Source organism: Zhihengliuella sp. (assembly GCF_031178195.1).
Lineage (GTDB): Bacteria > Actinomycetota > Actinomycetes > Actinomycetales > Micrococcaceae > Zhihengliuella.
Map to the genome: position 1 here is coordinate 170348 of NZ_JAPSJL010000001.1, position 115343 is coordinate 285690.

General features: G+C 69.0%; 102 protein-coding genes and 1 pseudogene (2 of these 103 running past the window's edge). 56 read left to right on the forward strand and 47 right to left on the reverse strand.

From position 1 onward, the window contains the following. A protein-coding gene (locus tag RIN46_RS00735) for a metalloregulator ArsR/SmtB family transcription factor (protein WP_309080700.1) crosses the window boundary here: on the reverse strand, positions 1–227 show its 5' portion. Its footprint begins 109 nt before the window's first position; only the first 227 of its 336 coding nucleotides appear in the window; it begins with the start codon at positions 225–227; the stop codon falls past the left edge of the window. A 105-nt stretch (positions 228–332) separates the two neighbouring features. On the opposite strand from RIN46_RS00735, the gene RIN46_RS00740 reads away from it, so the two are divergent. After that, a complete protein-coding gene (locus RIN46_RS00740) occupies positions 333–1313 on the forward strand; it encodes a GIY-YIG nuclease family protein (RefSeq protein ID WP_309080699.1) in 981 nt (326 codons plus the stop codon). A 76-nt stretch (positions 1314–1389) separates the two neighbouring features. Here the strand turns inward: RIN46_RS00740 and RIN46_RS00745 are convergent, their stop codons facing one another. Further along, complete coding sequence (locus tag RIN46_RS00745; protein ID WP_309080698.1) at positions 1390–1980, reverse strand: GNAT family N-acetyltransferase; 591 nt, start codon at positions 1978–1980, stop codon at positions 1390–1392. Between the two features lie 3 nt (positions 1981–1983). After that, positions 1984–3291, reverse strand: a complete 1308-nt coding sequence (locus RIN46_RS00750) for an MFS transporter (protein ID WP_309080842.1) — start codon at positions 3289–3291, stop codon at positions 1984–1986. A 318-nt stretch (positions 3292–3609) separates the two neighbouring features. Here RIN46_RS00750 and RIN46_RS00755 point away from each other — a divergent pair, with 318 nt between their 5' ends. From RIN46_RS00755 to RIN46_RS00790, 8 genes are all read left to right on the forward strand, one after another. Next, complete coding sequence (locus RIN46_RS00755; protein WP_309080697.1) at positions 3610–4308, forward strand: ATP-binding cassette domain-containing protein; 699 nt, start codon at positions 3610–3612, stop codon at positions 4306–4308. Next, complete coding sequence (locus RIN46_RS00760) at positions 4305–5069, forward strand: ATP-binding cassette domain-containing protein (protein WP_309080696.1); 765 nt, start codon at positions 4305–4307, stop codon at positions 5067–5069. The genes RIN46_RS00755 and RIN46_RS00760 overlap by 4 nt, the downstream gene beginning before the upstream one ends. Further along, positions 5066–6580 carry an MFS transporter gene (locus RIN46_RS00765; RefSeq protein ID WP_309080695.1) on the forward strand — a complete coding sequence of 505 codons (1515 nt, stop codon included), beginning with the start codon at positions 5066–5068 and terminating at the stop codon, positions 6578–6580. The genes RIN46_RS00760 and RIN46_RS00765 overlap by 4 nt, the downstream gene beginning before the upstream one ends. Then, a complete protein-coding gene (locus RIN46_RS00770; protein ID WP_309080694.1) occupies positions 6577–8169 on the forward strand; it encodes an ABC transporter substrate-binding protein in 1593 nt (530 codons plus the stop codon). Before RIN46_RS00765 ends, RIN46_RS00770 begins: the two co-directional genes overlap by 4 nt. Continuing rightward, entirely contained in the window at positions 8156–9955 is a 1800-nt protein-coding gene (locus RIN46_RS00775; RefSeq protein ID WP_309080693.1) for an ABC transporter permease subunit, read from the forward strand. The genes RIN46_RS00770 and RIN46_RS00775 overlap by 14 nt, the downstream gene beginning before the upstream one ends. A 193-nt stretch (positions 9956–10148) precedes the next feature. Beyond that, positions 10149–10994, forward strand: coding sequence for an ABC transporter permease (locus RIN46_RS00780; RefSeq protein ID WP_309080692.1), 846 nt, complete (start codon positions 10149–10151; stop codon positions 10992–10994). A 107-nt stretch (positions 10995–11101) separates the two neighbouring features. After that, positions 11102–12139: an ABC transporter substrate-binding protein gene (locus RIN46_RS00785; protein WP_309080691.1), complete on the forward strand. Its 1038-nt coding sequence runs from the start codon at positions 11102–11104 to the stop codon at positions 12137–12139. Further along, positions 12140–12955: an ABC transporter ATP-binding protein gene (locus tag RIN46_RS00790; RefSeq protein ID WP_309080690.1), complete on the forward strand. Its 816-nt coding sequence runs from the start codon at positions 12140–12142 to the stop codon at positions 12953–12955. It begins immediately after the preceding gene. A gap of 125 nt (positions 12956–13080) precedes the next feature. Here the strand turns inward: RIN46_RS00790 and RIN46_RS00795 are convergent, their stop codons facing one another. After that, positions 13081–13278, reverse strand: coding sequence for a hypothetical protein (locus RIN46_RS00795; RefSeq protein ID WP_309080689.1), 198 nt, complete (start codon positions 13276–13278; stop codon positions 13081–13083). A 15-nt stretch (positions 13279–13293) separates the two neighbouring features. Continuing rightward, positions 13294–13920: a hypothetical protein gene (locus RIN46_RS00800; protein ID WP_309080688.1), complete on the reverse strand. Its 627-nt coding sequence runs from the start codon at positions 13918–13920 to the stop codon at positions 13294–13296. Positions 13921–14020: 100 nt separating this feature from the next. Here RIN46_RS00800 and RIN46_RS00805 point away from each other — a divergent pair, with 100 nt between their 5' ends. Beyond that, positions 14021–14953, forward strand: coding sequence for an aldo/keto reductase (locus tag RIN46_RS00805; RefSeq protein WP_309080687.1), 933 nt, complete (start codon positions 14021–14023; stop codon positions 14951–14953). A gap of 141 nt (positions 14954–15094) precedes the next feature. Here the strand turns inward: RIN46_RS00805 and RIN46_RS00810 are convergent, their stop codons facing one another. The 6 genes from RIN46_RS00810 to RIN46_RS00835 all read right to left on the reverse strand — a co-directional run bounded on the left by RIN46_RS00810 (position 15095) and on the right by RIN46_RS00835 (position 20571). Continuing rightward, positions 15095–15904: a GIY-YIG nuclease family protein gene (locus RIN46_RS00810; RefSeq protein ID WP_309080686.1), complete on the reverse strand. Its 810-nt coding sequence runs from the start codon at positions 15902–15904 to the stop codon at positions 15095–15097. A 124-nt stretch (positions 15905–16028) separates the two neighbouring features. Beyond that, positions 16029–16445 (reverse strand): hypothetical protein, encoded by a 417-nt coding sequence (locus tag RIN46_RS00815; RefSeq protein ID WP_309109429.1) that lies wholly within the window; start codon positions 16443–16445, stop codon positions 16029–16031. A gap of 89 nt (positions 16446–16534) precedes the next feature. After that, positions 16535–17341 (reverse strand): triose-phosphate isomerase, encoded by an 807-nt coding sequence (locus RIN46_RS00820; RefSeq protein ID WP_309080684.1) that lies wholly within the window; start codon positions 17339–17341, stop codon positions 16535–16537. Beyond that, entirely contained in the window at positions 17338–17805 is a 468-nt protein-coding gene (locus RIN46_RS00825) for a ribose-5-phosphate isomerase (protein ID WP_309080683.1), read from the reverse strand. Before RIN46_RS00825 ends, RIN46_RS00820 begins: the two co-directional genes overlap by 4 nt. Then, a complete protein-coding gene (locus RIN46_RS00830; RefSeq protein WP_309080682.1) occupies positions 17802–19565 on the reverse strand; it encodes a dihydroxyacetone kinase family protein in 1764 nt (587 codons plus the stop codon). The genes RIN46_RS00825 and RIN46_RS00830 overlap by 4 nt, the downstream gene beginning before the upstream one ends. 1 nt (position 19566) lies before the next feature. After that, positions 19567–20571: a sugar phosphate isomerase/epimerase family protein gene (locus RIN46_RS00835; RefSeq protein WP_309080681.1), complete on the reverse strand. Its 1005-nt coding sequence runs from the start codon at positions 20569–20571 to the stop codon at positions 19567–19569. Positions 20572–20662: 91 nt separating this feature from the next. Between RIN46_RS00835 and RIN46_RS00840 the strand changes: the two genes are divergently transcribed. The 5 genes from RIN46_RS00840 to RIN46_RS00860 all read left to right on the forward strand — a co-directional run bounded on the left by RIN46_RS00840 (position 20663) and on the right by RIN46_RS00860 (position 25748). Continuing rightward, the gene (locus tag RIN46_RS00840; RefSeq protein ID WP_309080680.1) at positions 20663–21394 is read left to right on the forward strand and encodes a GntR family transcriptional regulator; all 732 of its coding nucleotides are present in this window, start codon (positions 20663–20665) and stop codon (positions 21392–21394) included. 133 nt (positions 21395–21527) lie between these two features. After that, the gene (locus RIN46_RS00845; RefSeq protein ID WP_309080679.1) at positions 21528–22535 is read left to right on the forward strand and encodes a 4-hydroxythreonine-4-phosphate dehydrogenase PdxA; all 1008 of its coding nucleotides are present in this window, start codon (positions 21528–21530) and stop codon (positions 22533–22535) included. A 134-nt stretch (positions 22536–22669) separates the two neighbouring features. After that, positions 22670–23653: a tripartite tricarboxylate transporter substrate binding protein gene (locus RIN46_RS00850; protein WP_309080678.1), complete on the forward strand. Its 984-nt coding sequence runs from the start codon at positions 22670–22672 to the stop codon at positions 23651–23653. After that, positions 23646–24221: a tripartite tricarboxylate transporter TctB family protein gene (locus RIN46_RS00855; protein ID WP_309080677.1), complete on the forward strand. Its 576-nt coding sequence runs from the start codon at positions 23646–23648 to the stop codon at positions 24219–24221. The genes RIN46_RS00850 and RIN46_RS00855 overlap by 8 nt, the downstream gene beginning before the upstream one ends. Before the next feature lie 9 nt (positions 24222–24230). Beyond that, the gene (locus tag RIN46_RS00860) at positions 24231–25748 is read left to right on the forward strand and encodes a tripartite tricarboxylate transporter permease (RefSeq protein WP_309080676.1); all 1518 of its coding nucleotides are present in this window, start codon (positions 24231–24233) and stop codon (positions 25746–25748) included. Between the two features lie 503 nt (positions 25749–26251). Here the strand turns inward: RIN46_RS00860 and RIN46_RS00865 are convergent. The 8 genes from RIN46_RS00865 to RIN46_RS00900 all read right to left on the reverse strand — a co-directional run bounded on the left by RIN46_RS00865 (position 26252) and on the right by RIN46_RS00900 (position 35582). Next, positions 26252–27715, reverse strand: a complete 1464-nt coding sequence (locus RIN46_RS00865) for an ADP-ribosylglycohydrolase family protein (protein ID WP_309080675.1) — start codon at positions 27713–27715, stop codon at positions 26252–26254. A gap of 63 nt (positions 27716–27778) precedes the next feature. Beyond that, positions 27779–29023 carry a DUF6880 family protein gene (locus RIN46_RS00870; RefSeq protein WP_309080674.1) on the reverse strand — a complete coding sequence of 415 codons (1245 nt, stop codon included), beginning with the start codon at positions 29021–29023 and terminating at the stop codon, positions 27779–27781. 171 nt (positions 29024–29194) lie between these two features. Then, complete coding sequence (locus RIN46_RS00875; protein WP_309080673.1) at positions 29195–30337, reverse strand: Gfo/Idh/MocA family oxidoreductase; 1143 nt, start codon at positions 30335–30337, stop codon at positions 29195–29197. Further along, positions 30334–31122, reverse strand: coding sequence for a ThuA domain-containing protein (locus RIN46_RS00880; protein ID WP_309080672.1), 789 nt, complete (start codon positions 31120–31122; stop codon positions 30334–30336). The genes RIN46_RS00875 and RIN46_RS00880 overlap by 4 nt, the downstream gene beginning before the upstream one ends. Positions 31123–31188: 66 nt before the next feature. Beyond that, positions 31189–31941: a carbohydrate ABC transporter permease gene (locus RIN46_RS00885; RefSeq protein WP_309080841.1), complete on the reverse strand. Its 753-nt coding sequence runs from the start codon at positions 31939–31941 to the stop codon at positions 31189–31191. Positions 31942–32090: 149 nt separating this feature from the next. After that, positions 32091–33047 carry a carbohydrate ABC transporter permease gene (locus tag RIN46_RS00890; RefSeq protein WP_375141854.1) on the reverse strand — a complete coding sequence of 319 codons (957 nt, stop codon included), beginning with the start codon at positions 33045–33047 and terminating at the stop codon, positions 32091–32093. 4 nt (positions 33048–33051) lie between these two features. Next, positions 33052–34290, reverse strand: a complete 1239-nt coding sequence (locus tag RIN46_RS00895) for an extracellular solute-binding protein (RefSeq protein WP_309080671.1) — start codon at positions 34288–34290, stop codon at positions 33052–33054. Between the two features lie 95 nt (positions 34291–34385). Beyond that, entirely contained in the window at positions 34386–35582 is a 1197-nt protein-coding gene (locus RIN46_RS00900; RefSeq protein WP_309080670.1) for a Gfo/Idh/MocA family oxidoreductase, read from the reverse strand. A gap of 185 nt (positions 35583–35767) precedes the next feature. Between RIN46_RS00900 and RIN46_RS00905 the strand changes: the two genes are divergently transcribed. Together RIN46_RS00905 and RIN46_RS00910 are read left to right on the forward strand one after the other, a co-directional pair. Further along, positions 35768–36772, forward strand: a complete 1005-nt coding sequence (locus tag RIN46_RS00905; protein WP_309080669.1) for a LacI family DNA-binding transcriptional regulator — start codon at positions 35768–35770, stop codon at positions 36770–36772. 238 nt (positions 36773–37010) lie between these two features. After that, the gene (locus RIN46_RS00910) at positions 37011–38717 is read left to right on the forward strand and encodes an AIPR family protein (RefSeq protein ID WP_309080668.1); all 1707 of its coding nucleotides are present in this window, start codon (positions 37011–37013) and stop codon (positions 38715–38717) included. A gap of 729 nt (positions 38718–39446) precedes the next feature. Here the strand turns inward: RIN46_RS00910 and RIN46_RS00915 are convergent. The 6 genes from RIN46_RS00915 to RIN46_RS00940 form a co-directional block, all read right to left on the reverse strand. Further along, entirely contained in the window at positions 39447–42563 is a 3117-nt protein-coding gene (locus RIN46_RS00915) for a DEAD/DEAH box helicase family protein (RefSeq protein WP_309080667.1), read from the reverse strand. A gap of 2 nt (positions 42564–42565) precedes the next feature. Continuing rightward, complete coding sequence (locus RIN46_RS00920; protein WP_309080666.1) at positions 42566–44425, reverse strand: site-specific DNA-methyltransferase; 1860 nt, start codon at positions 44423–44425, stop codon at positions 42566–42568. A 21-nt stretch (positions 44426–44446) separates the two neighbouring features. Then, positions 44447–45106, reverse strand: a complete 660-nt coding sequence (locus tag RIN46_RS00925; RefSeq protein WP_309080665.1) for a DUF4391 domain-containing protein — start codon at positions 45104–45106, stop codon at positions 44447–44449. Then, entirely contained in the window at positions 45103–48354 is a 3252-nt protein-coding gene (locus tag RIN46_RS00930; protein WP_309080664.1) for a helicase-related protein, read from the reverse strand. The genes RIN46_RS00925 and RIN46_RS00930 overlap by 4 nt, the downstream gene beginning before the upstream one ends. A 408-nt stretch (positions 48355–48762) precedes the next feature. Further along, positions 48763–49656: a hypothetical protein gene (locus RIN46_RS00935; protein ID WP_309080663.1), complete on the reverse strand. Its 894-nt coding sequence runs from the start codon at positions 49654–49656 to the stop codon at positions 48763–48765. A 12-nt stretch (positions 49657–49668) separates the two neighbouring features. Next, entirely contained in the window at positions 49669–50742 is a 1074-nt protein-coding gene (locus RIN46_RS00940) for a hypothetical protein (protein ID WP_309109430.1), read from the reverse strand. 266 nt (positions 50743–51008) lie between these two features. On the opposite strand from RIN46_RS00940, the gene RIN46_RS00945 reads away from it, so the two are divergent. The 6 genes from RIN46_RS00945 (at position 51009) to rbsD (ending at position 57317) form a co-directional block, all read left to right on the forward strand. Then, entirely contained in the window at positions 51009–52142 is a 1134-nt protein-coding gene (locus RIN46_RS00945) for a LacI family DNA-binding transcriptional regulator (protein ID WP_309080661.1), read from the forward strand. A 50-nt stretch (positions 52143–52192) separates the two neighbouring features. Then, positions 52193–53803 carry a sugar ABC transporter ATP-binding protein gene (locus RIN46_RS00950; RefSeq protein WP_309080660.1) on the forward strand — a complete coding sequence of 537 codons (1611 nt, stop codon included), beginning with the start codon at positions 52193–52195 and terminating at the stop codon, positions 53801–53803. After that, positions 53800–54762: an ABC transporter permease gene (locus RIN46_RS00955; RefSeq protein WP_309080659.1), complete on the forward strand. Its 963-nt coding sequence runs from the start codon at positions 53800–53802 to the stop codon at positions 54760–54762. Before RIN46_RS00950 ends, RIN46_RS00955 begins: the two co-directional genes overlap by 4 nt. A 124-nt stretch (positions 54763–54886) precedes the next feature. After that, entirely contained in the window at positions 54887–55819 is a 933-nt protein-coding gene (locus RIN46_RS00960) for a substrate-binding domain-containing protein (RefSeq protein WP_309080658.1), read from the forward strand. Positions 55820–55916: 97 nt separating this feature from the next. Beyond that, positions 55917–56882, forward strand: a complete 966-nt coding sequence (locus tag RIN46_RS00965; RefSeq protein ID WP_309080657.1) for a ribokinase — start codon at positions 55917–55919, stop codon at positions 56880–56882. Between the two features lie 51 nt (positions 56883–56933). After that, the gene (rbsD, locus tag RIN46_RS00970; RefSeq protein WP_309080656.1) at positions 56934–57317 is read left to right on the forward strand and encodes a D-ribose pyranase; all 384 of its coding nucleotides are present in this window, start codon (positions 56934–56936) and stop codon (positions 57315–57317) included. 57 nt (positions 57318–57374) lie between these two features. Here the strand turns inward: rbsD and RIN46_RS00975 are convergent, their stop codons facing one another. Then, positions 57375–57524, reverse strand: coding sequence for a hypothetical protein (locus tag RIN46_RS00975; protein ID WP_309080655.1), 150 nt, complete (start codon positions 57522–57524; stop codon positions 57375–57377). A gap of 169 nt (positions 57525–57693) precedes the next feature. On the opposite strand from RIN46_RS00975, the gene RIN46_RS00980 reads away from it, so the two are divergent. Further along, on the forward strand, positions 57694–58509 hold the full coding sequence (locus RIN46_RS00980; RefSeq protein ID WP_309080654.1) for an ImmA/IrrE family metallo-endopeptidase: 816 nt from the start codon (positions 57694–57696) through the stop codon (positions 58507–58509). An 18-nt stretch (positions 58510–58527) separates the two neighbouring features. Here RIN46_RS00980 and RIN46_RS00985 read toward each other — a convergent pair whose 3' ends face one another. Then, positions 58528–59700: a hypothetical protein gene (locus tag RIN46_RS00985; RefSeq protein WP_309080653.1), complete on the reverse strand. Its 1173-nt coding sequence runs from the start codon at positions 59698–59700 to the stop codon at positions 58528–58530. A 228-nt stretch (positions 59701–59928) separates the two neighbouring features. Here RIN46_RS00985 and RIN46_RS00990 point away from each other — a divergent pair, with 228 nt between their 5' ends. The 3 genes from RIN46_RS00990 to RIN46_RS01000 all read left to right on the forward strand — a co-directional run bounded on the left by RIN46_RS00990 (position 59929) and on the right by RIN46_RS01000 (position 62675). Continuing rightward, positions 59929–61131, forward strand: a complete 1203-nt coding sequence (locus tag RIN46_RS00990) for an aminotransferase class I/II-fold pyridoxal phosphate-dependent enzyme (protein WP_309080652.1) — start codon at positions 59929–59931, stop codon at positions 61129–61131. Further along, positions 61128–62087 (forward strand): D-glycerate dehydrogenase, encoded by a 960-nt coding sequence (locus RIN46_RS00995; RefSeq protein ID WP_309080651.1) that lies wholly within the window; start codon positions 61128–61130, stop codon positions 62085–62087. The genes RIN46_RS00990 and RIN46_RS00995 overlap by 4 nt, the downstream gene beginning before the upstream one ends. A 147-nt stretch (positions 62088–62234) precedes the next feature. Next, on the forward strand, positions 62235–62675 hold the full coding sequence (locus tag RIN46_RS01000; protein WP_309080650.1) for a DoxX family protein: 441 nt from the start codon (positions 62235–62237) through the stop codon (positions 62673–62675). 117 nt (positions 62676–62792) lie between these two features. On the opposite strand, the gene RIN46_RS01005 is transcribed toward RIN46_RS01000, so the two are convergent. Continuing rightward, positions 62793–63413 carry an NAD(P)H-dependent oxidoreductase gene (locus tag RIN46_RS01005; protein ID WP_309080649.1) on the reverse strand — a complete coding sequence of 207 codons (621 nt, stop codon included), beginning with the start codon at positions 63411–63413 and terminating at the stop codon, positions 62793–62795. A gap of 765 nt (positions 63414–64178) precedes the next feature. Further along, positions 64179–64907: a M50 family metallopeptidase gene (locus RIN46_RS01010; RefSeq protein ID WP_309080839.1), complete on the reverse strand. Its 729-nt coding sequence runs from the start codon at positions 64905–64907 to the stop codon at positions 64179–64181. A gap of 181 nt (positions 64908–65088) precedes the next feature. Here RIN46_RS01010 and RIN46_RS01015 point away from each other — a divergent pair, with 181 nt between their 5' ends. Continuing rightward, positions 65089–65643 carry a DUF4396 domain-containing protein gene (locus RIN46_RS01015; RefSeq protein WP_309080648.1) on the forward strand — a complete coding sequence of 185 codons (555 nt, stop codon included), beginning with the start codon at positions 65089–65091 and terminating at the stop codon, positions 65641–65643. Next, a complete protein-coding gene (locus RIN46_RS01020; protein WP_309080647.1) occupies positions 65640–65771 on the forward strand; it encodes a hypothetical protein in 132 nt (43 codons plus the stop codon). Before RIN46_RS01015 ends, RIN46_RS01020 begins: the two co-directional genes overlap by 4 nt. A gap of 47 nt (positions 65772–65818) precedes the next feature. Here the strand turns inward: RIN46_RS01020 and RIN46_RS01025 are convergent, their stop codons facing one another. Continuing rightward, positions 65819–66271, reverse strand: coding sequence for a VOC family protein (locus RIN46_RS01025; protein WP_309080646.1), 453 nt, complete (start codon positions 66269–66271; stop codon positions 65819–65821). Positions 66272–66322: 51 nt separating this feature from the next. On the opposite strand from RIN46_RS01025, the gene glsA reads away from it, so the two are divergent. The 3 genes from glsA (at position 66323) to aqpZ (ending at position 69680) form a co-directional block, all read left to right on the forward strand. After that, complete coding sequence (glsA, locus tag RIN46_RS01030) at positions 66323–68122, forward strand: glutaminase A (RefSeq protein WP_309080645.1); 1800 nt, start codon at positions 66323–66325, stop codon at positions 68120–68122. 119 nt (positions 68123–68241) lie between these two features. Then, entirely contained in the window at positions 68242–68661 is a 420-nt protein-coding gene (locus tag RIN46_RS01035; protein ID WP_309080644.1) for a hypothetical protein, read from the forward strand. A gap of 278 nt (positions 68662–68939) precedes the next feature. Beyond that, the gene (gene aqpZ, locus RIN46_RS01040; protein WP_309080643.1) at positions 68940–69680 is read left to right on the forward strand and encodes an aquaporin Z; all 741 of its coding nucleotides are present in this window, start codon (positions 68940–68942) and stop codon (positions 69678–69680) included. Positions 69681–69786: 106 nt separating this feature from the next. On the opposite strand, the gene RIN46_RS01045 is transcribed toward aqpZ, so the two are convergent. Then, a complete protein-coding gene (locus RIN46_RS01045; protein WP_309080642.1) occupies positions 69787–70359 on the reverse strand; it encodes a hypothetical protein in 573 nt (190 codons plus the stop codon). A gap of 314 nt (positions 70360–70673) precedes the next feature. Here RIN46_RS01045 and RIN46_RS01050 point away from each other — a divergent pair, with 314 nt between their 5' ends. The 4 genes from RIN46_RS01050 (at position 70674) to RIN46_RS01065 (ending at position 74882) form a co-directional block, all read left to right on the forward strand. Continuing rightward, positions 70674–71756, forward strand: coding sequence for an XRE family transcriptional regulator (locus RIN46_RS01050; RefSeq protein ID WP_309080641.1), 1083 nt, complete (start codon positions 70674–70676; stop codon positions 71754–71756). A 3-nt stretch (positions 71757–71759) separates the two neighbouring features. Beyond that, positions 71760–72290, forward strand: coding sequence for a hypothetical protein (locus RIN46_RS01055; RefSeq protein WP_309080640.1), 531 nt, complete (start codon positions 71760–71762; stop codon positions 72288–72290). A gap of 34 nt (positions 72291–72324) precedes the next feature. Continuing rightward, on the forward strand, positions 72325–74112 hold the full coding sequence (locus RIN46_RS01060) for an FAD-dependent oxidoreductase (protein ID WP_309080639.1): 1788 nt from the start codon (positions 72325–72327) through the stop codon (positions 74110–74112). A 116-nt stretch (positions 74113–74228) separates the two neighbouring features. Next, positions 74229–74882 carry an AAA family ATPase gene (locus tag RIN46_RS01065; protein WP_309080638.1) on the forward strand — a complete coding sequence of 218 codons (654 nt, stop codon included), beginning with the start codon at positions 74229–74231 and terminating at the stop codon, positions 74880–74882. A gap of 106 nt (positions 74883–74988) precedes the next feature. On the opposite strand, the gene RIN46_RS01070 is transcribed toward RIN46_RS01065, so the two are convergent. After that, complete coding sequence (locus RIN46_RS01070; protein WP_309080637.1) at positions 74989–76254, reverse strand: iron chelate uptake ABC transporter family permease subunit; 1266 nt, start codon at positions 76252–76254, stop codon at positions 74989–74991. Beyond that, a complete protein-coding gene (locus RIN46_RS01075) occupies positions 76251–77366 on the reverse strand; it encodes an iron ABC transporter permease (protein ID WP_309080636.1) in 1116 nt (371 codons plus the stop codon). The genes RIN46_RS01070 and RIN46_RS01075 overlap by 4 nt, the downstream gene beginning before the upstream one ends. A 174-nt stretch (positions 77367–77540) precedes the next feature. Here RIN46_RS01075 and RIN46_RS01080 point away from each other — a divergent pair, with 174 nt between their 5' ends. Further along, entirely contained in the window at positions 77541–78554 is a 1014-nt protein-coding gene (locus RIN46_RS01080) for an iron-siderophore ABC transporter substrate-binding protein (protein ID WP_309080635.1), read from the forward strand. A gap of 97 nt (positions 78555–78651) precedes the next feature. On the opposite strand, the gene RIN46_RS01085 is transcribed toward RIN46_RS01080, so the two are convergent. Further along, the gene (locus tag RIN46_RS01085) at positions 78652–79800 is read right to left on the reverse strand and encodes a GTP-binding protein (protein ID WP_309080634.1); all 1149 of its coding nucleotides are present in this window, start codon (positions 79798–79800) and stop codon (positions 78652–78654) included. Between the two features lie 141 nt (positions 79801–79941). On the opposite strand from RIN46_RS01085, the gene ykgO reads away from it, so the two are divergent. The 5 genes from ykgO to RIN46_RS01110 all read left to right on the forward strand — a co-directional run bounded on the left by ykgO (position 79942) and on the right by RIN46_RS01110 (position 83618). Next, positions 79942–80064 (forward strand): type B 50S ribosomal protein L36, encoded by a 123-nt coding sequence (gene ykgO, locus RIN46_RS01090; RefSeq protein WP_309080633.1) that lies wholly within the window; start codon positions 79942–79944, stop codon positions 80062–80064. 111 nt (positions 80065–80175) lie between these two features. Further along, positions 80176–80478 (forward strand): hypothetical protein, encoded by a 303-nt coding sequence (locus RIN46_RS01095; RefSeq protein ID WP_309080632.1) that lies wholly within the window; start codon positions 80176–80178, stop codon positions 80476–80478. Continuing rightward, complete coding sequence (locus RIN46_RS01100) at positions 80475–82574, forward strand: alpha/beta hydrolase (RefSeq protein WP_309080631.1); 2100 nt, start codon at positions 80475–80477, stop codon at positions 82572–82574. Before RIN46_RS01095 ends, RIN46_RS01100 begins: the two co-directional genes overlap by 4 nt. Next, a complete protein-coding gene (locus RIN46_RS01105; RefSeq protein WP_309109431.1) occupies positions 82571–83221 on the forward strand; it encodes a hypothetical protein in 651 nt (216 codons plus the stop codon). Before RIN46_RS01100 ends, RIN46_RS01105 begins: the two co-directional genes overlap by 4 nt. Before the next feature lie 25 nt (positions 83222–83246). Then, positions 83247–83618, forward strand: a complete 372-nt coding sequence (locus tag RIN46_RS01110) for a DUF4440 domain-containing protein (RefSeq protein WP_309080629.1) — start codon at positions 83247–83249, stop codon at positions 83616–83618. Positions 83619–83673: 55 nt separating this feature from the next. Here the strand turns inward: RIN46_RS01110 and RIN46_RS01115 are convergent, their stop codons facing one another. From RIN46_RS01115 to RIN46_RS01125, 3 genes are all read right to left on the reverse strand, one after another. Beyond that, complete coding sequence (locus tag RIN46_RS01115) at positions 83674–84675, reverse strand: FUSC family protein (RefSeq protein ID WP_309080628.1); 1002 nt, start codon at positions 84673–84675, stop codon at positions 83674–83676. A gap of 240 nt (positions 84676–84915) precedes the next feature. After that, positions 84916–85830 carry a LysR family transcriptional regulator gene (locus RIN46_RS01120; protein ID WP_309080627.1) on the reverse strand — a complete coding sequence of 305 codons (915 nt, stop codon included), beginning with the start codon at positions 85828–85830 and terminating at the stop codon, positions 84916–84918. 98 nt (positions 85831–85928) lie between these two features. Next, positions 85929–87062, reverse strand: coding sequence for a M14 family zinc carboxypeptidase (locus RIN46_RS01125; RefSeq protein ID WP_309080626.1), 1134 nt, complete (start codon positions 87060–87062; stop codon positions 85929–85931). Between the two features lie 207 nt (positions 87063–87269). Here RIN46_RS01125 and RIN46_RS01130 point away from each other — a divergent pair, with 207 nt between their 5' ends. Continuing rightward, positions 87270–87914, forward strand: coding sequence for a helix-turn-helix domain-containing protein (locus RIN46_RS01130; protein WP_309080625.1), 645 nt, complete (start codon positions 87270–87272; stop codon positions 87912–87914). Continuing rightward, positions 87911–88666, forward strand: a complete 756-nt coding sequence (locus RIN46_RS01135) for a hypothetical protein (RefSeq protein ID WP_309080624.1) — start codon at positions 87911–87913, stop codon at positions 88664–88666. Before RIN46_RS01130 ends, RIN46_RS01135 begins: the two co-directional genes overlap by 4 nt. Positions 88667–88846: 180 nt before the next feature. Here RIN46_RS01135 and RIN46_RS01140 read toward each other — a convergent pair whose 3' ends face one another. Then, positions 88847–89518: an SDR family oxidoreductase gene (locus RIN46_RS01140; protein WP_309080623.1), complete on the reverse strand. Its 672-nt coding sequence runs from the start codon at positions 89516–89518 to the stop codon at positions 88847–88849. Positions 89519–89713: 195 nt separating this feature from the next. On the opposite strand from RIN46_RS01140, the gene RIN46_RS01145 reads away from it, so the two are divergent. Then, positions 89714–90586, forward strand: a complete 873-nt coding sequence (locus RIN46_RS01145; protein WP_309080622.1) for an EamA family transporter — start codon at positions 89714–89716, stop codon at positions 90584–90586. A gap of 107 nt (positions 90587–90693) precedes the next feature. Here RIN46_RS01145 and RIN46_RS01150 read toward each other — a convergent pair whose 3' ends face one another. The 4 genes from RIN46_RS01150 to RIN46_RS01165 all read right to left on the reverse strand — a co-directional run bounded on the left by RIN46_RS01150 (position 90694) and on the right by RIN46_RS01165 (position 97748). Beyond that, positions 90694–92241, reverse strand: coding sequence for a PQQ-binding-like beta-propeller repeat protein (locus RIN46_RS01150; RefSeq protein ID WP_309080621.1), 1548 nt, complete (start codon positions 92239–92241; stop codon positions 90694–90696). Between the two features lie 206 nt (positions 92242–92447). Beyond that, positions 92448–94817, reverse strand: a complete 2370-nt coding sequence (locus RIN46_RS01155) for a SulP family inorganic anion transporter (protein ID WP_309080620.1) — start codon at positions 94815–94817, stop codon at positions 92448–92450. 287 nt (positions 94818–95104) lie between these two features. After that, positions 95105–95842, reverse strand: coding sequence for an FCD domain-containing protein (locus tag RIN46_RS01160; RefSeq protein WP_309080619.1), 738 nt, complete (start codon positions 95840–95842; stop codon positions 95105–95107). A 106-nt stretch (positions 95843–95948) separates the two neighbouring features. Further along, the gene (locus RIN46_RS01165) at positions 95949–97748 is read right to left on the reverse strand and encodes an L-lactate permease (RefSeq protein ID WP_309080618.1); all 1800 of its coding nucleotides are present in this window, start codon (positions 97746–97748) and stop codon (positions 95949–95951) included. 215 nt (positions 97749–97963) lie between these two features. On the opposite strand from RIN46_RS01165, the gene RIN46_RS01170 reads away from it, so the two are divergent. The 5 genes from RIN46_RS01170 to RIN46_RS01190 all read left to right on the forward strand — a co-directional run bounded on the left by RIN46_RS01170 (position 97964) and on the right by RIN46_RS01190 (position 103046). After that, the gene (locus RIN46_RS01170) at positions 97964–98812 is read left to right on the forward strand and encodes a (Fe-S)-binding protein (protein ID WP_309080617.1); all 849 of its coding nucleotides are present in this window, start codon (positions 97964–97966) and stop codon (positions 98810–98812) included. Then, positions 98809–100284, forward strand: a complete 1476-nt coding sequence (locus RIN46_RS01175) for a LutB/LldF family L-lactate oxidation iron-sulfur protein (RefSeq protein ID WP_309080616.1) — start codon at positions 98809–98811, stop codon at positions 100282–100284. The genes RIN46_RS01170 and RIN46_RS01175 overlap by 4 nt, the downstream gene beginning before the upstream one ends. Further along, complete coding sequence (locus RIN46_RS01180) at positions 100281–100922, forward strand: lactate utilization protein C (RefSeq protein ID WP_309080615.1); 642 nt, start codon at positions 100281–100283, stop codon at positions 100920–100922. Before RIN46_RS01175 ends, RIN46_RS01180 begins: the two co-directional genes overlap by 4 nt. Positions 100923–101323: 401 nt before the next feature. Next, a complete protein-coding gene (locus RIN46_RS01185; RefSeq protein WP_309080614.1) occupies positions 101324–101689 on the forward strand; it encodes an L-rhamnose mutarotase in 366 nt (121 codons plus the stop codon). Positions 101690–101696: 7 nt separating this feature from the next. Next, positions 101697–103046, forward strand: coding sequence for an MFS transporter (locus RIN46_RS01190; protein WP_309080613.1), 1350 nt, complete (start codon positions 101697–101699; stop codon positions 103044–103046). A gap of 120 nt (positions 103047–103166) precedes the next feature. Here the strand turns inward: RIN46_RS01190 and RIN46_RS01195 are convergent, their stop codons facing one another. Beyond that, a complete protein-coding gene (locus RIN46_RS01195; protein ID WP_309080612.1) occupies positions 103167–104213 on the reverse strand; it encodes a YafY family protein in 1047 nt (348 codons plus the stop codon). Positions 104214–104274: 61 nt separating this feature from the next. On the opposite strand from RIN46_RS01195, the gene RIN46_RS01200 reads away from it, so the two are divergent. From RIN46_RS01200 to RIN46_RS01220, 5 genes are all read left to right on the forward strand, one after another. Then, the gene (locus RIN46_RS01200) at positions 104275–104886 is read left to right on the forward strand and encodes a DinB family protein (RefSeq protein WP_309080611.1); all 612 of its coding nucleotides are present in this window, start codon (positions 104275–104277) and stop codon (positions 104884–104886) included. A gap of 77 nt (positions 104887–104963) precedes the next feature. Next, positions 104964–105557 carry a DinB family protein gene (locus RIN46_RS01205; RefSeq protein ID WP_309080610.1) on the forward strand — a complete coding sequence of 198 codons (594 nt, stop codon included), beginning with the start codon at positions 104964–104966 and terminating at the stop codon, positions 105555–105557. A 227-nt stretch (positions 105558–105784) separates the two neighbouring features. Then, entirely contained in the window at positions 105785–106966 is a 1182-nt protein-coding gene (locus RIN46_RS01210; RefSeq protein ID WP_309080609.1) for a trypsin-like serine protease, read from the forward strand. Between the two features lie 274 nt (positions 106967–107240). Beyond that, positions 107241–108242, forward strand: coding sequence for a hypothetical protein (locus RIN46_RS01215; RefSeq protein ID WP_309080608.1), 1002 nt, complete (start codon positions 107241–107243; stop codon positions 108240–108242). A 2-nt stretch (positions 108243–108244) separates the two neighbouring features. Continuing rightward, positions 108245–108568, forward strand: a complete 324-nt coding sequence (locus tag RIN46_RS01220) for a hypothetical protein (protein WP_309080607.1) — start codon at positions 108245–108247, stop codon at positions 108566–108568. Positions 108569–108738: 170 nt separating this feature from the next. Here the strand turns inward: RIN46_RS01220 and RIN46_RS01225 are convergent, their stop codons facing one another. From RIN46_RS01225 to rhaI, 4 genes and pseudogenes are all read right to left on the reverse strand, one after another. Beyond that, a complete protein-coding gene (locus tag RIN46_RS01225) occupies positions 108739–110229 on the reverse strand; it encodes a rhamnulokinase family protein (RefSeq protein WP_309080838.1) in 1491 nt (496 codons plus the stop codon). A gap of 60 nt (positions 110230–110289) precedes the next feature. Next, the gene (locus RIN46_RS01230; RefSeq protein WP_309080837.1) at positions 110290–112350 is read right to left on the reverse strand and encodes a bifunctional aldolase/short-chain dehydrogenase; all 2061 of its coding nucleotides are present in this window, start codon (positions 112348–112350) and stop codon (positions 110290–110292) included. 147 nt (positions 112351–112497) lie between these two features. Next, positions 112498–113385: pseudogene (locus tag RIN46_RS01235) on the reverse strand (alpha/beta hydrolase fold domain-containing protein); the annotation flags it as partial. Beyond that, positions 113382–114563 carry an L-rhamnose isomerase gene (gene rhaI / locus RIN46_RS01240; protein WP_309080606.1) on the reverse strand — a complete coding sequence of 394 codons (1182 nt, stop codon included), beginning with the start codon at positions 114561–114563 and terminating at the stop codon, positions 113382–113384. The pseudogene RIN46_RS01235 and the gene rhaI, both read right to left, overlap by 4 nt. Positions 114564–114653: 90 nt before the next feature. On the opposite strand from rhaI, the gene RIN46_RS01245 reads away from it, so the two are divergent. Further along, positions 114654–115343, forward strand: partial view of a LacI family DNA-binding transcriptional regulator gene (locus tag RIN46_RS01245; RefSeq protein ID WP_309080605.1) — the 5' portion only. The gene runs 321 nt beyond the window's last position; the window shows 690 of its 1011 coding nt (coding positions 1–690); the start codon lies at positions 114654–114656; its stop codon lies beyond the right edge, outside the window.

The window sequence follows — 115343 nt, forward strand, 5'->3', positions numbered from 1 at the left end:
GTGCGCCGCCCCTCCGGCGTCGCCTCGACCAGGCCGCAGCCGCGCAGGCACGTCAGCTGGTTGGACATGACCTGCCGGGAGACGCCGAGCGCTTCGGCGAGATAGGACGGGTAGGCCGGGGCCTCGCGGAGGGCGAGGAGGATGCCGGCGCGCGTCGGGTCGGAGAGTGCGTAGCCGAGCCGGGACAGCGCGGTGACGCGAGTGAGGGAACCAGTACTGGCAGGCATTCCGCCAGAGTACAGGAAACGATGAATCATCCGGCGCTTACGGCGTTCCGGCCTCGTCTTCTACGCTAGTTTGGACGCCATCAACAGCGAGCATTCGGGGGAAGCGTGGCGGGCAAACAGGTACGACTCTTTTTGGTCGACGGAACGGCCGGCGGCCTCATGACCGCTGAAATCATGAATTGGACCGGCCACCTGCTGAAGGGCAAACGCGAACAGCTCGACACCATTCGCAAACGTGATGAAGCGAAGCGAACCGGGATCTATCTCTTGCTTGGCGAGGATCCGACCAGCGGTGGGAAGCTTGCGTACATTGGCCAGAGCGACGATGTCGCCAAGCGCCTTCTCAACCACGACTCCAAAAAGGACTTCTGGAATGAGGTCGTCGTCGTGACCTCCAAGGATGCAAACCTGACCAGCGCGCACGTCCGTTTCATCGAGTCGCAGCTCGTTCGCCTGGCGAAGTCCATTGGGCGCGTTCCGCTCGAGAACGGCAACGAGCCGACGGGCGGGGCCGACCTGCCTGAAGCTGACGAGTCGGACATGAACTACTTCATCGAGCAACTGCGCATCGTACTCCCCGTCCTAGGCGTGGATCTTTTCCGCGGTCGGCCAACTCCGGCTCCGGCCGACCTCGAGATCGGCTCCATCCCGACGAGCCCCGCCGAGAACGTGTCAGCATCATCGACCGCGAGCTTCCTAGCCGACGTGCCAGGCTCACCGGTTTTCCGCCTTCAACGGCCCAAACTAGCCGTGGATGCAAGCGCCCAGCTGATCGACGGCGAGTTTACGATGCTTGCCGGTTCTTACGTTGTCCCCGCCATGCGCCCACCCAAGCACGGCCACAACACCTCGACCGAACGAGCATACGAGATGCGGCAGGCGACGCTACAGGGGCTGGTTAATGATGGAAGCATCGTCGTGAATAACGAGCGCGGCCGCCTGTCCCGCAACGTCGTGTTCTCCTCCCCGTCGGCCGCCGGAGCGGTTGCACTTGGTCAAGCCAGCCTCAATGGTCGCACTGCATGGCTGACACCGGACGGCCGCAGCTTTGCAGCGTGGGAAGCATCTTCGTTGGCCGAAAACTAGACGGCTGGTCCAACTCTGTGGAGGCGACGAAGCGTCCAACTCATCGTCCTGTTGCCCTTTCCCGGTACACCATCGGTCAGCTTCCCTGAGCCCGAACCATCGAGTACACCACCGGGCCGCCAGGGACCTGCGTCGTTTCGACGACGGCGAAGCCGAGTCGCTCGTAGAGGCGCACGTTGCGGCCGTCCGACGTCTGCAGGGCCACCTGTGCGCCGCGCTCGTCGATGACGGCGAGGCCCGCCGCCGTCAGAGCCGTGCCCAGGCCAGTGCCCTGACGGCTCGGATCGACGCCGACCGTCTCCAGGGTCCAGGCGCCGTCGGGGACGTCCGGGAGACTGAGCCCCATGAGCCCCGTCAGGCGGTCCCCGTGGAGTTCGGCGATCCGCTCGTGCACCGAGGGCTCGGGCTCGGCTGCATCGGGTGGCAGAAACGCGGCGACGGCGGTGATCCCCTCGTCGACGAGCACCAGACCGTTTTGGAGCGCGTGCCCGAGATAGAGCCGCTGGAGCTCCTCGAGGCGCTGCGCGTAACCCTCCTCGGGGATGGCCGACCGCGTCCAGGCGTAGTCCTCGAAGGCGGCGGCGAGGGTGCGGGCCGCCGCGTCCAGCTCCTCCCCTCGGGCTGGACGGATGGCGGCCGCCGTCGTCCCGCGTCCATGCGCCTTCATGCCTTACTTCTTCCTCTTCGGTTTCTTGATCCGGGGGCGGCGAGGCTCCTCGATCCCCACCCAGACGCGGGTGCGCTTGCGCTCGATGACGATGAACACCATGCCGAGAAGCCACAGGGGAACCTGCATGAGGAACGCGACCTTGAACGCGGACAGCGTGTAGTCAGCGGGCTGGCTGGCGCCCTGCAGGTCCATGGCCATGCCGATGAACAGAATCGCCAGCAGCGCCGCCAGGAACCCGCCCACGTTGGTGATGCCGGTGGCCGTGCTGAGCCGATGGCTCGGATTGTGGGTGCGAGCCTGGTCGAATGCGATCATCGACGCCGGGCCGCCGACGGCGAGCGCGATCGCCAGCACGAACAGCATCCACAGCGGTGCCGGTCCCGGCCAGAGGATCACGATCAGCCAGGCGGCCATCTGGATTCCGACGGCGGGCAGGACCAGCCGGCGTGAGCGGTGCACCGGCGCCCGCGCGGACAGGGTGCCCACGAGCGGTCCGACGAGGATGCCGGCCACCACCAGGGTGCTGGCGACGGCGGAGGCCTGGGCGAGGCTGAGGCCCTGACCGACCGTCAGGAAGGGGATGCCCCACAGGATGACGAACGCCGTGCCGGCGAACGGTGTGGAGAAGTGCGTCCAGAACGCCAGCCGCGTGCCCGGGTGGCTCCACGCGGCCCGGATGCCGACTCGGGTGTCCACGGAGCTTTGCACGATCTCGATGGCTCCGGTGTCCGTATTGACGGAGACGTCCGCGCTCCGCTCCGGCGGATGGTTCTTCACCAGCGCCCAGACGAGGATCGCGAACAGCACGCCGAGCCCGGCCAGGCCGCCGAAGGCGATGGACCAGGTGGTCGAGTGCAGCAGGGCCGCCAGCGGGATGAGGGCGACGATCTGCCCCAGCTGGCCGAAGATGCCGGTCAGCTGGACCATCACCGGGCTCCGCTGGGCGGGGAACCACGTGGCGATGAGGCGCAGCACGCCGGGGAACACGGCGGCGTCGCCGGCGCCGAGGAGCATGCGGGCGAAGACGGCGATGCCGACGGTCGGCGCGAAGGCGATGGCGATCTGTCCCACGGCCATCAGAATCATGCCGATCGCCATGATGGGGCGTGCGCCGAACCGGTCCAACCACAGGCCCACCGGGATCTGCATGGAGGCATAGACCACCAACTGCAGTACCGCGAGCATCGAGAGCATGGAGGCGTCGGCGTCGAACCGCTGGGCCGCGTCCACCCCGACGGCGGAGAGCGAGGTGCGGTTGGTGATGGCCAGGACGTACGCCAGGACACCGACGATCCAGATGGACCACATGCGCCACGAGGGGGTGACGGAAGGAGTAGTGCTCACGTACTGCGACCTTACTCCTGGCCCCAGCCCGGAGCTATCGAGGCGACTCGGGACCGCCGGCAGAGGCCTTGCGCTCGACCCCCGCGACGACGGGCTCAAGGACCACCGGGGCGAGGGCGGCCACGCTCGTCGCGCCCAGGGCTCCCACAGGCGGTTCAGGCTGGTGTCACGGATTACCAGACTGCCCGGACTTCTGATTTAATCAGAATCATTCGCATCTAGAGGGTCCTTGTCTCCCTCGGACCAGCGCTTCGACCTCTGATCTAGGAAGTACACCTCTCGATGGCCACCGCTCCGCCGCTTACCGCTTCGCCCTCAGGCACCGCTCTGGTCTCCCTCGAGGACGTCTCCGTCACGGCCCGCCGCACCGGCGCGCCGCTGCTCGCCGTGGAGGCACTGGCCCTCCGCCCGGGCACGCGCTCGGTGGTCATGGGGCCATCCGGCGCGGGCAAGTCGCTGCTCCTCTCCTCGCTCACCGGCCGCCTGCCCGCCGGCGCCGCCCTCAGCGGGTCGCGCACCGCGGCGCCGGGCCTGCGCATCGGGTTCGTCCCGCAGCGCGGGTCCGAGGCCCTGCACCCGCTGCTGCCCGTGGCCCGCCAGCTCCGGGCCGTCACGCGCGCCGGCGCGGCCCGCACGGCCGAGGTGCTCGCCGCCGTCGGACTGGACGCCGAGGCCATCGGCGGGCGGCGTCCGGCCGAGCTCTCGGGCGGGCAGCTGCAGCGCGTGGCGATCTCGCTCGCGTTCCTCGGCTCCCCCGCGCTGGTCATCGCCGACGAGCCCACGAGCGCCCTGGACAACACCTCGCGCGATGAGACGCTGGCGATGCTGCGGGACCTCTCGGCGACCACGGGCAGCGCCCTGGTGGTCGCCACCCACGATCCGCTGGTGCGGGAGCAGCTCGACGCCGACCTCATGACGATCGACGCCGGGCGCGTCCTGACCGGCGCCGCGGCCCCGGACCGCACGGCGGTGGCCGCGTGAGCGCACCCCTCCTGAAGGCGCGCGGGATCAGCGTCGCCTACGGCACGCGCCGGCGCCCCATCACCGCTCTGCATCCCACCGACCTCGACCTGCACGCCGGCGAGTCCGTGGCCGTCGTCGGCCGCTCCGGCGCGGGCAAGTCCACGCTGGCGGAGATCGTCCTCGGCCTGCGGACCGCGAGCACCGGCCACGTCAGCGTGGCCGGCGAGCGCTTCTGCGGCGCGGGCCGGGCCCCGCACCGGCGGTGCCGCCACCTGGTCCAGGGAGTCCCGCAGGACGCGGGCGCCTCGCTGCCGCCGGGTGTCCCGGTCCGCGTCTCGATCGAGCGGGCCATCGACCGCCTGGGCGTGGGCCGTCACGACGCCCGCGCCGCCGCCGGCGCCGCCCTCGATGCCGCCACGGCCGCGGACCGGATCCTCGCCGCGGCGAAGATCGCCCACCTGGATCCGGCCCTGCTGGACCGCACGCCGCGCCAGCTCTCCGGCGGCCAGGCACAGCGCGCAGCGATCGCCCGCGCGGTCGCCGTCGGACCCCGGCTGATCGTCGCCGACGAGCCCACCAGTGCCCTCGACGCCCGCACCGCCGCCGGGCTCGCCGATGCGCTGCTCGCCCTGCCGGGCCGCACGGGCGGCGCGCTGCTGCTCGTCACGCACGACGACGCCCTCGCCGCCCGCTGCGACCGCATCCTCACGGTGCGCGACGGCGTCGTCACGCCGGCACCCGGCGCCTCCCGCCCGGGCACCGCGGAGCGCGCCGCGTGAGCGCCGCTCCCGCCGTCCCCGCCGTCCCCGCCGTCCCCGCCGTCGAGCCGGGCGGCACGGCCCAACCGCTGCGCGCCGTCCTGGTGCTGCAGCTGGTCTTCATGCTCGGCTTCTCCTCGGTGGTGCCGTTCTTCGCGGCGATCGGCCAGTCCCGGTTCGGGCTGGACGCGGCCGCCATCGGCGCCCTGGTGGGCGCGCGCGTGATCGCCCAGCAGGGACTGTTCGTGTGCGGCGGGTTCCTGACCGACCGCTTCGGCCCGCGCCGCCTGCTGGTCGCCGGCTGCCTGCTGCGCGCCCTGGCGTTCGGGATCATCGCATGGGCGCCGGACGCCCCGGCGTTCGTGGTCGGCGTCGTCCTGGTCGGGATGGCCGGGGCGCTCTTCTCTCCCGCCGTCGACGCGCTGGTGGGCGGCATCGACGCCGCGCGCCGCACCCGGAGCCACCCCGGCCCCGGGAGGGAGGGGAACGACGGCGGAGCGGCCACCCGCCGCGGCCCCGCCCCCTTTGCGGCGCTCGCCCTCGCCGGCGAGACCGGCGGCATTATCGCCTCGCTCGGCGCCGCCCGCTTCATGCCGGACCACTCCGCGTCGCTCGCGGCGCTGTCGGCGGCGATCTTCGTCGCGGCCGCGCTCTCCGTGCACCGGCTGGTCCCGCGGACGGAGGCGGCCGCCGACGCTGCCACCGCCGGTGACACCGCAGGACCCGGTACGGCGGCCGATGCCGCGGAGCCCCGACCCGCCCCGGGGGACCCGGTGCGCGTGGTCCCCCTGGCGGTCGCCTGCTCGGCCCTCCTGGCCGTCTACACGCAGCTGTTCTCCACGGTGCCGCTGGCCCTCGCCGAGCACTCGCTCTCCGCCGGGCACATGGGCACCGTCGCCGCGAGCCTCTCGGCCGCCACCCTGGCGTTGCAGTGGCCGCTCTCCCGGTTGGCGGAGCGGCTGGGCCGCTGCACGGCGGTCATGCTGGCCCTGTACGTCTCGGCGGCGGCCTGCGCGGTCGCCTTCACTGGGCAGGCCTACCTGGCGCCGGCGGCGCTGCCATGGCTGTTCTGCGCGGTCGCGGTGCTGGTCGGGGTCTCCATGATGCTCGGCAACCCGTCCGCCCAGTCGCTCATCGCGGGCGGCTCAAGCCGTTGGCGCGCCACCCGGCTGGCCTTCCTGCCGACCGCCGGCGGGCTGACCGCCTTCCTTGCCACCACCGCCACCGGCTCCGTCGCCGAGCGCTTCGGCACGCTCGCCTCCTGGCCGCTCGCGGCCGCGCTGCCGGCCTTGATGCTGCCGCTGGCGTGGTACGCCCTGCGACCGGCCCACGAGCTGCGGCACCGCCCCCTGAGCCGACCCGACGCGAACCGCCGCTCTGCGAACCACCACGACGCGGACCGCAGCGTGAACCACCACGCTCCGGGCCGCCCGGCTCGCCAGTACTCCGCCCCCGAGGACGCCTCCCTTCCCGAGGACCTTTCCCTTCTCGAGGACCCCTCCCTTCCCCAGGACAAGGAACAGATCCGATGACCCACCTCCGCCAACCCGCCCGCCGCCGCACGCTCACCCCGGGCACCGGCCTCCTCGCCGCCGGTGCGCTCGCGCTCACCCTCCCACTGTCCGGCTGCTTCTCCACCGACCCGGCCGATTCCGCCGGGGCCGCGGGCGGCTCCGACGACCAGCGGATCTCGCTGGCGATGATGCAGCCGCCGCGCTCGGGCCTGAACCCCATGAGCGACGACGCCTTCAAGCTCTCCCGCTGGAACACCGCCGAGACCCTGGTGGCGCTCGACGACGCCAGCGACCCCGTCCCGCTGCTCGCCACCGAGTGGGAGCAGACGGACGAGCTGACCTGGCGCTTCACCATCCGCGAGGGCGTGACGTTCCACGACGGCACGGAGCTGACCGCCGAGGCGGCCGCGAACTCCCTGCGCGTCGCCACCGAGTCCACGCCGCTGCCGCGCATCCTCGACGGCGTCGACCTCCAGGTGGCGGTCGACGGCGACCAGGTGGTCCTCACCACCGGCACGCCGGACCCGCTGCTGCCCAACCGGCTCTCCAGCCCGCAGCTGTCCATCCTGTCGGAGGCGGCGTACGACGGCGACACCATCAGCCCCGTGGGCACCGGCACCGGGCCGTTCGAGCTCGTCGCGGTGGACGGCACCTCGAGCGCCACGCTGGACCGCTACAGCGACTACTGGGGCACCCCGGCGGCCGCCGCCGGCATCGACGCGGACTTCGTCCCGGACGGCACCGCCCGCGCCGCCGCCCTGCGCACCGGCACCGCGAACGTCGTGGAGACCGTCCCGGCCGGCCAGGCCGCCTCGATCGACGAGGACCTGCTGCACGAGGTCCCGATGCCGCGCACCAACACGCTCTACCTGAACGCGGAGTCCGGCCCGTTCGCGGACCCGGCGGTCCGCGCCGCGGCCCGCGAGGCGATTGATCGCGCGCAGATCATCGCCTCGGCGTACGAGGGCCGCGCGGACGAGGCCGTCGGCCTGCTCGGCCCGGCGCTGCCGTGGACGCTGGAGGAGCGCGGCGGTCCGGAGTACCACGCGATCCTCGCCGAGCGCGCCGAGCCGGCCGCCGTCGACGGCGTGCGGATCAACCTCGGCACCTTCACCGACCGGGCCGAGCTGCCGGAGGTCGCCGTCCTGCTGGAGCAGCAGCTCGAGGCCGCCGGGTTCGTGGTGGAGCAGGACGTGCGGGAGTACCAGTTCATCGAGTCGGACGCGCTGGAGGGTGCGTTCGACGCCTTCATCCTCTCCCGGGCCACCATCCTGGACTCCGGCGACCCGGTGGCCTACTTCGGTGCCGATTTCACGTGCGACGGCGGGTTCAACCTTTCCCAGCTCTGCGACGAGGACGTGGACGCGGCCATCGCGAAGGCCTCCCAGGCGCCCGCCGGCGACGGCCGGCGGGCGGCGATCATGCGGGCCGAGGCGGAGATCCTCGCGACCGACACCGCCATCCCGCTGCTGCACGAGCGCGTCATCCAGGGCGAGACCGGCGGCGTGGTGGACGCGGTCCGCGACCCCCGCGAGCGCACCCTCGTGACCGCCGAGACGCGCCTCGAGGGAGGCCGGACCGAGAGCGGCGCCGATGCGGACCAGTGACCGCCGGGCCCTGATCTCGCGGATCCTCGCGGGACTGGGCCTACTCGGCATCGTCGGGGCGCTGCCCTGGCTCTCCCAGCGGGACCCGGCGCTGTCCGTGCTGCGCGCCCGATACTCGGAGCTCGAGCCGACGCCGGAGGCCATCGCGGCCGTCCGCGCCGAGCTGGGGCTGGAGGGCGGCCCGGTGGCCATCAGCGCCCGCTGGTGGGAGGGCGTCCTGCACGGCGACCTCGGGACCTCGTGGGTCTCCGGTGCGCCCGTGGGCCCGGGGGTCTGGCACGCCGTCGGCGTCTCCGCGACGCTCACCGTGCTGGCGCTGCTGGTCAGCTTCCTCGTCGCCGCCGCACTGGTGGCGCCGGTTCTCCGGGCCATCGCCCGGGACCGCCCGGTGCGCGGCTCCGGACCCGTCGGCGTCGCGATGACGGCTCTGCCGGAGTTCCTGCTCGCCAGCGGCCTGCTGGTGATCGTCGCGGTGCACCTGCAGTGGCTGCCGCCGTACGGCTGGACGGGGTTCGGCTCGGCCGTCCTGCCCGCGCTGGCGCTCGGCATCCCGGGCGGCGGGCTCTTCGGCCGCCTCCTCGGCGACGCCCTCGCCGGCTCCTCCCGGGAGACGTGGGTGCAGGTGTGGTGCCTCTCCGGCGCACCGCGGCGGGTCGTCCTCGCCGCGGTCCTGCGCCGGGCTTTGGCCTCCGTGGTGGACCAGGTGGGACTGATCTTCATCGGCGTCCTCGGCGGTGCCGTCGCGGTGGAGCAGGTCTTCGCCATCCCCGGCCTGGGCCGCTACCTGCTCGGCGCCGCGAATTCGCAGGACCTGCCCGCCCTGCAGGCGGGTGTGCTCGCCATGGCGGCAGCCGCCGTCGTCATCGGGGTCGCCGCCTCGGCGACCCGGCTGTGGCTGCTGGGCGGGCCGCTGCCCGCCGGCGCGGTCTCCCCTCCGCCGGAGCGGCCGCACGGGGACCGGCTGGCGCAGTGGACGTTCGGCGTCGGGTGCGCGCTGCTGGCGCTGCTGCTGGTGCTCGGGCTGCCGCGGGATCCGTTCGAGATCGTGCACGAGCGCCTCGCCGCGCCGTCGTGGGAGCTGCCGTTCGGCGCGGACGCGAGCGGGCGGGACCTGCTCGCCCGGGTGGCGCACGGCGCGCTGGGCACCCTGGTGCCGGCGCTGGGCATCGTGGTGGCGGCGGTCGCCGTCGGGCTGGTGCTGGCGTTCGTGCCGAATGCGGTGCGCGGGCCCATCGAGGTCGCCAACGCGACCCCGCCGATCATCGCGGGTGTGATCATCGCGGCCCTGTTCGGGCCCACGGTCGGCGGCGCGGCCGTGGCGGTGCTGTGGGTGAGCTGGCCGCCGCTGGCCTCGCACGCCGTGGCGCTGGTGGAGGAGGCCAAGGCGATGCCGCACGTGAAGTGGCTGCCGCTGGCGGGCGTGCGGCCGTTCGAGGTGATGGTCCGGCACGTCGTCCCCGTGGTGGCGCCGGCGCTGGCGCGGCACGGGATGCTGCGCCTGCCGGGCGTGGCCCTGGCGCTGGCGTCGCTGGGCTTCCTGGGCCTGGGCGCGCAGCCGCCGGCCCCCGAGTGGGGGCGGCTGCTCGCGGAGGGCATCGACTACGTGGAACGGGCCCCGTGGACGACGGCGGCCCCGGCCGTCGCGCTGATCCTGATCTCGGTCATCGCGGTGGCCGCGGCGTCCCTGCAGGGCTCGAACTTCCGTTGGCCGCTGGCGCCCCGCCGCGCAGCGACCTCCGCGGCTCCCGTGGCTCCCCGCGAGCCCGAGCCCGCCGACGCGCCCTAGGGGCCCTGCCCCCCGGCCTCCCTCCGCCGCGCTCGACCGGCCGTCCGCACCACGGGGTTGCCAGCGCGGGTGGGCACCTTCTCCGAATCGGCCCGTGATTGACATCACACCAACGCCTTCCCTAAGCTCGGAGCGGCACCCGGGAAAGCGCTTACCAAGAGGTGTCACTACCCTTCAGAGGAGATCAGCACAGATGTCCACGGCTATCACTGCACCCAAGCAGAGCAAAGAACCCGGAGCGAAGCCACGGCGGAAGAAGCCTTCCAAGGTGGCCGCCGGCAGCCTCTCGGCGATGTATCCCGTCGCCTTCATGGTGATCGTCTTCGCCGTGTGGTGGGGCGTCACCTCGGCCGGCATCGCGCCCGCCTACATCCTGCCCTCGCCGGCCGATACATGGGCGGCCATGACGGACAACGCCGCGTACCTCGCCCAGCACACGTGGGTCACCACCTGGGAGACGTTGATCGGCTTCGCGATCGCCATCGTCGTCGGCATCGCCGTCGCCGTGGCGATGGTCTACAACAAGACCATGGAGCGGACGTTCTACCCCATCATCCTGTTCGCCCAGGTGGTCCCCAAGATCGCGATCGCCCCGCTCTTCATCGTGTGGCTCGGCTTCGGCCCGCAGCCGAAGATCCTGGTCGCCGTCCTGATGGCGTTCTTCCCGATCGTCATCGCGGGCATCTCCGGCCTCCGCGCCGTCGACCCCGAGGCCCTGGAGCTAACTTCGATCATGGGCAGCTCGCGCTGGAAGGTCTTCACCAAGGTCCGCTTCCCCGCCGCGCTCCCGGAGCTGCTGGGCGGACTCAAGGTCGCCGCGACGCTGGCCGTCACCGGCGCCGTGGTCGGCGAGTTCGTCGGCGCCAACGCCGGCCTCGGCTACGTCATCCTCCAAGCCAACGGCAACATCGACACCGCGATGCTGTTCGCCGCGCTGATCATCATGTCCCTCATGGGCGTCCTGCTGTTCATGATCCTCGACGTGGTGGAGCGCCTCTCCATCCCGTGGCACGCCTCCCACCGCAACAAGGACGCCTAGGCGCTCGCGGCCACTGGCCCTCCACCGTTCGGGCGCAGGACGCGCCCCGCACCGACGATCCAAGCTCACTCAACCGCTCATTGCCGAGCGAAAGCCAAGGAGACACCATGTCCTTCCGCACCCGCACCCTCCGCGTCGCCGCAGCCGTTGCCGCCTCGGCCGCCGTCGTCGGCCTCTCCGCCTGCGGCGGATCCACCGAAGCCTCCGGCGGCGGCGCCGACGGCGAGGTCCGCGACGTCACCCTCATGCTCAACTGGTACCCGTACGGCGAGCACGCGCCGTTCTACTACGGCGTCGACGAGGGCATCTTCGAGGAACACGGTATCAACCTGACCATCAAGGCCGGGCAGGGCTCCACCAAGACCGTCCAGGCCGTCGGCCAGGGCCAGGTCGACTTCGGCTGGGCGGACACCCCGCCCGTGCTGGCCAACGTGGACAAGGGCGTGAAGGTCAAGAGCATCGGCGTCTTCCTGCAGACCACGCCCTCCGCCGTCCAGGTCTTCGCCGACTCCGGCATCGAGAGCCCCGCCGACCTGGAGGGCAAGACCATCGCCGTCTCCTCCGGCGACGCCCCTACCACCACCTTCCCCGTCTTCCTGGAGGCCGCCGGCGTCGAGGCCGACGCGGTGAACCAGCAGAACCTCGACGCGGCCGGCAAGATGGCCGCCATGATGTCGGGCCAGGTCGACGGCCTGATCGGCTTCGCCCACGACCAGGGCCCCACCATCGCCGCGAAATCCGGCAAGGACGTCGAGTACCTGCGCTACTCGGACGCCGGACTGAATTTCTTCTCCAACGGCCTCGTCGCCAACGCCGCGGACATCGAGTCCGATCCGGAACTGATGGAGGACATGCTGGCCGCCGTCTCCGAGTCGTTCGAGGCCGCGATCGAGGACCCGGAGGCCGCCGCGGCCTCCATGGAGGGCAAGGACCCGCAGCTGCCGGCCCAGGACGTGGTGCTGGAGCAGTGGAAGCAGACCATGGAGCTGCTGCACACGGACGCCACCGAGGGCATGGCCCCGGGCCTGAACGATCCGGCCGACTGGGAGAACACCATCAAGATCCTCTCCGACGCCGGCATCATCGAGGAGGCCAAGCCAGCGGAGACGTACTTCGACGGCTCGTTCGCACCGGAAGGCAAGTAGATGAGCGTCACGGTAGAGGAACGGGAGCCGGCCACGATGACCGATACGGCACTGGTGGACGTCGAGAACGTCGGCATCACCTTCCAGACCAGGAAGAACACCGTGGAGGCGCTCCGCGAGGTGGATCTGAAGGTCAACCAGGGGGACTTCGTGGCGCTGGTGGGTCCGTCCGGCTGCGGCAAGTCCACGCTGTTGCGGTCCATGGCCGGCATCATCCAGCCGACCACGGGCACGGTGTCCCTGCGCGGCGAGGAGATCGAGGGCCCGCGGCAGGACGTCGGCTTCGTGTTCCAGCGTCCGGCGCTGCTGCCGTGGCGCGATGTCCAGCGCAACATCATGCTGCAGGCGGAGATGCGCGGCATGGACAAGAACCAGGCGAAGGCGCGCTGCGAGGAGCTACTGGAGCTGACCAGCCTCACCGGGTTCAAGAAGTCCCTGCCGCACGAGCTCTCCGGCGGCATGCAGCAGCGCGCGGCCCTCTGCCGGGCCCTGCTGCACAGCCCGGAGATCCTCCTGATGGACGAGCCGTTCGGTGCCCTGGACGCGCTGACCCGCGAGCACCTGAACTCCGAACTGCAGAAGCTGTGGAACTCCACCAACATGACGGTGGTCCTGGTGACGCACTCGGTCGCCGAGGCCGTGTACCTGGCCACGCGCGTGGTGGTTATGGGCTCCCGTCCCGGCCACATCATCGAGGAGTTCGACGTCGACCTGCCACGTGAGCGCGACTACGAGGCCACGATGGCGGATCCGGAATTCCACCGGGTGGCCCACGGCGTCCGCGAACTGCTCGGCGGCGCGCACGGCAACCATTAGCAAGCCCCGCACGCAAAGAGAGGTCCCCGCCGACCGCGATGGTCGGGGGGGACCTCTCTTCTCAGCGTCTGGGTACTCAGCGGCCCCGACGACGCTTGGCGCTGGCGAGGGGCTGCGGGCGCACTCTAGGCCCCGCTCGAGAACTCGTCAGCCCGCCGCCGGCGGGCCGTGGACCACTTGGTCACGGCGGTCGCCACGAGGAGGGACACGCAGACCACGATGATCAGTCGCCCCCAGAACGGGACGCCGAAATAGGTGTCGGCGACGAAGCTCACCGCGAAGGCCGCAACGAAGCTCGTGAGGACAATCAGGGACTGACGCATGGGTTCAGTTTCTTCCTACGCTGCAGCGGCCTTCGACGCTGCAGTCCCGTCCTCGAGGATCACCTGGCGCAGCTGCGGGACCGGGACCGTGTGCTCGCCGTGGGCGGCGATCCGGATGACCTCCACGCAGCGCGGTGCCGCGGAGCCGTCCGCGCTCAGGATCCACGGGCCGATCATCACCAGCGACTCGTCGGAGGCGGCCGCCGTCGCCACCCCTGAGACCACGAACCGGCCGTAAGGGTGCTGCTCGAACGCCCCGGTCACCAGGTCGCCGTGGCGGATCTCCTGCGCCGCGGTTGGCTGGCCGGAGATCGTCTCCGGCGGGACCGCCGGGTACTGGCGGACCTCCTGCTCGGGCCGGCGGATCGCCACGGGCTCGTCCGAGCGCTTCTCGTTGTCCAGCTTCCCGGCGATCGGGACGCCGCCGATGAGCAGGTCGTCCAGATCCGTCAGGTGGGGCACCCCGGTGATCAGGTAGGAGCCGTAGCGGGCCGAGCGCATCAGCACCGTGGCGGGCTCGCCCGGCGTCACGCCGGCCAGCTGGCGTTTCATGCCCGCGACATCCCGGCGGGGCGGCCCCTGCAGTGCGTCGGCGAGCGTCGGTCCTGTGGCGCCGTCGGTCTGATTGATTCCCGTGGTCATGGGTTCCCCTTCGAAGTGGCTGGCCTATTCTGAAGACCGCATCCATCTAATCATCGGGCGCCCCGAGAATCGGACGCCGGTGTCGCCGCCAAGGAGCCGCATGAGAACCATCGACCTGCCTGGAGTTGCCCTGCCCGCACCCAACGTGGTCCAGGGGCTGATGCGGATCCAGGAGTTGGATGATCGCGACGTCCGCACCCTCGTGGCGACCGCCCGCGACGCCGGGATCACGTACTTCGACCACGCGGACATCTACGGTGCGGAGCTCCACGGGTGCGAGCGCCGCTTCGCCGAGGCGATGCAGCTTTCGGCGTCGGAGCGCGAGCAGTACACCCTTCAGACCAAGGCGGGGATCGTCCGGGAGGGTCCCTACTTCGACTTCTCCTACGAGCACCTCGTCGCCTCCGTCGAGGGTTCGCTGAAGGCGCTCGGCACCGACTACATCGACGTCCTGCTGCTGCACCGCCCGGATGCTCTGGTAGAGCCGGAGGAGGTTGCACGCGCGTTCGATCACCTCGAGACCGCGGGCAAAGTCCGGGCGTTCGGCGTCTCCAACCACACGCCCCGGCAGATCGAGCTACTGCGGCAGTACGTGCGGCAGCCGATCATCGCCAACCAGGTCCAGCTCTCCCTCACGCACGCGCCGATGCTGGCGCAGGGCATCGCAGCGAACATGCAGGGGCTGGAGCAGTCGGTGACCCGGGACCACGGGCTGGTGGACTACTGCCGGCTGCACGGCATCACGCTGCAGGCATGGTCGCCATTCCAGTCCGGGACCGGCGAGGGCCCGTTCCTCGGCTCCACGAGGTACCCGGAGCTGAACCGGGCCATCGAGCGGATGGCGGAGAAGTACCGGGTGCCGCCGATCGCCATCGCGGTCGCCTGGATCACGCGCCACCCGGCCGGAATGCAGGTGGTGCTGGGCACCACCACGCCCGAGCGCATCACGGGCGCCGCGCAGGGATCGGAGATCCCCTTGACCCGGGCCGAGTGGTACGAGCTCATCCGCCTGGCCGGATACGTCGTGCCGTAGGCGAGGAATCCCCTAGTCGGCGTGCGACTGGACGACGTCGGCGCGGTGCCGCAGCTCGGGTCACCCGAAGAGGCACAGCGACAGGGGCACTGATCTAGCTGTTGGGAATCCGGAGGGCGCGGAGAGCATTCCAAGGACGATCTAGTTTCGATTCAGTCCGTGTCTACGCGTTGCCAATGCCTCCTTGAAATGGCTCTCCGCTACATCGATTACGTGTGTAGGCGTCGCCGGGTCGAAGACGCGAAGTAAGGAGAAGCGATAGGCCTCCGGGTTTAGGTTTCGCAGTTCGACATTTCCTCCGTGCCCGTTGGCCGCATAGGAACCCCACCGCTGCCGGATGCTCTCGGCGCCATCTGCTTTGCCGACATACTGGCGGCCATCCGTGGTGTAGGTAATCAGGTAGACCCCGGCAACCGATCCGAGAGCTGTACGCCAAGCGGCGTACCGATGCTCCCGCATCACCGCTTGGAGTTGACCGTAGTCAAGGATAAGTTCGTCGAATCCTGGGAACGGCACTGGATTCGAGTCAGCAATTTCCATGACCGGGTAGCCCGCTGCAGTCGGGCCGTTGAGTCGCCATGTCCGAGGCGACCTCCATCCCACCACCAGTCGCTCTCGGAGATCTGCCATCAGGTCCGTCTCGACGAGATCGAAAACCCTCCGGGTGCCGTCGTTGAGGATCTCGCCGCGATTCTCCATGACGGACCACAGACGAGCGCGGTCACCGCCCTCGCGGATGAATACCACCCAGTACTGCGGCGGTACAGCTGGGAAAATACGGGTGTTCGCTGACTGAGTCCGCGTGTACTCGAAGATTTCTTCATACGTTGAATCGGCATGAATGCCTCCGAAGCCGTCGCCATGATCGCGTACGTAAGCATGGCGAATCGCCTGCGCATCGCTAGGTTCGATGCCAGCGCTTCGCAACAACCATTCGAGCGTCAACGCCACTATGCGTCCCCTGTCCGGCCACACTGCCCTAGCCGTCCGGCTGGCTCCGTTAGGCTACCAAGTCCGCCGAGCTGAACGGCGCCCCGTCGATAGGACCCCTCTTGGGCAATACGGCATGAATGCTCTACTCCTTCGGCGCCGCCCCTTCCAGCGACTCCATACTCTCCGGGCCAGTGCCAGTTGGGCCGGTGTAAGGCGTCACCTTCCCGGTCTCGTCCACGGAGTACACGTCGATATTCAGGCGGTCGCGAATGCGCTGCGGCACACGGAGCGCGGCTTTCAGACCGTCATCGGGAACGATAACGGCGAACCGCGCGTCGTCGAGGTGCTCCGCCGGCATCCGCCGGAGCAGTTGGCCATAGAGAGTGTCGACATCCAGCCCAATGGCCGATGTGCGTCCCTTCGCCTCGCCGAAAAGCAGTTGCTTCCCTGGCCCGGAGGCCCGGACATCGCAGTGCTCGACCTCGTACTCGACGGTCCACCCTCGCTCCGTCAGGTACCGGCCGAATGCCCCGACGACCCGCTTCTCATCTCCGCGCATGATGTCTCCCCTCACACCGTTTCGGTCCACGCATCGTCCCACGGTGCGGGTAGCCGGTCCATGGTCGTCCCCTCTGAAACCGAGCGGAGCTACCGGCGCATCGGGGCTTGGGAGACAGGATCCTTGGACACAGGGACGACGCCAGCGCGGCGTTGCATCCAGTGCGCCACCTGGTCAAGCAGCTCGAGGTATCTCTCTGCCTCCCAGGCGGACCTGCCGATGAACAGCCCGTCCACGCCGGGCACGGACAGTATCTGGAGGGCATTGTCCGGGGAGACCGATCCGCCGTAGAGGACGCCTCGGAGGCTTCCCCCGAATTCACGGTCGATGGCGTCAAAAACGGGTGCGACGTCCTCGGGGGCCGCCGGTCTGCCGTGCTGCCCGATCGCCCAGATCGGTTCGTAGGCCACCAGTACCTCGTCGGTGCGGGGGACTTCCAGGATTGCCGCGCGGATCTGCGCCAGCACGTGCGGCACCGATTGCCCGGCCCGAAAGACGCTGTCCGGCTCCCCGACACACACCAGTGGTATCAGCCCGTGGCGGAGGACGCTGCGAACTTTCCGGTTCACGGTTTCGTCGGTCTCTGCGAAGTGCTGACGCCGTTCGCTGTGACCGAGCTCGACGATCCTCGCTCCGGCGTCGGCGACTTGGGGAACCGAGACCTCCCCGGTCCAGGCGCCGGCATCCTCCCAGTGCGCATTCTGCGCGCCGACGAGAACGGCGGACTCCGGCCCCAGGGCGGCGCTGACCGTGGACAGCGCCGTAGCCGGCGGGATGACGAAGGGCTGTAGCCCCGGCCACCGGTCCGGCCCGGTCGCCGCCAGAGCCTCCGCATAGGCCCTGGCTTGGGCCAGCGTCTTGTTCATCTTCCAGCTAGTGCCGACCCAGGTGGTCATGCACGGGCCGCCGGCTCTTCGTAGGCGCAGATCGCCGCAACCTTCTCGGCTGAGGCGGAGGTGGTATCGAAGGTGTAGCCGAGCCATTCCCGGACCAGTCGACGGGCCACCTCCTGACCCACCACCCGCTGGCCGAGGCACAGCACCTGCGCGTTGTTGGACAGCACGGCGCGCTCGACGGAGAAGGAATCGTGGGCGGTCACGGCACGGATGCCGGGCACCTTGTTCGCCGCGATGGCGACTCCCATACCGGTGCCACAGATCAGTAGCGCCCGGTCCGCCTCCCCGGCGGCGACCTTGCGGGCCGCTTCCACCGCGATGTGCGGGTAGGCGGTGTGCCCATCCGCGCTCACGCCGACGTCGACGACGGACTCGACGCGGTCGTCGGCGAGGAGATCGGCCTTCAGTGCTTCCTTGTAGTCGAATCCGGCGTCGTCGGAACCGATGATGAGGCGATGGGTCATGATTCTGCTCCTGCGAGGGTAGTGGCTGGGTTGGTGAGCTTTTCCGCTGCTGCGGTCATGAGGAGGGCGAACGATGTGGCCCCCGGGTCCGGATGGCCGAGGCTTTGTTCCCCATGGGTGCGTGCCCGGCCGCGCCGGGCGGCGATCCGGGCTGTTTCGGCGGCGGCGTCGGTCGCCGCGGCCGCGCCGAGACGCCAGGCCTCGGACAACGGGAGACCCCGCGCGTGGGACTCCTTCAAGCGATCGACGAAGGGGACGAGCGCATCCACCATGGTCTTGTCCCCCACTGATGCTCCGCCGCGATCCAGGACGGCGGAGACGCCGGCGTCCACGGCGGCGACGATCTCCGCAGAGGAGGCACCGCCGTCGTCCGTGAGCGCCGCACCGGTCGCCACGAGGGCGGCGCCCCATAGTGCGCCGGAGGTCCCGCCGGCGTTCTCGGACCAGGCTTCCCCCGCCCGGGCCAGGAGGGTCCGGATGCCGGCCCCTCGCGCGAGGGCCTCTTCCGCAGCGGAGCGGGCCGCGGAGGTTCCGAGCACCATCCCCTGACCGTGGTCGCCGTCGCCGGCGAGTGCGTCCAGATCGCCGAGGAATCGCTCGGAGGCCTCGGCGGTCGACGCCATGGCGCCGAGCACGCTGGTCGCCATCGCGGCGAGCCGCTGTGAATCGGGCGCACCGGATGCGATTTCATCCGCTCGAGCAGGCCCGGCTCCGCCGAGTTCGACGACGTCGGCCCGCCGCTCCCTCGGGGCCATCGAGCCGGTGCGGAAGGCCGGTGTGTCCGCTGGGGCGGTCCAGCAGGCCTCGAGCTCGGGGTCCAGGAACGTCACGCTGAGGGACAACCCGGCCATATCGAGGCTGGTGACCTGCTCGCCCACCTGGGGGGCCACCACGGTGATGCCCGCTTCGTCCAGGCGTTCGGCGACCCGCGCATAGACCACGAACAGCTCCTCGTACTTGGTGTCGCCGAGGCCGTTGAGCAGCACGGCCGCGCGGCCCTCGTAGCCCCCGGCACCCCGCTCCGGCTCCTCAGCGAGAACGCCCTCGACCAGCAAGTCCGCCACGGCCTCTGCAGTGCCCAGATCCTGTTGCGAGATCCCGGGCTCCCCGTGGATGCCGAGCCCCAGAGCCATAGTCCCGTCCGGAACAGTGAAGAGCGGTTCGCTGGCGCCGGGGAGGGTGCAGCCGCCGAAGGCCACGCCGAGGGAACGCGTGCGTTCGTTCGCCCGCCGTCCGATCGCCTCGACGGCGTCCAGATCGTCACCTCGTTCGGCGGCCGCGCCCGCGATCTTCAGCACCAGCAGGTCGCCCGCGATGCCTCGGCGGTCGCTGTGCTGCTCCGGGGAGTTGGAGGCGATATCGTCGCTCACGGTGAGCACACGGACGTCGATCCCCTCGGCGCGCAGCATCTCGGCGGCCTGACCGAAGTGCAGGACGTCGCCGGCGTAGTTCCCGAAGCCGAGGAGCACGCCTCCGCCGCTCTCGGCCGCCCGGGCGACGGAGTACACCTGCGAAGCAGCCGGCGACGCGAAGACGTTGCCGCACGCTGCTCCGTGGGCGAACCCCGGACCGACCCAACCGGCGAAGGCCGGGTAGTGCCCGGATCCGCCGCCGAGGACCAGCGCGACCTGCCCGCGCGGCGATTCGGTGGACCGCACGACGCCGCCGTGCACGCCCTGCACGTAGTCAGAATGCGCCAGCGTGAAGCCGCGGAGGGCGTCGGCGGCGAACCGCTTGGGGTCGTTGGTCAATCGAGTCATGTCATTCCCCCAGTTTCACGGCGAGGATGCGGCGGATGTAATCACGGTTCAGAGCGCTGACGGAAAGGCCGTCGCCGCCGTAGTGCTCCACGCAGATCGGACCGGCGAATCCAGCGTCGAGCGCCATCTCGATGGCCCGGCGATAGTTGATGTAGCCCAGTTCCATGGGGGCCGGGGCCGTGAAGTAGGCGCCAGTGGCCGGGTCGAAGTCCCGGAAGTAGTTCTTCACGTGCCAGTAATTGGTGTGCGGCAGCATGGTCTCGAGCATCTGCTCCCAGTGCTCCACGGGTCGGTGCAGCCGGACGATGTTCCCGAGGTCCGGGTTCAGGCCGACGTTCGGCAAACCGATCTCCTCGACGAACTCGACGCTGTCCCGCGCCGCCTCGAGATACGTGCCCTCGTAGAGCTCCAGGGAGATCTCCACCCCGAGCTCGCCGGCGCGCTCGCCGATGCGCCGGAAGCGGTCGACGGCGGTGCGGCGTACCGCGGCGTCGTCTGGGTCCTCGGCGCCGGGTGCGTGCCAGAACCACTGGGCGCGCAGCTGCTGCTCGGTCAACGGGCGGTGCAGACCGAGGCAGACGACGCCGATCCCGAGCCGAGCCGCGCCCTCGACCGTGCGCAGGGAGTACTGGAGATTGGCCTCGGCCACATCCGGGTCCGGATCTACGACGCTCTGCCGGGTCACGGAGATCGCGCTGAACGCGAGGCCGAACTCCGCGGCCGTCGCGAGGAGCTCGCTGCTGCTGCCGGCGGTGAGGTCGCCCGGGCGGATCCACGAGTCGGTGAGGTCCACATGGTCGAATCCGGCGGCGGCCACCTCGCGCAGAGCAGGGCGCCAGCGCTCCGCGGAGGCATCCGTCAGGCGGGTGCCGTCCCCCAGGGCACCGGGGAAGGACATCATCGAGGCACCGATGGGCCAGGCCGCGGATGTCCACCCGGGGGGACCGGGCGGTGCGCCGGGCTCGGGTCGGGTGTCCGCGCCAGCGAGCGCCGGGTTCAACGTCATGGGTACCTCCAGAGAGTCGGGCGATCGTTTCGTGGATGCTATAGGATCTTGTATGATCTAGACAACACTGCCGGGCCGGTAGACTCCCGGCATGACCGCTGACTCGACCCCCTCCGCCCCGCCTCAGCTCAGCCGCAAGATCCTGCGGGACGACGTGTATGACACCCTGCTGGAGATGCTGCTGGACAGCAGGATCAAGGCCGGTTCGTCACTGAGCATCGACGCGCTGGCGCGTCAGCTCGGGGTCTCCCCCACGCCGGTGCGCGAGGCGCTCGTGCAGCTCGAGCACACTGGCCTCGTCTCACGGGCCGCACTCAAGGGGTACCGGGTGGCACCACCACTCTCCCCGGAGCAGATGGCGGAGCTCGTCGACGCCCGCATGGTCGTCGAGCTGGCGGCCATCGAACGCGCTGCAGGTCGCGCGGCCGAGGTCGTCCCCGCTCTGAGGGCCGCCCATGCCCGGCATGCCGGGGTGATCGCCGAGATGGGCGCCCTCGGCGACGACAGCGCCCACCACACGGCGGCGAGCATGCGCCGATACTTCGACGCCGACTGGGGCTTCCACACCGTCATCATGCAGAGCAGCGGCAACCGCTACCTGCTGCAGATGCTCGAGGGCCTGGGAACGCACGTGCACCGGCTGCGCCAGGCCGTGGGGCACGGCGTCTCCGACGCCTCCACGGCCCTGCACGAGCACGCCGAGATCCTCTACGCCCTGGAGTCCGAGCGACCGCAGGATGCAGTCGAGGCCATGCGCCGGCATCTGCAGGGGGTGCGCTGCCGCGCGGTGGCCGATGAGGAGAACGCCGACCACGCGGACTAGCCCTCCCGTGGAGAGTTTTCGCGAGCCTCCTTGCGCCCCCAGTGTGACCTCTGTCATGATGGCGACCATCGATCCAATAGGATCCTTGATTCGAGAATCATCGCCTCCATCCCTTCCGCACCGAGGAAAGAACATGACCTCAACTCTCAGCCCGTCCCGCCCCCGGATCGCCCTGACGATGGGCGACCCCTCCGGCATCGGCCCCGAGCTAGCCGTCAAACTGCTCGCTGAGCCGGCGAACCTCGCCCGCGCCGATGTCCTGGTGCTCGCCAGCCGGGCCGAGGTGGAGGCGGCTGCCGCTGAGGCGGGCGTCGTCGTTCCCCTCGCCGCGGCGCCCGACCCCGAGCATGCCACCCCTGTCGGCAGCGACCTCCAGGACCGAGCGGTCCCTCGTGGACAAGTCAGCAAGGAGGCCGGCGAGCGGGTCAAGGCGGACCTGCTGAAGGCGCTCGCCATGTACAAGGCCGGCGAGGTGGACGGCATCATGTTCACCCCGCTCAACAAGACCGCCCTCCATCTCGCCGGCATGAATGAGGAGGACGAGCTCCGCTGGTTCGCCATGGAGCTGGGCTACGAGGGGACGACGTCGGAGCTGAACTTCGTCCCGGGGCTGACCACCTCGCGGGTGACATCCCATGTGGCCCTGAAGGACGTCGCGCCCAAGATCAATGAACGCTCGGTGCTCGAGGCCATCCGCCTGCTGCACTCGGTGATCCGTGACTCAGGCGTCGAGGCGCCCCGCCTGGCGGTGTGCGCGCTGAACCCGCACGCGGGAGAGAACGGGCAGTTCGGGCGCGAGGAGATCGATCACATCGCCCCGGGCGTGCAGCTCGCCCAGCAGGAGGGCATCGACGCCTCCGGGCCGTTCCCCTGCGACACGATCTTCATCAAGGCTCGCGATGGCGAGTACGACGGCGTCGTGACCATGTACCACGACCAGGGGCAGATCGCTATGAAGCTCATGGGGTTCGACCAGGGCGTCACCGTTCAGGGCGGGCTCCCGGTCCCGATCGCGACCCCGGCGCACGGCACCGCCTACGAGATCGTCGGCCAGGGCATCGCCCACACCGGGCCCACCCAGCGTGCCTTCGACATCATCACGGCACTGGGTCAGCGCACAGCCGCTCACACCCAGTCCTGAGCTCCTTCCCTCATTACCGTTTTTCCCTCATACCCGTTCCACTAAGCAACTCCCGCACTCACCCTTCATCCCGGAGCACCGGATCTTTCGCAGCAGCACCCTTCCGGAGCCCCACTCTCAACGAGGAGATTCCCATGCACGCCAAGAAGACCCTGCTCCTGACCTCCGTCGCCATCCTGGGCACGGCGACGCTGGCCGCATGCTCATCGACCGGCGGCGACGCCGGGGCCGAGGCGGCCGGCGACTACTCGCCCGGCGAGCGGATCACGATGACCGTCCCGTTCAGCGCCGGCGGTGGCTCGGACCTCGCCGGGCGCGCCACGGCCAGCGGCCTCGAGGACGTCACCGGCACCACCATCACGGTCGAGAACCGCGACGGCGGATCCGGCGCGGTCGGGTACTCCCACTTCATGGGGCTCGAAGGCGACCCGACGCAACTACTGGCCACCGAGACGGCCCTGATGGCGCTGCCGCTGGTCCAGGACGTCAAGTTCGACTACAACACGTTCACGCCGATCATGAAGATGGGCGACGACTACACCTTGGTGACCGTCGCACCCGATTCGCCGTTCGAGACCTGCACCGATGTGGTGGAGGCCGCCCGCGACGGGCGCGTCGTCGCCGCCGTCTCGGGGACGACGAGCCTGGACTCGATCGTCTTCAGCCTCATCGAAGACGATCAGGACATCGAGTTCGACCGCGTCCCGTACGAGTCCGGCAGCGAGGTCCTCGCTGGTCTGATGGGCGGGCACGTCGACGTCGCATCCCTCAACCCGGGCGAGATCGCCGGGCAGCTCGAGTCCGGCGACCTCAAGGCCCTGTGCGCGCTCGCCCCGGAGCGGTACGAGTACGAGCTGCTGGCAGACATCCCCACGGGGCAGGAGCAGGGGATCGATGTGGCGTTCGCCCAGTTCCGCGGCTACATCGCCCCGGGCGGCATCGACGACGAGGCGAAGGAGTACTGGGTCGAGGCCGGCCGCGAGTTCGCCGACTCCGAGGCGTTCACGGAGTACATCGAGGCGAACTACATGCAGGCCGCGCCGCTCTACGGCGACGAGTTCACCGCCTACCTGGACGAGTACAACGAGAACCTCAAGAAGGGCCTCGGAATTGAGTGACACCCAGACCCGCGCCTCCGTCTCGGGCATCGTCGGCAACGCGGTCCTCGCCGCCGTCGGCGGCGCGGCCCTGGCCGGGGGCCTGGGATTCGGCGTCACCACCGAGGCGGGGCTGATCGGTCCGGGCTTCCTGCCCTCGGTGGCGGGCGCGCTGGTCCTCGTCTTCTCCCTGGTGGAGATCGTCAGACTGTACGCTGCCCGCCCCGCGGCGGCCGCACCGTCGCCGTCAGAGGCGTCGTCGGCCGTCGCGGAGGAGGCGCAGGGCACAGTCGGTGACCCCCCAGCGGACGGTTCCAAGGCGCTGGATACCTTCGGACGCACCGCCCGTCAGCAGACGACGGCGGTGTGGAAAGTCTTCGGGACCATCGGAGCAGCCGTCCTGCTGGTGCCCCTCCTCGGCATGATCCCGGCACTGGGGCTTCTGGTGCTGGCCCTGGGACTGTGGGTGGAACGCCGCCCGGTGGTCCCAGTCGTGCTCACATCCGTCGGCGCGATGGTCTTCGCGTACATCGTCTTCGTCCGGGTCCTACACGTCCCCGTGCCCACCGGACCGCTCGGATTCGTCTAGGAGAACCCCATGATCGACAACCTCCTGCTCGGCTTGGAGACGGCCGTCTCGCCCGAGAACCTCCTCTGGTGCTTCATCGGCGTCGCGCTGGGAACGGTGATCGGCATGTTGCCCGGACTCGGCGCCACCACCGGTGTCGCAATCCTCCTGCCCATCACGCTGACCATGGAACCGGTGACCGCGCTCATCATGCTGGCCGGCATCTACTACGGGTGCCAGTACGGCGGATCAATCAGCTCGATCCTGGTCTCCACGCCGGGCGACTCCTCGAGTGTGGTCCTCACCCTCGACGGCTACCAGATGGCCCGGAAGGGACGGGCAGGCGCCGCGCTGGCGATTGCGGCGATCTCATCGTTCGTCGCAGCCATCCTCTCCCTGCTCTTCCTGATTCTCCTGGCGGCTCCCATAGCCTCCTTCGCGCTGAAGTTCGGTCCCGCGGAGAACCTCGCGGTGATTCTGCTGGGCTTGGCCACCATCGTGTCGTTCTCCGGGAGCAACGCGGTCCGCGGGCTCAGCATGGCCGCCCTCGGCATCCTCGTCTCCACCGTGGGTGTGGCCAGTGGCTTCTCCACGGACCGCTTCACCTTCGGAAACGTCAACCTTCTCAGCGGCATCCCGTTCATCGAGGTCATGATCGGCCTCTTTGCAGTCGGCGAGGTCCTTCACCAGATCCGCCGAGGCGGCGAGAAGCCGATCCGTGCCCGATTCCGCGACATGATCGTCACCCGCAGCGACCTGCGGCGGGCGGTCGCGCCGACCCTTCGCGGTTCGGGGATCGGCCTCGGGCTGGGCGTTCTGCCCGGCGCGGGCGCCACCCTCGCCTCGTTCATGTCCTACGGGATCGAGAAGCAGGTCTCGAAGCACCGGAACGAGATGGGCAGCGGCGCCATCGAGGGCGTCGCGGCCCCGGAGGCGTCCAACAATGCGGCAGCCAACGCCAGCTTCATACCCACCCTCGCCCTGGGCATCCCCGGCGGCGGTGCGACGGCCGTACTGCTGGGAGCCTTCATCGTGTTCGGGCTTCAGCCCGGACCGCTGCTGTTCGAGTCGCAGCCCGCGCTGGTCTGGGGCCTGCTGGTCTCGTTCTTCTTCGGCAATCTCCTGCTTCTGGTGCTCAACCTGCCGCTGGCACCCGTCTTCGCCCAGGCCCTGCGGCTGCCATACAGCTATCTGTACCCGGTGATCATCTTCACGAGCCTCATCGGGGCGTACGCCGTCGGGAACAACCACTTCAGCCTCTGGGTCGTCTTCGTCGCCGGGCTGGTGGGCTACCTGATGAAACAGTTCGACTTCCCGGTCGCGCCGCTGGTCCTCGGACTCGTGCTCGGTCCGCTGCTCGAGAAGGCGCTGGTCCAGACATCCGCACACGGCGAGGGTAATCTGCTGGTGATCTTCCAGCAGCCGATCTCGCTCACGCTGACACTCGCGGCCATCGTCCTGGGTGTCGGCCCGGGACTCCTTCGAACGCTCCGGGCTCGGCGCAGTGCAACCACCCGGACCAATGAGAGGCAGGACATTCACGCCTGATGTAGGTCAATGAGACAGCGTGAATCGCCGCCAGGCTGGCCTCCTGGCGGCGATTCGTCCTTTGTGCGGTGTGTTTCCATAATGCGGCGTATCTGGTCGAGCCACTACACGTGGACGCTCTCGAAATGCTGCAAGCGTTCATCTTCCTGAGCCACGGTTCTGCTCCCGGTCACCGTCACAGGGATGGGTTTCCCAGCGCTGCACAGGCCTGGAAGCTCGTGGTCATCTAGCCGGCCAAGGCCCACTCCCAGCCTGGACCGCCCTGATCCAGGAGCGACGTGCCCTCCCATGCCGGAACATCAAGCACAACCCATCCGGTCGCCTTCTGCGCAGGGCCGACCGCATCCACAGTCTCGACTGAGTCTAGACAACTGTAAACAGCCATGGATCCCAGATCGCCGTTGTAGGTCGTGCCCTCGACGGAAACGAATGTCCACATTGCGGGGTTTACGACGAAGTCGCCAGGGCCGCTCTCCTCAAAGTTGAGACTCCCTTCATAGACGTTAAGTCTGTGTCCCGAGAGCCTGCTGGAAAGTCGAGTTGGGTGCAGCTTTCGGCAGCACCTTTCGGATTCGTTCAAGTGCCTCGAGGGGCGTGGAGCCCGTGACCAGGGACCCGTAGAGCGCCGCGACGGTCGGTGTCCGGGACTCCATCCGGACGCAGTGCAGGAGGACCCGCTTGCCGTCGGCCCGGAGTTGGCGGATCGTCTCCGCGGCATCGTTCAGCGTGAACTCGGTGTAAAGGTTCTCGTGCCCGTCGACCAGCCAGAACTCCGCGTGGTCGTTCGGCGCGGCGACCCGGGCCTGCTCCGAGCCCACGCGGCAGAGGCTCACGACGGCGTCGTACTCGGCGGTGGCGAGCGCGCCCACGGGACCGAGTAGCACCCCGTCGTCGTCGGGGTGCGGCACGACGGCGCCGTCCTCGGCGCCCGGCCACTCGCTGTAGTCCACGTGCGCCACGGCCGGCCACGTGTCCTCCCGGCCGGAGCGGAGGGCCAGCTTCATCGTCAGGCCGATGAGGTCGCGGGCGCGCAGGCCCGGCCAGCCGTGCAGGAGGCGGAACCACTCGTTCGGGATCGCGGGCACACCGTACGCCGCGCCGAGCAGTGAGCCGGCGATCGCCGCCACGGTATCGGTGTCCCGGCCGCCGCGGACGGCAGCCTCGAGCGCTGCCTTGAAGTGTCCGGGCCCGACTGCGCCGTCGGCCGCAGTGGCGGCGATCGCGCTCCAGGCGCCCTGGAACGCCTGGACGACCCAGCCGTTGCGGTCGAAATCGCGCGGCAGGCTGGCCTCGGCCGTCTCGATGCGCTCCAGCCAGGCGGCGGAGCGTTCCGGCGGCAACAATTCGAGCCCGGCGCGGATGTCCAGCTCGCCGCTCAGGACCGCATGCCGGATCGCAACGGTCCAGAGGCCGCAGGCCTCCCCGGCCTCCGGATCGAAGTGGGTCAGCCCGCTGATGCGCACCGCTGCCGCGTAGGCCTCCTCCGGAGTGCGGTCCAGGAAGGCCAGGGCCACGGGCGACGTCCGCATGAGACTGCCGTTGCCGCCGGACTTGCCAGCCCGGCGGTGCGTCTCCTCCGCCGCCACGACGGCGTCCGCCGAGTTCACCTCCGGCCGGTGCTCGGCCGCGGCACGACGACGTGACCGCTCCAGGACGCTCCGCGTCTGCGCGCCGACGTCGGAAGCCGTCAGGTCCCACTCCGCCCACTGCCGCACCATGTCGTCGCACGCCGCGTCCGTCAGCTCGCTGCCCGAGCGGATCAGGGCCTGGGCGATCGAGATCGCCATCGACGTATCGTCCGTCCACTCGCCCGGTGCGAACGGGCCCAGCCCGCCGCCGATCATGCCGACCGGTTCAGTCGGCTCCATCGGCGAATGGAACTCGTAGCCCGCACCCAGCGCGTCGCCGGCGGCCATGCCGGTCATGACGCCGGCGATACGAGCGTTCTGCTCAGATGAGAAGTCCATGGTTCCCCCTTTCGCATGACCCTAGGCCCCAGAGCCTTGCCGAGTACACATTGCACAGACATCTCACGGCGCGCGCGGCAGCTCGGCAACGTCGAACTCACGCTGGAGGCGCGGGCGGCGGCGGTGTTCTTCACGTAACTCAAGAATGAAGTCGTCGACGGATGTGGCTTGCTCCGTCTCCCTGGCCAGTCGGCGCATCCGCGCCAGGCGACGGGCCGCTTCCTGGTAGTTCCGCGCATCCGCAGCAACAAGGAAATCCGAAACAATCTCCCGCAGAACTGGTAGCACGGCCAACGGGTCAACCTGCTGGTAGTCCTCGACGAGCATGTCCCACACCCGCAGATCACTCAGGTTCAGCTCATGGGCCAAGTTCCACGCGCGTTCAACATCCCCGAGACCCCGGTAAACGAACAGGACGGCCTCCTTCGGAGTGGAGGACAGGCGCTGCATGACCTGCTCCGCGAACTCTGGCCAACGCGCGCCAGCGACCTGATGCAGCGCAGCCGCCTGCTCACTGTTCGGCCATCGATCGAACATCCACTGCCGCGCGTCCAGAAGCTCATCAGGCCGGTGCTCCGCCAACAATTGGCACCACTGGGCAGCAGCGCGATGTGCTTGAAAGCCACGATCAAACTCGGCGCCGCGGCGCACCCAGGTGATGGCGTCGTCGTAAGCTTCAATCTCTTCCAGTGCCGCGGCCGTCTCCGTGAACCACGCGGCTGCCCTGCCGTCGCGCAGGTGCGTGCGGACAATCGCCTCCACATCCCTGTCGTAGACAGCCAGTCGTTGCGCGTTCCACTGGAGGAGAAAACGTTCGTGAGAGTAACCATGACGAGAGTCGAACGAAGTCTCCGCAGAATCAAATCCGCACTCGTCGGCCTTCTCCTTCAGCCGCTCCCGGTATCGATCCATGCCCTCGGGCCCGAGCGCGGGACCATAGGCCACCGGGTCGATGGTAAAGAAGTCCACCTCCTGGTGGAACTGGAACTTGATCATCCAATCGACGAGCTTGTCCGGCGCAATACCGGCCGCGGCGGCTGCGCGCGGGTGCAGTTTCAACAGGCTCCGACACGCATCGCCGATCACTCCGGAGGAATCGTCGGCTCGGAGGACTACCTTCAGTGCTGATGCGATGGCGCGCTGGGTGACGTTGTAGACCTCCACTGGATCATAGGTGCGGTCCTCGTGAGCGGCCTGGAGCGCGGCAATAGCATCGTTCATCTGGAAGCCGTGATCCATCGCGGCGTAATAGCTCAGGTGGGCCCGAGTACGAATCCGCGGCAGCACCACATCAGCAAGGGAAGCCATGTCACCAGCGTGCCAGACCGCGCTGGCCAACGGCACCTGGCGTTCCTCACCACCTACGGGCCTAGTAGGTGAACCATGTGTCGCCGCGGCGAGCGTTCCCCCTCCGCAGGCGCCATCGTCAGAGCATCTGCCGGAGCCGGCTCCGGACGGCCGGCCCGGCAGCGGACCCCACTACACCACCGCCGCTCCCGCCGTCAGCCGTTCGAGTTCGGCGCGTACCGCCGGGCGGTCCTCGGCGGCCAGGGCTTCGCGCAGGGACGCGGCGAGGACGCCGTCGATCCGGACCCGCTGCCCGGACTCGGCCGACGCCACGGCGGCCTCGACCATCGCCAGGCTCCGCACGTTATGCACCGCCTCCGACTGCGGCTCCCGGCCCGTGCGCAGACAGTCGACGAACTCCGCGAGCGCCCCCGCGATCTCCTGCTCGCGGGGTTCGACCGCGGCCTCGGTCGGCTCCCCGCCCTCCCCCGGCACGTGGACGGTCGGCGCGTGGTCGCCGTCCCACAGGGCGGTCCCGCGTTCGGCGCTCACCCGCCACTGCCCGTTCCAGCTGGTCTCGGCGCCGGGCGCGCACCAGCTGCCGGTGTAGACCAGGCGCGCGCCGCCGTCGAACTCGAAGACGGCGGATGCGTTCGCCGCCCCGCGGTACCAGGACCAGCCGGGGTTGTGCTCCTCGCAGTACACGGAGACCGGGTCGCTGCCGATGATGCGGCGGGCGGCGTCGAAGTGGTGCACCGCCATGTCCACCAGCAGCACGTGGTCCATCTCCTCGCGGAAGCCGCCGAAGTGCGGGGCCTTGAAGAAGCCGCAGTCCACCGTGCCGATCTCGCCCAGGTGCCCCACCTCGCGGGCGAGCGCGTCCAGGGCGGCGAAGTAGCGCCGCGACTGGCTGATCATCAGCAGCTGCCCGGCCGACCTCGCCGCGGCCGCCTGGCGCAGCGCCTCGGCGACGGTGGGCGCGGCCGGCTTCTCGCACAGCACCGGCAGCCCGGCGAACAGCGCTTCCTCGTTCACCGCCCGGTGCGCCGCCGGGACGGTCACGTTCACCACCGCGTCCGCTCCGGCCCGCTCGGCGACCTCGGCCACGGACTGGCCCAGGACGACGCTCTCCGTGCTGGCTCCGCCCTCCGGGAGCCCGGCGGCGAGCTCGGCGAGCGCAGCCCGGGCGGTCTCCAGGTTCAGGTCGACGACGCCGACGAGTTCCGTCTCGCTGCTGGCGGCGATGGTGCGCAGCCAGTTGCGGCCCATGCCGCCGGCGCCCACCTGCACCACCCGCAGGGGACGCCCGGCCGGGAGTGTTGCGAAGTCGCTCAATTCTCCATCGCTCCTTCGTACCCGTGGCCGTTATAGAAGTCCTCGCGGTCGTAGCGCAGCAGGGTGGGGGTGGAGCGCTCGGGGCGCAAGGTCTTGGCCCACTCGACGCCGTTGGCGATCACGCGGCGGACCTCCTTCTGGTGGTAGACGGGGTAGTCCTGGTCGCCCGGGCTGAAGTAGAAGATCCGGCCGTGGCCGCGCCGGTAGGTCATGCCGCTGCGGAACACCTCGCCACCGGTGAAGGTGGAGAGGAAGATCAGCTCGTCGGGGGCGGGGACGTCGAACTGCTCGCCGTACATTTCCTGCGCGGGGATGACGAACGGGTGCGGGATGCCGCGGGCGATCGGGTGCGTGGGGTCCACGGTCCAGACGAGCTCGCGGTCCTCATCGGAGCGCCAGCGCAAGGTGCAGGTGGTGCCCATGAGCTTGGTGAAGATCTTGGACCAGTGCCCGGAGTGCAGGACCAGCAAGCCCATGCCGTCCAGCACGTGGCGGTGGACGCGGGCGACGATCTCGTCGTCGACCTCCGCGTGGGCGGCGTGCCCCCACCACACGAGGACGTCCGTGGCCGTCAGGAGTTCCTCGGTGAGGCCGTGCTCGGGGTCGTCGAGCGTGACGGTCCGGACGCTGGCCCGCTCGCCGAGATTCTCCTCGATGCCCTCCTTGATGGTGGTGTGCATGCCGTCCGGGTAGATGTCGCGGACCTTTTGCTGGACCTGCTCGTGCCGGTTCTCGCCCCAGACGACGACGTTGATCGGGTATTCGGGAGTGGTGGTGCCGTTCAAGGTGTGCTCCTTGGTAGAGGTATGGGTGGTGGGCGGCTGCTTGACCGCGGCCTACTTGACCGCCGATTACTTGACAGCGCCCCCGGTGGCGCCGGCGGCGATGAACTTCTGCGCGATGAGCAGCAGGACAATCGCCGGCAGGGAGGACAGCACCGCGGTGGCCATCACGGCGCCCCAGTTGGACACCTGCGTGCCCAGGTACTGGTAGATGCCGAGCGTGACCGGGCGCAGATCGTCCGTGGTGGTGAGGGTCAGCGCGAACAGGAAGTCGCTCCAGGCGAAGAGGAACGCGAATAGCCCGGCGGTGACCACGGCGTTTCGGGAGACGGGCAGCGCGATCGCGACGAACGCGCGGACGTGCCCGGCGCCGTCGACCCGGGCGGCCTCGAGGATGGACGGCGGCAGGCCCTGCATGAACGCCCGCAGGATGAGGATCGCGAACGGGATGGAATGCGAGGCGTCGGCCAGGATCAGGCCGACCGCCGAGTTGAGCAGGCCCACCGAGTTGTAGGCGGCGTAGAGCGCGTTGGCGATCACGATGCCCGGGATCATCTGAGCGACCAGGATGACCAGCAGTGCCGCGTCGATCCAGCGGTAGCGGAACTGCGCCAGCGCGTAGGCCGCCGGCGTCGCGATCAGCAGGCTGACTGCAACGGCGCCCAGCGAGATCACCAGCGACGTCACCAGGTTGGCGCCCTGGTCCTCGATGGCGGTCGCGTAGCCCTCGAAGCTCGGGTTCAGCGGGATGAAGTCGGCGTTCAGTGTGTTGCCGGACGGCTGCAGCGAGGCATTGACCATCCAGTACACCGGGAACAGCATGACGGCCACGAAGATCACGCCGAGCACCGTGTAGACGGTGTCCTTGCGGGACCGCACGGACGTCGGCCGGTAGTCGGGGCGCTGGGTGACCGGTGTGGTGGCAGCGGGGCCGGCGGCGGCAGTAGGGGTTGTCATGGCGGCTCTCCTCTCTAGTTGGCCGGCCGGCGGGTGGTCCGCAGGTACACGAGCGCGAACACCAGCGAGATCAGGATCAGGACGTTGCTGAACGCGGCGCCCACGCCGAACTCGAAGTCCACGAACGAGGACTGGTAGGAGCGGATGGCGATGGTCTGGGTGGCGTTGGCCGGGCCGCCGTTGGTGAGGCCCAGGATGATGTCAATGACCTTCAGCGTGTAGACCACGCCGAGGACCAGCACCACGGAGATGACGCCCTTCAGGTTCGGCAGGGTGATGTGCCAGAAGGCCTTCCACCCGGTGGCGCCGTCCAGCGCGGCGGCCTCGTACTGCTCCTCGGGGATCTCCTGCAGGCCCCCGTAGAGGATGGTCACGTTGAACGGGATGCCCACCCAGATGTTCACGAGGATCACGGCCAGCAGCGCGTAGTCGGGATTGGTCAGCCACGGGATCGCGTCCAGGCCCACGGCGCCGAGCGCGCGGTTCAGGACGCCGCCGTCCAGGTCCATGATGGAGCGCCAGGTGGCGCTGGCGACGATGAGCGGCAGCAGCCACGGCAGCAGCAGGATCGCGCGCAGGAAGTTGCTGAGCGGGAACTTGCGGTGGAAGAACACCGCCAGCGCCAGGCCGATCGCGAACTGCCCGGCGATGGAGCCGAACGTGAACACCGCCGTGTTCCACAGCGCCGGGACGAACAGCTGGCTGCTCATCGCGGTGACGTAGTTGGTCAGGCCCACCCACGGCGCCTCGCCGGTGAAGAAGGTCTGGGTGGTGTAGTCCTGGAACCCCATGACGATGTTCTTGACCACGGGGTAGCCGAAGAACAGCACCACGTAGATCGCCGCGGGGACGATGAACATGAACTTGACGACGTCGTCGCGCCGCAGCCGCTTCCGCCGCGCCGGCGGCTCGGTGCCGCCGGCCGCCGCGGGCGGGCTCACGCCGTTGATGTGCTCTTGGATCACGGACATGGGATCAGCCCTGGCCTGCCTGCTCGAACGCCTCCTCGGGCTCGGCCTGGCCGGTCAACGCCAGCTGGATGCCGGTGTAGATGTCCGTGGCGGTCTCCGGCCAGTCGGTGCCGAGCTGGCCGGTGCGGGAGCGGGCGTTGCGGACCTGCTCGGCGAACGCCTCCATGGAGGGGACCTCGGCGACGTAGTCGTCGATCAGGTCGGTGCGGGTCGGCACCTTGTAGGTCGCGGTGGCGATCGCCATCTGGTTCTCGTCGTTGGAGATGCACTCCACGAACTCGGCGGCCTTGGCCTGCTTGGCCTCGTCCCCGGTGTTGGGCACGGTCCAGACCTCGCCGCCCAGGGGCGCCACCGGCGTCGCACCCTCCTCGTTGACCGGAACCTGCACGGACGCGTACTCCACGTCCGACTCCTCCAGCGCCGGGATCTGCCACGGGCCGTTGACCATCATGGCCAGGTTGCCGGCGACGAACTGGTCCTTCACATCCGCCTGGGACCAGTTGAGCACGGACTCGGACGCGGAGCCGGACTCCACCAGGTCCACCCAGAGCTTGAGCGCCTCGGCGGCCTCTGGGCTGGTCAGATCGGTCTCGTCGGCACCGTTGGTCCACATGAACGGCAGGAACTGCCAGGCGCCCTCGTAGGTGGCGACGGCGGAGAAGCCGACCCCGTAGCGGTCCCCCTCGGTGAGCTGCGCGGCGGCGGCCTTGAGCTCCTCCCACGTCTTCGGCGGCTCGATGCCGGCCTCGTCGAGCATCTCCACGTTGTAGAAGAGGCCCAGGGTGTTGACCACGGGGCCCAGCCCGTAGACCTCGCCCTCGTAGCTGGCCGCCTCGAGGATGCCGTCGGCGAAGCCGGAGGTGTCCACGCCGTACTGACTCAGCGGGGTGAGCCCGCCGGTCTGGGCGATCTCCTGCACGTCGGGGTTGTCCAGCATGAGGACGTCGGGGAGCGTGTTGGAGGACGCGCGCTGCAGGACCTTCTGGATGAGGTCGGCCCCGGGCATGGTCTCGCGCTCGATCGTCACGCCGACCTCGGTGCCGCACGCCTCGAGTGCGTCCTGCCAGAGGGTCTTCTCCGGCTCGTTGTTGTAGTAGTCCAGGACGGTGAGGGTCTCCACCTCTCCCCCGTCGGAGGCGGTGGACCCGCCGCCGCAGGCGGTCAGGGCCAGGGGGACGACGGCGGCGGTGGCCGCCGCGGACAGCAACCGCCGGCGAGTGCTGGATGCGTGGGTCTTCTTCATGGTTCTCTCCTTGATCGGGTCAGGATGGTGCGGGCAGATGGTGAAGCGGTGTGCAGTGAGGGGAAGGAAGCGTCGGGGGCGCGGACTGGCGAGCGCTAGCCGACCGGCGTCATCCGGGAGCCGTGGGCCGCGCTGGCCTCGACAGCGGCGAGGACCCGCTGGACGTAGGCGCCGGACTCGAACGAGGGGTCCGGGGCGGTGCCGGCGGCGATGGCGCGGGTGAGACTCACGGCCTGGTGGACGAAAGTGTGCTCGTAGCCCAGGCCGTGGCCGGGCGGCCACCAGGCCTCGAGGAACGGGTGCTCGGGCTCCGTGACCAGGATGCGGCGGAAGCCGGCCTCGGCGGCGGGGAGCGCGTGGTCGTGGAACCAAAGCTCGTTGAGGTTCTCGAAATCGAAGTACACGGATCCGGCGGATCCGTTGATCTCCAGCTGGACGGCGTTCTTGCGGCCGGTGGCGAAGCGGGTGGCCTCGAACGTGGCCAGGGCGCCGGTGTCGGTGCGGCCCATGAAGAGCGCGGCGTCGTCGACTGTCACGTCCCCCATTCCGCTTCCGCCGGCCGTGGCGGACAGCCCGCCGGAGGCCGACGGCAGCGGCCGCTGCTTCACGAAGGTCTCGGTGAGCGCGCTGACCTCGGTGAGGCGCTGGCCGGTGACGCAGGCGGCCATATCGATCAGGTGGGCGCCGATGTCGCCGAGGGCGCCGGAGCCGGCGCGGTCGCGTTGCAGACGCCAGACCAGCGGGAAGCCCGGATCGACGATCCAGTCCTGCAGGTAGCGGGCGCGGATGTGGCGGATGGTGCCGAGGCGGCCGGCCGCGACGAGCTGCTGGGCGTACGCAATGGCCGGGGTGCCGCGGTAGCTGTAGCCCACCATGGACTGCACACCGCACTCCGCGGCGGAGCGGGCGGCGGCGACCATGGCGTCCGCCTCCTCGGTGGAGTTGGCCAGCGGCTTCTCGCAGAGCACGTGCTTGCCGGCTTCCAGAGCGGCGATGGCGATGGGCGCGTGGAGATCGCCCGGGACGCAAATGTCGATCAGGTCCACGTCCGCCGACTCGACGAGTCGCCGCCAGTCGGTCTTCACGTAGGCGATGCCGAAGCGGGCGGCGAAGGCGCCGGCCCGGTCAGTGTCCCGCCCGCAGACGGTGGTCACCTCGGGACGCACCGGCAGGTCGAAGAAGCGTGGGGCGCTCTGCCAGGCCTGGGCGTGGATGCTGCCCATGAACGAGTGCCCGATCAGGCCGATCCGCAGGACTGGCGGCGACGCCTGACCCTCTGGTGAATGCGGCATGACGCCCTCCTCTCGTCGTCGATGGCCCGGGGGCCGCGGCGCTCTCGGCCCGGTTGAGCCAGATGGAGCGGTCAGATTGACCATCCATCGGTTAAGCGCTTAACTAGCTGGAAGACGAGTATGGGGTGCCTCAGATCACACTGTCAACCCTCAGGCATACTGTTGGAACCGAGAGGAGGGCGAACATGGCCACCATGCAGGACGTGGCGCGGCAGGCGGGGGTTTCCATCGCCACGGTGTCGTTCGTTCTCAACGGCACCAAGGCGGTGACGGAGCCGACCCGGAAGCGCGTCGAGGCTGCGATCGCGGAGCTCGGCTATCGTCGCAATCCCGCCGGCAGCGCACTGGCGCGGGGGCGAACGGACATCATCGCGCTGCTCTATCCGGCGCTGCAGCGCCAACTGCACGCGACGGCCACGCGGTTCTTCACGAGCGCGGCGGAGCGGGCGAAGGAGCGAGGCTTCAGCCTGGTCATGTGGCCGGCTGCGAACGAGGCGCACGAGATCGACGAGCTGACACGCAGCGGCCTGATCGATGGCGTGCTGCTGATGGAGGTGCAGCTGGAGGACGAGCGCGTGGAGGCGCTCCGGAAGGGCACCACACCGTTCGCGCTGATCGGTCGCACCCAGGATCCGACCGGACTGCCGTACGTCGATATCGACTTCGAGCAGACCGTGGTCTCAGGCATCGAAGAGCTCGTCGCGCGCGGACATACGAACATTGCGTTTTTGTATGACCACTCGGGGCCATCGACCCTGCACGGTTACGGCGCCATCGCACGGGCAACCCGGACCTTCCAAGACGCCGTCGCGCAGTCCGGGCTGAGCGGTGTGACGGTCGACTGCGGGGAGAACCCGCGTGCAGGCCGCAAGGTGGGAGAGACGTTCCGGGAAAGTCATCCGCACGTCACTGCGGTGCTGATTATGAACGAGCTGGCCAGCCCGGGCTTTATGACGGGGCTCCGCAAGGCGGGGACCTCAGTTCCGCAGGATCTGTCGGTCCTGTCATTGGTCTCTTCTGACACCGTGGCGACGATGTGCGACCCGGAACTCGCGTTTATGCGCGCTCCGGCCGAAGAACTGGGCCGACTCGGCACGGATGCAGTGATCGACCGCATCACGCACCCGGACTCAGCGCTTCCCCACACGTTAGTGCCCTGTGAAATGATGCCAGGCTCCTCGCTCGAGTGACTCCAGCCCGTCTAATTACCGCATCAAGACTTCGTCGAGCGAGAAATGTATGAGTGGAAGTCGTGCAAGCTTGCCTGACGCGATCCCCCTCTAACCCACTTAAACTAATTCTCCCTTGACGAAACCCAGCGAAACGCCTATACAAAGACGCGGCACCTGCCTGAGATGCCTCCGAGGAGGACTATTCACAGTGCACCGCCCCCTCCCCTGCGGCGGCCACATATGCAATGATTGCCCAATGGATCGGATCACATCAGCATACCTCGAAGACTTCCGGCGCCAACAGGCCCTACCCCAAGGAGACCAACCGACAACCTTCGAGCATTTTGTCAATTATTGCGTCCTGTCTGACGTCTACGATGATGAATTCAATATTGTCGACGTTCGGACCGGGGGTGATGGTGATTTGGGATTGGACGGGGTTGCCATAATCGCCAACGGCACCCTCGTCTCCAGTGTCAATGAAATCTCAGACCTAAGCGACACAAATAGATATTTAGACATTCGATTTATTTTCATTCAAGCCAAGTCGGGTACTAACTTCAAAGGAGAGGAAGTGGCGGCATTCGGCGAAGGAGTATTGGAGTTCTTTGCTGACACCCCAAGCTTGCCGACGTCCGACGACATAGATGCAGCACGAGAATTAATGCAGTGGATCTACGATCACAGTTCTCAGTTTAAACGGGGACGACCGACTTGTGAACTCTTCTTCGCAACAACGGGAAAGTGGGCGGACGATAAGCACTTGCAGGGATTGGCTGCGAAAGCAAAGGCGCGACTGTCGGATCTCAATCTCTTTAGTAAAGTCAGCTTTAAGCCGCTCGGCGCAGTCGAACTTCAAGGTAGCTGGCAGCGAAGCAACAATGCAACTTCCGTGGAATTTACATTTGCCAATAAGGCGACCCTTCCCGACATTAATGGTGTAACAGAGGCTTATGTCGGCGTGCTTCCCCTTGAGGAATTTCTGAAGATCATCTCCGACCAGGAGACAGGGAGTATTCGAAAGCATATTTTCGACGATAACGTCCGCGATTTTCAAGGCGACAACCCGGTCAACTCTGAGATCGCCAAGAGCCTGTCGACAAACGAAGGCACCAACCAGTTTGCGGTTTTAAACAATGGAGTGACTCTGGTAGCACGAGGTCTTGAAAGTACGGCGAACAAATTCTTAGCAACAGATTATCAAATCGTTAATGGATGTCAGACAAGCCACGTCCTCTTTAATGCCAAGGATCAGCTACCGCCAAATCTCGGGATCCCGTTCAAAGTTATTGCAACGAACAATGAAGAACTCATTAATTCAATTACAACAGCTACAAATCGGCAAACCGAGGTCAAGGACGAGGATCTGTTCGCCCTCAGTACGTTCCAGAAGCAACTGGAAGCTTTTATGTCTTCCGTGGAGGACCGCTATAGACTTTACTACGAGCGGCGTTCGAAACAGTACAACGTTCAAGAGGTTGAAAAGGTCCGCATAATTACAAAGTCACTGGCCCTCAGAGCCTTCGCAGCCATGTTTTTGGATGAACCCCGCAGGGCCGCAAACTATTACTCGGAACTAAAGTCAATGGTAGGAAGTTCGATTTTCAATCCAGACCATAAATTGGATCCCTACTACACCGCCGCCTACGCATACTACAAGCTGGAATACTTTTTCCGAAATGGTCAATTACCAGTGCGCTACAAGCCAGCCCGATATCATCTGCTAACCGCAGCTCGACATATCGCCATGGAAGACGAACAAATGCCGTCGCTGACGGCGAATAAAATGGAGCGCTACTGTCGCACATTGAACACTCAATTATGGGATGACGCATCTTCTATACTGCTCTTTAATAAAGCAGCGTCAGCAATTGACCAGGTCTTACAAGGCGGAGAACTCAAGCGCGATACCGTCAAAGTTCAGTCGTTTACTGACGCAGTGCTAAAAGTAGTCCGACAATGACACTTTCAATTTGTACTAAATTAGGCGTCGTATCGAAGGGGGGCGGAATCGCGGGGCGCACGGATGTGGCATTTGTACAGGCTCACGTGGTGGCAGACGGAACCGCGCGCCTCCACGGCCAATGCTTGGATACATGCGCCGCTTGTCCGGCAACTGGCTCGCTTGGAGCGACTCTTCATTGCCCCGTAACCTTCCTCTTAACTCGATCGGAGACGGGATCGGGGTGGCTGGTCTGTCGGGCCCGGCATGGTTTGGTCTGGGAGAACGCAGAGCTTTCGAGCTATATGAGGTCGCAAAGAAGCTGGCCGACTGGCTGAGCCGGCGGCTCTGCCCGGGTCGCGTTTGGTCGAGTTTCTTCTGTAATCAACGATCCGGCTTTTCTGCCGAGACAACGGCGTTCCATGCGGGGTCGGCGTCGACAGTCTGCAGTCTCGGTCCGTTTCCCCGCGCCGCACCCCAGCCCACTCGACCCTCATGAGTTTAGATGAAAGGCGGAGGCGATCAGAAGCGGTGTAAGATCGCCCGCGGCGCCAAGCATATCCGGCATCGCCCAGTGCCACTCATATTGCCCTTCTACAAGCGAGATGACGAATCGAGCGCCCTACACAGTGGGTTCGTGGGTTCCCGGGCTTACCCGGATTAGCCTCGACTCGACGCTTCTCCCAGGGGTATGCCTCGACGCCGGTAAGTAGTTTCTGGAAGAAATCGAAGTGTTCCTGTCTCTACTGACTATGCTGAAACTAGCTGCATAAGCTCGCCGTAGTCTGTCACCACGTTGTAGGTGACTTTCTGATCTTGGTTCTCGCTGAGGACCGCGAATAGCTTTTTGGCACATTGGATCTTGGCGTTCTCCACGCCCTTGAGCTGCAAGGAGGACAATGAACCTTTAGTCTCAGCGACGAAGTAGACGTGTTTGACGCTCCCTTCCGTGAAGGCGATAGCCCAGTCCGGGTTGTAGTCGCCCACCGGCGTCGGGATGGAGAACCCGCGCGGCAGCTTCGCATAGACCGCCACCTCTGCACTCTGGTCCAGCTCATTCACGAACGCGCGCTCCACCTCGGAGTCAGTCACCGCGTACTCGTACACATGCTTGGCAAGCTTTTCGCCGGCCTTGGAGAAATCCTGAACAATCTGGTTGCGGGTGAAGATCGCTGAGTCGTGCCGCTCATCGAGCGTGTCGTAGGTCAGGTGCTCCACGATTGTTGTAGCCTTCTGCTCATTGATGATCCGCGTGGCCTCCGCAATGAATTGCTCCGGATTCAGCTTGAATTTCGCGAACGTCGTAGGCCGCACGCCCCGGAGGATTGAGGCCGCAGTGCGCCGGGTCAGCTGCGTGTTCTCACTGATCTCGCCGAGAAGGTCGTATTTAATCCGCGAGTTGGCGCTCAATGACTCGGTATGCGTTCGGCTGCCCCCGGCTTTGAACCCCGTCCCAGCTTCCAAATGGTCCGCTTCAAGACCATCACGTTGACTGCCTGATTCCACTACGTACTGCAAAGAAGCAACGTGCAGCTGTTCATCGAGTTTCGGCACACACTTCTTGACCAGCTCGACCGAATCGAAATCCACCTGGTACACCGCCTTGTGGTTGATCCGGTTCCAGAGCGCCTGGAACTCCTTCTTCTCGAAGTTCGCCTGGTTGAGGGGAATGAGCTTGGACTTACGGTCGTTCTCCGGCGCGGGCACATCGCTGTAAAGGCGGTCGACGACGGGCAGCAGGTAATCGACAACGGGCGCCAGCGACTCGGGAGCGGACGCCATCACGCCCTCATCCCGGGCCTTCTTGTACGCATCTGTGAGGGTGTCGTCGTCGCCGATGTAATCGTTCCTGATGAGGTATCGCATGAGCTGCTTGGCCAGCTCGTCCTCGATCACGGATTCCGCGCCATCGGCGTTGACGTAGATCTGACCTGTGAAAAACTCCTCACTTGCCTTGCGCGGCCGCACGGAGAGCACTGCGGCAATCTCCGTCTGGAGGCCGGTCACGAAATCATCGTAGGACTCGTCGCACACAACCGTCAGGTCATTGATCTCGTGCACCGTGGCCGGATGGTCCATGCGCTCGCCATGCTGGTTCACTGCCAGGCGCAGACCGCGGCCGACCTCCTGGCGCCGGGAAACGGTGTTGTCACTCTTCTTGAGCATCCCCATAACGAAGACGTTGGGGTTATCCCACCCCTCGCGCAGCGCCGAGTGAGAGAAAAGAAAGCGCAGCGGTGTCTCCAGGTCCAGGAGGCGCTCCTTGTCCTTGAGGATGAGGTCGTAGTCGTCCGCGTCCCTAGCGCTGCCCTTCTCATCGCCTGTCTTAGCCACGTTCGGGTCCACTTGGCGACCAGTCTTCTTGTCGATCGAGAAGTAACCGCCGTGGATGTCCCGCGCCCCATCGCGTCGCAGGTACTCCTGAAAGGCACGTGTGCACTCGTCCAGCGGCAGCTCGCCGAGCACCTCGTCCCGAATCAGCGCGTATTCCTCCTCGAAGATCCGGGCGTACTCCCCGAGCGTGTCCTCGCGGGAGTAGTCACGGTACTTGGCCACCTCGTCGATAAAGAACAGGGAAAGCACCTTGATGCCTTGAGCAAAGCGGGTTCGCTCCTTCTCGATGTGGGATCGGATCACCTCGCGGATCTGAATGCGCCGCTTCTGCTCCTCGGTCACGTCATCGGTCGCCTCGCCGGCGAAGACCTGATCGCCAGAAGAGAGTTCGATGAAGTCCTTGACCGCATCCACGTCAGTGACCACTAGATCTTTGTACGCTTCGAGTCCACCGGACAGGTCATGTAGGCGCTCGCCTTTCGTCACCCGCTTGGGCAACCGCCGAATCGGCCCGCCCTTCGTCTGTACTTCCAACTCGATCCTCGCCGACGGTGCTGCACCCTTTTTCACCTCGATCGCGTCTACGTATAGGTAGGCGGTGGAGCCGGCCAGGCCCCGCACGGTAATGCCGCGGACGCTGATCTTCTTCACCAGTTTCTGGTTGTACGCGTCTACTGCGTCCAACCGATGGACTTTGTTGTACTCGTGGTATGGCTTATGCGTCGCGGAGTACCGCAGCACCATCAGTGGATCGAACTTCGCGAGCGACTCCAGCGAGGCCGAGGCCTTCTTGGGCTTGCCGTTCTTCGGATTGAACTCCTCACCGAACCGCTGCGGCTCGTCAACAATGACAATCGGGCGGTTCGCCCGAATCACCTCGATCGGCGCGCGCGACTGGAAGTCGTCCAACGTATCGTAGATGCGCCGCTGATCCTTCCCCGTAGCGTTGAAAGCCTGGATATTGATGATCATGGCCTGAACGCCGGCGTCGGAGCTGAAGCGCTCCAGCTCGTGTAGTTGCCGCGAGTCGTAGATGAAGCAGCGAGGCTTGGTCCCGTACTCCTGTTGAAAGTGCTCGGCCGTCACGTCGAAGGTCTTCTTGACACCCTCGCGTATAGCGATCGAGGGCACCACAATGATGAATTTGGACCACCCGTACCGACGGTACATCTCCATCATCGTCTTGATGTACACGTAGGTCTTGCCCGTGCCCGTCTCCATCTCCACGGTCAGGTTCGGCGCATTGGGTGCTGCCTTACTGATCGCCAAGTCGTACGACGGCGTTAGCCCCTTCGCCGTCTGCGTCGCCTGAATATTGGCCAACAGTTGGGCAGCGCTGAGCGCGATCTCGGCATTACGCAGGCCCGAATCAGGCGTCTTGCTGTACTCGAAGGCCCGCCCCGGCGCTGAGGTCTGTCGGCCGGGGTCGATCCGGTAGGAGATGCCATCATGCTTTGGCTGCCCCGCGAACACCTCCAGGACGGCGTTGACGGCCTCGGTCTGATATTGCTGCGTCTTGAACTGAAGTTTCATGTTCACAGCGCCTTCACCGAGGTGTCTGGTGAGAGCTCCTTGAAGACCTGCTCCGCATTGATTCGCTCGGCGTCGGTGGCGAAGGCGTCGTCCCGGAAGACCGCGCGGACTGGCTCTCGCTCGGCGATCTGACGCATCAAGGCGCCGGTGACGGACTCGGCGAAGCACGCGATCAGCCCGCCGTCGTGCACCACGAAGACCTCGCGACCGTCGATCTGTTCGCGCTGGATGGCCAGGCTCAGATCCAGCCCCCAATCGAGCATGACCTGGAACAGTAGATCCTCACCGGTGCGGTCCGGCTTGATGCTTGACTCGAAGGACATCAGCTCGTCCTGCGCGTACTCGTCTGGCGTGACGAGAACGTCTGCCATGTTGGTGCTGTCAATCCGGAAGGCACGAAAGCCAACGTCAATGCGGCCGCTTGCCAAGCCTGCATCCTCGACAATCATCTTGCCTGCTCGGCGGATACGTTCGCGGGCAACGTCCGCAATCGAGGAGTAACCTGCCCGAGCGGCCGCAGAAGTCGGTTCCGGAGCCTCATCAAGCTGAACACCGATATACCGGCGATTTCCCCCGTCGACAGCGTTCTGCGCCATGACGGCATGCATGGTACTCGCCGAACCTGCAAAGAAATCAAGGACGATGGAATCTGGATCCGTAGCTGCTTGGAGTACGTACCGGATTAGTCCGGTCGGCTTCGGTGATTCAAAGATGGCCCCATTCCCGAAAAGCGCCGCGATTTCGGCGGACCCGGCCGCGTTGTAGGGCGCAAAGTCCCAAAGAGTCGTCCACGTCGTCCCCTCTTTCACGTTGCTAAGGAACCTCTTCAGCTTCGGCGACGACGAATCATCTCGGCCAAAATAAATCTCATTATCCTCGATAAGTTGGGCCATGCGCGCCTGATTGAAGCGCCAATTTCCCTGATTTGGAGGCCAAAATTCCTGCCCATTCCTGGGATTGACGATCGGGTAATTTAGGCTCGCCACGTAGCGACCGCCTTTGACGTTCGCCGTCAAATCACCGGCAACCCATGGGCCTTTCGGATGGTTATCAGGGTTCTTATAGCGCGCAATTTGCTCTTCCGATCGAGGTCGCAGTCTTATTCCAGAAATACCTCGTCGCGAATAGACAAGCATATAATCGTGCTGTGCCCCCATTGCGCGGTCATTTGGTGGTGTATTGCGTTTCTTCCAGATTATTTGGCCAATAAACTGGTCTTCACCAAAAACCTCATCACACATGCGGCGAAGATTCGAAATCTCACCGTCATCCATGGAAATAAATATAACCCCATCATCAGCGAGCAGCTGTCGTGCAATCCGCAGACGCGGGTACATCATGCTGAGCCAGTCGCTATGAAAGCGTCCATTGGTCTCCGGGTTGGTCCGCAACCGCTCGCCTTCTTCGCTTGTTTGGCCCGACCTCGCGAGGTATTCCTCGGTGGTCTCAGCGAAGTCGTCGTTATAGACGAAGTCGTTGCCCGTGTTGTAGGGCGGGTCGATGTAGATGAGCTTTACTTGGCCCAAGTAGGACTCTTGAAGCAGCTTGAGCGCGTCGAGGTTGTCGCCCTCGATAAAGATGTTCTGCGCGGAGTCGAAGTCCACGGACTCGTCCCGCATCGGCCGGAGGGTCTTAGCGATCGGGGCATTAGCGGTCATTGCCGCCTGACGCTTGCCCGGCCAATCCAGCTGGTACCGCTCCTGTGGCCCTTCCACAACGTGGTCCGCAAGTTCCTGGCGCAGTGCATCGAAGTCGATGGCATGCTTGACGTTTCCCTCGGCATCGCGGGTTTCCCTCACGACGTTCGGGAAGAGGTCAACGATCTTCTCGATGTGCGCCTGTGTCAGATCGGGTGAGGTCATGCGTAGCTTCTCCACGGCGGCCTACTTTCGGGTGTCTTCGAGCTCGGCCTGGAGCGCTTTGAGGGCGCGACGGAGCTCGAGCTTGCGGTTGAATTGGGGTTCATTGCGGAGGCGACGCCGCATGGCGGCTACATCGCGCTCAAGCTTGTTAACGCGGCTGGCTCGTTCGGCCAAGTCCTCCGGTGTCTCACCGATCCGGCCCGTCACTGGAAGTAGTGTCTCAAGGAGCTGCGCGTACAGCGCATCCAAGGAAATGGCCGTGGGCAGAGAAGTTCGAGGAGTAGTTCCTGGCACCCAGACAGTGGAGTGGAAGGCCCTGGATTTCCGGGCCGCAGCAGCCATCCGGCCTTCCTCGCCGCGAGTGCCAGTACGAAGGATCTCGAAGAGGATGGGATGAGGCACGGCGGCGTCGATGGCAGCGAGAACGGGCTTCGCTACGTCCTCGTGCTTGGCTTTGATCCGGAAGACCTGAACTTCTGGCAGGTCTTCTGTGCCCGGCAGATTGATGGTGGATTCGGCGAGCTTGAACGCCCACTCGATGCTCGCGACCTCGGAGACAAAACGTTCGCGGACGGTGGCGGATACGGTTCCGTGCTTGTAGAACATCTCCTTGGGCACTCGGCGACCAAACTTCGCGGCCGGAGGCCAGTCGAAGAGCTGTGCGATTGGAACGCCCGTCACGCCGGATCCACCACGGTGATGAAGGCAATGAGTTCGAAGTCGTCCAGGGCGGAGATGGTGTGCGCGAGGGCCGTGGTTGGGCCCACCGTAAACAGGCTCTCCAGATCCTTCTTCTCCGTCACATCGATCATGGAGGCGATGGCCTGGGTGAGCTGGTCCGAGTAGTGACTCATCTCGGCGCCGTCGTTGGTGGCCCGATTGAAGGTGTCTACTGCCTCGGCAACCGGCTCCGTGACGCCGCGGCACCCGGCGCGCATGAGATCCAGGAGGCGCTTGGCTTCCGTGTGGTCGGCAACCACAGAACTCTGCTCATCCAGATAGACCAAGTAATGCGGGTGCAGGCGATTGCCGCGATTGACTTCTTCGGGCGCGTTGATGTTCCGGAGCGCGAAAATCACGCCCGGGACTAGGCCCTTGTCCCGATCCGAAGGGACAACTGCGTGGAGGCCCTTGGGATGTCCGGCCAAGTCGCCGTGCGCCTTGGTGAAACCGAGGAGGTCCATGCGGAAATCGTTGAGACCCAGATCCGTGATGGACACGCCCGTGCGAACATCCTCCAGATCAATGACCTCATCTTGGAGGCGTTTGAGCTGTGCTTTGCGGTAGGCAGCGTCCGCGCTGTCCGGGTCCAGGATGTTGTCATCTCCCGTGCCCGCCACGTTGGCGATCACCATGCGTCCCTCGACGCGTTCCTTCAGATTGATGTAGGCGTCCAGTGAGATGTCCGGCCAGAAGTTGACCATCCGGATCACGGAGTTGACGGAGCCGATGCGATCCACACGTCCGAAGCGCTGGATGATGCGGACGGGGTTCCAGTGAATGTCGTAGTTGACTAGGAAGTCGCAGTCCTGCAGGTTTTGGCCTTCGCTGATGACATCCGTGCCGATCAGGACGTCGATCTCCCGGGAGTCTCCGGGCATGATGGCGTCACGCTGCTTGGACCGCGGGGAGAACAGCGTCATGACTTGTTGGGCGTCGAGGCCCTTGCCGACCTTGGTGCGTACGCCGTGGCTGCCGCCAGTGATCACGGCGATGTTCAGGCCGGGCTTTGCGAGGATCGGGGCAAGCTCGCGGTACAGATAATCGGCAGTGTCCGCGAACGCGGAAAACACTAGCACCTTGCGATTGCCCGGGTTCAGGGGATTGTTGGCCTTGTCTTCGATCAAACGAACGAGCCGTTGAAGCTTGCTGTCATGAGTCGGATTGACGTCGCTGATGGAAGCCAGGAGCTGCTGGATGACCTGGGCGTCCTCGGTGAGATCGCGCTGCCAGGTCTCCACGTCCATGTCGGCCAAGTCGATCTGCATGCTCTTCCCTACCGTGGCGCTGGTTGGGAACTCGAAGTCGTCGGCCTCCGATTCGAGATCCGTGAGGGAGGAAACGATGTTGTCGATGCGGGAAGCATGGTTGGCTACGGCTTCGAGCGATGAATCCACCGCATCTTCGAGCCGCCGAAGAGTGAGGCGGAAGGCCTCGACGCTGCTTTCGAGGCGCTTCAGCAGATTGACCGTCATAAGCTGCCGCAAGCCTTGCTCACGGCCACTTTGTCCGGCGCTACCGCGGAAGTTTTCCGAGGTCTTCTCAGCGGTTGGTTTCTCGTATTTATCGAGGCGGCTCGGGAAGACGTACTTGAGCGGAGTGTAGACCGCGAGTGTTAGCAGTTGAAGCTGCTCAAAAATCTCATCGAACTTTGGCGCGTCCGCGAGATCGGTCAATGGCTCCCGAAGCGAAAGAGGAGCCAAGCGCGTAGGAAATGCACCGACGTCGTTCATGTCATAGAAGGACTGGATGTGCTTGCGTGACCTCGCGATGGTCACGGCGTCGAGGAGCTCGAAGAAATCGAAGTCGAGCATCTGCAGGATGCGGTCCGTCGTGCGATACTCCGGATCCAGCTTGGACCACTCGTTAAAGGCCTTCTGGGCGTCCGCAAAGACCTTCTCCACTGAAGTGGAGAGGCCCAAGTGGTCCGAGAGGCCCTCCGACTCGCCCTCGTAAGCGAGCTGGAGCTGATTCTTGAGGTCGTTAAAACGGTTGTTTACTGGCGTGGCCGAGAGCATGAGAACCTTGGTCTTCACACCCTCGCGGATCACCTGCCGCATCAGGCGCTGGTAGCGGGACTCCTTCTCTTCTGAGTAGTCCGCGTTCCTGAAGTTGTGCGACTCGTCGATGACCACCAGGTCGTAGTTGCCCCAGTTGACTCGATCCAGGCGCAGCCCGAGTGATTCGCCCTTGGTTCGCGAGAGGTCCGTATGGGCCAGAACGTCATAGTTGAACCGGTCACTGGCGAAGAGGTTCGTGGTCAGATTCGCGTTGTAGTTGGTCCAGTTCTCCGCAAGCTTCTTCGGGCAGAGCACGAGAACGGACTTGTTCCGAAGCTCGTAGTACTTGATGACCGCAAGTGCCGTGAAGGTCTTACCCAGGCCGACAGAATCAGCAAGGATGCAGCCGTTGTAGGTCTCCAGCTTGTTGATGATGCCGGTCGCGGCGTCACGCTGGAAGTTGTAGAGGCTCTTCCAGACCTTGGTGTCGAGGTAGCCGGTGCGGTCATTGGGAAGGACGTCCTCGGTGATGTCTTCGAGGAACTCCGAGAAGAGGTTGTAGAGGATCAAGAAGTAGATCCGTTCCGGGGAATTCTCTGCGTAGACGCTGGCGATGTGATCACGCACTTTCTGCGTGACGTCTTGGACTTGATCCGAGTCGGACCAGATCTGATTGAACAGCGAGAGGTACTGCGCGGTCATGGGCGTCTCGTCGATGCGGTGCACCATGTTGGACACAGCGTCACCGGATTCGTAGCCCAGATCTGCGGTGGTGAAGCCCTGCAAGGGCATATAGGCCGCCTGGCTGTCGACGACGGCGAATTGCTGCATGGGTTTACCCGTGGCGTTGGACTTGAATGTTACTTTGCGGCGGACCCAGTCGGCGCATTCGCGGGCGATTGCTTTCTGCGTGAGCTTGTTTCTCAACCGCACCTCGAATTCGGAGCCCGCGAGCGACGACTCCGCCGAGCCGTGGGGGATGAAGAACTCGCGGCGTTCCTTCCGGAGCATGTCCGTAGCCTTATCTGCCACGAACGACGGCGATGTGAAGATGAACTCGAGTTCCGTGACCTGCTCGAGCTGCTCACGTAGAGCTTCCAAAGCAAATAACGAGAAGGTCGAGGCCGCGATACGAACCTTGGAACCGGGGGCGATAGTTGCCTTCAGGTCATCGCCAAGCCGTTCGGAGATGTTGTCGATGATGCGCACGGTCAGAATCCCGCCTCGTTTGCATTCTTGCGGCGTCCTAGTCCCATGAAACCATGTGGGCTGCCAGGACCGGGCATCGCCCCACGAATGTCAGCCGACTTACCACTATGGCGGCCCGTGCCGCTTACGGCACGGTAGCGGACAGGCTCCCTCTGGCCTGCGGCGAGCAGCCGAGGAAACAGGCACCTAGGCGACACGGCGGACCGAGTACTGACAACGCGGAGGAACACCGTTGCTCGCCGCGCGCGTAGGGCCAGTCTCCTAGACAACGCTCCCCCTTGCATAGCCGATTCTGAAGCATGCGATAGCCTACTCGGTCCCTGGAAGCGCAGACTGTCACGCCTCCGTCAGCATCCATCACGGTCGTTTGGCGCCGTTGCGAACTCCATACGACCTTGTGACGACGGTCTATTTCCTAAAGAGCGCAAAGACTCCCCCTCGCACCTCTATCCGTATGCGTTCCCCGCGTTCCAGCAAGGTTGCCATGACCTTCTTGCCGACGCCCAGCGTGCCGGATCGGGTCCCGTTCGGACGCCACTGCACGCGCCTTTCTTCGCCATCGATCACCAGAGTCACCATGCCGGGCTCCTCGGGAAACACATACTTCGAGGCAGAGGGGATGCGGAGATTGCTTCGCAATCGATCCTTGTCCGTCACAGGCTGACTCCATACAACTACAGGTGTCGACGTCGACTCGTCCGCGGGCTCCGCGGCGTAATGGAGAAGTCCATGATGCTTCAGTTCGCCAGACGCCACCCTCACATTTGCGAACGGAGCGATCCGCTCCTGATCAAAGAGGGATGCGGCGTCATCGTCGGTTACATGGCTCGCGAACGATTTCAGCATCTCTCGCTCGGCGCGGACGGGATCTTCGCTCGGCGCGAAGTGCAGGTACAGCGCGTCAAGATTGGCGATGGACTTCAGCCACCAACCGCCGGCATGCGGCCTCGAGGCGCCCATCGGCGTGCCATAGTACTGGCCGACTCGTAGCCGCAGCGAACTGCCAGTTTGGCCGACATAGAGGACCGGCTCCGCGTCCAGCCAGAACCGCGACAGGCGATGAGCGAGCGTAGCCACATTCGCTGGTTCGCCGTCGACCGAGAGACGGGGGCATGCCTCGAGAAGACCGGCCAGCCGTGCCGCAGAAGGCAAGAACGGCGTCAATCGTTGGCCCTCCGGGTCTTCGCTAGTGGAGACGCAGTACACTCCAGGCTGATTCGTCGGCACGGGCTCACCCCATCGGACCACGCCCTGGCGTTCGAGTCCTGCGGCTGCGAAGAGTTGTTGAACAGAGACCGGCATCGTCTGAACCTCCTAATGGGTGAACCATTTGTCGCCGCGGCGGACGGTCTCTCCGGCAGCTCCGTTCTCGAGGACTGCGGTGACCTGCTTGAGCTCTGGAGCGTCGAAGTAGATGTTGTCCAGGATGGTCACAGCGATGCCCTGAAGCTCGATATCAATGGTCATGTGGGGTCCTTGCAGATGCGGCTGCTCGAGCAGTGCTGCGTCGAGGTACACCACAAGCTCGCCGGGAGCCGGCGAGCTCCAGCGCGTGATCAGTTTGAATCCCGCCGACAGCTCAGCGATCTCGTCAGCGCGGATTTTCGTGAGCCACTGATTCATCTTCTCGTCGGCCCACTCCTGGCCGATGAGCGTCGACGCCGGCTCCGGGTTCTCGGCCGCCATTGCGGCCCTCTCCCTGAAGGGCACGCGGATCTCCCATTGCCCACGCGTGTACGAGCTCGACGTCTCACCGTTCGCCGTCTTCGCCGTCACGCGTTCCAGCTCCGGATACTCAGCGGCCGTCCGGTCGATGATGTCGCGCGCTGCCGGCTTCAGAGCAGCCAGAGCTCCCGGCGCGTCCTCTAACGTGACGACTAGTTCGCCGTCGTCCCCCGGCATCGTCGACTGGATGAAGTACCCGGGAATCACCACGGCGTCGGGGCACTCAGCTCCATGCGCAGCCAACCAGGACTCAGTCACTCGATTGGCCCAGGCCTGCCCGTCTGTGGCCGGTGTGGGATACGTCCACACCTCACAGAACTCGTCGAACGCCGCTGCGGGGCGGCCCCTCACAACGGCCTCCTCCTTGATCGCCGCAGCACGCGGGGTACGGTCGCTGTTCTTTCCGGCACCCTCCGAGCCAGTACTGGAGGGCGCCGAGCGCACGTCTGAAGCGACTGCAGCGGCGGTGATACCGGTTGTTTGGCTCGCTGAAGCGGCCGCGGCGAGAGGGTCATCGTCTGCGCGCACGACCGGCGCCGGTGCACCCCGGGCCTGATTGACCAAGTGCACGATGCCGGCCGTCGCCCCGGCCGCGACGAGAGCCACCACCACGGCCATTGCCGCGGCGATAAGAACGAGACGCGACATCGCGGGTCGCGCCAAATCGCTAGGCTCCCTCTGTCCAGCCATGATCCCCCAACCGCTGCGGCGGGCGTTCCCCCTCGGCTCGCCCTAGTGAACACGCAGCTCGGCTTTCCCTGCACCCTAGCCCAGCGCAGTCAGCCCACGCCACGGGACCGGGCGGTGTTGGCAGCTCACAGTCTGGACGTCACGCGACCTTGACCACTGGCGAGAGCTGTGCCACACTCATGCAATCGATTCCATGGAATCGATTGCAAATGTTCACCTCTCGCGCAAAGGAGCCGGGGATGCAGACCGTCACCCTCCGGGATGTCGCACAGGCCGCCGGGGTCTCCCAGGCCACCGCGTCCCGCGTGCTCTCCGGCAATCCGGCCACCAGCGCCGTCGCCCGCGAGAAGGTCCAGGCCGCGGCCGCGCAGCTCGGCTTCTCCCCCAACGCGCAGGCCCGCTCCCTCCGCTCCACCCGGACGGACAGCATTGCCCTGCTGATCTCCGACGTGCGCAACCCCTACTTCGCCGACCTCGCACACTCCGTGGAGCTCGCCGCCCGCGAGCTCGGCCTGGTCACGTTCATCGGCAACGCGAACGAGGACCCGGAGCAGCAGGACGAGTTCCTGGGCGCGATGCTCTCCCGCCGGGTCGACGGCGTCCTCGCCGTCCCGCAGGGCCTCGGCGATGCCTCCCACGCCACCGCCACCCCGGCCCTGGAGCGGCTGCTGGCACGCAGGATCCCCACCGTGCTCGTGGACCGCACCCTGCCGGAGGTCCCCGCGCTCAGCGTCACCGCCGAGTCCACGCAGGCGGTGCACAGCGCCGTCGGTGCCCTGCACGAGCTCGGCCACCGGCGCATCGCCGTCATCGGCGGCCCCGAGCACACCTCCACCGCCCAGGAGCGCTACGCCTCCTACGCCGCCGCGCTCCAGGCGCACGGCCTCCCGCTGGACCAGCGGCTGATCTTCCACGGCGACTTCCGCAGCGCCACCGGCGCCGAGGGCGCCCGCTGGCTGCTCGAGCTCCGGCAGGACCCCGAGACGTGCCCCACGGCCGTCCTCATCGCCGACTCCCCCATGGCCATCGGCGCCCTCGCCGTCCTGCGGGAAGCCGGCGTGCGCATCGGTACCGACCTCAGCGTGGTGACCTTCGACGAGATCGAGGCGTTCGCCTTGCACGACCCGCCGCTGTCCACCATCAGCCACGACGTCGGCGCGATGGGACGGCTCGCCGTCGAGGCCCTCGCCTCGCTGCTCAACGGTGAGGCCGACCAGACTGCCCAGACCGCCGAGACCGCCGTCGAATCGAGCGTCCTGCGCAGCGAGTTCACCTGCCGCGGCTCCGTCGGCCCCGCGCCCGGCGCACCGACGGCTGGGCCAACGACAGTGAAAACGACGGCGCCAACAAGTCCACCGCCGCCAGCCACCTGACCCTCCCGTCCCCCGCCCACCCGTTCAACGACGAATGGAGCAACACCGCCATGAGCCCGCAACCCGTGCTGACCTTGGACTCCGTGTCCAAGTCCTTCGGGCGCATCGAGGTCATCCACGACGTCACCGTGGACGTCTACCCCGGCGAGGTCACCGTCCTCCTGGGTGAGAACGGCGCCGGCAAGTCCACGCTGATCAAGATGATCGCCGGAGTGCACCAGCCCACCTCCGGCCGCATCCTGCTGGACGGCGAGCCCGTGTCCATCACGGACACCAAGACCTCCGAGTCCCTCGGCATCGCCACCATCCACCAGGAGCTGAACCTGGTCCCGTCCATGACGGTCGCGGAGAACATCACGCTCGGCCGCACCCCGCGCCGCTTCGGCGTGATCAACCGCGCGGAGATGCGCCGCATCGCCCGCGACGCGCTCGCCCAGATCGGCCTGGATCTGGACGTGGACACCCACGTGGGCGAGCTCGGCATCGCCCGCCAGCAGCTCGTCGAGATCGCCAAGGCCCTCTCGCTGGACGCGCGGATCCTCATCCTCGACGAGCCGACCGCCGCCCTGACCACCTCGGAGATCGAGGCGCTGTTCGACGTCGTACGCGACCTCAAGGCCAAGAACGTCGGCATGGTCTTCATCAGCCACCACCTGGACGAGATCGCCGCGATCGGCGACCGCGTCAACGTCCTGCGCGACGGCGGCTTCGTCGCCCAGGTGCCCGCCACCACCGACGAGGACGAGCTGATCCGGCTCATGGTGGGCCGCAGCATCGACAAGCAGTTCCCCCGCGAGCCCGGCGTCACGGTGCAGAACACCCCGGGCGACGGCGACGCCGCGGCGCCCGGGAGCACTGCGGGATCCGGGGCCGCCCAGCCCCTGCTGGAGGTCAAGGGCCTCAACGCCGACGGCCTGCGGGGCATCGACCTGTCCGTCCGCCCGGGCGAGGTCGTCGCCCTGGCCGGGCTCATGGGCGCCGGCCGCACCGAGCTGCTGCGCTGCCTCGCCGGCGCGGACCACTACGCCTCCGGCGAGGTCCGCGTGAACGGCCGCAAGCTCAAACCGTACGACGTCGCCGCCGCCACCCGCGCGGGCGTCGGCCACGTGCCCGAGGACCGCAAGACGCAGGGCCTGGTGCTGGACGCCTCCGTCGCCGAGAACATCGGCTACGCCACGATGGGCGCCACCTCCCGGTTCGGGCTGGTGGACCGCCGCGGGCAGAAGGCCCGGGCCGAGAAGATCGCCGAGCGCCTGCGCATCCGCATGGACTCGATCGAGCAGCCCATCCGCTCGCTCTCCGGCGGCAACCAGCAGAAGGCCGTGTTCGGCCGCTGGTTCAGCGCCGGGTCCAAGGTCCTGCTGCTGGACGAGCCCACGCGCGGCGTGGACGTCGGCGCCAAGGTGGAGATCTACGAGCTCATCAACGAGATCACCGCTGGCGGCGGCTGCGTCCTCATGGCGTCCTCCGACCTGCCCGAGGTGCTCGGGATGTCGGACCGGGTGCTCGTCATGAGCCAGGGCACCATCGCGGGCGAACTGCCCACCGCCGAGGCCACCCAGGACTCGATCATGCAACTCGCGGTCTCCAACGTGCACCGCGACGAAGAAGAACCCCACGCCGCCTCCGCCGACACCGGAGATGAAGGAGCCACCGCATGAACGCCGCAGCGAAGCAGCGTCACTTCGACCTCAAGTCGTTCCTCGCCAACAACGGCGCCCTCGTGGGGCTGGTGGTCCTCTGCATCGCGCTGTGGATCGCCACCCCGCACTTCCTGACCGGGCCGAACCTGATGAACATCGGCATCCAGGTCTCCACCATCGCCGTCATGGCGTTCGGCCTGACGTTCGTCATCGTCGCCGCCGGCATCGACCTCTCGGTCGGCTCGGTCGCCGCGCTCTCGGCGATGGTGTCCGCCTACTGGACCACCACGGCGGGGCTGCCGGACGGGGTGAGCATCCTCGTGGGACTCGCCGTCGGCGCCATGTCCGGCCTGGTCACGGGCATGATGAGCGCGTACGGCAAGCTGCCCACGTTCATCGCGTCGCTGGCCATGCTGACGATCGTCCGCGGCCTGACCCTGGTGGTCTCCGACGGCCGCCCGATCTCCACCTCCGAGTCCGTGTCCTTCCTCGGCTCCAACCTGGGCCCCGTGCCCATGCCGATCATCGTCATGGTGGTCACCGGCCTCATCGCCGCGTTCGTCCTGAACCGCACCATCATCGGCAAGAACGCGTTCGCCGTCGGCGGCAACACCGAGGCCGCACGCCTGTCCGGCATCCCGGTCAAGCGGGTCCTGGTCACCGTGTTCGCGATCTCCGGGCTCTTCGCCGGCCTCGCCGGCATGCTGCTCGCCGGACGCCTCGACTCCGCCCAGCCCACCCTGGCGACGGGCTACGAGCTGGACGCGATCGCCGCCGTCGTCATCGGCGGGGCCTCCCTCGCCGGCGGCGTCGGCCGGATCAGCGGCACCCTGGTGGGCGCCCTGGTCCTCGCCGTGATCCGCAACGGCCTGAACCTGCTGTCCGTCTCGTCCTTCTGGCAGCAGGTGGTCATCGGCGTGGTGATCGCCCTCGCCGTCGGATTCGACGTGATCCGCCGCAAGAACGTCCGGCACTAGCCGCACCCGAACGGCGGCGCCCGAACCGCAGCGCGAGAACCGCCGCGCCGGACCTCCCCAGAGAACCACCGCACCATCCGTCCAGCACCACCGAACCGCACCACCCCATCGAAGGAGAACCATCATGAAGAGCAACGTCGCTCGCCGCGTGGCCGCCGCCGGCCTCGGCCTCACGCTGGCCCTCACCCTGTCCGCCTGCAACCGCGGGGAGGACGCCGGCCAGAAGGTCACCCTGGCCGTGTCCACCCTGAACAACCCGTTCTTCGTCGACCTCCGCGACGGCGCCGAGGACGCCGCCGAGGACCTCGGCATCGAGCTGGACGTCGTCGACGCCCAGAACGACTCCGCCACGCAGGCCAACCAGCTGGCCACCGCCGCCTCGGACGGCTCGGCCGGCGTGATCGTCAACGCCGTGGACTCCGCCGCCGCCGGCTCCGCGCTCGGCCCGGTGGTCGACGCCGGCCTGCCGGTGGTCGCCGTCGACCGCGCCGTGGAGGGCGCCGAGGTGGCCTCGCTGGTCGCCAGCGACAACGTCGCCGGCGGCGAGCAGGCCGCCAAGGCGCTGGCCGAGGCCGTGGGCGGCAAGGGCCAGATCGTGATCCTCGAGGGCGTGCCCGGCGCATCCTCCACCAACGAGCGCGGCGAGGGCTTCACGAAGGGCCTGGCCGAGTTCCCGGAGATCGAGGTGGTGGCCCAGCAGACCGCGCAGTACGACCGCGCGACCGCCCTGGACGTCACCACCAACCTGCTCGAGGGCAACCCGGACATCGTCGGCGTGCTGGCGATGAACGACGAGATGGCACTCGGCGCCATCCAGGCCCTCGGCGCCCGCGCCGGCGAGGACATCCACGTGGTGGGCTTCGACGGCACCGAGGACGGCTTCGCCGCCGTCGAGGACGGCAAGCTCTACGCCACCATCGCCCAGAACCCGGAGGAGCTGGGTCGCCAGTCGGTGGAGGTCATGTCCAAGGTCCTCGCCGGCGAGGAGGTCGAGGAGCTGCAGAACGTCGCCGTCGACACCGTGACGGTGGAGAACGTCGAGAAGTTCTCCGACTAGTCACCGGGCCCGCCCCTGGGTGCTCCGCCGCACGCGAGGCGGAGCACCCGCCCCACTCACACCACCACGCACCGCACCCGAGAGAAACGAAGAAGGAATGAACCAGCCAGCACGCGTCACCGTCATCGGCTCCAGCAACGCGGACCTCGCGGTCTCCATGCCGCGCCTGCCCGGCCCCGGCGAGACCGTGCTGGCCCACTCCTTCACCGTCTCCCCCGGCGGCAAGGGCGCCAACCAGGCCCTCGCCGCCGCCCTGGCCGGGGCCTCCACCGAGTTCGTCGGAGCCGTGGGCCGCGACGCCAACGCGGACGAGGCCCTGCGCCTGCTCCGCGAGGCCGGCGTCGAGCTCGGCCGCGTCCGCACGGTGGACGGGCCCACCGGCGTCGCACTCATCTCCATCGACGACGGCGGCGAGAACTCCATCGCCGTCGTCCCCGGCGCCAACGGCACGGTGACCGCGGACTTCGTGCGCGAGGTCGGCGGTGGTGAGGGCGCCGGCGGGCTCGGCCACGTGGTGGTCCTGCAGGGCGAGATCCCCGCGGCGGCGGTCGAGGAGGCCGTCCGCCAGGCGACCGCCGGCGGGTCCCGCGTGGTGCTGAACCTGGCGCCCGTGATCGAGCTGGCAGCGGAGGCCGTCCTCGCGGCCGATCCGCTGGTCGCCAACGAGCACGAGGCCGCCCTGGTCCTCGAGATGCTCGGCGCACCCGTGGCGGCTGACGCCGACGCAGAGACCATGGCGCGCGAGCTCTGCGCCCGCGGCCTGCGCAGCGTGGTCATCACGCTCGGGGCGGCGGGCTCGCTGGTCGCCGAGGTGGGCCAAACCGAGTACGACGGCGGTCGCGACCAGCGCCGCGAGCCGGCTCTGACGCGCGTGGAGGCCGTCCGCGTCTCCGCCGTGGACACCACCGGCGCCGGCGACGCCTACACCGGCGCACTGGCCGCCCGGCTGGCCCACGGCGACTCGCTGGTGGAGGCCGCCGGCTTCGCCGCCAAGTTCTCGGCCGCCTCGGTGACCCGTCCGGGCGCCCAGGCGTCCTACCCGCGCTCGCTGGACGCCCTCTAGAACGCCGTCGTCCTCCTCCCCTTCCCGCCTGCTCCCCCGCAAAGGACTCCCGTGCTGAAATCCGGCCTCCTCAACCCCCACCTGCTGCACGCCCTGGGCACGCTCGGTCACACGGACACCATGGTGATCGCGGACTGCGGGCTTCCGCTGCCGCGGACCGCCACGGTGGTGGACCTGTCGCTGGTGCCGGGTCTGCCGACGTTCGCGTCGGTGCTGGACGCCCTGGCGAAGGCGCTGGTGGTGGAGGGCGTCACGATGGCGTCCGAGGCGCGAGGGCAGCAGCCCGAGGCGCAGGTGCGGGAGCACTACGCGGATGTCGAGTTCGTCAGCCACGAGGAGCTGAAGGCACGACTTCCGGAGGCGAAGGTGATCGTCCGCACCGGCGAGACGACCCCGTACGCGAACGTGATCCTGCGCAGCGGGGTCGGCTTCTAGGTTCCGGAGCGCGATTCGTCGAGCAGGAGTACCCTGCCGGCAGCTGGTTCACCGACGTTATCCGGCGGTGTCGTTCCGAAACTCTCTGTACTTCTCCACGAGACTGATCTGATCGGCGGCCATGCCGGGGTTCTGGCCCTTGGCCAGCATCCAGCCGGTGACTGCCTGGACCGCCTCGTCCATCTTCCGGAACCGCTCACGGGTCAAACTGCTCCAAGCTGTCGGAGGGTCCGACTACGGTCTGCGCATGACCAACTCGTGCTCCGTTCGATCATCGGCTCTCGAGCCCTTGGAGGAGGAACGCGCCTTCTTCCGGGCCCGACGGCGCTCCAGTGCCGCACAGAAGCATGCGGCCATGGCGTCGGGGCGAACTGGCGTGGAACTCTACTCGGCGATCACGGAGCGCTTCTCGCTGCCCTTGCTAGACGTTCCCGATCTTTCCGGCATTGACCCCCGTCCAGCCGCCCAACGACTACGGGCGGAGTGGAAGCTCGGTTCCGATCCCCTGCCGAACTCAGTGCAACTGGCAGAGTCGCGCGGCGTACGGGTGCTCAGCCTTCCGGACGGCCCGGCGGATGTCGACGCCTTTAGCCTCTGGGAAGGCGACCGCCCCTACGTCTTCCTCTCGACGATGAAGACACCGGAGCGCTCACGGTTCGATCTGGCCCACGAACTCGGACATCTCGTCATGCACGCTGGCCTGAGTTCGGCCGATGAGAACGAGCGCGATGCCGAGCGGGAAGCAGACCAGTTCGCCGCTGAGTTCCTCATGCCACGTGCGGCACTCCAGGCGTCGGTGCGGCGCGAGCCGTCAATCGATGCCATTCTGCGGTCGAAGGGGCGCTGGGGCGTTTCCGCTATGGCACTCGTGTACTCATGTCACAAGGCAGGGCTGCTCTCCGACTGGTCCTACCGGCGCTCGTGTACCGAGCTCGCTAAACGCGGCTACCGCACTGGCGAACCCGAAGGAATGCAGCGCGAGACCTCTCGCGTCTTCCGATCGACGCTTCCCGCCCTGCAGAGTCCCAGCAACAGGGGGTCCACCAGCCTCACCGGGCGGCTCGGCGTCTCCCTCGACGAGATCCATGGGCTAACGTTCGGCCAGGCCTTGGCCGGAGTCACCGAGACCGTAGGCGCGACGCGGGATCCAGTCGACAAGCGCCCCCGCGGACACCTGTCGCTGGTGCGCTGAGCAGAGCCGGATGGCCTTCTAGCTCGCCACCCGATCGGCGGAACGACGGCTCTGCACCTCTGGGCTGGCGTCGGCAGACCGATTCCGGAACGCCCGCCGGCCCGTGCTGACCAGCATGAGGGCCAGCAGCAGGATGCCCACGTAGCCGTTGACCACATAGACGATGTTGACCATCTGCGAGAACGGCAGCACCAGCCCGATGACCGTGCCCGCGGCCGCCAGGCCCAGGGTCAGGCTCTTGAACGGCACCGTCTTCTCGGCGAAGACGCGCGACGAGACCGTCCACAGCAGCGGGACCGCCGTCGTGTAGATGCCGGCCAGGATGATCACCGAGAAGCCAGACGCGAGCAGCGGGCTCAGGTCCGCCGCGAGGACCAGCATCGGGATCTCCGTCCCGTTGACCCGGGTGATGTTGGCCAGCAGCCCCAGTCCGACGACGATGCACGCCAGCGAGAAGACGGCTCCTCCGAGGAGCCCACCGGAGGCGGCCTCCCGACGCGTGCGCGCCGTCTTGCCGAGCGCGGTGAGGAACGCGGCCAGCCACAGCATGCAGAAGCCCACGTAGGACAGACCGGCCAGGAACCAGTTGGTGGAGGCCTGCGTCAGTTCCAGCGTCGGCAGGAGGTGGTGCCCGCCGACCACGCCGGTGCCGCGCACGAGGCCGAGGAGGCCGAGCCCGACGGCGATCACGACGATCAGCGGGCCGATCCTGCCGATCACGTCGACCAGGCTGCGCAGGCCGAACCACACCGTGATGCCGACCGCGACGGCCAGGCCGATCCCGCCGAGGTACTTGGAGAGGCCGTAGTGCTCCTGGAAGACGGCGCCGGCACCCGCGACCATGACGGTGAAGCTGAGGAACACGAAGAGGATCGAGAAGGCGTCGAAGAAGATCCCCAGGTGCTTGCCGCAGTAGAAGTGGAAGATCTGCGACGGCCGGGCGAACTGCTTCCTCTGACCGGTCGTGAGGAGCTCCACGCACACGTAGGTCATCAGGACGAGGACCAGCAGTCCCGTGCCGAAGATCCCCCAGTAGCCGTAGGAGGTGAAGTACTGGAGGATCTCCTGCCCCGTGGCGAAGCCGGAGCCGATGAGGAAGGCGATGATGGCGCCGGCATAGGTCAGGGCACGCGGGAGGCCCCTCTTCTCGGCGGTGTCCGGACGGACTTGGGTCGGCGCAGATTCGGCCATGGCAGCGATGTACTCCCGTGCAATGAGGTTGCGTCGGCAACTGATATATGAGATGTATTTTGACGGTATGTCACAGGTGTGACCCAGTCAACAACATTGCTCGACGCCGAGACCGAACTCGGAGACCAAAGGGCATGGCGCGGCTGTCACGCGGCCTGATATATTAGTCATATACTAGTCCTCGCTCAGATCGAGGGCGCCTCGACAACTCGATGAGGAGTGGAACGCATGCCGCAACTCGCCAACCGGCTCGAAAGGCTGGGGACCGAAACCGCCTTCAGCGTCGCCCAGGCCGCCGCCTCCTGGAAGGCGAAGGGGAACACCGTGTACCCCTTCCACCTCGGTGACATCAACATCCCGACCGCACCGCACATCGTCGAGGCGATGAACCAGGCGATCGCCGACGGCTATACCGGCTACTGCCCCGGCCCCGGCATCCCCCAGTTGCGCGAGGCCCTGGCCGAGGACATCGGATCCCGCCGCGGCCTGAACTACACCGCGGACAACGTCGTCGTCATGACCGGCGGCAAGCCCGTCATCACCAAGTTCCTCCAGACCGTGATGAACCCGGGCCAGGAAGTGCTCTACCCCAACCCCGGCTTCCCGATCTACGAGTCCCAGATCGAGTACCTCGGCGGCACGGCCGTCCCGTACGGCTACCTGCCCACCGAGTCCGGCTTCGCCATCGACATCGAGAAGATCCGCGCCTCGATCACCGAGAAGACCGTCGCGATCATCTACAACGACCTGCAGAACCCCATCTCCGCGGAGTCGACCGACGAGGAGCGCGAGGCCGTCGCGCAGCTCGCCCAGGAGCACAACCTCTGGGTGCTGTCCGACGAGGCCTACTTCGAGACCCGCTACGAGGGCTCGTCCAAGTCGATCGCCGCGCTCCCGGGCATGGCCGAGCGGACCGTCATCCTCTACACCTTCAGCAAGAAGTTCGCGATGACCGGTTCGCGCCTCGGCTGCGCCGTCGCGCCGCTGGAGATCGCCAACGTCATGAGCAAGCTCAACACCAACGACGAGTCCTGCACCACGCACTACGTGCAGTGGGCCGGCATCGCCGCCCTGCGCGGCCCCCAGGAGCCCGTCCAGGAGATGCTGGAGACGCTCAAGGAGCGGCGCGACGTCGCCTGCGAGATCCTCAACGCGATCCCGGGCTTCTCCGTCGCCGTGCCGCAGTCGACCTTCTACCTGTTCCCCGACGTCACGGAGGCCATGGAGCGGAAGGGCTTCACCGCCGTCGGCGACTTCGCCACCGCGGCACTGGAGGCCACCGGCGTCTCCTTCTGCACCCGCGAGCACTTCGGCCGCCGCCTGCCCGACGAGGACCGGCAGTACATCCGCCTGGCCTACTCGGGCATCGAGACGGACGCGATCCGCGAGGGCCTCGGCCGGCTGCGGGAATGGATCGAGGAGGCAGCATGAGCCGCGTCGTCGTCACCGGACGCATCCCGGAAGCCGCACTCGAGAAGCTCCGCGCCGAGCACGAGGTCGATGCCTGGACCGGACAGGAGTCGATCGACCGCGACGAGCTGCTGCGCCGCGTGGCGGGAGCAGATGCCATCGTCAGCCTGCTGACCGAGCGGATCGACGGCGAGCTGCTCGACGCCGCAGGGCCGCAGCTCCGTGTGGTCGCCAACGTGGCGGTGGGCTACGACAACATCGACGTCCCGGCGTGCCGGGAACGCGACGTCGTCGCCACCAACACGCCCGGCGTGCTCACCGAGGCCACGGCCGACATCGCGTTCGGCCTCATCCTCACGGCCACGCGCCGACTGGGCGAGGGCGAGCGGCTGATCCGCTCCGGCACCCCGTGGAAGTGGGGCATGTTCTTCCTCCTGGGCAGCAGCCTGCAGGGCAAGACCCTCGGGGTGGTCGGCATGGGCGGGATCGGCCAGGCCACCGCGCGCCGGGCCAAGGCGTTCGGCATGGAGGTCGTCTACCAGTCGCGCAGCGAGATCGATCCGGCCGTTGCGGAGGAACTCGGTGCCCGCCGCGTGGAGCTCGACGAGCTCCTGAGCGTGTCCGACGTCGTCTCCCTGCACTGCCCCTACGGGCCGGCCACGCACCACCTGATCGGGGCCGAGCAGCTCGCCGCCATGAAGGAGTCCGCCTACCTGGTCAACACCGCGCGCGGGCCGATCATCGACGAGGAGGCGCTGGCCGCCGCGCTCCGCGCCGGGCTGATCGCCGGGGCCGGGCTGGACGTGTACGAGCACGAGCCCCGCGTGCATCCGGACCTGCTGGACCTGGACAACGTGGCCCTGGTGCCGCACCTGGGCTCGGCGACGGTCGAGACGCGGACCGCGATGGCGACGCTCGCCGCCGACAACGCACTCGCGGTACTCGCTCGCGAGGAGCCGCCGACGCCGATCCGCTGATCTAGGTCGGCACACGACGCCGCTGCCGGTCCGAACGCCACTGGGCGCTCGGGCCGGCAGCGGCGTCGTTGTGTCGATGCCCACAACGATGACGAAATCGCTGCATTTAAGCTGAAACTTCAAGTTCCGACTGATGCACTTGTACCCATGACCAACACAGCTTCCACCGCATCCACTGCAGGGCGCCTGCTCCTGCGCGTCGTCGTCGGCTTCATCTTCGTGGCCCACGGCTGGCAGAAGTTCAGCCAGTTCACCATCGCGGGCACTACCGAGTCCTTCGCCCAGATGGGCGTCCCCGCGGCGGAGATCGCGGCGCCCTTCGTGGCCGGCCTCGAGCTGGTGGGCGGCGCGCTGCTGATCCTCGGGCTGCTGACCCGCCCCGTCGGCGTCCTGCTGGCTCTGAACATGCTGGTCGCCCTGGTGCAGGTGCACCTGAGCGCCGGCGTCTTCGTCAGCGACGGTGGCTACGAGCTGGTGCTGCTCCTCGGCGCCGGTGCCGCCGCGATCGCCCTCCTCGGTGCCGGCCGTGCCTCGCTCGACGCCGCACTCTTCGGCCGCCGCCAGGGAGCGCTCGCGAAGCTCGCCTAGCCTCATCGTTCACTCGATCGCTCGCTCATGAGCGCTCAGTAGTCCCGAGAGCATCGGGCGCCGGCCATGACGGCCCGCGCCCGGTGCTCTCTTGTCTTCTCCTCTCCTTCGAGGGCCTTACCCCTCGCCGCCGTCCGCGGGATACGGGTGACCACGCAGCAGACGGGCCAGGTGGACGGCATTGCGGGCCGCGCCCGCCGTCGTCGAGGCCACGGCCTCTGGGACCTCCTCGAGGTCCTGGTAGTCCACGCTCTGCATGGCCTCGCCAACCCAGTAGGTGCCCGCCTGCGCCGGGACGGTGAAGCCGACGTCGCTGAGGGCCTGCGTCAGGTCGGCGATGGTCTTGTGGGCGCCGTCCTCGTTGCCGACGACGGCGACGATCGCCGTCTTGTCGTACATGATCGGCCGGCCCCGGTCATCGGTCTCGGAGAGTTCGGCGTCCAGACGTTCGAGGACCCGCTGGGCCACGCTGCTGGGATGCCCCAGCCAGATGGGGGTGGCGATCACCAGGATGTCCGCGTCCAGGACCTGCCGGCGGATCGCCGGCCACTGATCGCCGGCACCCATGTCCGTCTTCACGCCCGGTCGCACGTCATGGTCCACCACCCGGACGGAGGACGTGCGCACGCCGTGCCGCTCCAGCGCCTCGAGGACGCGGCGACCCATCAACTCGCTGCTGGACGGAGCCGGCGACGGCGTCAATGTGCAGACCAGGGCGAGGGCTGAGAGTTCGGGCATGGCTGATCTCCTTCAGGCGTGGCGCGTTCCGGCCGGATGCGGCCCACGCTAGGCCTCCCGGGAGCCCCTGTGAACACCTCGGACACGACCGGAACCCGGCAATGCCTACTTTCTCGTCACCCTTCGCTCACCACGTGGCGAGAGAAAGTTGAAACCTCTGCTACCCGCGATTAAAGAGAGGAAGCGCCTCCGGTCGCTAGTCGACCGGAGGCCCTCCGGGGCGAGGGAGGTCACCCCTTTCCCAATATCGAACCCGCTTTCGACTTCGCCGACTTACTTGATGAATCAGAAGCCAGCTTCTTGCCCGCGTCGCTCAAGCTCTTCTTCGATGGCTTCGCACTCTTACCCATCCCATATCACCTCCCACACGATCGGCTATTGTCGAACGGCTACCGACCAGCGCAGCTCTTGCACAGTCGATAGCCACCTGTTCCGGACGCACGGTTCCGGAAGGGGATCTGCTGCCCGGTAGGGCAGTCGTTATAAACATGATGGACATCCGGATCGCTCGGATTTGTTGAGTGGTACGCGCTAACACGCATGTGATCCTCCTTCAATCGGGACCACAGTTTTGTGGTCTCGATCACCGTAGCGATCGCCTCTCACATTTTGGCTCCGCCTGCCTGCGGAAATGGGATTCATCGAGAACCAAAGTGCGTCACGCCGTTTCAGGAACACTTCTGGACCACGCGCATGAACGCATGAGCAGTAAGCATCTCCACAGAGGATCCGGCGACGCCTACCGAACCCGGAGCGGTGGGCGCGTCAGCCGACGATGCTGCCCAGCGCCGTCGTACCCCAGAAGGCCGAGGCGCCGATGACGAGGGCGAAGCCCGTCAGCCACACGAAGGACGGCACCCCGCTCATGCGGGAGAGCAGGTAGGCGTCCGAGTCCCGGCGATCGCCGCGCCCACCGTGGACGGCGGCGACCTTGAACCAGTCGCGCACCGCGCCGACCAGCAGCGCGATCCCCAGGACCAGCACGACGACGCCCACGTTCGCCGGCGGCAGGAACACCACCAGGGCCTGCGCGACGGCGGCGCAGACCAGGGCGATCAGCATGCCCCAGCCGTTGCGGATGAACAGCAGCGAGACCAGCAGCAGGGCCGCCCCGAGGGAGAGCGCGGCGCCCGCCCAGCCGGCCGAGGCCGCCCAGATCATCAGGGCGCCTGCAACCGCCGGGGCCGGATAGCCCCAGAAACCGGACCAGACGCTGCCCACCGTGCCGCGCCCGGCGCTGATCATCTCACCCGAGTGATCCAGACGCAGCCGGATCCCCCGCACCACACGTCCGGTCATCAGGGCAGCGAGGGCGTGACCGAGCTCGTGCACGAACGTCACGTAGAGGCCGAACCAGCGCCACGTCGCCCGCGGGATGGACAGCGCCGCCGCGACCACGACGACGATCACCACCGGCTGCGTCTCCAGCTGCAGGGGCGCCCCCTGGGCGAAGCCGTCGCGGAGCGCCTGCCACCATTGCTCGATTCCTGTCATCACGGCCATCACCCTAGGCGGCAAAGCTGTGGCCGGGCTCGGCGCCGGGGCACCCGGCACTCGGCGGTGATCGCAGACCCCGGGGAGTCCGAAGGTCTGAACACTCTTGACACGGACCCGAATTCGAGAGACTTTGTACATGTCAAATACCCCCTAGGGGTATATCGCGACAGGAGGTCTCATGGATTCGCGCAATTCATTGGCGGCGAGCGCCACACTGCACTGCCTCACCGGGTGCGCCATCGGCGAGATCCTCGGCCTCATGATCGGCACGGCCGCGGGGTTCTCGACCGCAGCGACGATCGCGCTGGCCGTCACCCTCGCCTTCTTCTTCGGGTACCTGCTCTCCGTCATCCCGATCCTGCAGAGCGGAGCGGGATTCCGGGTCGCCGTCAGGGTGGTGCTTCTTGCGGACACCCTCTCCATCGCGACGATGGAGATCGTCGACAACGCGGTGATGGCGCTGATCCCAGGAGCCATGCACGCCGGGCTCGTCAACCCCGTCTTCTGGTTGGGCATGATGATCGCACTGGCGGTGGCCTTCGCAGCGGCCTTTCCCGTCAACCGGTACCTGATCGCCCGCGGCAAGGGCCACGCCCTCATGCACGAGTACCACGAGTACCACGACGACCACGAACGCCACGAAGGCCACGAAGGCCACGAAGGCCACGAAGGCCACGAAGGCCACGACCATGATGACGGCACGGGGGAGCACCACCGAAAGGACCAGTCATGAACACCAAGATCCTCGCGGCCGGCGTCGTCGGCTTCCTGCTCGGCGGGCTCGTGGTCTCCATCGCAGCCCAGCTGGAGGAACCGGCGCACGGCGAACCGGCCGGCATCCACCAGCCGCTCGGCGGCTGACTCGCGGCGGCGCGAGCACGGAGACGCGGAGTCTCGGGGTCTGCGCGTCAGCGCCCCTGCGACGACGCCTTCGTCAGGTCCTCCGCGAGCATCACCAGGATGCCGCTGGGCCCGCGGACGTAGGTGAGCTTGTAGACGTCCCCATAAGTAGCGACGCCCCGGAGCGGGTGGCAGCCGTGCCGGGCCGCGATCTCGAGCGCCGCATCGATGCTGTCCACCGAGAAGGCGACCCGGTGCATGCCGATCTCGTTCGGGAGGGTCGGCTCGGTCTCGATCGCCTCCGGGTGGAGGTACTCGAACAGCTCCAGGCGACCCTGGCCGTCCGGGGTCTGCAGCATCGCGATCTTCGCGTGGTTCCCGTCGAGTCCGACGGCGGTGTCAGCCCACTCGCCGCTGACGGTGTCCCGGCCGAGGACCGTGAGCCCCAAGTCGGTGAAGAAGGCGATCGCGGCCTCGATGTCGCGGACGGCGATGCCGACGTTCTCCAGTCTGATGGCCATGCGCCGCATGCTACCGAGCCGGGGCCTCCGGGTCACCAGTACGCTCGGAGCATGCGTTCACCGATCGAACGGTACCTGCGGGACCTGCACCAGGAGCTGACCGGGCTCACCGACGGCGTCCCGTTCCAGAACATCCCGGGCATGGCCGACGCCGACCCGGGCGACTTCGCCATCTGCCTCGCCACGGTGGACGGCCATGTCTACGAGGTCGGCGACTCCCGCACCGAGTTCACCATCCAGTCCATCTCCAAGCCCTTCACCTACGGGCTTGCGCTGGAGGACCACGGGCTGGACGCCGTCGACCGCAAGGTGGACGTGGAGCCCTCCGGCGACGCGTTCAACGAGATCTCGCTCGCCCGCGACACCGGCCGTCCCGCCAACGCCATGATCAACGCGGGCGCCATCGCCGCCGCCTCGCTGATCAAGGGCTCCGGCGGGCGCGACGGCTTCGGTCGCATCCTCGACATCCACTCGCGCTTCGCCGGCCGCTCGCTGGACGTCTCCGAGCGGGTCTTCGCCTCCGAGTCCGCCACCGGCTACCGCAACCGTGCACTGGCCCACCTGCTGCGCAGCTTCGACGTCATCGAGGACGATCCCGAGCGCGCCGTCGAGAACTACTTCCGCCAGTGCTCCATCCTCGTCAACGCGCGCGACCTCGCGCTCATGGGCGCCACGCTCGCCAACGGCGGCCGCCAGCCGCTCACCGGCGAGCAGGTGGTGGACCTGGAGACGGTCCAGCGCATGCTCTCCGTCATGCTCACGTGCGGGATGTACGACGACGCCGGCGCCTGGACCAGCGCCGTCGGGCTTCCGGCGAAGTCCGGTGTCGGCGGCGGGCTCATGGCCGTCCTGCCGGGCCAGCTGGGCATCTCGGTCTACTCCCCCGCGCTGGACCGGCACGGTTCCTCGGTGCGCGGCATCGCGGCCGCCCGGCGGCTCTCCGCCGAGATGGGGCTGCACTTCGTCAAGGCGGCGCGCATCGGCCGGTCCGCCATCCGCGCGCACTACCCCATCACCGATGCCCCGTCCGGGGTGCGCCGCGGCCAGGAGGCGGCCGACCTCCTGACCGAGCAGGGGCACCGCGCCCAGCTGGTGGAGCTGCACGGGGACCTCCTCTTCGCAGGCGCCGAATCCGTGGTCCGGCACGTCAGCTCCCTGCCGGATGAGGTGGAGATCGTCCTGCTGGACGTGCGCAAGGTGGACGAGGTGAACGACGTCGCACTGAACCTCATGGAGGAGCTGCGGCGGACATTCGAGGTGGACGGACGCCGCATGGCCGTCATCGACGACGCCGGCCGCATCTCCGAGGTGCTCTGCGCCGGCCGGACTCCCCTGTTCCCGGGCAGCACCGAGGCGATCGAGTGGGCCGAGGAGCGCCTGCTCCGCCGCCACGGCCGTCCGGGGCTGGTGCCTCGCACGGTGGCGCTGCCGGACTTCGCGGCGCTCGTACCGCTGTCCGCAGAGCAGATCGCCGCGCTCGAGGAGCGCATGGAGGACCGGGAGTACGACGACGGCGACCTCATCCGCCGTTCCGGGCAGAAGTTCGGCGGGATCTACTTCATCGTCTCCGGGCGGGTGGCCACCAGCACGGTGCGCGACGGGCACCGAGTCCGGTATACCACGCTCGGCCCGGGCATGACGTTCGGCGAGATCGCGCTCGGCGGCGGTGCACCCGTGCGGGTCCGGGCGGAGGAGAAGGTGAGGGTCCGCCTGCTCTCGGCCGATGCGATCGAGCGGTTGGAGCGCGACGAGCCGGAGCTGGCCCTCGCGCTCTGGAAGGCCGTGGCCGTGGACGCCTACACGCGGGTGGAGCAGAACCTGCAGGAGGTGGCGGTCCGCGACCGCGACTGACGGCCGGAACAGTGCCTCCGCCGAGCAGTTCCTCCCCCGTTCCTACGACTGGCCCGTCGGCTCCATCCCGTGAAACCGCCGCACAGCTGCTGCCGTTCTCTCCCTTGCTGGTGCCTGCTGTGGCCCTGCTCGGCGTCGTTGGAGCACTCGTTGCCCTGGCGCAGAAGGCCAGAGCGGACCGCAACAACGAATGGTGGGATCGGACCGAGTTCGCCCTCCAGAAGAGCATCTCCGAGGATCCGGGCGAAGAGGTCATCGGTGCAGTGATGATGTCCCACCTAGTCCCCGGACAAAGGCAGTTCCTCGATCCGTCCACCTGGAGAAAGTCGCCGGCGAGGAAACGGGACCTCGTGATGGTGCGCGAGGCACTCGCCGAATTCGACGCGCTCTACCTCGGCTTCGACGAGGAGACTATGGTGGCTTCAGGAAGGGAAATCGATGATGGAACAGGGCAAACGCGCGTATACAGCGCGGGAACTGCAGATGCGGAAACGTGCGAGCCAGATTCGAGCCGAGACGATCGTGAAAATCGACCGTAGGTTGGGGCGTGCCACTCCGGAATCGATCGTGAAGCGCGCCCGCGAAGACCAGGACCAGCGCAGAGCCGGCTGATCTCCCCTCCGCTCCTCATGAGTAACCTGGCCCCGACGCGGCCGTCCCTGTTGCCGTGAGCATGATTGCGGTCCTCTGTGTTCCCTCGTCCGACATCGAGGGGAAACCCGCAGGCCTCCTATTTGTCGTTCCTCTGGAGTATCGTCGCGCTTGTCAGAGCGTGCTCGGCCCAGCTCTGGCCTTCACTCCAGCAGAGAGAGACACCATGCATCAGTCATTCCCGGTCCGGCTCATCGCCGAGGCCCTCGGAACGTTCGTGCTCGTCTTCGGTGGCTGCGGCAGCGCGATCTTCGCCGCGTCGGTCATCGCGGAGGGTCCTATCAACATGGGCATCGGCTTCGTCGGCGTCGCGCTGGCCTTCGGCCTGACCGTCCTCACCATGGCCTACGCCGTCGGCCACATCTCCGGAGGCCACTTCAACCCGGCCGTCACCCTCGGCGCCGCCCTCGCCGGCCGCGTCGAGTGGAAGGCCGTCGGCCCGTACGTCATCACGCAGATCGTCGCCGCCTCGGTCGCCGGCCTGGCCCTCTTCGCCATCGCCTCCGGACGCGAGGGATTCGACGCCGTCGAGTCCGGCTTCGCCTCCAACGGCTACGGCGACCGCTCGCCGGACGGGTACTCGCTGGTCGCGGCCCTACTGATCGAGATCATCCTGACGGCGATCTTCCTCTACATCATCCTGGGGAGCACGGACTCGCGCGCGCCGCAGGGCTTCGCACCGCTGGCGATCGGCCTGGGCCTGACGCTGATCCACCTGGTCTCCATCCCGATCACCAACACCTCCGTCAACCCGGCCCGCTCGCTCGGCGTCGCCTGGTTCGCCGGCCCGGAGGCGCTCGGCCAGGTGTGGCTCTTCCTCGTGGCACCCCTCATCGGCGCGGCTATCGCCGGTCTGACCTACAAGATGTTCTTCCCGAACACCGAGGACGTCATCCTGGAGCGCTAGGCGCGTGCCCGCTGCAGGCGGAACGACGTCGAACGAGTGGTCCGGGAGCTGCCTCCCGGGCCACTCGTCTCGTCTCGTGCCGCGCGGGGCCGGCCGACCGCCGTCGTCAGCCCAGCGGCGGCAGGAGCCCACCGAGGCTCACGGCCGCGCCCACCACCGTGCCGGCGAGGACCTGGCTGGCGGTGTGGTGGGTGATCCGGATCCGGCTCCACCCCACCAGTGCGATCAGCACGACGGCCAACTGCGGACCCAACGGCAGGGGCGCCAGGCAGTGCAGGGCCGCGAAGGATGCCACCGCGGCATGGATCGACAGCTTCCAGAACAGGTTCGCGGCGCCCGTGATCAGCAGCCCGGCCAGGAACAGGCCCATCTCCGCGAACACGATGGGCGACGCACCCATCAGACGCAGAAGGCCCAGCCCGGCAAGGATCGAGACCAGCGCGATGAGCAGGATCGGCCACCGCTGCTCCCGCCGCGTGACATGGAGATCCGTCACTCGCGCGGTCATGCGCATCCAGACGAGTACCGCCCAGGGAATGACGATCGTGAACGCCGCCGCGACCAGCGTGGGCGCCCATGCCACCGCCGCATATCGGAGCGGGATGCTGAGCAACACCAGGGTGCCGAGCACCGTCGGCGAAAGGACGTGGGACACGACGCGGGCGACCTTCTGCACCATCACATCCTCGTCGAGCGAGCTCGCGCCCACCAAGCCGATGCACGCGATATGCCAGTACGCATCGCTCCGCGGGCAGACTCCCCCTCCACAGCGTCCGAGAGGCATGCCCTCGTCCCAAGGGGATGCGGGTTCCCACCACCGGCACTACCCGACTTCTTACCGTTGCACCCATGGCCCATTTCTCCTTGGCACCGGCATCGGCACCGTTCCACCTTCTACTCGCGCTGGCGGAGCGAGTCGCACGATGGCCACGTCCAAGGCCATCCCTGCCGCCCCGGTTTCGAAAATCGAAACTCCCCGCTAGAGTGGGCGGCATGGACCCTGACTTGATTGGTCGCGTCCAGCAGATCCGCAACGACGTCGGAATGTCCCAGACCGATTTCGCTGATGCTCTGGCGACTACGCCGAGCAAGCTGAGCAAGTCGCTTCGCGGGGCCCGGCGGTTCACGACCACCGAACTGGCCCTGGCGGCGGAACTCGGCAAGACGACGGTCGATTGGATTCTGACTGGCTCGGCTCCTCCTTCCTATGCGCTCGCGGCTCGGGCCGAAGCATCTTCGTGCCCTGACCACGTCGCTGCGCTGGTCGAGCGCTTCCACAACGCCCACGACCAGCTTCATTGGGATGCTCCGCGCAAACCCGCCCCCTTGCCCGAAGTTGAATTCCCGCGGGGAATGCTCGACATCTCTTATGGGCAACAGCTGGCGGCCGAAGCTCAAGGTCGGCTTCGCGATGCCGGCGTCGACATCCGCGCAGTCGATCTGGCCGAGGCCGTGGAGCAAGTCTTCGACGTCGATGTTGCCATCGTCCCGCTGCCGGACGGTGTCTCCGGCGCTTCGTGGGAGACGGACGATTTTCGAATTGCGCTAGTCAACGCCCACGAACCGCTGGTACGTCGCCGCTTCACACTCGCACATGAGCTTGGACATGTATTCTGCGGCCACGCCAGAGATCTCATTCGCGAGGCCGACCTGAGGTCGACGAGCCAGCCGGAGCGGATTGTCAATGCTTTCTCGGCAGCGTTTCTCATGCCGCAGGATCTCCTCGCAGAGACCATCGGAACCGAGCCGAGCCTGGGCAGCCTGGCGGCGGCCGCAGTGGAGTTCCGCGTCGCCCCGATTGCCCTTGGGGACCGTTTGACGAATCTTGGCCTCGTCGACGAGGGCCTCCTGGATGAGTTCCAGAAGCTTCGATTCGCCGACTGCATCAAGCTGGCCGATCGCCTCGACCTCGTCGAGGAGCTAGCCCTCACGAAGCTCCCAGAGCGACTCCCGAGCCGCCTCGTTGAGGGCCACGCGAGCCTGTACATCACGGGCGAGGCAACGGCTCGCCCCCTGGCGGCTCTGCTGGGACTGTCCCAGAACGAAGTGCGGCAACGCTTTGGAACCCAAGGCTGATCCGTGTCGCGGCTGCTCTTCCCCGACAACACCGTCCTCTGCAACTTCGCAGCAGTCCATCGGATGCCGCTGTTACGCGACTTCCTGCGAGGCGATGGCCGCTGGACGCAGGCCGTCTTCGCTGAAGCGCGCAGATCTTCCGACTTCTTGCCGGCCCTGAGTGAGCTTCTGTCCGCACAATGGCTCGGCGAACCGATCGAAGTCGTCGACAATGGCATCGAGCGAATCCGGCGGGTCGTCTTCGGCGGCACTCCCAGCGAACCCACCCGCCATCTGGGCGAAGCCGAGACGTGTCACCTGATTCTCGAGCATGAGGACTATGCTGGCGCCGCTTGGATCACGGACGATCGCGATGCCTATGAATACGCTCAGGGAAAAGGCATCCAGACAATGGACACCTTGTACATTCTGATGGCTCTCGTGAGCGACGGCGACTTGACTCCTGAGATGGCCCACGATCTCCAGAACGCCATGGTCGACGTGGACCGCAGCCTCCTTAGGACCTTCGGGAAGCCAGATGATTTTCGACGCTAGAGAGAGCCCGCACGGCTCCGCGTAGCATGGCGCCATGAGCAGTCGTGATGCGCGGAATCCTGGCCAGCCGACCGACAGTGGCGACTCGTTCGACGGAGCCGGTCCGGACGAGCACCGTCGGCGGATCCTGGTGGTCGGCGGCGTCGCCGGCGGCATGAGCTTCGCCGCCCGCGCCCGGCGCCTGGACCGGCACGTCCGCATCACCGTCCTGGACCGCGGCGACTACGTCTCCTTCTCCAACTGCGGACTCCCCTACTACGTCGACGGCGAGATCGAGGACTCCTACCATCTGGCCCCGCGCACCCCGGAGACGTTCGCGCAGCAGGACATCGACGTGCGCCTGAGGCACGACGTCGTCGCGCTCGATCCCGACGCCCGGACCGTCACGGCCCGCGTCACCGACGAGTCCGGCGCCACCCGCGAGGAGACCTTCGAGTACGACGACGTGGTCCTCTCCCCCGGCGGCGACGCAATCATCCCGCCTATCGACGGCCTCCAGGCCGGGTTCGATGCCGGCCGCGTCCGCACCCTGCGCACCGTCGACGACGCCCTCGCCCTCCGCGGGCACGTCGATGCCGGGGCGCGCACCGCCGTCGTGATCGGCGGCGGGTACATCGGCGTCGAGGCCGCCGAGGTCCTCGCCCGGGCCGGGCTGGACGTGGCGCTGGTGCAGCGCTCCGAGCACGTCCTACCACCGCTCGAGCCCGAGATGGCGCGCCCCGTGACCGAGGAACTCGAACGCCTCGGCATCGCCGTGCACACGGGTGCCGAGGCCACCGCCTACCGGCACGACCGCGAGGCACCCGCCCTGGTGCTGGAGCACGGCACGGCTCCCGGGGACGGTACGGAGCTGCCGGCCGACGTCGTGGTGGTCTCCGCCGGGATCGAGCCGGCGACGGGCCCCTTCGAGGCCGCCGGCATCGTCTGCCAGGACGGCGCGCTGATCACCGACCCGCACGGGCGCACCAACGTGCCCGGGGTGTGGGCGGTGGGCGACGCTGTGGCGAGCGACGACGCCGTCACCGGCGAGCGCCGGGTAGTGGCCCTCGCCGGTCCGGCGAACCGGGCCGGGCGGGCCGTGGCCGACGCGATGCTCGGCGTCGACGCGCGCCCCATCCCCTCGGCCCTCGGCACCGCGGTGGTGCGCGCCGGAGAGCTGACGGCCGCGATGACCGGCGCCAACCGGAAGACACTCTCGCGGGCCTCGATCCCGGCGCACACCGTGCACCTCCACCCGACGCCGCAGGCGGGCTACATCCCCGGCGTGGAGCCGATCCACCTGGTGGTGCACTTCGGGAACGACGGGCGCCTGCTCGGTGCGCAGGCGGTGGGCGAGGTCGGCGCGGACAAGCGGATCGACGTGCTGGCGACCGCCCTGCGCGCGGGCCTGGGCGCCGACGACCTGGTGGACCTGGACCTGGCCTACGCACCGCACTACGGATCGGCGAAGGACCCCGTGAACCTGGCGGGGATGCTCGGGCAGGACGTCATCGACGGCTCCCTGCGCCTCTGGTACGCCGAGGACACGGAGTCCGTGCTGGCCGAGGCGCTGATGGTGGACGTGCGCGGCAGCGAGGAGTTCGCCGAGGACCGCCTGCGCGGCTCGGTCAACATCCCGATCGAGGAGCTCCTCGACCGCCTCGACGAGCTGCGGGACCGCGCCGACGGAGGACCGGTCCGGCTGCTGTGCTCGACCGGCGTGAAGTCCGCCGCCGCCCACCGCATCCTGGCGGAGGCCGGGTTCGACTCGGCGTCGCTCTCCGGCGGGCTGGTCACGCTGTACGCGGCGCTCGGCCCGGAGGCGCGGTGCCTCCTGGCCTGACCGGCACCACCAGCAAGCACTCAGCGATCCGTCAGGGCGGGCATGGTTGATTCGTGGAGTATTGGGTCCAGCACGGACCGACAGCCCACCACCGCACGCCGACCGAAGGAGGCGCCATGCTGCTGCTCAGCCCCGCGACCCGCCTGTCCCCGCGCGTCGGACTCCCGCTTCGCCGCAAGCTCACCGTGGCCGTCGTGGGGATCGACGGCGCCGGCAAGACGACCGCCGCCAGCCACCTCGCGGCCGACGCCGCCGACGCCGGCTGGCCCGCGCAGTTCATCAAGAATCCCTCAGGCCGGCGCTGGCTCTCCCGGCTCCAGGCCCGCCTGGGCATCACCGTCCCGGCGCGCCTGCTCGACGGGCTGGAGACCGCGGTCCGCACCGGCACCGTTCTGCGCTCCACCGCGTCCGCGGAGCGCTTCGCGGGCCTGACCGTGATGGACCGCCATCTCGCCTGCCAGTCGGTGCTGCGCGAGGTCCGCGGCCTGCCGGCCGGCCGCTGGCTTCCCGCGCTCCACCGCGTCCTGGCCCGGCGCGCCGGGACGGGCCGGCGCTTCGGCGGGCCCGACGTCGTCGTGCTGCTGGACGTGGACCCCGTCACCGCGCTGGAGCGGATCACCGCCCGCGGCGAGGACAGCGAGAGGCTGGAGCACCTGCGGGCCGCCCGCGAGGCGTACCTGCGCCGAGCCGAGGCCGAGGGGTGGACCGTGATCGATGCCATCCGCGAGGCCCCCGAGGTGCTGCGCGACCTGCGCCGCGCGGTCCTCTAGCCCGGCGCTCCCCGACAGCGCCAGGTCGAACGGTCGTTTCGAGGGACCCGAGGCGCCGATCGTCCCTCGAAACGACGGTTCGGGGAATCGACAGGCCGCGCGGCGCTCAAGTGGTCTGGCGCTGCTGCCGGACCACCAGGTAGATCAGGTAGGGCGCGCCGACGACGGCGGTCGCCACGCCCGCGGGCAGCGCCACGGCGAACAGCCGGGCGGCCGCGAGGTCGGCGAGTAGGATGAACAGCGCGCCCACCAGCGCCGAGGAGACGATCGGCGGCAGCGTCGACCGGGTCATGAGCTTGGCGATCTGCGGGCTCGCCAGGGCGACGAACGCCACCGGGCCGGCGAGCACCGTCGCCGCGACGGCCAGCAGGGTCGCGACGCCCAGCAGCCAGACGCGCGTGACATTGATCCGCATGCCGAGGGCCACCGCGGTGTCCTGGTGCAGCGCGATGACGCGCAGGCTCCGCTGGGACAGGAGCGCGGCGAGGAACCCGGCGCCGACCAGGGGGATGATCGGCAGGACCTGGGCCCAGTCGCGCCCGTTGATGGTGCCGGTCATCCACGTCAGAGCCTGCGCGGCGTTGGTGACGTCGCCGAGAGTGAGCATCCACGTGGTCATGGCCGCGGCGAGCCCGGAGAGCCCCAGCCCCACGATGATCAGCCGGTTCGATTCGAGCCCGGACCTCCACGCCAGCACGAACACGGCGAGGGCCGTGAGCACACCGGCCAGGGCCGCGCCGATCGGCAGGCCCAGGGTCGCGGCGATCCCGGAGAGGCCGCCGGCCGTTCCCGCCAGCACCAGCACGGCCACCGCCCCGAACGAGGCGCCCTGGGTGATCCCCAGGACGTCCGGGCTGGCCAGCGGGTTGCGGGCGACCGTCTGCGTCAGCGCGCCGGCGACGCCCAGGCCCGCCCCCGCGACGACCGCCGCCAGCGTGCGCGGCGCGCGGAACTCCGTGACGGCCAGCTCGGTCCGCCCGTCGGGCGCCTGCCCGGCCAGCGTGGCCAGCACGTCCCGCAGCGGGATCTCCGAGCCGCCCACGGCGATGTGCCAGGCGGCGGCGAGCACGCACGCCAGCCCCAGCAGCAGCGGGACCGCGAGGCGCCGCAGCCACGCGGCCCCGGCCAGACGGGGTACGACGGCGGTGCGCGGCCGGCGCTGCGTGCGCCCCGGGGCCGGGGCTGTCACCATGACGGCGGCGGCCGCGGCCCTGGTCCGCGGGGCGTCCTGCGCCGCGGTCTCCGGCGCCGGAAGGCTCGTTGCCGCGGGGCTCGTTGCCGCAGTGTCGGGCGTCGCGGTATCGGATGCCGCAGCATCGTGCGCCTTGACGGCCGGCGTGGTGCCGGTCGGCGTCGTCTCGATCGAGGTCATACCGCCACCACCTTCCGGCGGCGGGCGATATAGACGAAGACCGGCGCGCCGATCATGGCCACCACCACGCCCACCGGCAGCTCGCCCGGCCGGGCCATGACCCGCCCGGCGACGTCGGCGACCAGGAGCAGCGCGGCGCCGGTCAGGGCGGCCGCGGGCAACAGCCATCGGTAGTCGGCGCCGATCGCCCAGCGCACGATGTGCGGGACCAGCAGGCCCAGGAACGCGATGGGCCCGGCCACCGTCACGGCCGCGCCGGTGAGCAGGACGAGCGCGGCGAGGCCGACCCCGCGGGCGCGCGCCGTCGTGACGCCGAGCGACGTCGCCACAGACTCGCCGAGGGCCAGCGCGTTCAGCTGCGTGGCGTTGAGCCAGGCGATGGCCGCACCGACCACCAGCAGTGGCCAGAGGATCTCGAGCGCATCGGACCTGCCGGCCACCGAGCCGACCTGCCAGAACCGCAGCGTCTCCAGCGCGGCCTCGCTGAGCAGCACGATCCCGGAGACCACCCCCGTGCACAGCGCGGTGACGGCCGCGCCCACGAGCACCAGCGTGGTCGGCGAGCCGCCCCGCCGGCCCACGTGCCCGATCCCGAACACGACGACGGCGGCCACGAGCGCGCCCGTGAAGGCGAGGACTGCCTGAACGGCGTAGGGCTGGGGGCCGAGCGCCGCCGTCGTGCCGACGATGGCCAGCGCGGCGCCCTGGTTGATGCCCAGCAGGCCCGGCTCGGCAATCGGATTGCGGGTGTGCCCCTGGACGAGCGTGCCGGCCATGCCGAGCGCGGCCCCGACGGCGAGCGCGGTCACGGTGCGCGGGGCCCGCAGTTCGCGGATCGTCACGTCCATGACGGTGCCGGTCGGCGCGAAGATGGCGTGCAGCGCCTCGGAGACCGTATTGGAGGCGGAGCCGATGCAGAGGCTCAGGACGGACACCACGGCGACGGCGCAGGCCAGGACCGCGAGCACCAGCAGGGGACGCCCCCGGGACGCGGCGCCGGCCGGGGGGCCGCCGGCCTCGAGCGGTGTCGTCGGGCGCGGTGCCGCCGGGCGCGGTGCCGCGTCGACCGGGGACTGGGTCGGGGCGGTCTCGGGCTGGCGGGTGGTGGTCACGGGGATCCTGGGGTGGGGCGGCGGTGGTGCCCGTCGAAGTGTGACGGAGGCGGCAGAAATTAGCTTAGACCATGGTAGCGTTTTGGTCGCTCGGTCGGGTTAGGCGACCCTAAATTCGGCACCGGGTGTAACGCCACCGTTCGCACACTCGAATTTCCCCTGAGGAGAACCAGTATGAAGAAGACCCGCTTGGCCATCGCGGCGGTCGCCGCGGCCGCGCTCCTGGGACTGACCGCCTGCGGCGGCGGCTCCACCGCCGGCGACGCGTCCGACGCTCCGGCTTCCGCCAGCAGCGCCGAGGCCGCCGAATTCCCCAAGACGGTGGAGCACTTCCGCGGCAGCACGGAGATCCCCGAGCAGCCGCTGCGCATCGCCGCACTGGACCCCAGCTACGTGGACGCGACCATGCTGCTGGGCGCCGAGCTCGTCGCCTACACCCAGTACCGCCAGGGCAGCAACCCGTTCCCCGAGTACCTGGGCGACGTGAGCGAGCTGACCGACGAGGCCGTCAACGTGGGCACCATCGCCGAGCCGGACCTGGAGAAGATCCTGGAGGCCGAGCCGGACCTGATCATCACCGCCGACGTCCGCCAGGGCGCCATGTACGACCAGCTGAACAAGATCGCCCCCACCGTCATGTCCGAGTCCACGGGCCCGACCTGGAAGGAGAACGTGGTGCTCCTGGGCGAGGCCATCGGCAAGAAGACGGAGGCCGAGCAGGCCGTTGCCGACTACGAGGAGCGTGCGGCCGCCGTCGGTGCCGCGATCCTCGAGAAGGACCCCGAGGCCACGTACTCTCTCATCCGGTTCGCCGGCGAGGACACCGCGCGTCTGTACTCGTCGAACTCGTTCATCGGCGAGATCATGGCGGACATGGGCGTCCCGCGGCCGGAGGGCCAGCCGGACTCCGAGGAGGAGATCATGGTGGCGCTGTCCACCGAGCAGATCCTCGAGGCCGACGCCGGCCTCATCATGGAGTCCACCTGGAACCCCGGCGGCGCCGAGGGCGAGGCGTCGGTGGAGCAGCGCGACCGGTTCCGCTCCAACCCGCTCTACTCGCAGCTGACCGGCGACATCCTCGAGGTCGACGACAGCGTCTTCCTCTCCTCCGTCAGCATCCAGGGCGCCAACGAGGTCGTGACGCAGCTCGCCGAGCACTTCGGCGTCGACCCGCAGCTGGAGCAGTAGCCCGGACGCGACCGCCGGCAGCACCCGCCACCGGACCCCACGGAGCCCGCAGCCGCCCCGGCGGCTGCGGGCTCCGTCGTCTCTGGGCGGGAATCCCTCAGGCGCGGTCGCGGACGTGGACCCAGGCCGGGAACGGATCGTGGAAACCGGCCCACTCCCGGGGCCCGGCGAGGAGCTCGTCGTCGGTCAGGACGGCGGCGTCGAGCAGTCGGCGCAGACGTTCCTCGTCCAGCCCGATGCCAGTGAGGATCAGATCCTGCCCCACGCACAGCGGCTCCTCGGCCGCGCCGTCCTCCTCGAGCGGCAGCAGGTCGAACATGCGGCCGACGTGCTCCCACTGCGCCGTGATGCCGGACCGGGTGGCCAGGCGCGCGAACCCCGCCGAGCGCACCACCCGGCCCGCGCCGCCCCGCTCCGACCCGCCCAGTTCCGGGCTGCCCCGGTCCGACCCGCCCCGCTCCAGCTCGTCCAGCGCCACCCGCAACCGCTCGGGGTGGAAGGGCCGTACCGAGTCGTAGCGCAGGGTCGAGACCCGCTCGTCGCGGATGCGCGGCGCGAAGGAGCTGGGGTGGTCCGAGTTCAGACGGCGGATCCACCCCGGCCGCAGCCCGGTCGGCGTATTGGGTGCGCCGCGACGGTCGTCGTCGAGCCACCGCTGGACGTCAAGCTCCAGGTGCGCCGTGGGGTTGAGGTGGCTGATCAGGCTCACGACCAGCGAGACGTCGGGCCCGGTCAACCCGCTCCAGTTGGTGACCGCCACGACGGTGGCGAACTCGATCTGGCGCACGGCAAGCAGGGCCCGGGCAACGAACCCGGGCAGGTACTCGCCGTCGAACAGGTCCTCCAGCAGGTGCGCGGCGTCCACCACGCAGACGACGTCGGCCACCGGCCCGGGCGAGCCGTCGCCGTCGAAGAGGCCGATTGCGTCGAGGACGGGCACCTCCGCGGGCAGGTCGACGACGATCCCCCGCACGTCGTCGCGCCCGGCGGCGACGTGCAGCGTGGCCGCGAGATCGTCGAGCCACCGGGGCAGCCGGCGGGACGGGCCCGCCTCGCCCGGCGTCGAAGCGCTGGCCGCCGAGCCCCGGAGCACCGAGCCGTCGAGCACCGGGCCGCCGAGCACCGAGCCGCCGGGCCCTTCCGGCCGGACGATCGTCGCGCCGCGGGCCCGGGCGATCGCCGAGGCGTGCTCGTGCCGCTCCGGCGCGCAGGCACCGACCACCAACACCGTCTTCACCTGGCCCATCCGTTTCCTTCCCCTCTTCTGGCGTACGCCCCGGCCGAGCGCGCGTGCCCGACCGATCGTGCCGTTTCCACTGATCGTGCATTCTTCATCGAGCTAAGCATAGAATGAGAATCATTCGCAATTGAAGGGAAGGGAATCATCATGAAGGTCCGCAACTCGCTCAAGGCCCTGAAGCAGCAGCCCGGGTCGCAGATCGTCCGCCGCCGCGGGCGGGTGTTCGTCATCAACAAGAAGAACCCCCGGCTGAAGGCGCGCCAGGGCTGAACCCGACGTCGGCGGTCCCCGGCACCATGGGCAGCTCTCCCCATGGTGCCGGAGCCTCGACCGCTCTACGGTTGGACTCGACCGCCCCGTCCGCCGACCCTCGGAGACCTCATGCGCTACCGTCTCGACCAGCCCGAGTTCAACAACTCGCTGCGCTCGTGCGACGACGTCGTCCTGGACCTGCCGGCGCATGTCCTGGCGATCGAGGACGCCGTCGCCGACCTCAAGCTCGCGCTCGACGGCACCGACTGCGGCGGGACCGTGGAGACGTGCGGTGCGGATGTGATCCTGCCGGACGCCCGCGCCACCGTGGTCCGCTGCGAGAACGCGGTCGGCGCCGGCTGGGGCGTCAGCGTCGCGATCGCCGAGGGCGACGAGGACATGGCCGACGCGGCGAGGCTGGACGCCCGATGAGCCTCTTCACCATCGACTACTCCGGACTGGACACGCTTCCCGAGGACAGCGGACCCCTCCGCACGGCGGCCCGCTCCCTGAAGACCGTCGGCGACGGATTCGACACCGAGGTGACGACCGCCGGCACCCGCTGGGGCCGGGTGCAGAACCACTACGAGGGCCCCGGCGCGGAGACCCTCGCGGCCGCGCTGAAGCCCGCCGTGACCGACGCCGGGCAGCTGGCCGACAACCTGACGACGCTGAAGGCCGCGGCCATCGCCCTCGCCGACGAGGTCGACGACCTCAACCAGCGCCGGAAGACCTTCACGGGCACCACCCAGCCGAACGCCGAGTCCGCTTTCAAGCGGAACCACCCCGCTCAGGCCGCGCCCGGCTACGACGTGCAGCACACGGTCGCCGAGAACAACCTGCAGGACGAGTTCGACGTGATCGCCGGCGACTGGGCGCAGGCCCAGCAGACGTTCAACACCGCCGTCGAGGGGATCGCCCGGATCAGCACCAACACGGGGGCGCACTTCGACTACGGCACCAACTCCACCCGCATCGGCGAGGCAGCGCGGCTGTACAGGCTGGCGACCGCCGGCAACGCGACGCCGGACGACGTCGAGGCGTACTACGCGCATCTCGCGAAGCTGAACGAGGACGAGATCGCCGCCTTCGGCGCCATCCACCCGGAGGCGCGCGTGACCCCGCCGCCGCTGCCCACCGAGCCCGCCGTCGGGAACGGCTTCCCCTCCGGCAACCACGGCGCCGCCTGGTGGGACGGGCTCTCCCCCGCCCAGCAGGCCGCGCTCGGCCTCGCCCTCCCGGCTCTGGTCGGCAATACCAACGGCGTCCCCTACACGGACCGCTCCGCTGCCAACGTCCGCACGCTCAAGCTGGTGCTCGACGATCCGGCCTACACCGCGGAGCAGCGGAAGGCCTTCGACTCGATCGCCGACGCCCTCGCCGAGGGCGACACCTCCGCGGACCCCGGCCGCCGTTACCTGACCCACCTGATCCCGGACGACCCGGCGTCGGGCCGGGCGCTCGCCTCCGTGTCGATCGGCAATCTGGACACCGCGGACGACGTCACGGTCTCCGTCTCCGGCATGGGCAGCGGGACCCACAACATGGACGGCGAGGTAGACAACGCCCAGGGCGTCTACAACGGCCTGACGGGGGACCGCGCCGTCGTGACGTGGCTGGGCTACGACAGCCCGGACAAGCCCGGCTGGTACGGCCTCGAGTCCGGCACGACCTCCACCGAGGTGCTGCGCAACGACCACGCGAATACCGGCGGCATGCAGCTGGCGCACTTCCTGGACGGGTTCCACGAGACCCGGGACCACCACGGGGACGTCCCGACGACCAACGTGATCGCCCACTCGTACGGCACCACGACGGCGGCCGCCGGCCTGACGCAGACCGAGCACGCCGTCGACCGGTACGTGATGTACGGCTCCGCCGGCATCGACCCGAAGGTCGCCGACCATGCCAGCGATTTCAACGTCAAGCGCAACGACGAGGGGCGCCCGCAGGTGTACGCGACGATGGCCTACGACGACCCGTGGGCGGCACTGGGGCAGATCGCCTCCGAGCGGCTCTCGCCGACGGCGGAGGAGTTCGGCGCCTACACGTTCTCCTCCGACGGCGAGGGCAACGTCCCCGGCAAGGTGGGGAACGTGCACGACCAGGCGACCTCCCCCGAGGACGACGACTGGGGCTACCTCGAGGAGCGCGGCCAGTCGTACAACAGCATCACCCGGATCCTGGACGGGAAGGCGGAGAGCATCGACTACATCGACGAGAGCCGCTACGACCGGGACCCGAAAGACCACCTCGAGCTCCTCCATACGGCCACGCAGACCGACGAGTGGATCGCCGCACTGCAGGATCACGTCGCCGAGGGAGTCCGCGTCACCGGCGAATGGCTCGGCGACCGCAAAGACGACCTCGTCGATGGGGCCGAAGCCACCGGCGAATGGCTCGGCGACCGCAAAGACGACCTCGTCGACGGAGCCGAAGCCACCGGCGACTGGGTCGAGGACCGCGGCGAGGACGCCGCCGAGGGGATCAGCGACGCGTGGGGCTGGGCGAAGGACAAGGTCACGTGAGCGACGGCGACGCCGGGCTGACGCCCTACGCTGGGGGCATGTCCCGCGCGATCCGAACCGCCGCTGTCCTGCTCCTGGGCGCTGCCGCGCTGACCGGCTGCATCGCCCCGGGCACGACGGGCCCCGAGACCACCACCGAGACAGGAGCCGAGATGTCGGAGAACCCCACGATCGAGGAACTGCGCGCCGATGCGAAGCGCGTCCTGGGTGCCTTGCACGAGATCGTGCCCGGCGCGACGGAGAAGGAGGAGTTCTTCGCGCGCATCGATGCCCTGGCGCCCGCGTCCTGCGGGTCGAGCGGGACGCTGCGTCTGGCACCGGCCCTGGAGGGCGGCGGAATCGAAGATCCTGAGGCCTTCATCCTCGAGGCCGAGCGGATCCTCGCCGAACTCGGCATCCCCAGCACTCCCGAGGACCGCAATGGCGTCCTCGACGAGGACGCCTACGTGGGCGCCGGGCTGCCGGATGGGCGGATGGTGGCGATCCAGGCCGGCCCGGAGCGGACCATGGTGCAGTACGAGACCGTCTGCTCCAACGACGAGAGCCTGCGCGACGCGCTCGACCAGGCGCGCGACGCGGCCCTAGAGACCGGCGACGACGCCCCGCAGTCGGCGCCGAAGCCCTCGCGCTGGGGCATTCACAGCTGACCGGGCACTCGATACGCTGCGAACCATGGAACTCTCACTGGACACGCTCCTGGAGCTCGAGCACCGCGGCTGGCAGGCGCTCTGCAGCTCGCGCGGCGGTTCCTTCTACGGTGACCTCATGACGGAGGAGGCCCTGATGATCCTGGTCAACGGCGCCGTCATGGACCGGGGAACGATCGCCGCCACGCTCGACGAGGCACCGCCCTGGGCCGAGTACTCGATCGACGAGCCGCGTCGCATCCCCGTCGGCGAGGACGCTACTGCCCTGGTGTACCGGGCACGGGCGACGCGCGAGGGGCAGGACGAGCCCTTCACCGCCCTCATGGCCAGCACGTACCGCGTGGTCGACGGCGTCCCGCGGTTGGCGCTCTACCAGCAGACGACCGAGACCCACTGACGCACCGCGCGTCCAGACTGGCGCGCCGCCTCCCCTGCCTGGGGGTCGCAGGGGATCAGCCCCGGCGGCCACCGCGGCCCTCGTAGGGGTGCAGCAGCGCGGCGACGGCGATCCCGGCGACCACGCCCAAGCCCGTCCCAATCAGCCGGTCCGAGACCAGCTGCAGCGGCGTGGCCGGTGCCGAGAGGTCCGTCATGAGCAGGATCAGGGGCGTGAAGAAGCCGAGCGCGAGCCCGTAGTTCTTCGCCATGAACGACTCCGTGGGCACCAGCAGCACGATCACGAGCAACGCCTTGACCGTCAGGGGGAACGCGGGCAGCAGCAGGAGCGCCGCGATCACGAGCCCGGCGACGGTGCCGACGAAGCACTCGATGCCGCGGCCGACCCTCCCCCGCAGCGTCGCCGCGGCCAGCGGCACGGTGGCCGCGGCCGCCGCCCAGCCGACGTGGCCGACGCCGAACCCGAGGGCGGCGGCGGAGGCCAGAGCGACGGAGACCCCGTACCCCAGGGCCCGCCAGCGCGCCTCCGCGGCCTCGACCGGCGGCGCCGAGCCGGGCCCGGGCACCACCCGGCGGGTGCCGAGGATCCCCAGGCGGGTCAGCTGCCCGATGCCCAGCGAGAGCGCGGCGGTGGCGCCGTAGATCGCCAGCGCCAGGAGCAGGTCCACCTGGCTCTGCGGCAGGGCCGCCAGCGACCCGAGGCCCAGCACGCCGAAGAAGGGGACGGCCGGGCGGAGCCCCACGCGCTCGGCCGCCCACGAGGCGGCCGCCGCGTAGAGCACCGTGCACAGCGCGATGGCGCGGGGATCGGCGTCGTACCAGGCCAGAACCAGGCCGACGACGACGGCGACGCCCAGTCGGACCGTGGCGATCGCCTGCTGACGGAGCCGGGCGCCGGGCGGCTGGCCGCGCCCGAACATGCCGACGAACGAGCCGAAGACCGCGTAGACGAGCAGCTCGGGGCGTCCTGCCGCGAGCAGGACCGCCCCGGGCACGGCGAGCCCGATCCCGACGCGCAGAGCAGGACGGTGGTCGGTCTGTCGGATGGCCCGGAGCATCAGGCGCCGGCGCGGCCGGGGACGGCTCCGCAGCAGCGGGGGCGGGCGGCTTGGGCCACGGCGGACTCTCCTTCGATCGGGCCCGCGCCGCGGTGGTGCGGGACTGCTCGGGTCCTCCCATCCTCCGTCGGCGGCCCGGCCCGCGTCCAAGACCGGAGGCCGATCACCCGATAGGCAGTTCCTATCGAGCGAGCGCGACCGTCGTCGCCTTGACGGCGGAACACCACGTCAGAAGCGGGATCAGTCCCGAGAGAATTCGCGCAGCCTATCGACCCGTCCGGCCACCTCGAAGAACGCCCGGGTCAGCACCGACGCCGGCTCCGCCGCGCTCGCCACCAGCGCCACGCGGCCGCCCACGGGCGGACCGGCCAGCCGATGCACGCGGATGCCCGCGGGCACGGGCAGGGCCGCCAGCCACGGCTCCGGGACCACGCTCGCCCAGCGGCCGGTCGCCACATGCGCCAGCAGCGTGGCCACGGAGTCCGTCTCGATCCGCGGGGCCGCGCTCAGGCCGCGCTCGGTGAGCGCGGCATCGAGCGTCTGCCGACCGCGCATCCCGGGTTTGAGCAGGCACAACGGCAGGCCGAGCGCTTCCGCCCACTCGCGGGGCGCGCCCTGCTCCGGCACCAGCGCGTCGCCCGCGATGAGCACCTGGCGCTCCCGGTAGAGCGTCCGCACGCGCACGCCGTCGTCCTCGCCGCCGTCGTCGCCCAGGTAGACGATGCCGGCGTCGAGCTCGAAGTCACGGACGCGCTCGACCACGTCGCCCGAGCGCAGGCTCGTCTCCAGCGACACCCGCACCAGCGGGTGCGCCGCGCAGAAGGGGTCGGTGAGCAGGGCCGCGACGGTCGACGCCGCGGGCACCACGCCGAGGCGCAGCTCGCCGGTGATCCCCTGCTGCAGTGCGGTGACCTCGTCGCGCAGCGAGTCGTGGTCGGCGAGGATCCGGCGGGCCCAGAGCAGGACGCGCTCGCCCTCCGGGGTCAGCCCGTGGAAGCTGTGCCCGCGGCGGACCAGGGGGACGCCGAGCTCGCGCTCGAGCTTGCGGACGGCCTCGGAGAGGGCCGGCTGCGAGACGAAGCAGGCACTCGCGGCGCGGGCGAAGTGGCGCTCACGGGCGAGGGCGACGAAGTACTCGAGCTGGCGGAACAACACCCTGACATTGGACCACGACGCCGGCGCGGGCGGCAGTGCGGCCGGCGACGCCGTCGTCGTGGTCCCGGGCGGGGGCGTCCGCCGACGCCCCCCGGCGGCTACGGCTTGGGAACGATGCCGGAGTCGGTCAGATAGGCGGTGGTCGGCGCGTGCGGGATCTCCTCCCAGCGCTCCGGGTCCTCCTGCTGGACGGCGCCCGTGGCCATGCCCGTCAGCAGCGCCTCGAGGGCGCGCACGTTCTGCTGGATCGAGCGGCCGCGGGCCTTCTGGCCGAGGCTCCCGTCGCTCGAGTTGCCGCTGGTCTCGAAGAAGACCATGGGGTTGGAGTGGCCCTCCGGGTTGAGCCCGTTGTGGTTGAGGCCGAGCATCATGGCCGAGGTGACGCCGCCGTGGATGTCGATCTCGTAGCTGCCGCTCACCTGGTAACGGTCGATGTTGACGTAGCCGTACCGCGAGAGCTCGTCGTACACGTGGACCTGCATCTGGCGCGTCAGGACGTCGTAGGCACCGTCGGCCAGGGTCGGGAGCGTCGGTCCGCCCGGGGCGAGCGAGATGCCGAGCGAGAGCGTGACGGCGTCGTCCGTGCCGTGCTCGCGCTTGAGGCCCTGGTGGTGGATGTCGATGCCGAAGGCCGGGTCCACTCTGGTCCAGTACTCGTAGAACGCCTCCGACTCGGCGGCGACGAACTTCCCGTCCATCCAGTCGCGGTTGAGGTCGATCCGTTCCTCGGAGCCGTCCTGCAGCACGGTGTGGCGGATGTTCAGCTCCGAGCCGTCCGGGTTGTACATGGGGATCACGTGGAACGTGTACTTCTCCCGCAGCGTCCGGTACGTCGCCGAGCCGTTGCTGCTGAGCTCCTTCAGCAAGGCCATCAGGGACTCGCCGCCGTAGGGCTCGTTGCCGTGGATGCGGCCCTGCAGCCAGACGTTCTCCGGGCCGGAGCCGATGGTGGCGACGTAGAGGTCGCGGCCCTGCTCGGAGGTGCTGTGCGCCGTGCCCGCCTCCGCGAGGGTGAAGACGTCGAGGCCGTAGCGGCTGGTCCGCTCCAGCCGGGCGAGCTCGGCGATCATGCTGTCGTACGTCATGAGGCTGGCCGTGCTGGTGCGCCCCTCGGGCGACGGGAACTCGGGCCCGGCGAGCGCCGGTCCGGCCAGGGAGGTCGGGAGGGCGACGGAGAGGGCCGCCGCTGCGGCGAGGGACGTGAAACGACGTCGGTTCATCTGGTGGCTCAAGTGGATCTCCTTAGCGGGCGGCCGCGTCGAGGGGGCCGCGCTTCCGTCCGCTGCGTCCGCACCCTCGCGGAAACAGCCGGGCGACCTCACCCGTTGGGTTCTCCCAAGGACTCACGCGAGCCTATGCAGTGGCTCACACCGCCGTCAATGCCGGCTGCACGCTCTGCATCTGTAGCACTAGTCTACCGACATCGGTAGACTAGTGCTATGGAGATCACTGTTTCCGAGTTTGCGGAGAGAGCCGGCATCACTCCTCGGAGGGTTCGCCAACTAGCCGAGTCCGGTCAACTGCCCGCTAGACGGGCCGGTCATCAGTGGTTGATCGAAGAGGAAGCGGTCAATCGTCAACCCCGCACGCGGCGACCCTTGAGCCCCAAGAATGCGTGGGCTCTGGCGAGCTGGCTCGAAGGACAGGATGACGTGCCAGCCTACCTGCGCTCACGGTTCCGGCAGTTGGCCTCTCGTCTCGGAGAATCCGAGAGACCCGAGCGCCTCCTCGCCGATTGGTTCGCCGTCCGGGCACCGAAGCACTCGTACCGCGCAGATCCAGCGGACCTTTCGGAATTGCGACGCGATGATCGCCTGACGCTGACCGGCGTCTCCCACCCGAGTTCCACGTTGCAGTCAGGACACGAGGTCGATGCATACGTGGGACCGGACGACCTCCCGAATCTCGTCAACGAATGGCTGCTCGTGGACGACGCCTCGCATCGTCCCAACGTGACACTGCGCGCCCTACCGGGACGCCCCTCGACCGTGCCACTGGCAATGGTCGCTGCGGACCTAGCCGACCACTACGGCACGCGTGAGACGGCGGCCGCCCGCACCCTGATCCGATCGCTACTGTCATGATCGAACTCCCTGATGCACCCTCGCAGCAGGTGGCCGCCTGGCATGCACTATTCGAGATTTACGAAATGATGCCTATCGGCTGGACCTTGATCGGGGGACAAGCCGTCTTCCTGCACACCATCGATCGGAGCGGTCCCGTGGTTCGAGCGACCGAGGACGCCGATGCCGCGCTCGATGTTCGAGAACGATCGGATATGCTCTCGGTCTTCACTGGCGGCCTGGTACGCCTCGGATTCGAGTCGGCTGGAGAGAGTCCCGATGGCCATCAGCATCGATGGACCCGGGGAGATGCAGCCATCGACGTGCTCATCCCACGGTGGACGGGCGAACGGACAGCTAGGCGAACGGGCGTCACGGGTGGAACGACCATCGAAGCACCTGGAACTCAGCAGGCCTTGGCCCGTTCCGAGGTCCGTTCGGTCTCCATCGGCGGAAAGACGGGGAACATCAACGTCACGTCCTTCTTGGGTTGCCTCATCGGCAAGGCAGCCGCCCTTCGAATCAACGACGATCCGAAGTGGGAGAGACATCTCTCGGATGCACTGTCACTGCTATCCCGCCTACGGGCCGCTGACGTTAGAGGTGTCGACTTTTCTCCGGCGGAGAAGGCCCATCTGGCGAAGCTCCTCGAATCACTTGAGGCCTCGCCGAAGCTCGTCGGCGCATTCCCCGAGGGACGAGCCGCTCTCCAGCGGCTACGTTCAATTGCCCGCGGCTGGAACAGCACGGATCCGAACCTGAAACTCAAATGACGGATGAACTTATACCCTTCAGACGTCCCGCCGGGTCTTCTGCCCCCAAAAGTCCGCTATAGTGCGCGGCGGAGCAGTGCCGCCACGACGATCCCCGACTCCCCACCGATGACGATGCCGCCCAGCCGTCAACGGCGCGCGTCCACGTCCGCGCCGAGTGACGCCGCGCGTCTGCCTCGTCTACGGCAGTTCCTGGTTCAGGAGCTCCACCACGGTGCCGACCGCCTCCTGGACGGTCTCCGGGCCGCGCGTCACCTCGACGATCGCCCGCGACAGCTCCGGCGTGCGGACCACCTCGGCGAGGAACAGAGCGACGTCGTCGCGCGGGATCTCGCCGTACTCGACCGCGAGCCCGGCCGTCACCCGGCCGTTGCCGTCGTCGTTGGTCAACCGGCCCGGCCGCACCACCACCCAGTCGAGACCCGAGGTCGTGGCGATGATGTCGCCGCGCTTCTTGGTCCGCATGTAGTGCTCGAACGACGGCGTCGTCTCGCGACCGCGCGCGGCCTCCGGCATCGCCGAGACCACCACCACGCGGTAGACCTTGGCCTCCTGCGCGGCCCGCAGGGCCTTCTCGAGCCCCTTGCCGTCGATCAGCGTGGTCTGGTCCTCGCCCGTGCCGTGGGCTCCGGCGGTGAAGACGACGGCGTCGCACCCCTCGAGGATCTCCTCGAGGTCGTCGTCGGACCCGTCCACGAGGTCGAACTGGTGTCCCGCGGCGCCAGCCCCGGAGACGATCTCCGCCTGCTCCGCCCGTCGGAAGACGCCGACGGCCTCGTCGCCGCGTTCCGTCAGAATTCTGCACAGCCTGCTGCCTACTCCGCCGGCCGCTCCAATCACTGCAACTCTCACGATCACCACTGCCTTTCGCAGAACCGCTTGCTTTCAGGACAGCAGTCGCGGCGGCCGGGCGCAAGGCTTATTCGCTGGGAGTTCCCGGGGCGGTTCCGGCACCTCGCCGGGCCGCGAGCCGGGAGTCGCGGCACGCGTCACCGCACCGGCGCATCCTGCCCGGCCGACCTCCTCGCCGGCCTCTACAGTAGGGGCGTGACAAGCATCTATTCGCCCGCCGTCCTGCTGGTCCTGGTCTCCCTCTTCTGCCAGCAGCTCGGTGCCTCCATCGCGGTGACCATCTACCCGGAGGTGATGGCCCAGGGCGTCGTCGCGATGCGGTTCGGGTTCGCGGCCCTGCTGCTCCTGCTCTTCACGCGGCCGCGCTGGAGCACCTTCCGCTCGATGGACCGGGCGGCGTGGACGGCGGTGGCCGGGCTCGGCCTGACCATGGCGGCCATGAACTCGCTGATCTACGAGGCGTTCGGGCGGATCCCACAGGGCGTCGCCGTGACCCTCGAAGTGCTCGGGCCGCTCGCGCTGTCCGTCATCGCCGGCCGGCGGCTCATCGGCCTCCTCTGGGCCGGACTCTCCCTGACGGGCATCGTGATCCTGGGCCGCGACGGGTTCGACGCCGCCGACGGCCTCGATCCGGTGGGCGTCCTCTGCGCCCTGGGGGCGGCGGCGTGCTGGGCCGGGTTCATCCTGACCAACCAGCGCGCCGGCCGGCACCTGCCCGGTGTGCAGGGGCTGGCCATCGCCATGGTGATCGGCAGTCTCGGCACGGTCCCGATCGGCTTCGCCACCGCCGGCACGGCCCTGCTCCGGCCGGAGGTGCTGGCGATCGGCGTGGGCATCGCGATCCTCTCCTCCGCCTTGCCGTACGGGATCGAGATGCACACCCTGCGCACGCTGCCCGCCTCCCTCTTCGCGATGATCACGTGCCTCTCGCCGGTCGTCGCCGCGCTCTCGGCCCTGGTGGTGCTGCATCAGCAGCTCGAGCTTCCCGACCTGGTCGCCATGCTGCTCGTCGTCGCCGCCTGCCTGGGGGCCGTCCGGTCCAGCAACCGCCCGGCCCACCCGGCCTAACCTCAGCTCGTCCCGAGGGTTGCACCGCCCAGGGCCGGCCAGTTCCGGAGGACTACCCCTCCCGAGGGGCTGCGTCTCCCGAGGGGCGGCGCCTCGGCCCGGTCCGCTCACGTGTCGCTGGTCGCCGCCTCCGACTCCGGCAGACGGTAGCCCACCATGCCGTCGGTGGCGCCGAGGACGACGTACTCCTCGTTCCGGTGGCCGACCCGGCGCAGCTCGCCGACCGTCGGCGCCGCCTCGGCGACCGCACGGTCCTCGCGGTTGCAGGCGAAGGACGCGTCGGCGCGCGGCGGAGTGACGAGGTCGTCTCCACGGCTCCAGGTCCCGGAGCCACGGCTGGCGGAGAACCGGCGAACTTCGAGACTCTCTCGCGGCGCCGTGCAGATCACGGTCTCCTCGAAGGCCTCCGCGAGTGGCGACCGTTTCCCGGATTCCATCGAGACGGCGAGGGCCTCTCCAGCAGCGTCCACGAGCTGCACGTGTTCGGCTCCGGGGGCGATCAGGGGGCGGCCGTCGATCGCGTCCAGGACGGTCGTCCCCGTCTCGACGCGCCACAGCTCGTCGCCTGTCTCCAGATCGATCCCCGCGACGTAGGCGACCACGCCTTCTTCGGCGAGATCCGGTCCCTCGTCTGTATCGGTGCGCGTCAGCGTGCCCTCGGCATACCCGCACACCACGAGGACCTGCAGCTCCTCGTCGAGGCGGGATTCCTCGCAGCGCGACGTCCCCGGCACCGACCAGAGCGTCTCCCCGGTCTCGCGGTCGAGCCGCACTGTCCTCTCTACCGCGGGCAAGTCGAAGACCGTGGTGGTGCCGTCCTCGGAGGTCTCGAAGTGCCCGAACGCCGTGCCGACGAGCGGCGAGCCCTCGGAGTCGTACCAGCCCCATCCGGCCTCGAGCTCGTAGCCGTCCCCGAAGACCTCGGAGTACGTCCGCGTCCACGCGATCTCCCCGTCGCGGCCGTAGCCGAGCTCGGCTGCCTCAGCATCCGTGCCCGGCGACACCGAGAGCCGGTCCCCCAGCATCCACGCGCCTCGGTCGACGAGCGGGATCTCGCGCTCGGCCGGGTCGTGGTTCTGCCAGCGGCCGAGCTCCCAGTCGAAGGCCACGTGCGTGTCCGGGGACCAACTGCCCCGATCCGGGCTGGTGGCGTACCACCACGAGGCCCGGGCGCAGAACGTCTCGCCGCAGTCCTCGGGCATGCTGGCATAGGCCGGCTGCGCCCGGGCGACGCCCACGCGCTCACCGCTGGCCGCGGCGACGACGCGCAGCTCGCCCGGGCCGTCGTCGACCGGCGCGTAGTAGGCGGCGTAGGTCTCGCCGTCCCGCTCGACGGTGGCGACGGCGGGGACCCGGCCGCCGTCCCGCGATCCGAACAGCGCCGGCTCCCGCCACAGCTCCTCGCCAGTGGCCACCTCCCGGGCGAGCAACTGCATCTGACCGCGGTCGGCGACATACGCCAGCACGACGTCGTCCACCCACACCAGATCGCTCATCAACTGGTCGCCGGACTCCCAGACGAGCTCGGCCGACGCCTCGAGCCGGCGCTGCTCGGCCGCCGCGGCGCGCTCCTCCTCGCTCGGCCCGCAGCCGGCGAATGCCAGCACCCCCGCCAGGCCGAGGACTGCGGCGACCGCCGCCCGCACACCGGGCACGGAGCCCCGTCGTACACCGGACCGTCGTCGAACGCGGGAACGGCGGCCCGCCCCGGTGGGACGGACACCGGGGACGGTACGGTGCGGGGCGGTCCTGGAAGGGACGGTGCTGGAAGGGACAGTGCTGGAAGGGACGGTGCTGGAAGGGACGGTGCGGGTGGCGGTCACGGCTGCTCCTGGCGGGTCGTCGGGTGGGCCGTCCGAACCTATCCGGCGGGCAGCGGCGGTTTCGACCCCTGGCGCCGACCTGTGGACAACGTCCCCGGGGCGCCTCGGAGGAGGTCGGCCTCCGCGTCGGTGAGCGGCTCGAACCGGTCGCCGTGCAGGACCTGCAGCGTGCCATCGGCGACGTCCAGGAAGAGGCCGATCAGGCGGACGTCCCGACCGTCCAGCAGGCGTTCCAACTGGTCCAGCGCGACGGCGACATTCACCTGGGCGAGCTGGTCGTGCTCGCCCAGTCCGGCTGCCGCGGCGCGGGCGCCGACCGGGTGCCCCGCCCGCCAGGACCGGATCGCCGGCGCCGCGTGCGCGAGCCAGTCCCCGACCGGCCCCGGAGCGGCACCGGCGGCCGGCTCCGCGAGGACGGCCCTCAAGGCGCCGCAGGACGAGTGGCCGCAGACGATCACGGTGTCCACGCCGAGCTCGTCGACGGCGAAGAGCAGCGGCGCGGAGACCGAGGCCTCGGTGCCCGGCACGAGGTTGCCCATGTTGCGGGCAGTCAACAGGTCGCCGGGGCCGCTGCTCGTGATCAGGTTCGGGACCAGCCGCGAGTCCACGCAGCCGAGGAAGAACGCCCGCGGCTCCTGCCCGGCGGCCAGCCCCCGGTACACGTCCCGCAGCCGCGGCGCCTGCCGGCGGTGGTACTCGCGCACACCCGCGACGAGCGGATGCGCCTCGGCCGGACCGCGCGAGGACCTCAGCCACGAGCCCCACGGGAGCAGCCCGCGCGGGCTGACCGGCGCCGCCTTCCGCGGACGCTCGGCCGGCGAGACGGCGAGCCCCGTCGCGGAGGCGGGCCCGGTAGGACCGCGGCCGGTGCGATCGTGCCCGCCGTGGTGCGCGGCGTCGTCGTGCCCATCGCCGTCCCCGCCGCGCTGCTCGTAGCGGGCCACCCAGTCGGAGAGGTGGTCGCGCGCGGCCGGGTCGAGGTAGTCGACCAGCAGGTCGACCTCCACGACCTGGCCCTCGGGCAGCGCCTGCAGGTGCCGCAGGACCATCGGCATGGCGAGGAACGTCAGGCTGCCGCGGAGGTCGACGAGCCACAGCTCCCGGCCGTCCGGGGCCTCGCCGGCGCGGCGGACGTCCACGGTCAGGCGGAGCACCCGCCACAGGACCAGGGCGACGGCGGCCAGCAGCCCCAGCAGGACGCCCTCGATGAGGTTCAGGAGGAGGACGCCGAGCACCGTGACCGCGTAGATCCAGAGCTCACCGCGCGCCCGGGCCTGCGCGATGTCGCGGCGCCGCACCAGATTCACGCCCATGACGATCAGGAGCCCGGCCAGGGCGGCAAGGGGGATCTGCTCGATCAGCCCCACCAGGACCAGGGCGAACAGGAGCACCCAGACCCCGTGCAGCACGGCGGAGGCCCGGGTCCGGGCGCCGGCGGCGACGTTGGTGGAGCTGCGGACGATCACGCCCGTCACCGGGAGGCCGCCGAGCAGGCCGGACGCGGAGTTGGACAGGCCCTGACCCACCAGCTCGCGGTCCAGGTCCGCCCGGCGTCCCTGGTGCAGCTTGTCCACGGCGACGGCGGAGAGCAGGCTCTCGACGCTCGCGATCAACGCGATCGTCAGGACCGCGCCGGCCACGGCCAGCGGGGTGCCCTCCGGCAGCGCCACGTTCCCGAGCGCGTCGGAGAGATCGCCGCCGAGGTCCACGCGTTCGGCGCCGGGCAGCCAGAGGGCGGCGGCGACCGTGACCGCTGCGACGGCCACCAGCTGGCCGGGAACGGCCCTCGCCCGCGCGGGCATGCGCGGCCAGCGCAGGAGGAGGACGACGACGCCGGCCGCCGAGACGACGGCGTGCGGATTCATCCCGGCGGCGTTCGCGACGGCCGCCTCGACGTTGGCCAGGGGGCTCGACTCCGAGTTGCCCCCGAGCGCCACATTGAGCTGGCCGAGCACGATCGAGATCCCGATGCCGGCAAGCATCGCACTGACCACGGTGGGCGAGATGGCGAGGGCGTACCGTCCCAGGCGCGTGACGCCGAGGACGATCTGCAGGATGCCGGCGGCGGCGGTGATGGCGCAGGTCGCGGCCCAGCCGAACTGGGCGACGACCTCGGCGACCACCACCGTGAGGCCGGCGGCCGGCCCGCTCACCTGCAGGACGGATCCGCCGAACAGGCCGGCCACGATCCCGCCGACGACGGCGGCGATCAGACCGGCGGCCACCGGGGCGCCGGAGGCGACAGCGATGCCGAGCGAGAGTGGGACGGCCACGAGGAACACGACGAGGGACGCCGGCACGTCGAAGCGGGCGTCGTGGCGGAGCCAGACCCGCCACCCGGGGACGACTCCTGGGTCCTGCGAGCGGGCGCGGGACGTCGCCGGCGGAGAACTGGAGGAAGTGGACACGGCTACTCCTTGGTGCATCTTCGGTGTTGTTTCCCGGGCCCGTCCGGCCCGGCGCCGTCAACGTATTTTTGGAAGATGAGCCGAGAATGAGAAGGAGGCCTTCATGCCTCGTGTTACGCCTGGTGACCAGGGATTCTGTCCGGAATGACAGGGAATTAGAACCCAGAGAATTAACAGGGACAGGTAATTCCGTTCATGACCGGAAAATTACGTGCCGAATAAACTAACGGGCCGCTCTGGGGCGAGTGAGGATTCTGCACGCCGGAGGAGACGCGCTGCGCTCGGCGTCAGCGGCTCGAGTCGGCCACCTGATCGTGGAACCAGACGATGTGCTCGGCGACCAGCCGGGCGGCGTCTGACCGGCGCCCGTCGGAGACCGCCCCGAGGATCTCCCGGTGTTGCGCGCGCAGCGTGCCGACCACACGGTCCCAGTCGGCCTCACTGTTGATCGACTCGGCCACGTAGTCGCGGATGGACAGGCGCAGAGACTCCATCATCGCCTCGATCACGGCATTGCCGGCCAACGAGGTCAGGAGCACGTGGAACCGCGAGTCGAGGTCGTGGAACTCGCTGCGCGGCGTCGCGGGGTCCTCCATGGCCCGCAGGAGCTCCGCCGCCTCGTCGAGGACCGAGCGGCTCCGCTCCGGATCGGCCTCGAGGTCTGTTGCCCCCGCGGCCCATGACTCCAGCAGGATGCGGGTCTGTACGATCTCCTCGACCTGGAGCTGGCGCGTGGCGACGTGCATCCGCAACGCGGCGGCGAGCCCGGCCGCCGGACGCGACACGACGACGGCGCCGGACCTGGGGCCGGAACCGGTGGCGGTCCGGACGACGCCGAGCACGTCGAGGATCCGGATGGCGTCCCGGACCGACGCCCGCGAGAGGCCATGCATCTCGGCCAGGGCGCGCTCTCCCGGGAGCTGGTCGCCCAGCTTCAGCGCGCCCGAGCGCAGTTCCGCCTCGATGGCCTCGAGCACGGCCTCGTAGGCCCGCGGGCTGGAGGGCTTGGGGGGCTGGCTGTTCACCGATTAATCCTCGCACACGGACGAGGGAGCGCGCCCGGAACCCGCGCACCCCCCTCCCCTCGTTGCGTGCCGACGGCTTCACCTGCCGCGGCAGGCGTGCGTGCGTTCAGCCTACCGAGGACCGGCCTGTCGGCTGCGGGGCAACCAGCCGCGGCCGCTGCTTCAGCATCCACCGGATCGCCACGGCGATGCCGGCCAACAGGAGGACCAGCATGGCCGTCGCGAGGTTCAGCCCCAGCCCGTGGATGATCAAGAGTGCGAGCGTTCCCGCGGCCAGGCAGTAGTAGATCGTCACGATGACGGTCTTGCGCAGCAGGTCGCCCTCACGGCCCAGCATCCCAACGGTGGCGGACGCGGCGACGATGTTGTGGATGGAGATCGGATTGCCACCCGCACCGCCCACGGCCTGCGCGGCGACGACGGTCTCCGGCGGGACGCCGATCTGGGCCCCGGTGGAGAACTGGAACTGAGAGAAGGTCAAGTTGGACACGGTGTTGGAGCCCGCGACGAAAGCGCCGAGGGCACCGACCCAGGGGGCGATCGCGGGCCAGGAACCGCCGGAGACCGCGGCGGCGGCCTCGGCCAACGTGACGGGCATGCTGGAGAGGCCGGACGCATTGAGCTCCGGGCCGGACTGGATGAGGATTCGGACCAGCGGCAGCGCGAACAGGAGCGCAACGGCGGTGCCGAAGAGCTGCCCCGCGGAGACCTTGAAGGCGCGAGCGATCTGTTCCCGGTTCATGCGGTGCAGCACGAAGCCGAACACCGCGGCGAGGATGAGCATGAAGCCCGGAAGGTAGAACGGCTGCACAGTCGTACTGATGCCCGTCCCCAGGATGTCCTCGACGGGGATGGCGAGCCCGACGAGGAACTCCTTGAGATCCGGAATGACGCGGGAGGCAACGAGCAGCACGCCCATCAGAACGTAGGGCGCCCAGGCGCGGAGCGTGCTCATCCCGGACAGGTCGGCGGCCTTCGCCGGTTCCAGCGTTCCGGTCCAGCGCGCCTCCCAGCCCGAGGCGGGGCCGAAATCGAAGGTGTCCCGGGGCATCAGGAACCCGCGGCTGGAGGTGTACATCACGATCACCAGGCCCAGGAGGCCGCCGAAGAGCGAGGGGAACTCCGGCCCGAGGAACTTCGCGGTCAGCACCGAAGGGATAGTCATTGCGACGGATGCATAGAGGGCGAACGGCCAGATGGCCAGGCCGTCGCGGAAGCGCCGCTCCGGACCGAAGAAGCCGGTGAGCATGCAGACGAGCAGCAGCGGGATGAGCAGGCCGACGACGGCGTGGATCGCGGCGACCTGGAAGCCGATCGCGTTCACGAATTCGGGCATGGTCAGGCCGAGCACCTCGACGCGCTCCGCGACGGCGGGATCGCCCCCGAGTCCCTGGTTGACGCCGATCAGGATGGGCGTGCCCACGGCCCCGAAACTGACGGGGGTGCTCTGCACGATCAGACCCACCATCACGGCGGCCATGGCCGGGAAGCCCATCGCCAGGAGCAGCGGTGCGACGACGGCGGCGGTTGTCCCGAAGCCGGAGGCTCCCTCGATGAAGCTTCCGAACAGCCAGCCGATGATGATGGCCTGGACGCGGCGGTCCGGGGAGATGTTGTTGAATCCGGCGCGGATCGTGGACATCGCACCGCCGACGGTCAACGTCGAGAGCAGCAGCAGGGCGCCGAACACGATGTAGAGCATGGTCCCGGCGACCACGAGCCCCTCGAGCGAGGCGGCCACGATGCCGGAGAAGTCCATCCTCCACACCAGCATCGCCACGACGATGGCGACGACGTAGCCGACGGGCATGGCGTATTTCGCCGGCCAACGGAGGCCGGCGAGGAGCACGCCGACCACCAGGATCGGCGCGAGCGCCAGGAGCGCGAGTACAGCCAGGTTGTCCATATCTCTGGTCCTCTCTGACCAGTCCCGCGCTGCGAGGGGGTCCCGCGAGGTCGCGCCGAGACGGCGAAGGTATGGTCTGACCACAATGGTCCGACCACAGAAGCATAACCCAGGACGTGAGGCACGTCACCCCCGGACGGCGCCCGGTGGAGTGGTGGACGCCACTGCAGAAGCGTGCCTACTATGGTCTGACCACATACCGAGAGAAGCCCTCCATGCGAATCGCCCTCTTCGCCACGTGCATCGTGGACGCCATGTACCCGCGCGTCGCCCGCGCCACGGTGCGGATCCTCGAGCGCCTCGGCCACCACGTCGTCTTCCCGTCCGGCCAGGCCTGCTGCGGCCAGATGCACACGAACTCGGGATACTTCGACGCCGCCACCAAGGTGGTCGCCAACCACGTCCGCGCCTTCGAGGCCGACGAGTACGACGTCGTGGTGGCGCCCTCCGGGTCCTGCGTCGCCTCGGTGAAGCACCAGCACCCCATGCTGGCCGAGCGCAGCGGCGACGCCGGGCTCAAGACCCGCGCCGAGACGATCGGCGCCAAGACGTACGAGCTCTCCCAGCTCCTCGTCGACGTGCTCGGCGTGACCGACGCCGCCGCGCAGCTCGGCAGCCACTTCCCGCACACGGTCACCTACCATCCCTCGTGCCACGGCATGCGCCTGCTGCGCCTCGGCGACCGCCAGCTGAACCTGCTGAGGACGGTCGGCGGGATCGACGTCGTCGAACTCCCCGAGGCAGACCAGTGCTGCGGCTTCGGCGGCACGTTCGCGATGAAGAACTCCGAGGTCTCCAGCGCCATGCTCGAAGACAAGGCCCGGAACATCTGCTCCACGGGCGCCTCCCTCTGCTCGGGCGGCGACGCGTCCTGCCTCCTGCATATCGGCGGCGGCCTGTCCCGCTCCGGCGCGGCCGCCGGCACGCTGCACTTCGCGGAGATCCTCGCCAGCACGCTCGAGGATCCGGCCCGGCTGCCGGACTCGAGTGGCACGACGGCGGGCACGGGCACCCCCACGACCACCGGCACGGCGACCGGGACGACGACGGGAGCGACACGATGAGCACCACCTTCGTCGGGATGCCGGGCGTCCCCGGCCGCGGCAACCTGCACGCCGAGCTCCCCTTCCCGAAGGCGGCCAGGGCGGAGCTGACCAACCCGCAGCTGCGCGCCAACCTGCGCCACGCCACCCACACCATCCGCGACAAGCGGCTCCGCGTGGTCGGCGAGCTGCCGGACTGGGAGGATCTGCGCCAGGCCGGCGCCGACACCAAGAACGCCGCCATGGCGAACCTGCCGGCCCTGCTGGAGGAGTTCGAGCGGAACTTCACGGCCCGCGGCGGCACCGTCCATTGGGCGCGCGACGCGGACGAGGCCAACCGGATCGTCACCGATCTGGTCCGCGCCACCGGCTCGCCGGAGGTCGTGAAGGTCAAGTCCATGGCCACCCAGGAGATCGGCCTCAACGAGCACCTCGAGGAGCAGGGGATCCCCGCCTTCGAGACGGACCTCGCCGAGCTGATCGTCCAGTTGGGCCACGACAAGCCCAGCCACATCCTCGTCCCCGCGATCCACCGGAACCGGACCGAGGTCCGCGACATCTTCCTGCGCGAGATGCCCGACGTCGACCCCGCCCTGACGGACAACCCGGCCGAACTCGCCATGGCCGCCCGCGCGCACCTGCGCCGGAAGTTCCTCTCGGCGCGCGTGGCGGTCTCCGGCGCCAACTTCGCGCTCGCGGACACGGGCACGCTCGGCGTCGTCGAGTCGGAGGGCAACGGCCGCATGTGCGTCACGCTGCCGGAGACGCTGATCACGGTCATGGGCATCGAGAAGGTCCTGCCCACCGCGCAGGACCTGGAGGTGTTCATGCAGCTGCTGCCACGCTCGTCCACCGGTGAGCGCATGAACCCCTACACGTCCCTGTGGACGGGGGCGACCGCCGACGACGGGCCGCAGGACGTACACATCGTCCTGCTGGACAACGGCCGCACCAACGCACTTGCCGACCGGTACGGCCGCACCGCCCTGAACTGCATCCGCTGCTCCGCCTGCATGAATGTGTGCCCGGTGTACGAGCGGACCGGCGGCCACGCCTACGGCTCCACCTACCCGGGGCCCATCGGCGCGATCCTCTCGCCGCTGATGACCGGGATCGAGGCCGAGGACAACGGCTCGCTGCCCTACGCCTCCAGCCTCTGCGGCGCCTGCTACGACGCCTGCCCGGTCAAGATCGACATCCCCGAGATCCTGGTGCACCTGCGCGGCGAGGACGTCAAGGCCCAGCACGCGCACCGGAGGATGCCCACCGAGATGGACCTGCTGATGAAGGGCGCCGAGATGGTGCTGAGCTCCGGCCGGATGCTGGCGCTGGCGGAGAAGGGGCTGCCCCTGGGACGCCTGCTGGCCGGACGGGACAAGAAGATCAAGAAGCTGCCGGGCAAGCTCGCCGGCGGCTGGACGGCGTCGCGGGACATCCCGGCGCCCCCGGCGCAGTCGTTCCGCGACTGGTGGAAGAAGGAGGGCCGCGCATGAGCGCGCGCGAGGAGATCCTGGGCCGCATCCATGCGGCGCTCGCGGACGCCCCGGTGGCGCCGACCGTGCAGCGGACCTACCGGCGCGAGGCCGACCTGACGGGCGAGGAACTCGTCGAGATGCTCGTCGACCGGCTCGTGGACTACAAGGCGAACGTCGACGTCGTCGTCTCCGCCGACCTCCCCGCGGCGCTCGAGCGGCGGCTCGCCGCCGCCGAGTCCTACGTGGTCCCGCCCGGGCTGGCGGAGTCGCCGTGGTGGGGCACGCCGGCGCTGGCGGCCGACCCCCGCCGGGTGGTGGACGCGGTGCCCGCGCCGCTGTCCGTGACGGACCTGGACACGACGTCGGCCGTGGTCACGTCCTCGGCGGTGTCCGTCGCGGAGTCGGGGACCATCATCCTCGACGGCTCGGCGGAGATGGGCCGCCGCGCGATCTCGCTGGTGCCGGACCACCACGTGTGCGTGGTGCCGGCGTCGACGATCGTGCAGCTGCTGCCCGAGGCGCTTCCGCGCCTGGACATCACCCGCCCGCAGACCTGGATCTCCGGGCCGAGCGCCACCAGCGACATCGAGCTGGAGCGCGTCGAGGGCGTGCACGGACCGCGCGACCTCGACGTCGTCATCGTCACCGACCTGTAGCCCGCCGGTCCCGCGCCGCCTTCGGGGCAGCGAGCGTCGGCGAACCGTCGTTTCGAGGGACGGTTGGGGCGTCCGGTCCCCCGAAACGACGGTTCGACGCCCCGGTCCTCCGGGGGCGCACTGCGCCGGAGACCAGCAGGTCGGAAAGGGCCCGCCCCCCGGCCCCGCCCCGCGAGTTGAAACGTCTCAAAATGCGAGTAGACTGGACCGCGATCACAGGAGACTGAGGTCACAGGTCCACGTGAGGCCGGTCAACCGGGTATCGGTTCGGGCGGGAGTCCCGCCGGCACCCGCCTCGCCCCGGGCGGACCGACCCGCCACCACATGGACCCCGTGCATTCGAATCATGAAACGATTCATGCACCGGGGGCCGGCCGTCGAATCCGAACGAGGGAGTTTGCATGGACGCCACCAGCGGCACGATCGCCGACCTGGTCGAGCTGGGCCCGGATGTCACCGCCACCCGCGCCTGCTTCCTGCTGCACATCCGGCCCGAGCGGCTGGCCGAGTACGTCGAGGTCCACCAGCGCGTCTGGCCGCGGATGCTCGACGCGCTCCGCCGCCACGGCTGGCGCAACTACACGCTCTTCCTGCGCGAGGCCGACGGCCTGGTGGTCGGCTACTTCGAGGCCGACGACGTCGCGGCGGCCCAGGCCGCCATGGGTGCCGACCCCGTCAACGCCGAGTGGCAGGCCGAGATGGCGCAGTTCTTCGTCGAGGGCAGCGTCCAGGAGGCGCTGCTCCCCTACTTCCGCCTCCCCGAATAGGAACAGCATGTCCGCTCCAGCACAGAGCAGCAGCCGCCCGCACATCAGCGGGTGGAAGGCGACCATCGCCGTCGCCATGTCCAACTACATCGAGGCCGGCTCGATCATCGCCCTGGCCACGTCCCTGACCTTCTGGCAGGACTACTTCGGCTTCTCCAACCTCATGGTCGGACTCGTCGCCGCCGTCAGCGCCAACGCGTTCGGCGCCGCCGTCGGCGCGCTCATCGGCGGCCAGCTCGGCGACCGGTACGGCCGCAAGTTCATCTACACGTACGACCTCGTCGTCTACATGCTCGGCACCCTGCTGGTGGTCTTCGCCGCGCACCCGGCGATGCTGCTGACCGGCGTGGTCCTGACCGGCATCGCCGTCGGCGCGGGCGTGCCCGTCGCCTGGACGTACATCGCCGAGGAGGCCCCGGCCACGGACCGGGCCAAGCACGTCGGCTCGGCGCAGCTCGCCTGGTCGCTCGGCCCGGCGCTCGTCTTCCTCTTCGCCACCATCGTGGTGCCGCTGGGCCTGCTCGGGTCGCGCATCATCTTCGCGCACCTGTTCGTCGTCGCGCTCGTGACCTGGTGGGTCCGGCGCGGCCTCGCCGAGTCGGACACCTGGAAGAAGTCCAACGCGGAGCGCCTCGCCTCCGAGGCGTCCACCGGCATGCCGCGGCGCAACTACCGCGAGCTGCTCTTCAACCGCGGCAACCTGAAGGCGCTGCTGTTCCTCACCGGCGTCTACGCCCTGTGGAACCTGGTCGCGGGGCAGATGGGCATCTTCATGCCGCGCGTGTACGAGACCGCGGGCGTGGAGTCCGGGACGCACCAGAACCTGCTCCAGGTCCTCCTCTGGACCTGCACCGTGGCCGCCACCTACTGGGGCTTCATGAAGTACGGCGACCGCGTCTCCCGCCGGAAGCTCTACATCGTCGGCGCCGCGCTCGGCATCGCCGCGTGGGTGCTGCTGGTCTTCGCGCACATCACCATGCCGCTGCTGATCGTCTTCGCCGTCCTCTGGGGCGTCTCGGCGGGCATCGGCGCCCAGGCGTTCTACGCCCTCTGGGCCGCGGAGATGTTCGCGACCCGCTACCGGGCCAGCGCGCAGGGCGTCCTGTTCTTCGTCGCCCGCATCCTGGTGGGCGTGCTCAGCTACTGGTTCCCGACCATGCTGGCCGAGCAGGGCGTGCCGTTCGTCGGCTCCGTCATGATCGCCCTGCTCGTCGCCGCGCTGGTCATCGGCGCGATCGGCGCGCCGAACACCAGCGGCCGGACCCTCGAGGAGATCGAGGCCGAGCGCTACGGGACCGCCCCGGGCCAGAGCCCGGCGGACGTCTCCAGCACGACGCCGGCAGCCGGCACCCGCTAGCAGGCACGCCTCAGCACCGGAACTGAGCCCCGGCCCGACCAGTACCCCCTCTCCCCTCGAGGCTGGTCGCGGCCGGGGCTCGCGCGTCTCGGTGGTGACGCCCGCGGCGCGGTCGGACGGTCAGCCTCCCCCGCCGCCCGTCGCAGGCCGTCGGCCGCTGCCCGTGGCGCCGCCGTCGATCGACTCGCGGGCCGTCGGCCCGTCCCCCGTCATGGCGAGCAGTTGCTCGCCGAGCCGGGCGGCCGCCGCTGCGGCGTCGGCCGGTTCGAGGATGCGGCAGGGGAAGCCGAGCCGCGCGACGTGGAAGACCACGAAGTCCGGCGACGACGCCCCGGCGGTGAGCACGCACGCGTCCGGCCCGTCCGGCTCGATGGTCGCCGCAACGGCCGGCACGCGTGCCCGGACCTCGGCGGCCGGCGCCTCGACCCGGATCCGCGTCACGGAGGGGTAGGGACTGGAGGAGATCGCCCGGCCCACGAACTCGACCGGGTCCGGCGCCTCGCGCGGGCGGAACCGCCACCCCGTCCTGCGGACCGTGCCCACGCGGTCCAGACGGAAGGTCCGCCAGTCGTCCCGGTCGACGTCGTACGCCATCAGGTACCAGCGCCGCCCCGCCGAGACCAGACGGTACGGCTCCGCGCGCCGCTCGGCCAGATCGGAGGGGCGCCCGTACGCCGTGGCGTAGTCGAAGACGATCCGCTCCGGGGTGCGGATCGCCCGCGCGATCTCCACCAGCGTCGCCGAGGGCACGGACTCGCCGGCCGCGCGCGAACCGTCGAGCGAGACAGTCGACTGCGCGACGGCCTCCACCGAACCGCGCAGCCGCGAGGGCAGGACCTGATCCAGCTTGGCGAGGGCGCGCACCGCCGCCTCCCCCGCCCCGGCCACACTGCCGCCGGTGGCCAGCCGCAGCCCGACGGCGACGGCGATCGCCTCCTCGTCGTCGAGCAGCAGCGGCGGCAGCGCGCGGCCAGCCTCCAGGAGGTAGCCGCCGGCGGCGCCCTGCTCGGCCCGGATCGGATACCCGAGGTCCCGCAGGCGCTGGATGTCGCGGCGCACCGAGCGGGTGGTCACCCCGAGCTCGGCCGCGAGCTCCGTGCCGGACCAGACCGGTCGGGACTGCAGGAGGTTGAGCAGGCGCAGCGCGCGCTGCAATGTCTCGGCCATGTCCACAGCCTCCCACGGACAGCGGACAGATCCTGTCCTATATAGAGGTCAAAGTGGAGTCATGGAAACAGAACACACCGTCCACAAGACCCTCGAACACCGCTGGAACGAGCGCCTGGTCGAGCAGCTCGACGTCCACTGGCGGGTGGCTCTCCGGCCCCGCCTCGAGGGGCTGACCGACCACGAGTACCGCTGGGAGCCCGTCCCCGACTGCTGGGACGTGAGGCCCCGCGGGGAGAGCGGGCCGGCGTTCGACGGCGCGCTGACCGGCGGCGCCGGCGACTTCACCATCGACTTCGCCTTCCCCGAGCCGACGCCGCCGCCCGTGACGACCATCGCGTGGCGGCTCGGTCATCTGATCGTCGGCGTCCTCGGCGCCCGAAACGCGAGCCACTTCGGCGGCCCCGCCATCGACTATCGGACGCATGAGTACGCCGGCACCTCCGCCGCGGCGCTGGAGCAGCTGGACGACGTCTACGCGCGCTGGGTCTCCGGGGTCCGCGGCCTCGGGGAGGACGGGCTGTTCCGCCGCTGCGGCCCGGCCGAGGGGCCGTACGCGCAAAGCCCGCTCGCCGACCTCGTCCTGCACATCAACCGGGAGGTCATCCACCACGGAGCCGAGATCGCGCTCCTGCGCGACCTCTACGTCCATCGAGCCGGCGGCACGGACTGACGCCGTCCGCCCGGCCCCGGCCGCCCCCTCCCCACCGACCCTCCGCGGCCGATCCAGCCCCTCTGAAAGGAACCACCATGCCCGCCATGCCCGGCCCCGTCGCCGACGAGAAGTCCTCCCTCCTCGCCTTCCTGAATCAGCAGCACCAGAACTTCCGCACCGTCGCCTACGGCCTGACTGACGATCAGGCGCGCCTGGCCCCCACCGCGTCCACACTCTCGGTCGGGGCACTGATCAAGCACGCGGCAGCGTGCGAGGCCGGGTGGGTGGACCGGATCGCTGCCGCGCCCGGCTACCCCGCCGCCGACTCCGTCCCGTTCGAGGAGGCCGCCGCCGCGTACGCCGCCCAGTACCGGATGTCCGAGGCGGACACGCTCGAGGGACTGCTCGCCGCGCTCGACGAGCAGGAGCGCATCACCGAGACGATCGTCCAGGCGGCAGACCTGGACGCCGACGTGCCGGTGCCGCGCAACGCACCCTGGTTTCCCCGCGACATCGAGGCCTGGTCGGTGCGCTGGGTACTCGGGCACCTCATCGAGGAGCTCTCCCGCCATGCGGGCCACGCGGACATCATCCGCGAGAGCGTCGACGGCGCCACCTGGTTCGAGCTCATGGCCGGCATCGACGGGATGGCAGAGACGCCCTGGCTCAAGCCGTGGCAGCCGGCGTGACGACGCCCCTCCCGCCACGGCGTTCCGGCGTCGGGCCGCACCACGTCCGGCGGCACGGCATCGGGCAGTGCGGTGGATCCGGGTTCTTCGTCTCTGGATTGCCTCAAACGTCTGGTCAGCGCCCTCCCAGGCTTGCTTGACTCGGGAGGGGCTCCGCCCGGGCGGCGCACCCTGCTGTGCCCGTGCGCACGCGACCCGATGCCGACCGCCTTCCGAGGAGGAGCCACATGCGACCGCAACCGCCCCACGAGACCCGAACCGAACGCGGCTCGCCCCGCCCAACCGATTCGTCCGCCCGCCCGTCCCCCGGCCGCCGCCGGCGGGCGGCCCGGACCGCCGGCGCCCTCGCGGCGGCGGCTGCGCTCTTCCTCGGGGGAATCCAGCCAGCTTCCGCGTCCCTCCTCGGATCGCTGGCGGGCGGCGTCGGGCTCGGCGTCGGCGAGGACAGCGTCGGGCTCGAGGTTGAGGTCGACCTCGGGCCGCAGGAGGACCGAGGCTCGGTCTCCGCGGTGGTCGCCGCCGAGGAGGCCGCCGCCGCGGTCGCCTACTGGACGCCCGAGCGGATGCGCCTGGCCCAGACTGCGGATGCCCTCGTCGCGGACAAGATCCCCTCCACGACCCTGCTGAACCTCTCCGTCGAGCTCGGCCAGCCCACCAGGATCCGGGGCAACACCCCCGTCCTCGAGGACAGCTCCGGCGCCGGCGGCGCGCCGGAGGCGGAGACGCAGTCGGACGGCACGACCACCGAACCTGCCTCTGCGGGTGCCGCGGAGACTCCCGTACCCCACATCGGCAAGGTCTTCTTCACCATGAACGGCTCCGACTACGTCTGCTCCGGCAACGCCGTGGCCTCCGCCAACGAGTCGACCGTCGCGACGGCCGGACACTGCCTCCACGACGGCCCGGGCTCCTTCGCCTCCCGCTTCGTCTTCGTCCCCGCTTACCAGAACGGCTCGACCCCGTACGGCAAGTGGGCCGCCACGGAACTGCACACCACACCGCAGTGGGCCGCGGAGGGCGACCTCTCCTACGACGGCGGGTTCGCCGTCGTCGCACCGCAGGAAGGGGCGAGCCTCTCCGACACGGTGGGAGCGTCCGGCCTCGCGTTCAACCAGGCCCGGGGGCAGACCTACACCGCCTACGGCTACCCGGCCGGGGCACCGTTCGACGGCGAGACGCTGCAGTCCTGTCACGGCACGGCCACCGACGACCCGCACGGCCAGACCGCCTCGCAGGGGATCCCGTGCGACATGACCGGCGGCTCATCCGGCGGCCCCTGGTTCCTCGGGGATGGCTCCGGGGGCTACCAGAACTCCGTGAACAGCTTCCGCTACTCGGACCGGGAGACCATGTTCGGGCCGTACTTCGGCAGCGACATCCAGCGGGCCTATCAGCAGGCGGAGCGCTAGCCCGGGCGTCGCGACACCGCACGGGATCGCCTCGAACCCACGGCGAGCGGGGGCCGGGCCGGCCTGCCCGGCCCCCGCTCGCCGTCGTCGTGCCACCGCCGACATCCGCGGAACGACGCCCCTGCCGCGCTGCCGAGCCCGGGACGAGCGTCGATTTTTCAGGTTCTTTTGCTCAAGGGGCTAGTCAAAGTTCCGTCTTCTTGTTTGACTCTGTCCGTGACCCGACTGTGAACCAGGTCACGATTTGGAAAATCCACCACCTCTAGGAGGACCCATGAACGCAGCAGCATCCACCCCGCGCCGTCCCGACGAGGGCCGGCCGGCCTCTGGCCGGCGCCGAGCGGCGAGCATCCTCGGCGCCGTGGCGCTGGGCGCCGCCCTGTTGGTCGGCGGCACGCAGGCGGCCGCGGCCGACCCGAGCGAACGTGCCGGGACCGTCTCGAAGGGCATCTCGAAGCAGGAGGCGTCCTCGGCGGTCTCCTACTGGACGCCGGAGCGCATGAAGAACGCCACGTCCGCCGAGGTCCTGCTGGATGACAAGAAGAAGTCCAAGCCGAGGATCGAGATCGGCGCGCCGACCAAGATCAAGGGCGAGCGCCCGGTCCAGAAGGCCAAGCCGACCAAGAACACCTCGGAGACCCCGGTCTCCCACATCGGCAAGGTCTTCTTTACCATGAACGGCTCCGACTACGTCTGCTCAGCCAACGCCGTGGTCTCCGTCAACGAGTCGACGGTCTCCACCGCCGGGCACTGCCTGAACGAGGGCCCCGGCGGCTTCGCCTCGCGCTTCGTCTTCGTCCCCGCCTACGAGAACGGCTCGGCACCCTACGGGACGTGGGCCGCCACCGAGCTGCACACCACCCCGCAGTGGGCCAACCAGGGCGACATCACGTACGACGGCGCCTTCGCCGTCGTCGCCCCGGTCAACGGCCGGACCCTCACCGACACCGTCGGCGCCTCCGGGGTCGCGTTCAACCAGGCCCGCGGTCTGACCTACAGCGCCTACGGATACCCGGCGGCCCGCCCCTTCAATGGTGAGACGCTCGAGTCCTGCTACGGCAAGGCGACTGACGACCCGTACGGCCAGACGCAGTCCCAGGGCATCCCCTGCGACATGACCGGCGGCTCCTCGGGCGGCCCGTGGTTCATCGGCGCCGGCACCAACGGCTACCAGAACTCCGTGAACAGCTTCGGCTACTCCGGCGTCCGCAATACGATGTTCGGACCGTACTTCGGCACCGACATCCAGAACGCCTACCAGCAGGCCCAGAGCTAGACATGATCGACAACCCGGACCAGGATCCGCCGGCCGAGCACCGCATCGTCGCGAGCCCGGACGAGCAGATCGCCCACTTCACCCGCGAGCGCCGGCGTCAGGCGACGCCTCGCGAGATGGTGCTGCCGAGCCCCGGGGACGGCGACGACGACGCCCCCGAGGACGCACGCACCGGGCGGGACGGGGCGTCCGGGGACCCGGCGGCCGAGCACGGGGACACCGCATCCGGGGATAACGGCGAGCCGTCGCAGGACGACGGCGGCCGGTCCCCCGGTCCGTCGGAGCAGTCGCCCGGCCCCTCCGGGCGGTCGGGCGACTCCGGCTGACCGGAGCCGTCCCCCGCCGAGGGCCCGCGCGCGAGCTGCCGGGCCGTTGTCCGGCGACGCCCCGGCCGGGAGAGGTTCACTGCCTCTCCCGGCCGGGGCGCCTTCGTCTGCACTGCGTCGTCCTCGGCACTGCGTCTTCATCTGCGCTACGTCGCCCGCAGGCGGGGCGGTCAGCGCTCCGAGGGCTCGTAGCGGACGGGGTCGGCGGCGACGGACGCGCGGAGCTCGGCCAGGCCGCCCGCGATGAGTCCGGCCGCCCGGGCCTGGACCAGCAGGTTCCCCTGCGCCGTCGCCTCGACCGGCCCGGCGAGCACCGGGAGCCCCGTGGCGTCCGCGGTCAGCTGGCACAGCAGCGCGTTCTGCGAACCCCCGCCGACGATGTGGATAACCTCCGGCCGCTTCCCGGACAGCTCCGACGCCTGCCGCAGCGACGCCGCGTAGCCGGCGGCGAGACTGTCCATGATGCAGCGGACGGTCGCGGCCTGGTCGGCGTCGACAGGGCCCCGGGCCGCCGACGGCGCGCTCCCCCGGCCCGGGTCGGCCGTCGACGCTGCGGGTTCCGGCACGCTCCCGCCGTCGGACTCCACGGCGGCACGGAGCCGCGCCGGCATGCCGCCGGGCGCGATGAACTCCGGGGAGTTCGCGTCGACCACCGGCCCGCCGGCCGGCAGGGCCGCGGCGGCGGCCAGCAGGTCGGCCAGCGGCTGCTCCCGGCCCTCCTCGGCCCAGGCCCGCGTGCACTCCTGCAGCAGCCACAGCCCGCCGACGTTCTGCAGGTACCGGATGGTCCCGTCCACCCCGCGCTCGTTGGTGAAGTTGGCGCGGCGGCTCTCCTCCGTCAGCACGGGCTCGTCCAGCTCGAGGCCCACCAGCGACCAGGTTCCGGAGGAGACGTACGCGAACTCGCGATCCCCGGCTGGTACAGCCACGACGGCCGAGGCCGTGTCGTGCGAGCCGACGGCCACCACGCGCACGGCCGGGTCCAGCCCCGTCTCCGCGGCGACCTCCGGCAGGAGCGTCCCGTAGGCCTCCCCGGGCGCGATGAGGTCGGCGAACACCTGCGGCACCCCGATCGCCTCGAATACCTCGGCGGACCAGGCGACCTCCCGCGCGTCGAACAGGGCCGTGGTGGACGCGTTGGTCTCCTCGGTCCGCTCGGCCCCGGTCAGCCAGTAGGCCAGCAGGTCCGGGATCATCAGGGCGCGCTGGCCGGCCAGATCCCGCTCCGCGGCCAGCTGGTAGACGGTGTTGAACGGCAGGAACTGCAGCCCGCCGATCGCGTAGAGGCGCTCCGGCGGGATCGCCGCGTGCACGCGCTCGACCACGGGCTCGGTCCGGCCGTCCCGGTACGCGTGCGGCGGGGCCACGAGCTCGCCGTCGGCGTCGAGCAGCCCGTAGTCCACGGCCCACGTGTCGATGCCGATCGACACCACGCGCTCGCCGCTCTCCCGTACGACGGCGGCAGCGGCCTTCAGCCCGTCCGTCACCTCGCGGTGGATCGCCCGGGCGTCCCAGTGCAGGGTGCCGTCGATCTCGGTCACGCCGTTCGGGAACCGGTGGACGATCTCCATCGCCAGGCGCCCCGGCCGCCCGGCGTCGCCCGGGACCAGCCGTCCGATGATGACGCGCCCCGACGAGGCGCCGATGTCCACGGCGATCATCGCCTCGCCCGGTGCGGCGTGCGCGCCCGGACCGGACGTCGTCGTACTCACCGCCGTCGCCTAGCGCAGGAACGCGGCGGCCACGCCGGCGTCGACCGGGATGTGCAGGCCGGTGGTGTGGGACAGGTCCGCGGTGCAGAGCGCGAAGACCGCGTTGGCGACGTTCTCCGGGAGCACCTCGCGCTTGAGCAGGGTGCGCTGCGCGTAGAACTTGCCCAGGTCCTCCTCCTCCACGCCGTACACGGCGGCGCGCTTGGCGCCCCAGCCGCCGGCGAAGATGCCGGAGCCGCGGACCACGCCGTCGGGGTTGATGCCGTTGACCTTGACGCCGTACTCGCCGAGCTCGGCGGCCAGCAGGCGGACCTGGTGGGCCTGGTCGGCCTTGGTGGCCGAGTAGGCGATGTTGTTCGGGCCCGCGAACACGGAGTTCTTGGAGGAGATGTAGACGACGTCGCCGCCCATGTCCTGCGCGATCAGCACCTTGGCGGCGGCACGGGAGACGAGGAAAGAGCCCTTTGCCATCACGTCATGCTGCAGGTCCCAGTCCTTGACCGAGGTGTCCAGGAGGGACTTGGACAGGGAGAGGCCGGCGTTGTTGACCACGAGGTCCAGGCCGCCGAAGGCCAGGACGGCGGCATCGACGGCGGCGGCGACCTCGTCCTCGCTGGTGACGTCGGCGCGGACGCCGATCGCGACGTCGGTGGAGCCGATCTCCGCGGCGACGGCCTGGGCCTTCTCCAGGTCCAGGTCGGCGATGACCACGCACGCGCCCTCGGCGGCGAGGCGCTCGGCGATGGCCTTGCCGATGCCGGAGGCGGCGCCGGTGATCAGGGCGATGCGGGTGGCCAGCGGCTTGGGCTTGGGCATGCGGGCCAGCTTGGCCTCCTCCAGTGCCCAGTACTCGATCCGGAACTTCTCCGACTCGTCGATCGGGGCGTACGTGGAGACGGCCTCGGCGCCGCGCATGACGTTGATGGCGTTGACGTAGAACTCGCCGGCGACGCGTGCGGTCTGCTTGTCCTTGCCGAAGCTGAACATGCCCACGCCCGGGACCAGGACGATCGCCGGGTCGGCGCCGCGCATGGCCGGGGAGGAATCGTCCGCGTAGCGGTGGTAGTAGGCCGCGTAGTCCTCGCGGTAGGCGGCGTGCAGCTCGGCCAGGCGTGCCTTGGCGTCCTCGATGGAGGCGTCCGCCGGGAGATCGAGGACCATCGGCTTGACCTTGGTGCGCAGGAAGTGGTCCGGGCAGCTGGTGCCCAGGGCGGCGAGCTCGGCCAGACGCTCGGAGCCGAGGAACTCGAGGACCTCGGGGGCGTCGGTGAAGTGGCCGACCTGCGGCTTGTCGGTGGAGGCGAGGCCGCGGATGACCGGGGCCAGTGCGGCGGCCTTGGCGCGGCGCTCCGCCTCGGGGAGGGCGCCGAAGCCGGACTTCGCGGCACCGAACGGGTCCTTGCGGCCGTGCTCGGCGATGTACTGCTCGGCGGTGCGGATGATGTGCAGGGAGTTCTGCTCCGACTCCTCGGCCGTGTCGCCCCAGGCGGTGATGCCGTGGCCGCCGAGGATGCAGCCGATCGCCTGCGGGTTCTGCTCCTTGATCCGGGCGATGTCCAGGCCGAGCTGGAAGCCGGGGCGGCGCCACGGCACCCAGACCACCTGGTCGCCGAAGATCTCGGCGGTGAGCTTCTCGCCGTCGACGGCGGTGGCGATCGCGATGCCGGAGTCCGGGTGGAGGTGGTCCACGTGGGCGGCGTCGACCAGGCCGTGCATGGCGGTGTCGATCGAGGGGGCGGCGCCGCCCTTGCCGTGCAGGCAGTAGTCGAACGCGGCGACCATCTCGTCCTCGCGCTCGACGCCCGGGTACACGTTCACGAGCGCGCGCATGCGGTCCAGGCGGAGGACGGCCAGGCCCTGCTCGGTCAGGGTGCCGAGGTCTCCACCGGAGCCCTTGACCCAGAGGAGCTCGACGTCCTCGCCGGTCACCGGGTCCTGCTCGGTGCCCTTGGCGGAGGTGTTGCCGCCGGCGTAGTTGGTGTTGCGCTTGTCGGCGCCCAGGCGGTTGGACCGTGCGATCAGATCGGCGACCGTCTGGTGGGTCTGGCTCTGCGGCGTCTCAGTGCTCATGGCTTCTTTCCTTCGTGAGAGAGGTGCGAAAGTCGCGGTATTCGTAGCTGATGGGGGAAGGGGGCGGTCGCCGGTGAGGAGGGCGGCGAAACGCTCGACGGTGTCGACGGCGCGCGGCGCCTCGTGAGGGCGGTTCAGGTAGCCGTGCGTGGCGCCGGGCTCGACGGCGAGCTCGATGTCGGCCCCGGCCTCGCGGAGCGTCGCGGCGAAGGCCTCGGCGGAGACCCGCAGCTCGTCGAGCTCGGCGACGGTGATGCACGACGGCGGGAAGCCGGCGAGCTGCTCGATCGTCGCCGTGCCCGGCACGGCCTCGAAGGGAGCGCTCTCGGCCGGACCGGCCGAGCCAAGGTAGTTCTCGTAGAACGCCCGCACGACCGCGGGGGCGAACTGGTCGGTCAGTCCCGCCTCGGCCAGGGCGGACCGGAGCTCCTCCCCGACCGGTGGCTGGATGGCGTGGAGGGTCGGGTAGGCCAGCAGCACGCGCCAGGGCACTGAGGTGTCGGGGGCGGAGGTCCCGGACACCGAGGCCACGGGTCCGGCGGGGGCGTCGAACCCGTCCGAGCCCTTCCCGGCGACCTGTCGGTGGCCGGCGAGCAGGCGCAGGGTGGCGCCGGCCGCCAGGTTCGCACCGGCGCTCGCGCCACCGAGGGCGACCCGGGCCGGGTCGGCACCGAGTTCGTGCGCGTGCTGGCGCGTCCAGGCGTGAGCGAAGACGATCTCCTCGAGCGCCACGGGGAAGTGGACGCCCGGGCGGACCTCGCCGCCCCAGCGGGCCTCGCCGTTGAGCGGAGCGAGCCGGTAGTCGACCGAGACGACCGCGACGCCGCGCTCGGCGAGTCTGCGGGCCACCCAGTCGGCCTCGGCCATGTCCAGGTCGCCGACGGCGAATGCACCGCCGTGCGCCCAGACCAGAGCGGGGGCCGAGGGCGGCCGCGGCACCCGCCCGCCGCCGTCGGACGACTCCGGGCCCGCCGGCAGGTAGGTCCGCACGGGGAGGCCCCCGTGCGGTCCGTCGAGCACCAGGTCTCGGATCATGCGCCCCAGCTGGCCTGCTGCCCGCCCTGGCGCTCCTCGTTAATCCGGGCCTGGTAGCCGGACTCGGTATAGGCGGCCAGCGGGTCCGCGGGCAGGCCGCGGGACTCGCGCCACTCGGCCAGCGCCGGGCGAACGTCCGTGTAGAAGGCGTCCATGAAGACCGCGTTGGCCGCCAGGACGTCCTGGTTGCCGCGGGCCTCGGCGAGGGCGTCCTGGTCCACGAGCAGCGCGCGGGCCGTCATCTCCTGGACGTTGAGGACGGAGCGGATCTGCCCCGGGATCTTCTCCTCGATGTTGTGGCACTGGTCCAGCATCAGGCCCAGGTCCGTGCCCTCGTCCAGGCCGCCGCCGCGCACGACCTCGGCCATGATGCGGAAGAGCTGGAACGGGTCGGCGGCGCCGACGATCAGGTCGTCGTCCGCGTAGAAGCGCGAGTTGAAGTCGAACGAGCCGAGCTTGCCGAGGCGCAGCAGCTGCATGACGATGAACTCGATGTTGGTGCCGGGCGCGTGGTGGCCGGTGTCGAGGCAGACCTTGGCCTTGTCGCCCAGCGCCGCCACCTGGGCGTAGGACGTACCCCAGTCCGGGACGTCCGTGTGGTAGAACGCCGGCTCGAAGAACTTGTACTCGAGCACCATGCGCTGCTCGTCGCCGAGCGCGGCGTAGATCTCCGCCAGCGACTCGGCCAGGTTGTCCTGACGCTGGCGCATGTCGCCCTGCCCGGGGTAGTTGGTGCCGTCGGCGAGCCAGATCTTGAGGTCCTTGGAGCCCGTGGCGGTCATGATCTCGATGCACTCGAGGTGGTGGTCGATCGCCGCGCGGCGGACCGCGGCGTCCGCGTGCGTCAGGGAGCCGTACTTGTACTGGTCCGCCTGGAACGTGTTGGAGTTGACGGTCCCGATGGTCATGCCCAGGTCCTCGGCGTAGCGGCGCAGTGCCGCGTAGTCGTCCACCTTGTCCCACGGGATGTGGAGTGCGACGGCGGGGGCCAGGCCCGTGGTCCGGTTGACCTGGGCGGCATCGGCGATCTTCTCCTCGACGGTGCGGGGCGTGCCCGGGGTGGTGAAGACCTTGAAGCGGGTGCCGGAGTTGCCGTAGGCCCACGACGGGACCTCGATGGCCAGGCGCTCCAGCTGCGGCGCGATGGCGCTCAAGCCGGCGGCGGACAGTGCGGTCATGGGATTGCCCCTTTGAATCGTTTCAGAAATACGATTCAAATGTAGGATGGGGCGGACATCCTGTCAAGTGCGTCACACGGAGGAGTACCCATGAGAGCCGCCAGCGTCAAGGACGTCGCCGACCGCGCCGGGGTCTCGGTGGGCACCGTCTCCAACGTGCTGAACAATCCGGACCGCGTCGCCTCCGCCACGCGCGAGCGCGTCCAGGCCGCGATCGCCGAGCTGGGGTTCGTCCGGAACGACGCCGCCCGCCAGCTCCGCGCCGGCCAGAGCCGGACCATCGGGCTGGTGCTCCTGGACGCCGCCAACCCGTTCTACGCCGCGCTGGCCGCCGGCGCCGAGGACGAGGCGGCGCAGCACAACTCCACCGTGCTGCTCGCCAGCAGCCAGGGCGATCCCCGCCGCGAGGAGCGCTACATCGACCTGTTCGAGGAGCAGCGCGTCCAGGGCCTGCTGATCAGCCCGGTGGGGGATCCCTCCGCCCGCCTGGCCCAGCTCGTGGGCCGGGGCGTCCCCACGGTCCTCGTCGACCGCGACGCCGAGGCGGAGACGTACGGCTCCGCGTCGGTGGACGACGTCCACGGCGGCCGGCTCGCCGTCGAGCACCTGGTCGCCGGCGGCCGCCGGCGGATCGCGTTCCTGGCCTCGGATCCGGGCCTGCGCCAGGTCGCGGACCGCTTCGCCGGGGCGCGGGCGGCCGCGGAGGCGGCGGGAGCCGAGCTGGAGTTCGTGCGGACCTCCGGCATGACAATCCTCGGCGGGCGGGCCGCGGCGGCCGAC

What these genes read in the sequence shown, in the direction of transcription:
- RIN46_RS00745 (WP_309080698.1), bottom strand. Translation starts at nt 1,980, where the DNA reads ATGAAGGCGCATGGACGCGGGACGACGGCGGCCGCCATCCGTCCAGCC.
- RIN46_RS00750 (WP_309080842.1), bottom strand. Translation starts at nt 3,291, where the DNA reads ATGTGGTCCATCTGGATCGTCGGTGTCCTGGCGTACGTCCTGGCCATC.
- RIN46_RS00755 (WP_309080697.1), top strand. Translation starts at nt 3,610, where the DNA reads ATGGCCACCGCTCCGCCGCTTACCGCTTCGCCCTCAGGCACCGCTCTG.
- RIN46_RS00770 (WP_309080694.1), top strand. Translation starts at nt 6,577, where the DNA reads ATGACCCACCTCCGCCAACCCGCCCGCCGCCGCACGCTCACCCCGGGC.
- RIN46_RS00775 (WP_309080693.1), top strand. Translation starts at nt 8,156, where the DNA reads ATGCGGACCAGTGACCGCCGGGCCCTGATCTCGCGGATCCTCGCGGGA.
- RIN46_RS00780 (WP_309080692.1), top strand. Translation starts at nt 10,149, where the DNA reads ATGTCCACGGCTATCACTGCACCCAAGCAGAGCAAAGAACCCGGAGCG.
- RIN46_RS00785 (WP_309080691.1), top strand. Translation starts at nt 11,102, where the DNA reads ATGTCCTTCCGCACCCGCACCCTCCGCGTCGCCGCAGCCGTTGCCGCC.
- RIN46_RS00790 (WP_309080690.1), top strand. Translation starts at nt 12,140, where the DNA reads ATGAGCGTCACGGTAGAGGAACGGGAGCCGGCCACGATGACCGATACG.
- RIN46_RS00795 (WP_309080689.1), bottom strand. Translation starts at nt 13,278, where the DNA reads ATGCGTCAGTCCCTGATTGTCCTCACGAGCTTCGTTGCGGCCTTCGCG.
- RIN46_RS00800 (WP_309080688.1), bottom strand. Translation starts at nt 13,920, where the DNA reads ATGACCACGGGAATCAATCAGACCGACGGCGCCACAGGACCGACGCTC.
- RIN46_RS00805 (WP_309080687.1), top strand. Translation starts at nt 14,021, where the DNA reads ATGAGAACCATCGACCTGCCTGGAGTTGCCCTGCCCGCACCCAACGTG.
- RIN46_RS00815 (WP_309109429.1), bottom strand. Translation starts at nt 16,445, where the DNA reads ATGCGCGGAGATGAGAAGCGGGTCGTCGGGGCATTCGGCCGGTACCTG.
- RIN46_RS00820 (WP_309080684.1), bottom strand. Translation starts at nt 17,341, where the DNA reads ATGACCACCTGGGTCGGCACTAGCTGGAAGATGAACAAGACGCTGGCC.
- RIN46_RS00825 (WP_309080683.1), bottom strand. Translation starts at nt 17,805, where the DNA reads ATGACCCATCGCCTCATCATCGGTTCCGACGACGCCGGATTCGACTAC.
- RIN46_RS00830 (WP_309080682.1), bottom strand. Translation starts at nt 19,565, where the DNA reads ATGACTCGATTGACCAACGACCCCAAGCGGTTCGCCGCCGACGCCCTC.
- RIN46_RS00835 (WP_309080681.1), bottom strand. Translation starts at nt 20,571, where the DNA reads ATGACGTTGAACCCGGCGCTCGCTGGCGCGGACACCCGACCCGAGCCC.
- RIN46_RS00840 (WP_309080680.1), top strand. Translation starts at nt 20,663, where the DNA reads ATGACCGCTGACTCGACCCCCTCCGCCCCGCCTCAGCTCAGCCGCAAG.
- RIN46_RS00845 (WP_309080679.1), top strand. Translation starts at nt 21,528, where the DNA reads ATGACCTCAACTCTCAGCCCGTCCCGCCCCCGGATCGCCCTGACGATG.
- RIN46_RS00850 (WP_309080678.1), top strand. Translation starts at nt 22,670, where the DNA reads ATGCACGCCAAGAAGACCCTGCTCCTGACCTCCGTCGCCATCCTGGGC.
- RIN46_RS00860 (WP_309080676.1), top strand. Translation starts at nt 24,231, where the DNA reads ATGATCGACAACCTCCTGCTCGGCTTGGAGACGGCCGTCTCGCCCGAG.
- RIN46_RS00865 (WP_309080675.1), bottom strand. Translation starts at nt 27,715, where the DNA reads ATGGACTTCTCATCTGAGCAGAACGCTCGTATCGCCGGCGTCATGACC.
- RIN46_RS00870 (WP_309080674.1), bottom strand. Translation starts at nt 29,023, where the DNA reads ATGGCTTCCCTTGCTGATGTGGTGCTGCCGCGGATTCGTACTCGGGCC.
- RIN46_RS00885 (WP_309080841.1), bottom strand. Translation starts at nt 31,941, where the DNA reads ATGCTGTTCCCGGTGTACTGGATGGTCAATGCCTCGCTGCAGCCGTCC.
- RIN46_RS00890 (WP_375141854.1), bottom strand. Translation starts at nt 33,047, where the DNA reads ATGTCCGTGATCCAAGAGCACATCAACGGCGTGAGCCCGCCCGCGGCG.
- RIN46_RS00895 (WP_309080671.1), bottom strand. Translation starts at nt 34,290, where the DNA reads ATGAAGAAGACCCACGCATCCAGCACTCGCCGGCGGTTGCTGTCCGCG.
- RIN46_RS00900 (WP_309080670.1), bottom strand. Translation starts at nt 35,582, where the DNA reads ATGCCGCATTCACCAGAGGGTCAGGCGTCGCCGCCAGTCCTGCGGATC.
- RIN46_RS00905 (WP_309080669.1), top strand. Translation starts at nt 35,768, where the DNA reads ATGGCCACCATGCAGGACGTGGCGCGGCAGGCGGGGGTTTCCATCGCC.
- RIN46_RS00910 (WP_309080668.1), top strand. Translation starts at nt 37,011, where the DNA reads ATGGATCGGATCACATCAGCATACCTCGAAGACTTCCGGCGCCAACAG.
- RIN46_RS00915 (WP_309080667.1), bottom strand. Translation starts at nt 42,563, where the DNA reads ATGAAACTTCAGTTCAAGACGCAGCAATATCAGACCGAGGCCGTCAAC.
- RIN46_RS00920 (WP_309080666.1), bottom strand. Translation starts at nt 44,425, where the DNA reads ATGACCTCACCCGATCTGACACAGGCGCACATCGAGAAGATCGTTGAC.
- RIN46_RS00935 (WP_309080663.1), bottom strand. Translation starts at nt 49,656, where the DNA reads ATGCCGGTCTCTGTTCAACAACTCTTCGCAGCCGCAGGACTCGAACGC.
- RIN46_RS00945 (WP_309080661.1), top strand. Translation starts at nt 51,009, where the DNA reads ATGCAGACCGTCACCCTCCGGGATGTCGCACAGGCCGCCGGGGTCTCC.
- RIN46_RS00950 (WP_309080660.1), top strand. Translation starts at nt 52,193, where the DNA reads ATGAGCCCGCAACCCGTGCTGACCTTGGACTCCGTGTCCAAGTCCTTC.
- RIN46_RS00955 (WP_309080659.1), top strand. Translation starts at nt 53,800, where the DNA reads ATGAACGCCGCAGCGAAGCAGCGTCACTTCGACCTCAAGTCGTTCCTC.
- RIN46_RS00960 (WP_309080658.1), top strand. Translation starts at nt 54,887, where the DNA reads ATGAAGAGCAACGTCGCTCGCCGCGTGGCCGCCGCCGGCCTCGGCCTC.
- RIN46_RS00965 (WP_309080657.1), top strand. Translation starts at nt 55,917, where the DNA reads ATGAACCAGCCAGCACGCGTCACCGTCATCGGCTCCAGCAACGCGGAC.
- RIN46_RS00985 (WP_309080653.1), bottom strand. Translation starts at nt 59,700, where the DNA reads ATGGCCGAATCTGCGCCGACCCAAGTCCGTCCGGACACCGCCGAGAAG.
- RIN46_RS00990 (WP_309080652.1), top strand. Translation starts at nt 59,929, where the DNA reads ATGCCGCAACTCGCCAACCGGCTCGAAAGGCTGGGGACCGAAACCGCC.
- RIN46_RS00995 (WP_309080651.1), top strand. Translation starts at nt 61,128, where the DNA reads ATGAGCCGCGTCGTCGTCACCGGACGCATCCCGGAAGCCGCACTCGAG.
- RIN46_RS01000 (WP_309080650.1), top strand. Translation starts at nt 62,235, where the DNA reads ATGACCAACACAGCTTCCACCGCATCCACTGCAGGGCGCCTGCTCCTG.
- RIN46_RS01005 (WP_309080649.1), bottom strand. Translation starts at nt 63,413, where the DNA reads ATGCCCGAACTCTCAGCCCTCGCCCTGGTCTGCACATTGACGCCGTCG.
- RIN46_RS01010 (WP_309080839.1), bottom strand. Translation starts at nt 64,907, where the DNA reads ATGACAGGAATCGAGCAATGGTGGCAGGCGCTCCGCGACGGCTTCGCC.
- RIN46_RS01015 (WP_309080648.1), top strand. Translation starts at nt 65,089, where the DNA reads ATGGATTCGCGCAATTCATTGGCGGCGAGCGCCACACTGCACTGCCTC.
- RIN46_RS01020 (WP_309080647.1), top strand. Translation starts at nt 65,640, where the DNA reads ATGAACACCAAGATCCTCGCGGCCGGCGTCGTCGGCTTCCTGCTCGGC.
- RIN46_RS01025 (WP_309080646.1), bottom strand. Translation starts at nt 66,271, where the DNA reads ATGGCCATCAGACTGGAGAACGTCGGCATCGCCGTCCGCGACATCGAG.
- glsA (WP_309080645.1), top strand. Translation starts at nt 66,323, where the DNA reads ATGCGTTCACCGATCGAACGGTACCTGCGGGACCTGCACCAGGAGCTG.
- aqpZ (WP_309080643.1), top strand. Translation starts at nt 68,940, where the DNA reads ATGCATCAGTCATTCCCGGTCCGGCTCATCGCCGAGGCCCTCGGAACG.
- RIN46_RS01045 (WP_309080642.1), bottom strand. Translation starts at nt 70,359, where the DNA reads ATGGTGCAGAAGGTCGCCCGCGTCGTGTCCCACGTCCTTTCGCCGACG.
- RIN46_RS01050 (WP_309080641.1), top strand. Translation starts at nt 70,674, where the DNA reads ATGGACCCTGACTTGATTGGTCGCGTCCAGCAGATCCGCAACGACGTC.
- RIN46_RS01060 (WP_309080639.1), top strand. Translation starts at nt 72,325, where the DNA reads ATGAGCAGTCGTGATGCGCGGAATCCTGGCCAGCCGACCGACAGTGGC.
- RIN46_RS01065 (WP_309080638.1), top strand. Translation starts at nt 74,229, where the DNA reads ATGCTGCTGCTCAGCCCCGCGACCCGCCTGTCCCCGCGCGTCGGACTC.
- RIN46_RS01070 (WP_309080637.1), bottom strand. Translation starts at nt 76,254, where the DNA reads ATGACCTCGATCGAGACGACGCCGACCGGCACCACGCCGGCCGTCAAG.
- RIN46_RS01080 (WP_309080635.1), top strand. Translation starts at nt 77,541, where the DNA reads ATGAAGAAGACCCGCTTGGCCATCGCGGCGGTCGCCGCGGCCGCGCTC.
- RIN46_RS01085 (WP_309080634.1), bottom strand. Translation starts at nt 79,800, where the DNA reads ATGGGCCAGGTGAAGACGGTGTTGGTGGTCGGTGCCTGCGCGCCGGAG.
- ykgO (WP_309080633.1), top strand. Translation starts at nt 79,942, where the DNA reads ATGAAGGTCCGCAACTCGCTCAAGGCCCTGAAGCAGCAGCCCGGGTCG.
- RIN46_RS01095 (WP_309080632.1), top strand. Translation starts at nt 80,176, where the DNA reads ATGCGCTACCGTCTCGACCAGCCCGAGTTCAACAACTCGCTGCGCTCG.
- RIN46_RS01100 (WP_309080631.1), top strand. Translation starts at nt 80,475, where the DNA reads ATGAGCCTCTTCACCATCGACTACTCCGGACTGGACACGCTTCCCGAG.
- RIN46_RS01110 (WP_309080629.1), top strand. Translation starts at nt 83,247, where the DNA reads ATGGAACTCTCACTGGACACGCTCCTGGAGCTCGAGCACCGCGGCTGG.
- RIN46_RS01115 (WP_309080628.1), bottom strand. Translation starts at nt 84,675, where the DNA reads ATGCTCCGGGCCATCCGACAGACCGACCACCGTCCTGCTCTGCGCGTC.
- RIN46_RS01130 (WP_309080625.1), top strand. Translation starts at nt 87,270, where the DNA reads ATGGAGATCACTGTTTCCGAGTTTGCGGAGAGAGCCGGCATCACTCCT.
- RIN46_RS01135 (WP_309080624.1), top strand. Translation starts at nt 87,911, where the DNA reads ATGATCGAACTCCCTGATGCACCCTCGCAGCAGGTGGCCGCCTGGCAT.
- RIN46_RS01165 (WP_309080618.1), bottom strand. Translation starts at nt 97,748, where the DNA reads ATGGACAACCTGGCTGTACTCGCGCTCCTGGCGCTCGCGCCGATCCTG.
- RIN46_RS01170 (WP_309080617.1), top strand. Translation starts at nt 97,964, where the DNA reads ATGCGAATCGCCCTCTTCGCCACGTGCATCGTGGACGCCATGTACCCG.
- RIN46_RS01175 (WP_309080616.1), top strand. Translation starts at nt 98,809, where the DNA reads ATGAGCACCACCTTCGTCGGGATGCCGGGCGTCCCCGGCCGCGGCAAC.
- RIN46_RS01180 (WP_309080615.1), top strand. Translation starts at nt 100,281, where the DNA reads ATGAGCGCGCGCGAGGAGATCCTGGGCCGCATCCATGCGGCGCTCGCG.
- RIN46_RS01185 (WP_309080614.1), top strand. Translation starts at nt 101,324, where the DNA reads ATGGACGCCACCAGCGGCACGATCGCCGACCTGGTCGAGCTGGGCCCG.
- RIN46_RS01190 (WP_309080613.1), top strand. Translation starts at nt 101,697, where the DNA reads ATGTCCGCTCCAGCACAGAGCAGCAGCCGCCCGCACATCAGCGGGTGG.
- RIN46_RS01195 (WP_309080612.1), bottom strand. Translation starts at nt 104,213, where the DNA reads ATGGCCGAGACATTGCAGCGCGCGCTGCGCCTGCTCAACCTCCTGCAG.
- RIN46_RS01200 (WP_309080611.1), top strand. Translation starts at nt 104,275, where the DNA reads ATGGAAACAGAACACACCGTCCACAAGACCCTCGAACACCGCTGGAAC.
- RIN46_RS01205 (WP_309080610.1), top strand. Translation starts at nt 104,964, where the DNA reads ATGCCCGCCATGCCCGGCCCCGTCGCCGACGAGAAGTCCTCCCTCCTC.
- RIN46_RS01210 (WP_309080609.1), top strand. Translation starts at nt 105,785, where the DNA reads ATGCGACCGCAACCGCCCCACGAGACCCGAACCGAACGCGGCTCGCCC.
- RIN46_RS01215 (WP_309080608.1), top strand. Translation starts at nt 107,241, where the DNA reads ATGAACGCAGCAGCATCCACCCCGCGCCGTCCCGACGAGGGCCGGCCG.
- RIN46_RS01220 (WP_309080607.1), top strand. Translation starts at nt 108,245, where the DNA reads ATGATCGACAACCCGGACCAGGATCCGCCGGCCGAGCACCGCATCGTC.
- RIN46_RS01225 (WP_309080838.1), bottom strand. Translation starts at nt 110,229, where the DNA reads ATGATCGCCGTGGACATCGGCGCCTCGTCGGGGCGCGTCATCATCGGA.
- RIN46_RS01230 (WP_309080837.1), bottom strand. Translation starts at nt 112,350, where the DNA reads ATGAGCACTGAGACGCCGCAGAGCCAGACCCACCAGACGGTCGCCGAT.
- rhaI (WP_309080606.1), bottom strand. Translation starts at nt 114,563, where the DNA reads ATGACCGCACTGTCCGCCGCCGGCTTGAGCGCCATCGCGCCGCAGCTG.